Here is a 115,343-nt window from a genome sequence, read left to right as displayed (position 1 = left end):
AAAAAGTTTTGTTTATAATTATCCATTGCAACAAAAAATTCATCGGCATTCTTTATTGCAATCTCTTCATCGGACATTGGTGTCCCTTCATGAGAAACAATCGCCAGTTCCTTTGCTGAATGTTCTGATATTTCTTCTTCTGTTTCTGACATTTCTGCTATTTGTAAAGAAGATTCATCTGCCTCATGTTCAGCAATATCTTCCTCAAGATCATCGGTACCTCCACGCAATAAATGTAATATCATTGGCGTGCTTAGTTTGTTTTCGTACATTTGCTTAATTTCCAACAGTAAATCTATTTCTACTTGTGAATAGATTCTCGCCCCTTGTTTTGTTCGAGGAATTTCCAAATATTCCTCAAGGTCATCTTCCCATTTTTTGAGTGTCGCAGGTTTAACATTTATTTTTTTGGAAACTTCCTTTAATGTGAAAGTTTTCATAATAATCAAATCCCTTCTCTCTAATTAACGGTAAAACAGCTTTAGATAGTAAATTCTCTATGAAACCCCCCGTTTTCCTGCAGGGTGACAAAAGCTTTCAAAACAAGACGTATAACACGAAATACCAACAAATTTATGCAAAAAAAGCTGTGCGCAATGCACAGCTTTTACTCAATAATCCCTAGTTTTTTTAATCCATTATAAATCCCGGAATTGTTTACGGTTGTGGTTTTATGCTTAGCATATTGAAAGAGGTCAGGATGACCATTTCCCATAGCAAATCCTTCACCTACACTCATCAACATTTCTTTATCATTTAAGCCGTCTCCAAAAGCAATAGCATTTTCCTTTGAAAGCCCAAGATGCTTGAGTACATATTGGACGGCAATCCCTTTATTTACCTTATATCTAATTACATCATAACAATGACGCATTCCTTCAAGATTTACCTGCGATAAGTGAATTTGATCTTCAATTTTATATAAAGCTGTATCCTTTGATGCTAAGTTTATCAAGGTCATTCCTAGAATATCATAATCATTTGCCGGCAAATAGATTTCGTTTTTATGTAAGTGGAACTTCGCGATAAATTCTTTTACACAATCTGCTTCTAAGTCGGTGAATAAATTTTGGTCCTTCGTATACAAAACAAGTTCATGTTGATTCGTTTTCGCTATGTCTATGAATTGTATAACACTTTCCTTCTCAATCGGCTCCTGAAAAAGATCTTTACCTTGATAAATGGCAAAAGCACCATTATACCCGATAAGCGAGGTTACCTTTAATTCATCTGCAATCTCTCTGATTTCGTGTAAGGGTCTCCCGGTTGCTAAAAAAACCTCTATTCCCTTCTGTTGAACCTGCTGAATCGCTTTTACTGTAGTTTCGTCAATGGAATCATCGGGCTTGATGATGGTTCCATCAATATCTAAAAATAAAACTTTATACTCAGACATTGAACGGCTCCTTTTATGAAGTATGTTTTCTTAGTTTAACATTAATAACTTGGAGATAAAATATCGTAGTGGAATAATGTTTAGATACCAACTACAAAGACAGGTCTTATACTTGAATGTCTATTCTTTGACAAAAGTAGATAACCAACAAATACCGATGATTCATGAGCAAACAAAAGATAAATCATTATTTTTAATAAAAATTCGAGCTAAGTCGGTTAATTTAAGTGAAAATCACTCTTTACAATCAAACTGGTTGAGGATACAATAATCGTCATAATCAACTTGAATTAAATATTTCGGCTAAATCCCATTTATCATGGGTACGGAGGAACCAATTTTATTGGGGTTAATTCTACATTGTGGAAAGGATGAGAATATCTTTCGCCATCCTACCCGTCAGCTAACTTCGTCGGCTAAAGCGAAGGAGGTCAATAGACCGCCAAGTGCAGGGGCTTTTTTGTTTTATGAAAACATATTAAGCAGCTTGACTAAAATGGAGGTCTTTTATTATGCCTATTTTTAGGGAACAGGTGAAGATGAAGATGACATTAAAAGATTATTTAACAAAACTGAAAATAGGCTTGCCGAAAACAATGGTACATCTAGATAAACAGGTTTACGAAGCTGGTAGCATCATAAATGGCACGATTGAGATTACAGGCGGGCTATTGAAAAATAAAATAAAAAGATATGATATTGACCTCGTTGGGGTTGATTCAAATTCATTTGTAGAAGAAACATTAAATAGTCATTCCGTGTTCTGTTCTCTAGAGTGTAGTCCAAACCAGACTGGAAAGATTACTTTTTTTATCGATGTTCCAGACGATATTAAAAAAAATCATACCTTTCAATATTCATTAATGATAAATATTGATTTAGGAAATGCCAATAATATTACCCAAAATGTCCCGGTTATGATAGGTGCGGTTTCTTAGTATATATCTATTAATCTATGTAAATCGGAAAATCATCCTATTTATTGATATAGCATTGTAAACTGCTAGAAATTTATATGTAAACTCTCTCCAGTATAATAAAGTTATCAAGACTTTATTAGGGCGGGTGCAATAATGGAAGAAACCATGGTTAAATCTTACTTACAAAAATCACTAGAAGAGTGGAAAGATGATATTTCAGTAGTCCTTGCCGAAATTGATAAAGAATATGACGAAGTGGCACAAGAATTAAAGGTATACTCTTATAAATACGGGATCACCAAGCAAGTCATTCAATCGACAGTGAATGAAGAAATTATTGAAAGTATACGGCAAAGGTATCATAAGCCGTTTGAGGAAAGTTATAATCAATTAAAGGAATATATAAAAGACTTAGAAGAGAAGCAGCGTGTTTTTCACATGTTTGTTCAAAAAATTGATGAAGTAAATCGTAAGGAATCGTCAAAGGCGGCAAATATATAAATAGGAAAAAAGTCTGGTCCCTATGGATCAGGCTTTTTTTATCATTAATTAAGAATCGTCGGCAAGTGAAGGGATTTTGCATATAGTAATTAGCAGGATTTTATCGAGAGGTGCTGAAGTATGATTACTGCAAGGATCGGAAGCAAGTTGTATCATTTGCCGGAAAATCTTGAGGATTACTTTCATAAGTTTCGGTCTGGAATCATCGGAATTAATCAGCAATTTGATTCACCGTATGGGAAGAAACCGATTATTTATGCTGATTGGACAGCAAGTGGAAGATTATTTCGACCAATTGAACAAAAAATTTCAGAAGTATTTGGCCCGTTTATGGCAAATACGCATACGGAATCCAATATTACCAGTCTAATGATGACCGGAATTTATAGTCAATCCAGAAGAATTATTAAGGAACATGTTAATGCTGATGAGAATGACGCCCTCATTCTTGATGGTTTCGGAATGACGTCGGTCATGAATAAACTACAGCGTTTCTTGGGTATTAGAGTACCAGAGCAATGGACTGACAGAATAAAGCTTTCTAAGAGAGAAACACCTGTTGTATTTCTCACTCATATGGAACACCATTCCAACCAAACCTCATGGCTTGAGACCTTAGCAGATGTTGAGATTATTAGACCCGACTCGAAAGGGAACGTAGATATTAATCATCTTGAACAGCTTTTGTCTCAATATCGAGATCGAGCAATTAAAATTGGTTCATTTACAGCATGCTCGAACGTTACAGGAATACAAACCCCTTATCATCAGCTTGCAAAAATCATGCATAAGCACGGGGGACTTTGCTTTGTAGATTTTGCTGCCTCTGCACCATATGTGAAGATTGATATGCACCCGAAAGACCCGATGGAAAAACTCGACGCGATTCTCTTTTCGCCACATAAATTTTTAGGCGGTCCCGGTACGAGCGGTGTCTTGCTTTTTGATAAAAGCATTTATACGAATAAGGTGCCGGACCATCCCGGAGGAGGAACGGTTACTTGGACAAATCCCTGGGGTGGACATCAATACATTAAGGACATCGAACTTCGGGAGGATGGAGGGACACCTGGAATTCTTCAAGCAATTCGTACGGCTTTGTGTATCAAATTAAAGGAACAAATGGGTGTAGAACAAATTTTAGCAAGAGAAAAAGAACAGCTTGAAATGCTTCTAACCGGATTAGAGGATATACCGAAACTTCATGTATTGGAGAGGCAACAACGAAATCGAATTGGCATTGTTTCATTTACTATTACGGATATTCATTATAACCTTATTGTTCGCTTGCTAAATGATCGATATGGATTTCAGGTTCGCGGAGGGTGCTCTTGTGCAGGGACATATGGTCATTATTTATTGGAAATTGACCAGAACAAATCTAAGCAAATTTCCAATAAAATTGATTTAGGTGACTTATCTTCTAAGCCTGGCTGGGTCAGGTTTTCGTTGCACCCTATTATGACTAATGCTGAAATTCGATTATTTATTAAGGCGATGAAGGAGATTACGAGTAATATTGACGATTGGAAAAGAGATTATGTTTACGACCCGGCTACAAATGATTACTTTTATACAAAACACACTCGTCAGGATATGTCACCACTCTTTAGTCTAGGGGATTAATATAATTTTGAAAATTCGGTGAACCAACATTCCAAGTTACTGATTGAAAAAACAGATCGGGAAAATGATTAAAATTCATTAATATTCTTTGAAAAAGCTGCATGCTGACGTTAATTATCCAGACTGCAGCTTTTTTATGTGGCAACCCTTCCTATATCCCGACATATGTTAATAAGAAAAAGGTGGGATAACATGATTCATATTGTGAAGCGGGGCGAGACACTTTACCAACTCTCTTTGGATTATCGGGTAAGCCTTGCCAGTCTTTATGCAGCCAATCCCGGAGTTAATTATCAGCAATTATATGTAGGACAAAAAATACAAATTCCTGGCCTACCAGATCCAAATACAATCCCCTATACCATTCAAATATCGGTTGGGAAGAGGAGACTTTCGTTATACAGAAATGGAAGGCTTGAAAAAATCTATCCGATTGCTGTTGGAAAAATGCTAACAGGAACCCCCACTGGCGATTTTGTCATTGTTAACCGTCAAATGAACCCAGGAGGACCTTTTGGTGTATTGTGGCTGTCTTTATCTAAACAGGGCTATGGAATACACGGTACTAATGATCCGAGTTCAATAGGAAAAGCAGTTTCACACGGTTGTGTGAGAATGCATAACCGGGATGTACTTCAACTCGCCGAGAAGGTTCCAAATGGCACAAGGGTAATCATCAGACCATGATAATAATACGACTATGGCCGATTATTCATAAGAACCGGCCTCGTTTTATTTGAGAAAGTGAATCCAATACAACTAATCAATCGTATAACATGTATAATGCTAAAAATGCAAAAGGGGGTTGGTGGAATGTGGGGACTTTTAGCAGTACATCTCATTATAATCCTTCTATTCCTTATCCTTGGTTGGGCAGTTAGAAAAAAGGAAGGCTATTGGTTAATTTCAGGGTTTTCTTCCAGGACGAAGGAAGAACAAGAGGAGTTAATTCGCAGTGGTTATCCCCAGAAGGTAGGCAGTTTACTAATTATAACGGCTTTAGGCATGTTGATTCTGCTTCCGCTTATGTTTACCTCTTTTAAATTTGCGATGGAAGTTCAATTTGGATTTATGATTATATTTTTAATGGGTGGTATGATTTATCTAACAAAATATGAAGTTCCAAATAAGCGTAAGAGGAGTTATATCATTAGTATTACTCTGTTTATAACTATAATTGGAGGAATGAGCGCTCTTTCTTATTTTAGCTATCAAGGTTATGAGCTTGTAACAAAAGAAGAAAGCTTCGAGGTTACAGGGATGTATGGCGACGAGTGGAAATATGAGGATATAACTTCAATTGAATTGATGGAAAAAATGCCTGAGGTTACGGTAAGGATAAATGGCGTCGGTCTGCCTGCACTTTCGAAAGGGCATTTTAAAGTGACAGGTTATGGCAGCAGCCTGCTCTTTATTCAAAAAGGGTCATCTCCGTATATTTTTATTGAACTGAAAGATGAGAGGGTTTTTATAAATGATAAAAATCCCGAACAGACGCGGCTTTGGTTTGAGCAGGTAAGGGAACAAGCAGAATTAACTCAATAAAAAATCTCACCTCCTTAGCGGGGGAGGTGAGATTTTTGTTGATTATTTGTAGATTACAATTGAACCAACGGATTTATCTTTTGCTTGTCCGTTCACACGAACCTTAAGTCCAAAGTTTCCTATGTTACGTCCAGCATCTGGCATAAATGTGTTCAAAAATGAGTTGCTGTCGTCAAATAAAGATACCGCAGGCTGACTTGGTCCAAACAGTGTTTGAACTCCTGGATAGTTAAGATTTAATTCTGAAGTAGGATTTAAACCAAATGCCGCATCCGCAATATGGTAACGAGTAGATGCTTCAACACCTGTATTCCATTTTAGGCTTGAACCTAGATGAGCGTCAACTACGCCTAAGTAACCATCTCCAGGGTGGACACCAGTCCAGTTGTCTGTATAACTGTCATCAACATACCAAACTACTAAACCACCATCATAACTCATTAGCGATTCGCCACGTGCAATGTGGGCAAGACCTTCATCGACTCCTTTATGGTTACGCCATTCAAGTAAGTAGTAATGGTCAGTTAGTTTGTTTCCGTCCATCTTTGTAAAGCCGTTAAAAGCAAATGGTGATGTAGAACTTTCAGCTCCATCCTCTACAATTGTTGCTCCATCTGCAACTACTTTTAGATTATCTGCGAAGAACCCAATATGAGATGTACCCCAGTCTGTAGCGTAGCGAAGGCGAAGCTTAATGTTCTGACCTTTATATTCTGATAAATCAAAGGACTGTGATTGCCATTCGCCATTAGTTGTTCCAGTGAAACCAGGCATGGAGTTTAAGGTGCTTGGACCCTTCATCAACTACATCAGAACGTGTATTATTATTCCCTAAAGATTTCCATGTTGCCCCGTTATCAGTTGAAACTTGTACGAAGGCGAAATCCCATTGTGGTTCAATATCATACCAAGCGTCAAAAGTAAGTGCAGCAGTGGTTTTGCCTGTTAAATCAACATTAGTTACCATATTCGTATCCGTTTCATCTGCTTGGCCTCCCCAATATTCAAAGCTTCCTGCAGCAGGAGTGTTCACTGGTGTTTTCTTTTCAGGTAAGTTAACTCGAATTGCTTGGTTGTTTTTACCAAGTGGAGAATTCGCTTGGTCAAGTAAGAACTGTGTTCCTTTTGTTGTTACCTCATCCCATTCTAAAACAGTAGGAGCTGTCCACTCTCCCCCTAATGCTGATTGGAAGTATTGTTTTGCCCAAGGGGAGAAACCAGTTGGTTCTGCTCCTGGAACTTTCCCAGCCCATGAACCGCTTGCCATAATTGACCAGTAACCTACTGCTTCACCAGTTCCAGTGTATTGTGTGTCATACTCATCTGGTAATCCTAAGTCATGACCATACTCATGTGCGAATACACCCATAGCACCATCTTCAGGCATAACAGTATAATCATAGAATCCTGGTAGTCCAACCCCAAGTCCATCTGGATCATAGAAAACTGCTGAACGGTGAGACCAAATGGCATCATCACCTAAAGTGCCGCCACCAGCTTCTTGACCCATACCAGAGTGAATAATTTGAAGATGGTCCACTAACCCATCTTTCTCCCAAAAGTTACCGTCTCCATCTAAATCATGTGGGTCTTCTAAATCATAGTCTTGCAGTGGAACTCCAGCTTTTTTTGCAGCAATTAGTGCGTCTTTAACCAATTGTTTTGCTCCGCCAGGGGTTACATTATCATGACCAGTCCCTTTTTCACCACCGTAATAAGCTGCAGTGCCAGGTACCTTTAACCATCCGTAAGCGTTTCCTTCAATTGTATAGGTACCACCCGATTGTTCCTCATAATATTGCTTTTGAGAAACAAGAATTTCTCCGTTAGGACCTATAAATTCGCCTTTATCTCCAAAAATCATTGCTTCAAAATGTTCAGTATGATAATCAGTATAAAAGTTATCTGTTTCTTCAGGAGTAAGATTGTTGTGAGTGAAATCAGAATATTCAACCATGATGGTTAATAGTTTACCTTTTTTATTAACTCCAGGAGATGTTCCTTCTTTTACTGGTTCTGGATTACCCTTTAAGTGCCCATTTTTGTTTCCTTTTCCGTTTAATAATCCATTGTTGAAATCTTTAAATTTACTCTGCTTTTCTGCTTCTGCAGCTTTTACTTTTGCAGCTAATGGATCAGATTCTTTAACTCCTGATTGCTTCCCTTTTATCTGAAGGTAGTTTTTAAGGAATTTTTGCTTTTCTTCTGCAGAAGCATTCTTTGAAAGAAGCCCTCGTTTAATAAAAGATTCGATTAATTTTTCTTCATTCACAATCGCTAAATCAAGCGAGCTGTTTGAGGAAAAAGAAGAGGCTTCCGCTTTATGTAAGAGTCCAAAGTCTTTTGATGATGCGTCAATACTTGGGAATCCTGCAAACAAAGTACCTGCAAGCATAACAGAAGAAAGACTAGTTTTGATATACTTATTCAATATTATTCCCCATTTCAATGTATTGCGGCCGTATTAATATAATGTTTTGAAAATTAGGACAAAACAGTAGGTGAATTTACCCTAATTTAAAGCTGTAAACATCGGGAAATAGGTCTAATAGGAGGGGGGTTCGACAAAAAAACTCCGTTGTTGTGTCGAAAACTGTCAAAATATACGGGAAGATAAATGTGTTATGAAAATAATAATAAACTATTTACAGTAGTATTAGATTTGTTTTTTACCAAATACGGTTGTGAATCAAATTTGAAGTAATAACTAGGATGCAAGCTAAAGAGTGGAGGACTTTAATAATATTTAGCACCAAATAAATCGTACTTTTAAATTTTTTTCATTATATGAAAATATTAAGGTTCATATTTTGTTATTCTGACATAGTAAAAACCACCGTGGATAAATACCTATAAAGCTACAGAGAAATTATGACATCCTAAAAATTGGAGGATAAATGGGGAATATGTTGGATTGAAAAGGTGTGTTTTTCAAATACTAACAATAAACTCATTAATGAAGTGGGATATGCGAATGAGAAAACCAAAGAAACAAAACAAAATACCATTTATTATTATGTTGTTCATCCACTCAAGTTTGCTTGGCTACTCTTTTTACAAGAGCAAAAATAAAAAGCAATTATTCACACTATTAATGGCTGATATCGGATTTGCTTATTTGTTAGAGTATGTAGTTTTAAATGTTTTTCATGCCTATACCTATAAACCAAGAGTAATGAAGAAGAATTTTTTTGATAACGTTTTTGGGGCTATTTTATCACAAGGTATCTTTGTACCTTTTACCGCGGTCTTCTCCACTTTTCTAAAAATAGGTTGGGTGGGGAAATTACTTGGAGGAGTTTATTTTTCACTGGTGGAACTGTTATTTTTGGGGTTAAAAGTGTATAAACATAACTGGTGGAGAACCATTTATACTTTTATCTTGATTCCTCTGTACTTTAAAATTAGTGATTGGTGGAATATTCTTTTAGATAAAAGGAATCCCTTGGTTCGTTTTATTTCTCTTTTTAATATGATTTTGGTTACAGAAGCTAATTTATTATTTTTATTTGCTTCAACTAGAAAGGTTCGTTTCGGAGCTGGGAAATTTCATTCGTGGAAAGAACATTTTATTATTGTTCCGTTGTATGCGATTAGTGTGTCTATATTTTCAACTGTATCATTTTTAAAACAGAATAATTGGTCTGCAAAGCTAAGTGTCCTGTTAATGACAATTGGATTAGATCAAATATTTAAGAAACGGAAAGTAGTAAAGGAAAAATTCCATGCAGCAGATTATTTTACGGTCCGAATACTGGCGATATTTTTATACGGGAAGTTTAGTGATCTTGTATACGGAGTGAGAAAAACGAGTGAAATGGAAGATATTCAGGATAAAATGCTGAAAATAAATCAGAAACAGACATAAAAAAAACGCCTTTGGGCGTTGGTTACTTATTGTAATTACCATTGAACCGTGATAAAATAAATTTCGGTCTCAAATAAAAAGCATAAAGACAAATCATCTCTATAATATAATAACACATCAAGGTTGGTCTGTCAAATATTTAGGGACAAAATTTTTCTGGAGAGTGGTCAAATGAGCGATACGGTAAAGAGTGACTTGCAGATGGAGCAGGAACGTGTAAATTTCGTTAGTATGGAAATCGATAAGAAAAAAGTAAAACTCCAGAAAAATACTGGAGGTGTTAGTTCAGATGTACTTGAGCTTCGAAAGACTTTCTGGGAGGACGTAACTGTTAATATGGATGAGCCGGATGATGTGATTGAGACGGCAGCCAGCATAAAGCAGCAAGCAGAGTTATTATCAGAGCGGGAACGTACATTTAAACAAATGGATAAACAGATCCGTATCCTTGAACGCTTAAAATACTCACCCTATTTTGGACGGATTGATTTTTTAGAAGCAGATGAAAAAAATGTTGATCAAGTTTATCTCGGAATTGCTTCTTTAATGGATGAGCATGATGAGAATTTTTTAATTTATGATTGGCGTGCACCAATTTCCAGCCTTTATTATGATTTTGCTCCTGGTCCTGCTTCTTATCCCACAATGGATGGGGAAATCAAAGGAGAAATGAAGCTGAAAAGACAATTTATCATTCGTGCATCGGACATTAAAGCAATGTTTGATACAGGTGTTACCATTGGAGATGAAATGCTTCAAGAGGTTCTAGGAAATAATGCAAATGCACAGATGAAGAGCATTGTTGCTACGATTCAGCGTGAACAAAACCTGATTATCCGTAATGAGCGAAGTAAACTCCTTATTGTTCAAGGAGTAGCAGGCAGCGGTAAAACATCAGCAGCCCTTCAGCGTGTTGCTTATTTATTGTACAGATATCGTGAAACCATAAAGTCTGAGAATATCATGTTGTTTTCACCAAACCCGTTATTTAACTCCTACGTATCCACGGTACTCCCTGAACTAGGGGAAGAGAACATGGAGCAGGCTACCTTTATGGAATACTTAAATAATCGGATTGGCAGTGAATTTGATGTCGAGGATCCGTTTGATCAAATGGAATTTCTACTTAACAATGGGGAACATCCGGACTACGATACTAGGGTTAGAGGAATTCGGTATAAAGCCAGTCTACCGTTTAAAGAAATGATTGACCGGTATGTGATTCAATTATCAAGTAAGGGTCTGCTTTTTAAAGACCTAGTATTTAGAGGCGAAATTATCATATCTAATCAATTGATTTATGATTATTTTTATTCCCTAGATGCGAGTTTCACCATCCCAAACCGTATGGAAATGGTGAAGGATTGGCTTTTAAGAGAGTTGAAGAGGAAAGTCAAACAAGAACGCTCAAAAAGCTGGGTAGAGGATGAGGTACAATATCTTGAAAAAGAGGACTATTTAGAAGCATATCAGGAATTGCAAGGGAAAGACCGGTATACCGAGAAAAGTTTTGATGATTTTGAACAGGAACAAAAGATTTTGGCTGAAAAGGTAGTCAAGCAAAAATTCAGGCCATTATTTTCTCGTGTTAAAAAGTTAAATTTCCTCGATATGAAGGGATTATATAGCCAGTTATTTATAAAGGGGGCCGAAAACCTAGAAGTCCTTTTAGATGATTGGACTCAAATTTGTACGCAGACGGTTGAAACATTAGCAAACTATAAAATATCCTATGAGGATGCGACGCCGTTTGTCTACCTGCAGGACTTAATAAAGGGCAGGAAGTCTTCAACCGGTATTCGTCATATTTTTATCGACGAAGCTCAGGACTATTCTCCATTTCAGTTTGCACTGATACAAAGACTTTTTCCTTATAGTAAGATGACGCTGCTCGGGGATTTTAATCAGGCTATTTACTCAGGTGCAACCGGATCAGCAACAGTTATATCGGATTATGAAGAAAAAGGGGAAGACATTGAAAAGATTGTTTTGACAAAGACCTATCGTTCTACTAAGGAGATTGTTGATTTCACCAGCAGTTTGGTAGAGGGTGGGGAAAAAATTGAACCATTTAATCGCCATGGTAAGAAGCCATCGGTAAAACTAGCTGAGCAAAACCAATTAAATGGTTTGATCTTGGGTAAAATAAATGAATTTTTAAATGAAGGGCACCGAACCATTGCAGTTATTTGTAGAACGGCTGCAGAGAGTAAAAGGGTATATACCGCATTGAAAGATGTCATTCCTGTACACCTCATTGAGAAGGCTACAATTGCTTATGAAAAAGGGATATTGGTAATCTCGTCGTATTTGGCAAAAGGTATCGAATTTGATGGTGTTATTCTTTATGATAGTTCACAATACAAAAATGAAAGTGAAAGGAAGTTATTCTACACAGTCTGTACACGTGCAATGCATAGGCTGCACATGTATGCAACAAAGGAAATCAGTCCACTTATGAACGAAGTTCCGGGAAACTTATATGAGTTAGAATAAAACATAAAAAACAGCGGCCAAAAAGTGGTCGCTGTTTTTACGGTGTTTAGTTATTTTTCCATTGCCTTTCAACCTGTTCAAAAGCAAGTCGGTAAATTTCTTCATCGGGGGTGTTAGGATTCGCTAATACATTTGTTAAATAGTCTTTTCCTTCATACGTTACTTTTACATTTACTTGGAGCATAGTATCACCTTTCTCATTATAGTTTTTTTGAAAACTTTTATGAATTTTACGTGGAATTGATATAATGGTTTTATTCGTTTAGCTGGGAGGTCAAAGGATGTCAGTTCATTTTGAAGAGATAAAGAAACAAACGCTGTATATTGCGCTTGAAATGATAAATTCAAATCCAGATTACAATCTTGTTGAAAATGGCAGTCCCCTAAGGGAGCTTACCGATATAGAAGAAGAGTTTTTGAATCCTGATACCATTAGCTTGTTTATTAAGCTCGATGATACGTATATAGGCGTTATGGATTACTTAATGAAAAATCCAAAAGATCAGTGCCCGTGGTTGGGACTGTTAATGATTCATAGTGATTATCAAGGATTTGGTTTTGGTGCACATGCCTATGCGCTTTATGAAAGTGAAATGCGTAATCGAGGCTTGAGGTGTGTTCGACTCGGTGTAATAAAAGAAAATGTAAGGGCAAAACAGTTCTGGGAATCATTAGGGTTTCTTTATATTAAAACAGCTTTAAGTGAAAATGGCAAGGAAATTTTTGTGTATGAAAAAAACTTCCCGAAGGAAGCTTAAACCTCAAGTAATAAGAATTCCTCGGCAAACTGCTGGATCTTTAGTTTGTCGATGTTATTTTTTCTTAAAGCGGACTCGGCCAAAATTAAATGGGCTTGAATAACAGTATTTCTTTTTAAATCCCTAATAGATACATCGCCATTCAGTAATTGAATGGCTTTTTCTCGGATGTCTTGACTCTTCGAAGAATGATACAGGAGAAAAGCAATGCAAGTAACTTTGTCCACCATCAACACTCCTTATTTTTATCAAGAATCGAACAATGGATAACAATTTCGACTTCCTATCTTAAAAATCCTGCTAATATTCCGAAAATTCCTTAGAAAAGCATGATTTTTGTTGAATATTGCTTATTTGCCAGGAGTTTTATATAATATTGAAGGGATAAATGAAACTATTATATTGTGGAAATTACCTTCTAGTCCCATTGGGCGGGAGGGTTTTTATTTTTACATAAAAGTTGGAGGTAGCATTTTCATGAAACTAGCCTTAATAAAGGATTTGTACAGAAATACAGAAGATTACATAGACCAGAAGGTTCAATTATCTGGGTGGATTCGCACGATTCGTGATTCAAAAACCTTTGGATTCATTGAGTTGAATGATGGCAGCTTCTTCAAGGGTGTTCAAATTGTTTTTGATGAGCAGCTTGAAAATTTTAAGGAGATTGCAAAACTTCCTATTAGTTCATCTATTAAGGTAGAGGGAGATTTCATTCATACTCCACAAGCCAAACAGCCGTTTGAAATTAAAGCGACGAATATTTCAATCGAAGGACTGTCAAATACCGACTATCCATTGCAAAAGAAGAAGCATTCATTTGAATATTTAAGAACCATCGCCCATTTAAGACCGCGGACGAATACATTTTCTGCAGTTTTTCGTGTTAGGTCTTTAGCTTCCTATGCGATTCATAAATTCTTTCAAGATAAGGGATTTGTTTATGTCCATTCACCAATTATCACGGGAAGTGATACAGAGGGTGCGGGTGAAATGTTCCGCGTTACCACACTAGATATCGAGAACCCTCCTAAAAATGAAGAGGGGAAAACGGATTTAACGAAGGATTTCTTTAATAAAGAAACCAACCTAACAGTAAGCGGTCAGTTGTCTGCAGAAGCTTTTGCTCTTGCATTCCGCAATGTTTATACATTTGGTCCGACATTTAGAGCGGAGAATTCTAATACTGCACGACATGCAGCAGAATTTTGGATGATTGAGCCAGAATTGGCTTTTGCTGAGCTTCCAGATATTATGGACCTGGCTGAAGATATGGTTAAGTATGTTATTGGCTATGTCCTTGAACATGCTCCTGAAGAAATGAATTTCTTCAACAGCTTTATTGAAAAAGGATTATTAGATCGCTTAAACAATGCCCATACTTCAAGTTTTGGACGCGTTACGTACACGGAAGCCATCAATATTTTAATCGAATCTGGTGAAAAGTTTGCCTATCCAGTTGAATGGGGCCTCGACCTGCAAACAGAACATGAGCGTTATTTATGCGAAAAAGTATTCAAAAAACCAGTGTTTGTAACAGATTATCCGAAGGAAATTAAAGCCTTCTATATGAGGTTGAATGAAGATAATAAGACGGTTGCTGCAACTGATCTACTTGTACCAGGAATTGGGGAATTAATCGGTGGAAGTCAGCGTGAAGAGCGCGAGGATATTCTTGCTGGAAAAATTAATGAACTTGGTATGAATGAAGAAGATTATTGGTGGTACCTAGAGCTTAGAAAATACGGCGGTACAAAACACTCTGGCTATGGTCTAGGTTTCGAACGCTTAATTATGTACCTCACTGGTATGTCTAACATTAGAGATGTTATTCCATTTCCAAGAACTACTGGTAATGCAGAATTTTAATAATGAAAAGCGGAAGCGCCTGGGCGCTGAGCTAGACAAAATAAAAGAAGACCAATCCCTTGGATTTGGTCTTTTTTTATACATCTATTGAGTTTGAAATTCTTCTTCGAAAAAAAATGTTCCGGGATGTTCCTTAACAATGTAAGAATATCTTTTCATGTTTTTTACATACTGCCATTTTAAGATCGTAACTTCCTCGCCAGTGTCTTTAAGTTTCACAGTTTGCCCGCTATTGAATCTGTTATTGGAATTTCTCAAATCAACACCCCTTTTTTCATCAAACTTAATTATAGCACATTTTTTGTTCGGCCGCTTGTTTCGCATTAATGAAGCTTTTTCTGTGACGTCTATGCTGTCGGAAAAAGTGTGATTCCTTTCATTTACATTTTCATTGTGTTACACTATTTGAAAAGTGAGGTGTCATTTTGTCAAATTATAAAGCGAAAAAGAGTAACCTCGAAGCCTTATTATCTAAGAACAGTATGAATCTCGAAGGATTGGAAAAGAGTACACACATCCCTTTGGAACAACTTAATGGTTACATGTCAAAAAAAGTGATGAATCTTAGTGCTGCAATGTCGATTTCTAAAGAGTTAAATTGCCAGATCGAGGATTTATACGACTGGGAATTAGAAGAGAAAATTTAAGTTCTTCTACAAGTCACTAGGATAATCATCCTAGTGACATTTTTAATAACTTTACCAGTCTGTAAGTGGTTTATGCAGTATGAAAAAGGGAAAATAATGGACAAGACCTTGCTTATTTCTTCATTATTTGGTATAATTATCTAGAATTATTTTTGTTCGATAGTAAAGGGAAGAATAAGTTATTGCTTTTCGCCTGGATCACAAAGAGCAAGAATAGTAATACAATGTGTGGATTACACACTAGGAGGCAACAAATATGGAAAACGGTAAAGTAAAATGGTTTAATGCAGAAAAAGGTTTCGGATTCATCGAGCGCGAAGGCGGAGAAGATGTATTCGTTCACTTTTCAGCAATCCAAGGCGAAGGCTTTAAAACTCTTGAAGAAGGTCAATCAGTGACTTTCAATGTTGAGCAAGGAGCTCGTGGACCACAAGCTGCTAACGTAAACAAAGCTTAATCACATAGTGTGAAAAAAAACAGACCTTTGGGTCTGTTTTTTTATGGATACTACATTAAGAGTTACTTTAATTATTAATATATTTTTCAAATACATAGCCAAAATCTTTTACATTATATTGCTTTTTGCTTTCCTCTAACCATTGGAAGGCTGCTTGGTTTAACATTTTAAATTGAACGACCAAGTTGTTATCAGAGCTAGTAACCCTACCTAATGTGGTGGAAGCAATATCAAGGCTTTCTTTTGCGTATCGAAGAGATATCTCATTATCGTGAGTGATTTCTGCTATTTTAATGAGTGCCTTGTATAGATCTTTAACTTCTTCAATGTGTTTTTTATGGACATCAATAGAGAAAGGCTGTGCACCTATTTTAAATTTTATTTCAATATCTAGATCGACAGTGCCAGCTGTTTCTAGCTTTACATCAGATATACGATTTGTAGCATAACTATAGCGGTGAAGCATCCTTTTTTTACTTGTGGCACTTGTTCCATCAAGGTGAATAAGCGCATTATTGGTGAAACAATATTCATCCGATTTAGATTTAATTAAAAAATATATCCTTTCGTTATCTTCATGCATAACATAATCATCAGAATCTACCTTATCATAATTTTCTGGTTTAATTACAGAACCCACATCACTTAGTCCTAATATATCTGCTGCTACTTTTCCAAACATAAAATCAACCTCTCTTACCCAATATTTTTAATTGCCATTCAACTATACGAATATGTTATCGAGAAGTTTCAAGATTTTTGAACGACAAAACAATTTATGCTGTAGATTATGGACTTATGCTCTCTTCTAATAATCAATAAAGGGGGATGAACAATTATGCGTCCGATGATCCTTGGCACTTTGGCTGCCTTCTTTTTTGCGTTTACATTTATTATCAATCGCTCAATGGAACTAGAAGGGGGGAGTTGGATTTGGAGTGCTTCACTTCGTTATTTTTTTATGGTTCCTTTCCTGCTGCTGATAGTTTTCTGGAGGAAAAGTCTTAAGCCGCTATTAGTAGAGATGAAAAATAATCCACGGGCCTGGCTATTATGGAGTATTGTAGGATTTGGTCTGTTTTATGGTCCGATTTGTTTTTCAGCAGCCTATGCACCTGGATGGCTAATTGCCTCCACCTGGCAGATCACAATTATCTCTGGCTCCCTTTTAGCGCCATTTTTTTTAGAGACCGTCGTGACTCAACAGGGTCCAGTCAAGATAAAGGGAAAAGTCCCAATGAAAAGCTTGGCTCTGTCGTCGATTATTTTGCTTGGTATTATTTTAATGCAGGTAGAACGTGCTGCGGATTCTCTTTCGTTAATTGAAGTGTTATTAGGTGTGTTACCTGTCATTGTTGCCTCGTTTGCATACCCTCTAGGAAATAGAAAGATGATGGATGTGTGTGAAGGGCGACTCGATGTTTTTCAACGTGTATTAGGGATGACGTTAGCAAGCATGCCACTGTGGATTGTTCTAGCCATTTATGGCTTGTTTACGGTGGGTCCACCTAGTGTTGGACAATCGATTCAATCGGGAATCGTAGCGATTACCTCCGGTGTGATTGCGACCGTTTTATTTTTCCAAGCAACAGATTTGGTCCGTGGAAATATGCAAAAGTTAGGGAATGTAGAAGCAACTCAGTCAATTTCGGTTTTATTTGTAGTAATCGGAGAGTTAATCCTCTTGAAAGCAGCATTGCCATCCATAATATCATGGACTGGAATAATGCTGGTCATGGCAGGAATGGTACTTCACAGCTTTGTGTCGCATAAAGGCGATATACCCGATGGGAAAAAAGGAAGTGCATAAAAAGTCGAGAGCCTAATCATTTTGATTAGGCTCTAAGATTTTTAACTGGATAGGTATGGAGCTAATTTATCAATGGTCTCCTGTAAAAGTTTTGCGTTTTTCTCATACATGGCTTTTGATTTCTCGTCTTGTGTCTCTAGAGAAAATATTTCCAAATCAGCCTGAGTTTTTTTCAGTGATGCCAATAATAAAGGTCTTTGAGTGGGTGACGGGACTTGTAATTTGTCATCATAGATGTCTACAGTTAATTCTCCATAAGAATCGACTTGACCGATAAATACATTGTTGAGCGTTAGTTCAAGCTTTTCTAATTCTGTTTCTAGCCAACCTCTACTTTTCCCGGAAGACCTCAATGCTTCATCCAAAATGCTTCCGTCCATTATCACCGTTTGTGGTTCTTTTTCAGCGGGTACCTTCATTTGCAAATCTTTTGGGGTCAATGGACGATTTTCTCTTTTCAGTAAAGCACTAAGATTTCCTCTTGGTTCCAAAACGGCAAATTCAACATCAGCTACACGGTAGATGTCCTTCTGCCGAAGCAAGGCAGATAATTCATCAATGGTATATTTTTCTTTTTTTAAATTTTCCTCCAGTACTTTCCCATCCTTGATTAATATAGTACCCCTGCCTTCAATAAAGTCCCGGAAAGATTTACTCTTTAATGCTAAAATGTCAGCAAAAAGAGTTGCAAGGCTAAAGATAATAATAGCAGCCATGCCTTGGAACATATTTTTTTCAAGACCAGTAATCGCTTCACCTGCAATACTTCCGATTGTAATCCCTGAAACATACTCAAAAAAAGAAAGTTCAGAGATTTGCTTCTTCCCTAGTATTTTTGTCATGAATAATAAAAGAGCTAAGAAGACAAAGGAACGAATGATAATATCAATCCAACTAGGCATATTCATTCACCTCAGAATTTTCAACCTTTATATTGTGGTTCAAGTCGTTCAAGTTCTAAAACGCGAGACTGTAGATCTTTTTTTACGGAAGCTATCGTTATCATAGTATCATGGAAGACTTCTTGAGCACCTTTATCATTAGAATTTAGGGCAAGCGAAGATAATTGTGCTTCAATTCCCTTTATATTAGCTAGACATTGCTTTACACTTGTAGCAATTGTCATCATTATACTTCCTTTCTAAATGAATAACTAAAAGAGTTGGCAGGGATGCCAACCCTTTTACTTCTTATTGGTTATATTGTGGCTCTTCAGCTAATATTTCTTGTAGTCGGGGTTCAAGACTGTCTAGGACCGATTGAGTTTGTTGAGCTGCATCCTGATAAAGCTTTTTGGCCTTTTGATTATCAGTTGCTAAAGCAAAGGTTTCAAAGCTAGCTTGAGCACTTTTTAAACTCGCTAATGCTTGTTTGACTTGTGTACCAACTGTCATGAAATTAAATCCTTCTCTCTTTTTCGAAAATATATTACAAACAGTATTGTGCGAAATATTTAAAATTTATATGATGACAAAATATTACAGTTTTAATAAATAAGACTTTCCATTAAAATTGGATGTAATGCATGTGTTTTGTCTACAAAAATAAATCCATCGTACCGACTACTCATTACAGATGGCACATAATTTCCATATTGCTCATATTCAGGTCTGTATACCACACCTATAGCTCGATGACCGATGGTTTTTTTGAATTCTTCACGATTTTCATCATTAAACAAGAGATATTGGTTGTAAGCGCCGGCTTTATGCATTAGGTTTTCCCAACTCCCAGATTGAGCCGAAGGAACATTCGTAACACGAAAATCCACTCCCCATTCCGTTGACGCGATTACTGTACCACTGTTTGTTCCAAAGCCCACAATGTAAACATCTTCAGGATAATTCTGTTCCCTTATCAATTGACCGACATTCACCATTCCAGCTTCTTTCATATCGGTTGCGCGGGCATCTCCAACATGTGTATTGTGTTCCCAGATGATTACTTTTGCACCTTCACCATAATACTCCATTACCGCATTCAAAGCTTCAACCATATGGATGTCTCTTACGTTCCAAGACTTTGAGTCGCTTAAGACCATTGTCCGATAATACTCTTCAGCATTGACGGTAACAAGAGCATTCACCTCCATATTCAAGCTGTTTTCCTCTTCATCATCATATTTCCACTTATTCTTTTGAATAGTATTTAAAAGTGAAAGGGCTTCTTTAATACAATTTTCGGATAAATACCCAGCAGAAACCGCATAGGATTCATTATTTCGATTGTAGGGTTCAAAGCAGGAGAAGGCATTCCTTGCCTGCGCAAGCCCTGAATTGCCGGTTCTTTCTAAATATTTTATGATTTCGTCCATACTTTCCCAAAGACTATAAACATCTAAACCGTAAAAACCCACTTTATTCTTAAGTCTTGTTTGTTGATTATAATTTCTTAACCATTTTACTAAATCAATAATTTCTTCATTTGCCCACATCCATGTCGGCCAGCGATTAAAACTTTCAAGAGCTCCTCTCACATCAGTTTCTGTACCGATGTTTTTTATGTAACGGTTAATGCTTTGACAGGATGGCCAGTCTCCTTCTACTGCAATAACTGAAAAACCTTTTTCCTTAATTAATCTCTTAGTGAGTTCAGCGCGAATCGTATAGAACTCGGAAGTTCCGTGAGAGGCTTCACCCAGAAGGACATACTTGGCATCACCAATTGCTGCGAGCAGAGGATCAAGATCATCGACAGTCTCAAAGGGTTTAGCGTATTTTTTTACCGATTCGAACATATGCATACGTCCTTTCATAGCTAGTGATACTGCTAATGTTCCCTAATGGTAAATCTAATAACAAAAAACTCCTAAAATAATTTAAGGAGTTTTTGCATATTTTCATCTATACATCGTCCACTTTCCAATATCCTTAAATCCAAGTCGTTTATAAATACGTCCAGCCTCAGGATTATCATAAAATAAGCAGAGTACTTTACCTTCCTTTAATATATCTGTAAAAAGCTTTTGCATAATCGCTGTTGCCAATCCTTTACGGCGATATTCTTTCCTTGTACAAACACCAACAATCATAGCAGAAATGGAATTTTCTGCAGTCGTTGATACACATGCTGTCATCTGTCCGTTTTCTTCTGTGAAATAGCTTCTTGCAGTACTGTTTTCCATTGAAGTACGTAATATTTCAGCTGCATCATCCCTGATTTGAAATTCATCAATGGATCTGCGAATAGCTAATATTTGATCTATGTCATCAAGTGTAGCCTTTTTAATTTCCAAATTAGTTTCTCCAAGATTTTCGGTACTTTTGCACTCTGCAAAAAATGTTTCTTGCTTTTTACCGAGCTGAAGCTTCTGGAATGCCTCGAACTTTTCCACAATATCTGATTTACCGGACAGGAAGAATGGACTTGGATAGGAGGTAATAATTGATACAAACTTACCAACATTAAATTCGCCTTTTGCATAAGGAATAAAGGATTGATAGAATCTGAGAAGCACGGCCTTTATTTCTCCGTGTTTATCGAATTCTGCCCAGATTTCTTGGAAGTCAGAATCATATCCAAAAACCTCTAAATCCCCAATAATAAATAAATTAATGGAAGGCTCCTCACTCAAAAAAGAGAGGACTGTGTCATGGTCATTTTGAGTTAACTTTCTAATCACTTTATTCTCCCCCTTTGCTGTTAATAGCGTAATCAAATATTGGCTGAATTTCAATATTAATCTATTATTATTTATAATAGTCTAGTAATTTTGAAAAGTTCACCAATTCGTCACAACACTTTGTGTAAAGGGAAATTTTAGGTGCTATACTATAGATGTAAAGGATGAATAAATAAATATTAACTTCTTAGGAGACTCAACCATCCGTGTTCGTTCCGTTTGTGAACGAGTAGTAAAGGTTTTCCCTTTGCATTGTTTGGTAAGTGGAGCGATGTAACTTGAATTGGAAAGGTGTAATCCTAACGAAACTTTCTTTTTAGTGAAAGAGAAATTAACTGATTCAAAAGAAAGTACAAAAGTTATTGGATATGGGAGTAAAGTGAAATTTATCTGCCTATGTAAGAGGTACGTAGATAGATCCTCAAACCAAATGATTTTTCTTAATATTATTTTGGAAGCTTCCTTTTTGAGAAGAAACCTAAAGTAATGAAGAGAAGAAGAATCATTCCATTAGCCAAAACGAATAGATAGTCAATCTATTCGGTCCTGGATTTTGAAAAAGGAGTTCACCTAAAAAGATAGGACTAAGTTAACAGATAAAGATAATTGATAAATGAAGAACCTTTATCAGTATGTTTATCTAACCTTACAACCAAAACAAATCATACATTGCCAAGAAGCCGACCCAAATATAAGGATATGAGTCCATCAGTAATACCGATAAAAATGTTTCTTTAAAGGAATTTGAATTCCATTTAATTTCATGTGAATTAATTCCTTCAACGGAACAACACACATCGGCTGATGCGTTAAACTTCTATTTAGTTCGATAAAATGGCTAAAAAGAAGCTTAAAAAACATTTTGGCTGATGTCATGGTTGGGTCCCCTAAGAGGTTAATTTCCCAAGAAGCTGTCTCAAATAGAGGCGGCTTCTTTAATTTTTTAATAGAAATTTTGTCCTGGATCTACAGAATGTTAATGAAAAAAATGGGAAATAAAGTGCATAAAAATTCAAAAAACTATCATTTTATTGTTATAATGGAATTAGAAATATTCTGCGAAAGGGGCAAGATAATGTCGGGAATTCCAAATATAGGTCTAAACGAACAAAATAAGATAATTTTGGAAAAGGTTCAACACCGGGGGCTGCCAACTAGAAAAATTATTCAAAGAATCATGCTTATTACATTTGGCGCAGCATTAATGGCGGTAGGGTTGGAAATTTTTCTTGTACCCAATCATGTTATAGATGGAGGCATTGTAGGAATTTCGATTATGCTTTCCTATTTGACTGGTTGGAAATTAGGTCTCTTTATTTTTCTTCTTAATATCCCATTTTTCTATATTGGTTATAAACAAATTGGAAAAACCTTCGCTTTATCCACTCTTTACGGAATTATTATTCTATCTATTGGCACCACCTTACTTCATCCAGTACCTGCTTTTACTCAGGATATTTTACTTGCAACTGTTTTCGGTGGAATCGTTCTCGGAATTGGTGTAGGGATGGTCATCCGCTACGGAGGATCCCTGGATGGTACAGAAATTCTTGCTATTCTCTTTAATAAAAAGCTTCCTTTCTCTGTTGGGGAAATTATCATGTTTTTTAATTTATTCATTCTCGGAAGTGCAGGTTTTGTTTTCTCATGGGATCGGGCGATGTATTCTCTGATTGCCTATTTTGTCGCTTACAAAACCATTGATATTACAGTCACTGGTCTTGATGAATCTAAATCTGTTTGGATTATTAGCGATCATTCAAAGGAAATTGGTGAGGCGATTATGAATCGGCTTGGCCGTGGTGTTACCTATATCAACGGTGAGGGTGCCTACTCAGGTGATCACAAGAAGGTGATTTTCTGTGTAATTAATCGTCTTGAAGAAGCAAAGTTAAAAGAAATCGTTACTGAAAATGATGAAAATGCCTTTCTGGCCGTTGCCGATATCGCGGAAGTGCGTGGCGGCAGATTTAAGAAAAGAGATATCCATTAAAAACTGCTGTTTTCGGCAGTTTTTTTGTGGTCTTTTTGATATTAAAGTGATATCATTATGATATAGAATTTAAAGGAGTGAGTGGCTTGAAAGAAAAAGAAATGTTTAAGGTCAATGGGGTTATAGGTGTTTTCCTTTTTCTTTTATTCGGTGCAATAACGGCATTTAGTTTCAGGCAATTTATTTTGAGTGAAAATTTTCTAATTTTGGCTGGAGCTTTTATAGCACTGATTTTAACAGTCTTGGTCTTATCAGGTTTCACTATTATTCAACCAAATCAAGCGAAGGTGTTTACTCTTTTTGGAAGTTATCTGGGTGTCATCAAACAAGAGGGATTTTGGCTGGCAATGCCGTTAACAGTTAGGAAAAATGTCTCGCTAAGAGTTATCAATTTCAACAGCGATAAGTTAAAAGTAAACGACTTGGAAGGCAATCCAATTGAAATTGCTGCAGTAGTCGTTTACAAGGTGTTTGACTCTGCAAAAGCGGTTTTTGATGTTGAAGATTATAAAGAATTCGTTCATACTCAAAGTGAAACAGGTCTGCGACACATAGCAAGCCAGTACCCATACGATAATTTTAATAATGATTATGAAATCTCTTTGCGTCAGCATTCTGATGAAGTTGCAGAAGAATTAACGAAAGACCTGCAGCATAGACTTCAGCTGGCTGGTGTGGAGATTATCGAGGCTAGAATCATGCACTTAGCCTATTCAAGTGAGATTGCTCATGCAATGCTTCAAAGACAACAAGCCAAGGCAGTGTTAGCTGCAAGAAAGGTAATTGTTGAGGGAGCTGTATCAATGGTTAAATCGGCGATTGACCAATTGAGTACAGAAGGAATTGTTGAGCTCGATGAAGAAAAGAAAGCACAAATGGTAAACAATCTAATGGTAGCGTTAGTTTCAGAAAAGGGAAGCCAGCCGATAATCAATACAGGAAGTATCTATTAAGGTTGTGATATAGTGGCTGAGAAAAAAAGATTTCTATTGCGCATTGATCAGCAGATTTATGACGCGCTTGAAAAATGGGCGGAGGATGAGTTCCGTAGTGTAAATGCTCAAATAGAAATTATTATAAAAAAAGGGTTAAAAGACTCGGGTAGATTAAAAAACTCCCGAAGAAAAAAAGATGAATAAGTTGGCAGATTTGTCGAAGAAGGCGGGCGTTTATGAAATCGCTCGTTTTCTGTCGTTTTGTGAAGAAAACACCTGAAAAACATCAGCTTTTGTCGTTGTATGCGCTTACCTAGGAAATAAATAATAGAGAACTCGACTTATTTCCCAAAGGAGAGATGTCAGTAAAGACTAACATCTCTTTTTTTTTTCGAAGTAAGCCTAAAAAAGGAGTTCGTACACTTCATTTAATTCATATGCCCGTTTTTCATCTTGTTCTTCTTTGGCATGGTTAATTTCCCTAGGCAGCATGTCATTTAAAAAGTTAATCTCCTTTTGAGATAGATGTCTTACAAAATCACCCTCATTTGAAAAATTACCTTCAGACAATTTTCGATATAAATGTCTGCCCTCGGAATGGCCATCACTGTAATTTGATAAGATTTCGCGTAAATAGCCCAATGTTTTGTCCATTTATGTCAACCATCCTTTCATTGATATCTTTTGACGAAATGGAATTTATAATACCTATATCAATCTAGATTCACTTTTAATTATTTGGTGCAGAATATAGAAGAGCAATTAGTGAATGGAAACTTGCGCATAAAAAGGGGGATCCGCTTGATAAATCATCTGGTAAGATCAGTGCCAAATTTATTTACAATTGGAAATTTATTATCAGGGGTATTTTCCATTACTTTCAACATGAACGGATACTTACAAACGGCGGCAATGTTTATTTTTTTATCTGCTATATTTGACTTTTTTGATGGACGGTTAGCTAGAAGGTTAAAGGTTAATAGTGAATTTGGAGTAGAACTCGATTCATTAGCAGACATTGTCAGCCTTGGTGTCGCACCTGCCCTTCTTTTTTACTCTTTGGAACCACCATCGATTTTCAAAACGATTGCATTTGTTTTATTTCCCACTATGGGTGCTTTAAGGTTGGCGAGATTTAATGTAAAACCGACAAGAGGTTATTTTATGGGTCTTCCAATAACGGCAGCCGGGCTATTAATGGCAGGTATGGGGGTGTTCCTTTATAGTAATGCACTTATAACGTTTGCACTTTCAATTCTTATGGTAAGCCCTGTAAGAATAAAAAAGCTATAACTAATAATTTGTAAAGAAATTACAATTAAACAGAAGTTTCCCAAACATATTCTTGCCTTAATTACAAACATTAAGTGTTAATGGAAAGAGCTTATTACTTTCCATTTAATGTTATATGAAGGAGTGCTTTGGATGAGAAATATGGTAAAGCCGTTTTTCAATCTGTTTAGTAAAAAGCGAAAGAGTAGAGGGACCATGTGGGTATCTCTGATCGGAGTTGGAATAAGCGCCGCCGTTTTTGGTCTAACAAGAGGAAAACGAAAAAATATTATACAACCCTTTCAGGATGTAGTCCAAAGCTTTACACCGAAAGATAACATGAATTTTAATAATACTGCACTGGCTGAGTTCTCTGAAGAATTATTGGCAAGTGCGTTGAGAAATGATCATAAAGACCGTTAAAAAAGTCCGCATTTTGCGGGCTTTTTTACAGTGGTGGAAAAGGGACCTCCTTGGGCTGGTACTCAATGACTTCGGAGGAATATAACTTAATCACTAAAAGATTTCCAAACGTCCTAGCTTGGATTAATATCGGTTGATTGTAGATATTTTTAAATTCAAAGTCGGGACCGTACCAACTCACTGTTGCATCACGTCCAGGAGGAATATATGGTACATGTCGACTATGAGAAAAACGCTGGACAATTTTCAAACCTGCACTATCAACTGCATTAAATAAAGTTGAAGAAACTTGACATATTCCACCGCCAATATCTTCTGCATATTCACCTCTGACAATTACTTTAGCCTTTTCGTAGCCCTTTTGAGAGGTTCTTTTACCCACTACTTTATTAAATGAAAATGTCTCACCAGGGAAAACGACATGATTATTAATGGCGGCAACTGCTAACCTGATATTGGTGGAACGCTTTTTATTACTTGGATTAAAAGAAGTAATGTAACGACCGATGCGTATACTGCGAATATCAGATAGTAATTCACTATCTACTTTTGGATACACAGAATACATGGGAATTTCTAATGTTGAAATTCTGTGTTCGAAAAAAAAGGTATAAAATTTTTGTGTGAAAGTATGTCGATTGATACTAAGTCCCAGTTGTTCAGGAATAATATTTCCATGCTGATCCAATTTTGCATTTTTAGGTGGAACGGAAAACTGTTTCTCCAATTCTCCTACCAGTTGGTCATATTTTTCTGTATCCAAAATAAAATAACTTGGATCACCAACAGAATATTCGTCTCTATTGATAATCGAAAAAGGCTTCCCTTCTCTCGTTAGTTGAACACTAGCTTGAGGGGTCACATGTTGAATCATAAGTAATAAACTAAATAACCATTTCATACCCATATCTTACTAACCTCCTCAACATAATTTGAACAAAATTTGTATTTTTATGTAAGAATTAAACTGAATAATATCTTTATTTATTCTTTATAGAAGGGTGACTCAAAAAAAGAGTCATTCTTTTTTTTGATTTGTTGAAAAATGTGTAGAATAATAGTATATAATCAAGTAATAACACGTATTATGCATAGTGCTAGCAGAATGCTATAAGTATGATAGGAGTGTCTCCCTTGGCTGAAAATGGAAGAATACAATTAAATGTAAGAATCTCAAAAGAAACCTCTGACAAACTGGATGAAATTGTTGAATACTATCAAGAAAATCTCAGATTAGGTCGAGTATATAAAGGAGATGTTTTAACCGATATTATTGAAAAATCACATGAATTAATGAATAAGCAAAAAAAAGGAATAAAAAGGTATTAACCTAAAAAATTTTTTTGAATATTTTGAAATAAATTTGAATATTTAATGTTTGGAGGTATAATATAATTTGTAGATACCAACTGGTTAGTATGTATGAAGGGGTGATTTAATTGGATTTTGTTTATTCTGCTAAAGTAAAGGACTTACAGACACGGCTGATAAACTTTATGGAAGAACATGTGTATCCCAATGAAATAGTGTATGAGCAGCAGCTGAATGAACAAGAAAATCGGTGGAGTGCTGTTCCTCAGGTAATGGAAGACTTAAAGGAAAAGGCAAAGGCTGCTGGTCTATGGAACTTATTTCTTCCGGAAAGTGAATATGGGGCAGGTTTAACCAATCTGGAATATGCACCGCTTTGCGAAATAATGGGACGCTCTCTAATTGGCCCAGAAGTATTTAACTGTAGTGCACCCGATACTGGTAACATGGAAGTTATTGTTCGCTATGGTAAAGAGGAACATAAGGAAAAGTGGCTAAAACCATTGTTAGCAGGAGAAATTCGGTCTTGCTTTTCGATGACTGAACCGGCCGTTGCTTCTTCCGATGCGACCAATATCGAAGCAAGCATTGTTAGAGATGGTGATGAGTACATCATAAATGGACGTAAATGGTGGTCATCTGGCGCAGGAGATCCTAGGTGTAAAATTGCGATTGTCATGGGAAAAACAGACTTTAATGCCAACCGTCATGAACAGCAATCGATGATTCTCGTGCCGCTTAATGCTCCAGGTGTTATAATTGAAAGGATGCTGCCTGTTTTCGGTTATGATCATGCGCCGCATGGACATGCTGAAATTACCTATGAAAATGTTCGTGTTCCGGCAGAAAACATCCTTTGGGGTGAAGGAAAAGGATTTGCGATTGCGCAGGGGCGATTAGGACCTGGAAGAATTCATCATTGCATGAGGTTGATTGGTGCTGCAGAACGAGCTCTTGAACTTTTATGTAAGCGTGTTCAAGAACGTGAAGCCTTTGGAAAACCTCTCGCAAGCCAAGGGGTTATAAAAGAGTGGATTGCCGATTCCAGGATTGAAATTGAACAAGCAAGGCTCCTGACTTTAAAGGCAGCCTATATGATGGATACTGTTGGAAATAAACAGGCCAAAACAGAGATTGCAATGATTAAAGTAGTGGCACCTAACATGGCGTTACGTGTTATTGATAGAGCCATTCAAGCATTTGGAGGAGCCGGAGTTTCAAATGATTTTCCGCTTGCAGCGATGTGGGCAAACTCTAGAACATTGCGACTGGCGGACGGTCCAGATGAAGTTCACCGTGCTCAGATAGCTAAGCTTGAATTAAAGAAATATCAGTAGTATCTCGATTTCTTTAATAAATTAAATGATAGTTTTGTAGATAGAGATATTAGGAGAGAGGTTAGTGAATTAACATGAGATTGAAAGGAAAGACAGCCATTGTTACTGGCGGGGGCTCCGGAATTGGACGTTCGACTGCGATTCGCTTTGCATGTGAAGGGGCAAAGGTAAGTGTTGCTGACGTGGATTCTCATGGTGGTGAAGAAACCGTAAGTCTAATAAAAGAGTCTGGAGCTAATGCCATTTTTGTAAAAACCGATGTGAAGGACTCTAATCATGTAAGAAACCTCATCAACACTACAACAACTACTTTTGGCGGCCTCGATATTTTAGTCAACAATGCTGGAATTGGCCATTCAGAGGTTAGAAGTGTCGATCTTGCAGAAGAAGAATGGGATCACGTAATTGACATTAACTTAAAGGGAGTTTTTCTTGGAATAAAGTATGCTGCACCGGAATTAATAAAATCAGGCGGCGGAGCGATTATTAATACTTCTAGTTTACTAGGCTTAAAGGGTAAAAAATATCAAGCTGCTTATAATGCCTCGAAAGCAGGTGTAGTGCTGCTAACACAAAATGCTGCCCTTGAATATGGCAAGTACAATATCCGTGTTAATGCCATTGCTCCTGGGGTTATTGACACAAAGATTATCGATGGCTGGAAGCAGGATGAGAGAAGATGGCCATTTATTTCAAAGGCTAATGCACTAGGCAGAATTGGGACATCCGATGAAGTAGCAAATGCTATTTTCTTCTTAGCTTCAGATGAAGCGTCGTTTATCACAGGTACTACTCTATCCGTTGATGGCGGCGGGCTTACTTTTTAATAAACTATATATTTTTTGGAGGGAAACCAATGGCTGAAAGGAACACATGGATGGCTCAATATCCAGATTCGGTATCATCAATAATCTCAAACCCTGAAAAAAACCTAGTAGAAATACTTCAAGAGACTACAGCAAAATATCCCACTAATCATGCACTATCCTTCTATGGCAGAAAAATTACCTATCAGCAATTACTAGGACTTTCACAAGGCTTTACCTCAGCACTCCAGCAAAATCAAGTTCAAAAGGGTGACAGAGTGGCACTTATGCTTCCGAACTGCCCGCAGTATGTTATTTCTTATTATGGTGTATTAGGGGCAGGGGCAATTGTGACACAAGTAAACCCGATGAGTGTAGAACGAGAGCTTGAATATATCTTAAATGATTCAGGAGCCGAAACGATTGTTGTCATGGATGCTTTTTATCCAAGAGTAAAAAGCGTTCAACCACGAACGAACTTGAAAAATATAATAGTTGTCAGCCTGCAGCCCTCTGGAAAGGATTTCACACCAGATCGCAGTTTTGAAACCTTCCTCGCAGATGGAAATGGAAAGGTAACACCTGTTACGATTGAACTGGAGCATGACATTGCAGTTCTCCAATATACAGGCGGCACCACGGGGAGATCTAAGGGAGCGATGTTAACACATCAAAACATCGTGGCGAACGTCCTTCAATCCTATGAATTCTTCAAAAATGAATTTGAATTAGGAAAAGAACGCTGTTTAACGGTTATTCCACTTTTCCATGTATTTGGTATGACAGCCTGTATGAACTTAACAATTTTTACAGGCGGAGAATCGATCATGCTTCCACGGTTTGAATTGGAGGAAGTATTAAACACGATTAAAAATGAGCAGCCAACGACATTTCCAGGGGTTCCAACCATGTATGTGGCGATTACGAACCATCCACATGCTGAGGAGTACGGAATCAATAGTATTAAAACCTGCAATAGCGGCAGTGCACCTATGCCAGTAGAACTTTTACGTGAGTTCGAAAGAAAAACAGGGGCAAAGATTTTAGAAGGATACGGACTTTCTGAAGCATCTCCAACGACACATTGCAACCCTCCATTTGCAGACCGTAAACCTGGAAGTGTAGGTATTGGTATGCCATCAACAGAATACAAGATTGTGGATGTGGCAACAGGCTTGGAGGAAGTTCCTGTTGGAGAATTGGGTGAAGTCATTATAAAGGGTCCTCAAATTATGAAAGGCTATTGGAATATGCCAGAAGAAACAGCCAATACGTTAAGAGATGGCTGGCTATACACAGGTGATATCGGAAAAGTAGACGAGGAAGGCTATTTATATATCGTGGACCGTAAGAAGGATTTAATTATTGCGAGCGGCTTCAATATATATCCTCGTGATATTGAAGAAGTGCTTTATGAGCACCCTTCTGTACAAGAAGCCGTAGTCATCGGAGTACCTGACCCATACCGTGGGGAAGACGTAAAGGCTTTTGTCGTTTTAAAAGCAGGTCAAACAGCAACAGAGGAGGAATTGATTCAATATTGTAAACAAAATATGGCTGCTTACAAAGTTCCCCGCAGCGTTGAATTTCGTGAGCAATTACCAAAAACACAAGTAGGAAAAATCCTCCGCCGTGCCTTGAGAGAAGAAACTGTTAGTAAATAAACGTACTGCCGATTTGCTGCCGGTTTTCTGTGTTTGTTGCGAAATAGAATATGGTATAATTTCACTAGACATTTTACAGATTGCGAGGACATGAGCAGTGAAAGACAAAATAACAGAACATAGTATCAATTTATTCGAGAAAAAGGGTTTCAAGGAAACATCCATTCAGGATATCGTGGACTCAATTGGTGTGACCAAAGGGACGTTTTACTATTATTTTTCCAGTAAAGAAGAACTCCTAATGGACATCCATCTCGGATACATTAATTACTTACTAGAGAAACAAAGAAATATTTTGGATGACAATAAAAGCTGCAAAGAGAAGCTATTCGATATTGTCTACATGCTCATAAGTAACATTAAAATTCAAGGATCGGCTGCGAAGATTTTTTTTAGAGAAATGAAAAACTTGAATGAAGAAAGACTAGCTTTAATTGTGCCAAAACGGGACGAATTTCGGTTAAACGTCGAAAAGCTGCTTAAAGATGGAATCGAAAACGGAGAGTTTCGCGCTGACTTGAATGCACATATCATTACATTTGGTATTCTTGGCGCTGCCAATTGGAGCTATCAATGGTTTAATCCAGAAGGGGATTCGACCGACCGCGAAGTGGCTGAAATTTTTGTTGAAATGATATTAGAGGGAATTCAAGCGAATTAGTAATTTTTTGGGAGGGTTTCTTCATGCTTTAAACCCTCTTTTCTCTGTCGCATACTAACCAGTAAGTATAATTTAAAGATACAGAATTTTTTAAAAACCAGGGAGGGATAGGATGCCTCATCAAATGAATAAAGATACAATTCCAGTCCGTAAAGGGGAAGAATTAAATTTACCTGTTTTAGAACAATTTTTAAGAAGTCATATCGGTAATCTGCCCAATAGCCCCCTTGAACTTCTGCAGTTTTCCGCTGGTCATTCAAACTTAACCTATCAAATTAAAGTAGGTGAATGGGAAGCTGTTTTACGGCGCCCGCCGTTAGGACCAGTTGCACCTAAAGCGCATGATATGGAACGAGAGTTTAAAATTATTTCTGAGCTTCATCCAGTCTTTTCCGTTACACCGAAGCCAATTTTGTTTTCCGATCAACTGGACATTGTGGATAGCCCATTCTTTATTATGGAACGCAAAAACGGCATAGTTATTGATACATCCTTCCCTGACGAAATCACAGTGACGAAGGAATTATGCCAACAACTTTCAGAAATAATGGTCAATAAATTAGTGGAACTTCACGGAATTAATTACAAAGAGACAAGACTCGGAGCGATCAGTAAGCCAGATGGATTCATGGAAAGACAAATTCATGGATGGATTGGACGATATGAACGTGCAAAAACCGATGAAGTGGATGCTGTGGATACTCTCAAGAAATATTTGACTGATCAAATTCCAGTTGAACCAAGTGCTGCAATCATTCACTATGACTATAAGTTTAATAACGCCATGTTTAATGAGAATTTATCTGAAATGGTTGGGCTTTTTGATTGGGAAATGACAACAGTGGGGGATCCGCTTGCAGATCTTGGTGTCGTGATGGGCTATTGGCATGAAGTGAATGACCCGGAGGAGTTAAAAATGGGGCTGGGAAAAGCGCCAGTCACGGTAAACGAGGGCTTTTTTACAAGAAAGCAATTTATCGAGCTTTATGCAAAAAAAAGCGGTCGTGATGTTACCAATATGAACTACTATCTAACATTTGCCTACTTTAAGCTAGCGGTTATATGTCAACAAATATATTACCGTTATAAGAAAGGTCAAACGAATGATCTTCGATTTGCAAACTTCAACGATAAAGCAAAAATGCTAATTGAGCATGCTGTAAAAGTTGCTTCTGGAGAGTTGTAAAAGAGAATTTAATAACTAGTGAGAGGAAGATTTTATTGGAGAACAAAGATTTATTAGTGGAAAAATTGGGTCCTATTTTGTCATTAACTTTAAACCGGCCAGAGAGTCTAAATGCATTTAGTCCGGACATGATTCTTGGATTAAAAGATGCCCTTCGTGAAGCAAAAAACGACCCAGATGTACAAGTAATTGTCTTGTCAGGAGTTGGACGTGCCTTTAGCGCTGGCGGTGATGTGAAAACCATGGGACAGGGTGATGGTAATCAAGTCTATGAACATATTGGAAAATTAAATGAATTAATTTTACAAATGAAAGATTTAGAAAAACCAATAATCGCAGCCGTTCATGGCTTTGCTGCGGGAGCAGGATTTAATTTAGCTCTAGCCTGCGATATCATCATTGCTGCTGAGGATAGTAAGTTTGCGCTTAGCTTCTCAAAGGTTGGTTTGGTATCGGACGGAGGAGGTTCTTATTTCCTTCCCAAGCTGATTGGCCCGCATTTAGCTAAGCAATTTTTCTTTAGTGCTGAGCCGATTCCTGCAAAACGTCTCTACCAATTAGGCGTCATTAATTCATTGTTCTCATTAGAGAGGCTCCAAGACGAAACGACAAAACTAGCATTAAGTTTGGCTCAGGGTCCAGGGAAAGCATTTGGAAAACAAAAGAAATTAATCGACCATTCCTTCGACAGGTCACTTGAAGAAATATTGGAGGAAGAACGTCTTACCCAAGTCTTAATGGTACAAACGGAAGATCACAAAGAAGGCGTTGCCGCGTTTAAGGAAAAAAGAACGCCATTATATAAAGGCAGGTAGAAAGGAAGTCTTAATATGAAAGCTATTCAATTACAAGAATATGGCGGGCCTGAAGTATTAAAGATGGTAGAGATTGAGAGACCAGTACCTAAAGGTCGTGAAGTCCTAGTTGAAATTAAGGCTATCGGCGTCAATTATGCGGATACAGCAAGAAGAGAAGGTCAGTATGTGGTCAAAACACCGCTTCCCTTTATTCCAGGTGCTGAAATCGCAGGGGTGGTGGCAGCTGTTGGAGAAAAAGTAACAACGGTTAAGCCTGGGACGAGAGTTGTTACCCTGATTGAATCAGGAGGTTATTCAGAATTTGCTTTAGCCGATGAACGCTCATTAATTCCACTACCCGATCAATTAGATTTTCAAAATGCGGCGGCACTTCCACTACAAGGGTTAAGTGCCTATCATGTATTGAAAACGATGGGTAGGTTAGAGAAGGGGGAAACCGTTCTAGTTCATGCGGCAGCAGGTGGTGTAGGAACGCTAGCGGTACAATTGGCAAAGCTTTTTGGTGCTGGAAAAATTATTGCAACCGCAAGTTCTGCTGAAAAACTAGAACTAGCACGACAAATGGGTGCCGATATACTCGTAAATTATACGGAGTCCACCTGGGTCGAACAGGTTTTAGAAGCAACCGGTGGAAAAGGAGTAGATGTGGCACTTGAGATGGTGGGCGGCGATGTTTTTAATAAAACATTAAAATGTCTTGCCACTTTTGGCCGACTGGTTGTGTTTGGTGCTGCCAGCGGAGAACAGAGCAAAATGTATCCTTCTTCTTTGATGGCTCGGAACCAGTCCGTTATTGGTTTTTTTCTGCCACAAATTATGAGAAAGCCTGAACTGCTTCAGCCTAGTTTAGTAGAATTGCTAACCTACCTCGGTGAAGGAAAGCTTAAGTTGACAATTGGCGGTGTTTTCCCGTTGGAGGATGCAGCCGTTGTACATCAGTTATTACAATCGCGGAAAACGACTGGTAAGTTAATATTAGAGCCTTAAATAATATTCATATATGTAGTTTAGAGGCCTGGTATAGTTCAGGCCTCTTTTTCATGGGTATATTAACAAACCATGAACAAAGTATTAAATAGCCGGGAAGTTTTTGCGATATAGTTGATATGAGAGAAAAATCGTTTAAACTGAAGAAAAGAAGAGTTTTTTGCTGGGAGTGACGGATTTTGAAAATACTCGTGATTGAAGATAACACTAGTGTGTGCTCGATGATTGAAATGTTCTTTGCAAAGGAAGGGATTCAAGGAACCTTTGTTAATGACGGCCTGGAAGGGTATAACACCTTTAAAGCAGGAACTTGGGATGCATTGATTGTGGATTGGATGCTGCCAGGTATGGATGGGGTAAGTATTTGCCGAAAAATTAGAGAAGAACATTATACGGTGCCGATTATAATGCTGACTGCGAAGGATACAGAGTCAGACCAAGTACTTGGCCTTGAAATGGGTGCCGATGATTATGTCACCAAGCCGTTTAGCCCGCTTACTCTCATGGCAAGAATTAAGGCGGTAACACGCAGATATCAAACTCAAGTAACTGTCCAAATGGATGATTTTCTTCAGACAGAACATTTTAAAATTAGTAAAAATACTAGAGAAGTTCTTGTCGATGGAGTGCCCATAACAAACCTTACACCGAAAGAGTTTGATCTATTATATTATATGGTGGAACACCCGCGGCAAGTTTTTTCACGAGAACAGCTGCTTGAAAGGGTTTGGGGATATCAATTTTACGGTGATGAACGGACAGTAGATGTTCACATCAAGCGCCTGCGGAAAAAAGTAGAAACCACCACGCAGCCATTCTTCCACACTGTATGGGGAGTAGGTTATAAGTTTGATGAGTCGATTCAAACAGATAAGAATTAAATATTTTTCTCAACAATTTATCAGCCACATTAGTATCATTATTGTCGCCTTTCTTGTCTTAAGTCTTTTGTTTGCTCATTATGTAGGTAATTTGGTGTATGAGAATAAAGCAGAAGAGTTAATCTCTTACGGTGAAGACATCCTTTCCGATATTGAGCGGAATCCTATCGCTATGGATCAAATTATTAACCAATATAGTAATGTTTTACGCTCAAGAAAAATTAGTTTTAGTATGTTTGATCAAGAGGCTCATCTTTATGCTGTCGGCAGAGGCGGTCCTGCTATTGAGTTAAAACCGTCAGAGTGGGAAAAGATTACAAATGGCCAAACGATTATCGTCCAAAGTGATTATAAGCGATTCGATCAAGACGGTGTTACTTTTGTTGTATTACCCTATATAGATAGCCGCGATCGGTTTGTTGGCGGAATCTTGTTAACCTCACCTATCAGTGGTTCAAGTGCAATGATTCGTCAAGTGAATCAATTTTTAATTTATACGATCCTAATTGCACTAGGGGTATCGTTTTTACTCAGCTGGCTGCTGTCTAAAATCCATGTGAACCGGATAAAGAAACTTCGAGAAGCGACATCACTTGTTTCTGCTGGAGATTACCATGTTCATGTACCTTCCTCGAATTTTGATGAGATTGGTGAATTAGCGAATGACTTTAACCATATGGTAAAAAAATTGAACCATTCGATGGAGGAGATTTCAGCACTTGAGAATCGCAGACGTCAATTCATGGCCGATGTTTCTCATGAAATGCGGACACCGTTAACCACCATTAGCGGAGTGATTGAGGGTTTAAAAAATGACATGATTCCGGAAGAGGATAAGGAACGAGGAATCAACTTAGTCAGCCAGGAAGCAAAGCGGCTTATTCGTCTGGTTAATGAAAACCTCGATTATGAAAAAATCCGTTCAAACCAAATTCAGCTGTTTAGGGAAGATATTCAGCTATTAGAACTTTTAGAAATTATTCAAGAACAATTATCCGTGCAGGCAGACGAGAAAAACGTTGAAATCATAGTTGAAGCAGACGAAGAGATCATTGTGAATGCTGACTATGATCGACTCGTCCAAATTTTAATTAATATTACGAAGAACAGTATCCAATTTACTTCAGATGGTACGATTTGGCTGCGAGGACGAAAAGAACAGAATGCTACAATTATTGAAGTCGAGGATACTGGAATTGGCATCGACCCGAGTGAAGTCGAAAAAATTTGGCGGCGTTTTTACAAAGCTGAAATCTCGAGAACAAGTAATCCTTACGGTGCATTTGGTCTAGGACTATCAATCGTGAAACAGCTGGTTCTTCTTCATAACGGAGAAATCGAAGTAGAAAGTGAAAAAGGAAAAGGTACGAAATTTACCATTACCTTCAAACAGTAGGCAGCAGGGATATCCCTGCTGTTTTTTTAGTTCGCCTTCGGACTGGTCAAGCCCTACAGCGTTAATAAAAAAATACTACTTTTTTCTTACTAATTTCCAAATCCCGTTATAGTTTGTTAACAGTTTTTTCATATTTGTGGGCTAAAGTATAGATACAATAATAAATTACACAAATTCCAAGTGTAAAGGAGTAGAAAGACTATGAACTACAAAGATGAATTTGAAAGGGAAACCGACAAAACAATCGACCCTACACCGGACGAAACCGCAAACGTTCAGGAAAACAATTCAGAAGGTCAAACATTCGTCCAACATAATCGAGAAGGAGAAAATGAATCAGTGTTTTTTGCGAACGAGCGAGAAAATAAAGGGTTTGAGGAACCTGTAGTGGAAAAATCAGAAGAACCTATGCTAGAACAATCTCTATCAGAACAATCTACTAATCGTGTTGAATATAAAAACAGTGCAAAAAAGAAAAAAAGAAAGATTAAAGGTTTTGCCTCAATGGTGGCAGCTGGTGTCGTCGGATCTGTATTAACCTTAACCGTCCTCCCATACACCGACTATTTGGAGAACTTCTCTTCAAATGTGGAGGGTCAATCGATTGGTACAGTTCAGCAAAATACCAACACAAAGGCTAATACAGTAACAGCTCAGCCAACATCAGCAAAATCATCTTCATCGATTGCCGATACGGTTGAACAACTTTCAAAAACTATTGTTGGAATCGTTAATTACCAACAACAGCAAAGCCGAGGCCTTTATGGCAATAATTCTTCACAAACTGTTGAGAGCGGAACAGGTTCAGGGGTTATTTTTCAAAAAAATAACGACATTGCCTATATTGTCACGAACAACCACGTTGTTGAAGGGGCAACTAAGCTAGAGGTATCACTATACAACGGTGAAAAGGTTAGTGCAGAAATTGTTGGAACAGATGCTTTAACCGATTTAGCAGTTATTAAAATTGATAGTAAATACGTTGAAGCGACCGCACAGTTTGGTGATTCCTCCACACTAAGACCAGGCGATCAGGTATATGCAATTGGAAATCCACTAGGACTTGATTTTGCTAGAACTGTAACTTCAGGAATCATTAGTGCTGTCAATAGGAGTATCGCAGTAAATACCTCAGCCGGAAATTGGGAAACAAACGTCATCCAAACAGACGCAGCGATCAATCCCGGAAATAGCGGGGGTGCGTTAATTAACCCTGAGGGATTAGTAATCGGAATCAACAGTTTAAAAATTGCCGATAGCGGTGTAGAAGGGTTAGGGTTTGCGATTCCGAGTAACGACTTTATTCCAATCGTTAATCAATTAATTGAAAGTGGAAAAGTAGTGAGACCTTATCTCGGTGTTGGACTCGCTGATTTATCAGAAGTTCCACAAATGTATTGGGAGAATCTTCCTGAAAGTGTGAAGGAGGGAGTTATGATTACTGCAGTTGAACCAAACTCTGCAGCAGCTAATGGTGGTTTGGAAGCACAGGATGTCATTGTTTCAATGAATGGTACAAAAATCGCAAACTCCTCAGAGTTAAGAAAGTATTTGTATTCTGATGTGAAAAATGGCGATGATATTAAATTTGAAGTTTATCGTGACGGAAAGCTTACAACTGTAAATGTTAAGCTAACGAAATAATCTAAGGGAGATCTTAATATATAATGACTTTTATCAAGGAAAACAAAAACATCGTTTTAATCATAGCAGTACTTATTCTTGCAATCGGGGTTTTCCTAAGCTTTGCTTTACCAAAGGATAAAGCTGTTGCAAAAGTAGATGGTAAAGCCATAAATAAAGATGAGTTGTATGATGTGATGGTCGAACAATATGGAGCGGCAACAGTTGAACAATTAATCGCTGATAAAATTGTGGCCTCGGAAGCGAAAAAAGAAAAGGTTACGATTACAGATAAAGAACTGAATGAAGAAGTGGATAAATTAAAGGAATCTTATGGTGGTGAGGAAGTATTCAACCAGATGTTGGAATCGAATAATACAACTGTTGACGCGCTTAAAGATGACCTTAAAAACTATTTAACTATTCGTAAGCTTCTTGAACCGCAAATTAAGATTACGGATGAAGAGTTACAAACCTATTTTGACGAAAATAAGGATTCATTTGGAGAAGCAGAACAAGTGAAAGCGAGCCATATTTTAGTAGCAGATGAAGCGACCGCGAATGAGATTAAGCAAAAGCTAGCCGATGGAGCTGATTTTGCAGAATTAGCAAAGGAATATTCTACGGATGAAGGTACAAAGGAAAATGGCGGGGAGCTTGGCTTTTTCGCAAAAGGTACCATGGTTACGGAATTTGATGATGTAGCCTTTACATTACCAGTTAATGAAATTAGTGACCCGGTAAAGACCGATTATGGGTATCATATTATTAAGGTTGAAGAGAAAAAAGAAGCGAAGGAAGCAAATTTTGATGATAGTAAGAAGGAAATTAAAGAAACACTGATTCAACAAAAGATGGAAACAGAATATTCCACATGGCTTGAAGAAAAGAAAAAGGATTATGATATTGAAAATTCCCTTGAAAGTGTAGTTAGTTAACTGTTCATGAAGAGGTGAAGATGGTGAATCAGGTCGGAAGGTATGCAACGAGTCGAGAAGTAGATGAGCTCGAACTGATGAAAATGGTCATGGAACTTCCTGAAAAAGATAAAATGCTGATGTGGTCTCAGGGATATATCGATCTTGTAGTTGAAAAATTGCCTGAGTATGCTCGCGATATTTTAGAGAATCGAAAGAAAAAATGGGAGAATACCATGGCATTTTATCAGGATCAGATTCAAGAAATTTTGAATGATGAGGAATTTAAAAAACAGGCAATGGGCGAACGGAAGGAGTTTGCCCTTTTTGTCATCGAGCATTATCGTGAACTTCAGTCCTTATTGTTTGCAGCATATGATGGCAAAATAACAGAAGAAGATATCCGAAAATTTGTCTATCGCCGGCGGTTCGGTGGCAGAAAAAAGTATCTGCATTAGGGTGTCTCGGAGGTTAAAATTTAAAACCTTTTGATTAGTCTGAAAAGATAGGCTTGCAATGAATGATAAAAATAATTTACAATAGGATTAACTTGAATTGAAACGGAGGTGTAAAGAGATGGTTCGTTCTATTTTTGTACGTGTGCAGTGGCTAGCGGCGCTATATTTGTGCCGTGCAATTTTTCATGAAGTAGTTTTTAAAGGGGGTAGTCTGCCCTTTTTTCAAAATTACAAAATGAATATAGAACGATAACACATCTCTTTACCCATAAGTAAAATAGGTAATAAGAGGGTGCCTTTTTAGCACTCTTTTTTCATGCCGATTTTTCGAACTGCGGGTATCTATGATGCCCGCAGTTTTTGCGTGAAGAGAGTGTTCAAAAAAGGAGAATGAACATGATCGTATGTAGTGTTAATCATATAGCAAAATCATTTGGCGGAAATATTATTTTTGAAGATTTATCATTCGAGGTCCACGAAGGAAATCGTGTTGGTTTAGTTGGAAGAAACGGCTGCGGGAAAACAACGTTATTAAAGCTGCTTGCCATTCAAGAAACAGTAGACGGCGGCGTTATTCATTGGAAAAAGGGGCTGAAAATTGGCTACCTTGCCCAAATTCCTGATTATAAGGACTTGACCGTTAAGGAAGTATTAAAGACTGCATTTGACCAATTAGTCGAGACAGAAACAAAACTACAACAAATAGAAGTGGAAATGGGGCAAGAGTTGACTCCTACCCATTTACAAAGGCTCATGGATCATTATGGAAAGCTCCAAGATGATTTCATCTTAAACGGCGGCTATGAAATGGACGCACAAATGGACCGAGTTTCCCATGGTTTAAATATTATTGAGCTTTTAGATAAACCTTTTTCACTTTTAAGCGGCGGGGAAATGACAAAGGTTGGTTTGGCGTTAAGCTTACTAAAGAAGCCGGAACTTTTATTACTGGATGAACCGACAAACCATTTAGACCTAATGGCAATTGAGTGGCTCGGTACATTCCTTAAGGAGTATACAGGTACGATTATTTTGATTTCTCATGACCGTTACTTTTTAGATGAAGTGGTAACAAAAGTACTTGATATGGAAGATGGGGAAATTGAACTGTATCATACGAACTTCAGCGGCTTTGTAAAAGAAAAAGAAGAACGATTGTTACGGGAGTTTCAGGAATATCAGGAGCAGCAGCGGAAGATTAAAAAAATGAAGGAAGCGATTAAACGCCTCCGTGATTGGGCCAATCGTGCCAATCCACCTAGTGCCGCCCTTCATAAACGAGCTACCAATATGCAGAGGGCACTCGACCGCATCGAGAAACTTGATCGGCCAAAGCTTGATGTGAAAAAAATGGCGATTGATTTTGAAGCCAATGACCGCAGCGGGAAGGATGTTATTAAACTAGAGGATGTTTCAAAAAGCTTTGGCAATCGTACACTTTTTGAAAAAGTAAATATGCTTGTTCAGTACAAGGACCGGACCGCGATCGTTGGTGAAAACGGAACAGGTAAATCAACGCTGTTAAAAATGATTCTTAGTGAGTGCAAGAGTGACCAAGGATTTGTTAAGGTTGGCAGCAATGTGAAAATCGGCTATTTGTCGCAGCATGTTTTCCATACCATTGGCGATGAACGTGTCATCGATGTATTCCGTTCAGAAGTGAGTGTTAATGAAGGGGAGGCACGCCATATTTTAGCTCGGTTTTTGTTCTACGGATCAGCCGTTTTCCGAAAGGTTAATCAATTAAGCGGAGGAGAAAGAATGCGCTTGCGCCTGGCACAGCTTATGTATCAGGACATCAATCTTTTGATCCTCGATGAACCGACGAACCACCTTGATATTGATTCGTGTGAAGTTTTAGAAGAAGCCCTTGAACAATTTAATGGAACGATTTTAGCTGTGTCGCATGACCGTTATTTTCTCAATAAATTATTTAATAAAGTTTATTGGCTTCAGGATGGGACCGTTTACTTCTTTGATGGAAATTATGACTGGGCAAAGAGTAAATTGAGTGCTGTAAAAGTGGATCAACCCATAAGGGCTGAAAAAGCTTTACTAAAAAAAGTTGAAAAGCCCCAAACGGCAGCGGCTTCTGTGACTTTAGCGGATATTGAACAAGAGATTGAGGAGCTAGAAGTTCAAATTCACTTATTGAAGCAGAGGATGGAAACAGGATTAGATCTTGAAATGCTCCAGAAACAATTTACAGAATTAGAGCGGTTAGAAACAGAAAGAGAACAATTATACAAACAACTCGATGATGTAGTTTAATGGATTATCCACCCTCAAGAGAAAAGCCTCTCTTGGGGATTTTTTATTGCGACGGTAAAGTTTATAATAGTAAGTGATATAAAAAAGGAGGGGTTTAAATGGTGTATCAAGCGGTTGATTCTCGATACAGTACGATGAAATACAATAGAAGCGGGTTGTCTGGCTTACAATTGCCAGCAATATCACTAGGTTTATGGCATAATTTTGGCGGAGTGGATACATATGAGAATGGCCGTGCAATGCTAAGAAGAGCATTTGATTTAGGAATTACTCACTTTGACCTTGCAAACAATTACGGCCCGCCCCCTGGATCCGCAGAAGAGATGTTTGGCCGAATGTTAAAAACTGACTTTGCACCATACCGGGATGAAATGATTATTTCCTCTAAAGCTGGTTATACCATGTGGCCAGGACCATATGGGGATTGGGGTTCAAGAAAATATCTGATTTCAAGTTTAGATCAAAGCTTAAAACGAATGGGATTAGATTATGTTGATATATTTTATTCTCACCGTCCTGATCCCAATACACCCCTTGAAGAAACAATGGGGGCATTAGACTCTGTCGTCCGCCAAGGTAAAGCATTATACGTGGGTATTTCGAACTATAGTGCGGAGCAAACAGAGGAAGCGGTGAAAATCTTGAATCGTTTGGGAACGCCATTAGTGATTCATCAGCCAAGCTATTCTATGCTAAACCGCTGGATCGAAGACGGACTGCAGGATGTTTTACAAGAAAATGGAGTTGGCTCCATTGCATTCTGCCCATTAGCTCAAGGTTTGTTAACAAATAAATATATAAACGGCATTCCAACCGATTCTAGAGCTGCTAAACCGGTAAGTTTCCTAAGTAAAGACCAAGTAACCGAGGAAGTGGTGAATCGGGTGAAAAAGCTGAACGAGGTTGCAGTCGAACGCGGCCAAAATTTAGCACAAATGGCTCTGGCCTGGGTTCTCAGGGGAGGAAAGGTAACTTCCGCTCTAATTGGGGCAAGCCGTGTAAGTCAAATAGAAGAGAACGTTGCAGCATTAAATAATCTTACGTTCTCAGAGGAAGAACTAAATAGAATTGATGATATATTAAAAAGTTAAAACAGCTATTTTGTTAGGCCTATAGTCAACCATTACTCCCGACAGAATACCATATAGGTATACGTACATGGGAGGTGAGTTGATGGCAGTAGTCAAAGCTAGTACTTCGGATATTGATCTCTTAGCAAGACTCATAAGGGCAGAAGCCGAAGGGGAAGGCAAGCAAGGTATGCTAATGGTGGGGAATGTTGGTATTAATCGTATTCGTGCAAACTGCTCAGATTTTAAGAGGATTAGAACAGTTCCGCAAATGATATACCAGCCACATGCTTTTGAAGCTACAACTAAAGGTTATTTTTATCAACGAGCTAGGACGGCTGAAAGCGCTTAGCGCAAAGAGCCGTTAATGGTGAAAGAATTTGTCCTTCAAAATTTGCCCTTTGGTATTTTAGACCGCAGGGTGATTGTCCGCAAACATGGTATAATCAACCGTTTGTTGCGCGATCTAAGCGGCACTGTTTTTATCAGCTTCTGGGGAAGAATGCGAAAATATTTATAATACCTTTTAAAATAAATGGAGCCGGAAATTACAGGGCTCCATTTATTTTGCTTTCGGAAATATACAGCAATCATTATAATTAGATTTATTAAAGCTAAGGTTGGTTTTGTATGAATAGGTTCTCGATAAAACAATTAATTTACCTCCTAACCATTACGTTAGCGGGTGTAATCTTTTCAGTCATTTTTCATTTTCCACTCGTCATTGGGTTTCTACCCGGTTATCTCGTTATTGTTCATTTAGCAAATCGAAATAACCAATCTTTTAAACAAATTGTCCAAATTAGTATTCGAGGTGTTTACAAGACTAGGATTGTTATTCTTATACTTTTCCTAGTAAGTTTTCTGCTTCCATCTTGGTATCTTTCTGGAACCATTGACCAAATGGTTAAAATCGCACTTTATCTCATAAATCCGCACTATTTCTATGTGTTAACGTTTGTTGCAGCGATGGTTTTTTCGATGCTTCTCGGAACAACAGTGGGAACACTTAGTGCGATTGGTATTCCCATTTTGGGGACTGCAGTAGTTCTAAACCTATCCACAGCAGTTGTAGCTGGTGCATTGGTTTCTGGGGCGTTTGTCGGGGACCGAACATCTCCATTTTCAAGTGCGAATCAGCTTTTAGCACATACATTAGAACTTCCTGTTAAAAAGCAATGGAATGCAATGTTCCTCACCACAATAATTGCAGTGGTATTGTCCATGTTATTCTATGGGGTATTTGACTTTTTTTCTACTGAGAAAATGATTCATACCATTTCATTTGAGTGGGGAGAGTTAACGTTTTTGAAGTTTATTCCCCCTATTATATTGCTAGTATTAGTCCTTTTTAGGCTCAGCATTATATATGCCTTCATATCGAGTGTCTTAAGTGCTGCTATTATTTCTTTAGTAGATGGCGGTACCGTTTCTGAAGTAGGTTCAGCTTTTTGGAAAGGGATTGAAGGTCTCGGCGGTGGTTTCCTTCATATGTACGAATTACTTCTGTTTCTTGCCTTAGCCGGTGCTTATAATGGTCTATTGGAGGAATTGAATGTTATTCAGCCTTATTTGGATAAATGGCTGCAACGATCAACATCTTTAACAGGTGATACATTAAAAACCTTCTCAGCTACTCTTTTAATAAGTGTTATTGCGGCAAATCAAACACTTCCTATTATCCTAACGGGGAGGTCCTTCTTACCACATTGGAAAAATCATTATGGGGAAGAGGAATTAGCAAGGGTGATGGGGGATACGACGATGTTATTCCCAGGAATGGTACCATGGAGTGTGCTTGCGATTATGTGCAGTACCATCGTTGGCGTTCCTATCTTGGAGTATTTACCTTATGCGTTATTTTTGTGGGTCTTACCTCTTATAACGCTGATGGTTTCCCTGTTCAAACATGTCAAAAAGTCTAATAAAGCAGCAGCGGCTGAATGAAACGGAGTCTATACTCCGTTTTTTGTTGTGATGAACTTCCTTGTACAAACATATATGTGGTTATAAAGATCTTTGGACAAGGGATGGGAGCCATGCTGAAAAAATTAGCTGTGATTGGGTTTGGCAGTACGATGATTGGTATCGGGGTAAATGGATTTATTTTACCCTTCCACCTTATCAATGGCGGTATGTTTGGGATTAGTATTGTGATTAATTACTTGTGGCATTTTAGCATTGGTCTAACCTTTGTGATTTTAAATATTCCTGTTTACCTATATGCCTATAAATCTGATTTTGATTATTTTTTATACGGCCTGATTGGAGCTTTTTTTTCCGGTTTCATGATTGAATTCTTGGTTCCTTTACGGGATGTATTTCATGTACCGATTGTGAGCTCTGTCATTATCGGAGGAGTAATCCTCGGTATTGGGGTAGGAACCATGCTCAGGAATCACATTAGTCCAGGTGGAATGGATCTGCTTGCACTACTTCTCGCAAAGTGGACAAAGATTAATGTAGGTATCATTGCTTATGCTATTGATACGGTGATTATTATGACCAGCTTACTCATCTTACAGGAGCCTAGATTACTATATTCGATGTTAATCGTATCAATTGTTGGTTTATTTGCAACCGTCATTACTTCTTGGAATCATTATGAAAAATGAACAAGTTTTAGTAAAATAGGGTCATGAATGTTTTATGAATTGAGGAGCAATATGTTGAAACTAGTAAATGACCATATAAGAGAGAATTTAAAGATACTATTTGTCGGATTCAATCCGAGTATTCGTTCAAGCGAAACCGGACATCATTTTGCCAATCCGAACAACCGGTTTTGGCGAATTTTACATGATGCAGGTTTGACACCACGAAGATATAACGCCTCTGAAGATTCTAAGTTGTTGGATTTAGGGATGGGGATCACCAATATTGTCGCAAGACCCACAAAAGCAGCCGATGAGATTACGAAGGCAGAATACAAAGAAGGAAAAGATATTCTTCGGAAAAAGATAGAGACGTACAAGCCGAAGGTTGTTTGTTTCGTTGGGAAGGGAGTTTATCAAGAATATAGCGGTTTGAAGAAAGTTCCGTGGGGAAAGCAGGAGAAAGCAGTCGTTCCCGGAACGATTGACTTTGTCGCACCCTCCTCCAGCGGCCTCGTTCGAATGAAAGTGGAAGATGTTGTTGAGATTTATTTCGGACTTAAAGAAATAATCGAGTAATTTTAACCTTACTTGTAATGCGGTTCACCGTTATGCACCATAATGAGGTTCTATTAGATTTACGAGAAAAAACACACTCTCTTTTAGTTAAGATGTCTTGTCCTTGATCGAGTAACCTGCAAAAGTAAAATAAGCGGAACTTTTCCGGTTAAATGCAGAATGGAGCTCGTTTCGGGGTAAATAACCGGAGTTTTTCCGCTTATTCAAAGAAAACTCTCCCATTTTCGAATTTTTCGAGTCAATAGGCGGAATCTCTCCGTCTATTTATGCCTTTTTTAATACTAATTACTAATTAAGCGGAATTTTTCCGCCTATTTAACAGCACATGTGCTTAACCCGATCACCCAACCGATTAGAAAAAGACGTATGCCAAATCATACGTCAACTCTTGTGTCCTCTAATAAGAATGCACTCGAAAACGGTACCCTTTAATATCGTAGTCCCGTCGTGTTATTTTTCAAACTTCTCTCGATAATGTGCTAATGCTAGTAAGGGAAAGATATAGCGATAGCTATGATAGTGTATATAAAATGCACCGGCCATTCCCTGCCCTTTAGGGTAGGCTGTGGTCCAATCCTCTTTTTGCAGATTCTCCAATAAATATGAGACCCCTTTACGAATCGCAGGTGTTTGTTTATCTGAAATACTGATTAACGTATCCAAGGCCCAGGCTGTATGAGTTAGAGTGCTGACTCCTAGCGGAACGTAAGTTTGTTTATTATCACTGTAACAGGATTCGCCCCAGCCTCCATCTTTGTTTTGAATGTGCTGGAGCCACTGTATCGCTTTTTGTATCGATTCATCACTTGCAGGAATTCCGACTGCAGCTAAACCCGTTACTGCGCCCCAGGTGCCATAAATATAACAAATTCCCCATCTTCCATACCAAGAACCATCCCGTTCTTGATGATCCAACAGCCATTTTACCCCTTTTTTAATACTTAGATGGTCTTCTGATAGATTTGTATAGTTCCCGAAGAATTCAAGCGTACGCCCAGTGATATCTGCACATGATGGGTCAGTTAGGATAAACTGAGCCTTTTCAATGGGAAGAAACTCAAAAAGCTTGGTATCCGTATTTTTTTCGAAAGCTGCCCAGCCGCCGTCGTCATTCTGCATGGATAGCAGCCAGTTAATTCCCCGGCTCCAGGCGGCATGATGATTGGTGCCCATTCTCGAAATCGATCGTAAAGAGGCGGTTGTATCATCCACATCGGGGTTAATGCTATTAATATCTGAGAAACCCCAGCCTCCTGGTAAACTAGTAGGATTATGGATTACCCAATCACCAAATTTAGTATGCTGCCTTTTAAGTAAATATTGATTAGTTATCTCAACCATGGGATCTTCAGGTGAAATCCCAGCTTCTTGTAGGGTATAGCCAATTAACGAGGTATTCCACACATTTGCTGTCGTGTATTGCATGTGCAGTTGGCCTTTAATCGTACATTTCATTGATTTAATCCCATCAATCGCTTTCGTGATAGCAGGGTCGGTTTTCTTATATCCTAGTGAGATAAGGGCAAAGATCATTAAAAAAGTAGAGCTGTAGTAGCTGTAAAACGTACCATCTTCTTCTATATGGTCAAGCATATATTTCTTCGCGCGCTGTATGGCCAGTGTATGAAGCTGTTGGGGCAGCCCGATTAGATTCTTTACACCCTTTTTAATAAAAGAGAAGAGCGAACGTATTTCCTCCGAACGAATCCATGATCCAGAGTCATCTCTGCCTGCCCTTAAATCCGAGAGATCAGGACTCCTACTTGTCTTTATCGATAATTTCTTATCCGCAAGAATCATCATAGGGGTTAAATTTGCCCGGCCGTAGACGGAAAAAGAATAGAAATTGATTGGAAAAGAGAGTGGTAATAAAATAATTTCAATTGGCAGAGGGGAGAAGGAGGGCCACTTTAATTGCCCGGTTAAGGCCAACATCACTTTTGTAAACATATTAACCTCTACGATTCCGCCTTTGGACAAAATGAATTTTTTGGCCGTTTGAAGGCGTTTATCCTTTTTGTCATAGTATCCCGAGTATAAAAGGGCGTAATAGGATTCCACTGTAGCTGTAAGGTTTCCTTCCGGCTCATCGTAAAAAAGTTTCCAAGAGCCGTTTCTTTCTTGTCTGCTCAGAATCCTCTCAGTAAGACCCTTTATTAATTCTTCATCATTTATTTCTAATGTCCGTAATAAAATGATCATATAGGCATCTGTCGATAATCCAGTTTCGAATGGGTAATTCCAGGAGCCATCGGGAGACTGATCCCTTCTAAGTGTCTCAACCAGCCATTCAATGCCTTTACTTGTATCGGTCATCGTAATGTTCAGTCCTCTCCCAATTGAATATTCTCATCTATACATATTCAGGAAATAGAAAGAGAATTCTCAAGGGAGGTTATCATTATTTTTTTTATCAGAAGCAGGGAAAAAACGCCAATTGAAACCATTAAGGATGAATTAAAGGCAAAAATGAAACAACCAGCCGACATGGACAATAATAAATTAACCAGCGAGGAGAAAGGTATTTTAGAAAGGATTAGAAAGAATACAAGGGAACTGAACCTGAATAATGTTACAAGGACTATGGCCTATTTTGATTTTTACCAAAAACATCCTGAAATCCATTGGGCGTTTTTAGGACATATGGTCTCTAGAAATGGCGGATGGAACATGACGGATTTAAAAGGGGAGCTCCTTACACGTCTGCTTACAAAACAAGAAAGCAATACTTATTTCACTTTCTTGGAGCGCGGGAATTGGCTGATTTTTCAAGACGCCTATCCACAATTTTTATTATACCGTGAAAGCTTAAAAAGAAATAAACCGCTCTTTTACCTTTTACCTGCTTTGGACATATCCTCCTTCATGGAGAGTGTTTGGAATTATTTTTGGAGAAGGCGGGACTCGTACATTCTAACAATGGCTCTGGTTATTAATGAACAAAATTATTTAGAAAAAAGGGTGATTCAGAATCCTATTTATCAAAAGGATGTTTTAACCACATTAGAGTTTAAACTACAGGATTACCTTTCGTTTAATCATATTTTGTTTCCCTATCGAAAAAAGAGTTTAGCCGGGCAAACACTTCATCAGTTTCAATCATTACATGAGCGTATTTTATTAGGAAAGAGATTGTATGCTGTACTTTTTCAAAAAAAGGAATTATTAATTCAATTTGTAGAATGGGCAAAAGCACACCGCCATACTGGGTCTAGAAAAGATTATTGGCCGCATATCTTTAATAATGTTAACGAAGGAATTCCAGGAATTCCTTATCAGCTCCGATTAAATGCCTGCAAACTAAAATGGGGAGCTAAAAAAATTTATAGTCCAGATTTAATGTCTGCGTGGAAAGACGTTCAGCACCAAGAAGCGGAAAAGGGAGATTGGTTTCGTGATTGGCATGTAGCCGGCTATCTCTCGGAGCTTAACGAAACACATATAAACGGGGAGATTGAATATGAATACTGTAAAACGCTCGAAAGGCTTGAACTTGCCGCCTTGGCAAAAAAAGTCATTACCGTTTTTAATTAGAGAATATGCCCCTGTCTTAGTTTTGGCTATATTGCTTGGTACTAGCTTGGATCTCTACTTCGTCGGGAAAAATTTGTACATGTTCCCGATTAGACCGTTTCCTGAATTGTTTTCGTTTAATATTGCTTTTACCTTTGTAGGACTGCCAATTCTTGTCCTGGTATATGTGATAAAGATGAAGCAGGTAAACAAATTGGGGAAAGTGGGAATAGTTTTATTTCTCAGCTTATTAATGCCTATCTTTGAAAGGTTTTCTGAACTATTTGGGCTTTTTGGGCATTCAAGTGAATGGAAGCATATGTATAGCTTCTATGGTTACCTCGTTTTTTTCTCGTTTATATTTTTATTTTATCAATTAACAAATAAAGAACAGTAAAAAAGCCAAGACCAAAGTCTTGGCTTTTGCAATGCCGCTACCAACGACACTACGTACCCCTTCCGTCCGTACAGTGGTTAAGTGTCCCGCAACAAGCGAATGTTCGGAAGGGGTACTGTTATAATACCACAAATTTTATAAATTTAAACCATGAAACTTTCTTTTCTGTGTTGGAAAGTGTATGATGAAAATGAATTTTTTTACATAAAGGAGATGTTAATTGTGGCAAAAAAAGGACACATACAAATGCAAAACGGTGAAAAAATTGAGTTTGAATTATATCCAAACGAAGCACCTGGTACAGTTGCAAACTTTGAAAAGCTAGCAACTAGCGGCTTTTACAATGGGTTAACTTTCCACCGTGTAATTCCTGGATTCGTAAGCCAAGGAGGATGCCCTGAAGGCCGTGGAACAGGTGGTCCTGGATATACAATCAAATGTGAAACACAAGGCAATCCACACACACATGTTCCAGGTGCTCTATCAATGGCGCACGCTGGTAAAGACACAGGTGGCAGCCAATTCTTCATCGTCCATGAGTCTCAGCCTCACCTAAATGGTGTACATACTGTTTTTGGTAAAGTGACTTCTGGTCTTGAAGCTGCGAAAGCGATGAGAAATGGCGACATTATGGAAAAAGTGGAAGTATACGACGAATAGGATAATCCAAAGAGCCGAGCAATGGGGCTCTTTTTTCTTATAATCAAAACCAATAGCATGAATCAATTTTCTCAGGGCAAATTAACGTAAAACATCACACTGGGAGGTTTTTATGAAAAGATTTGCTCTATTATTAATCCCCTTTTTGCTGTTTTCCCTGCAAGAGCCAGTTTTAGCTGAGAAGACTGAAGATAAACAGCTGAAGGCTGCGATCATTATTGATGATTTCGGTGGAGGCACGGGCGGAGTTAGAGATTTTCTTGAAGGAAACATTCCAATTACGGCAGCGGTTATGCCTTTTACTGAGCACTCTAAGAAGCATGCAAAATGGGCGCACAAAAATGGATTTGAAGTAATCGTCCATTTACCGATGCAGCCGAAAAGGGGAAAGCGCTCTTGGTTGGGTCCGAAACCGATTACGGTTGATTTATCACCTAAAGAAGTGAAAAAAAGAGTAGAGGAAGCATTAAAGTCTGTACCACATGCAGTGGGGATGAATAATCATATGGGGTCTTTAGCAGTAGAAGATGAGGAAGTCGTCAGAGCGATTGTTGAAGTGGCAAAAGAGAGAAAGCTGTATATCATTGATAGCGGGACAAGCCCTAAATCGAAATTTCCAGAACTCGCAAAGGAAATGAACGTGCCGCTATTAAAAAGGGATGTTTTCCTTGATGATATCTCATCATCAAGCCACGTGAGAAAACAGATGATGAGATTGGCGAAAATAACGGAATTCACTGGCAGGGGAATTGCTATCGGGCATGTTGGAGTGACAGGAAAAGTATGTTCTGTCGGGATTTTTCAATCAATGGAAGAATACAAGCAACGTAACATCGAAATCGTACCAGCATCTAAGCTGTTTTCAACACAATTAACAGAACAATATTTGATCCCATGAAAAAAGGCAACTTTTACAGTTGTCCTTTTGTGTCTTTATCTGATTTTCTTTTTCTCAAAGATCATTTGGAAAAGATATAGCAGCATAGCCTTGAATAAAAAGATCAGTAAAAAGTTAAATTTACTTAATCTGATTAGAGAGGCATACCCAAGTTTTTTTAGGATTGGGACATGTATATAAACAAAAAATGCATCAATACAGAAATTGGTAAGAAAGTATCGTTTGAAATTCCCATAGGTAAACTTCATAATCCATAGGGTTCCAATGAAGAATGGCCCAATGATTAGTGGAAGTTCCCCAATAACCTTTGGAAAAAGTCTTTTATGAAACAACCACCATAACCTTTTGTGCGCAAACAAACTTTCAATGAAAACAAAAATGCAAATAAACACTGCACCTAGGGTAAATCGCTTAAATGTTTTCTTACCTAATAAAGGAGCAGACAGCCAAGGAATAACAATCATTATTATAAAAACAAACTTTTCGTATCTTGTTAGGAATTTAATTAAATCTTTCATGCGGACATCCTTTTTTAAAAATTATGTTTCCCGTTTTTTGGAAATTTATGCTGGGTATTCATTATAAAAAATATATCAGCAAAACGAACTGCTTTCCTTCATTATCTAAAGCTGATACAATGTCTCCTATCAATCTATGAATGATTAGTAAATGACGGGGGAAGGGATATAAACCATGAAATTAGTCTCTTGGAATGTCAACGGGCTTAGAGCCTGTGTGAATAAAGGTTTTTTAGATTATTTTAATGAAGTCAATGCTGATATCTTTTGTGTTCAGGAAACAAAATTGCAGGAAGGTCAAATTTCCCTGGAACTTGAAGGATATCACCAATACTGGAATTATGCAGTCAAAAAAGGCTACTCAGGTACAGCCGTTTTCACCAAAAAGGAGCCTATTTCTGTCACTTATGGTGTAGGAAATGAGGATACACAAGAGGAAGGAAGAATCCTGACATTGGAATTTGAAGGTTTTTACTTGGTGAATGTGTATACTCCGAACTCTCAAAGAGATCTAGCGAGACTTAGCTACCGATTAGAATGGGAGGATCAGATTATCTCCTATTTAAAAGAATTAGACCTACTTAAGCCTGTTGTATTATGTGGGGATTTAAATGTGGCTCATCAGGAAATTGACTTGAGAAATCCAAAATCCAATTTAGGTAATTCCGGCTTTACTCTGGAGGAACGAGGAAAAATGACTTCACTGCTGGAGTCAGGGTTCATTGATAGCTACCGCTACTTTTATCCGGAAAAAGAAGGAGCCTATACATGGTGGTCATACATGGCTAAGGTTCGTGAGCGGAATATTGGCTGGCGGATTGATTATTTTATTGTTTCAGAAAAACTTCGTGATAGGTTAATCAATGGAGATATTCATTGTGATGTAATGGGAAGTGATCATTGTCCCGTTGTACTCGAATTTGAAATGTAAATCACTATAAGTTTTTCTTATTGGAAATCATAAAAACCTCATAATTTTATTAATTAGCACGATAGATTAAATTAGAATTAAGAGGTGATACAGTATGGATATTAAAAAAGACGTTCAACAGCAATTTGGAAAAAATGCTGCTTCGTACGTTTCAAGTCCTATTCATAAGGATGGAAAAGACCTATTGAAGATGATAGAGATGGCAGTAATCAATGGTCAGGAAGAACTGCTCGATATAGCCACAGGCGGTGGTCATACTGCCAATGCGTTTGCACCTTTGGTTAAAAAAGTGACAGCGGTTGACCTTACCGAAGAATTGTTGGCAGCGGCTGAGAGTTTTATTACAGAAAACGGCCATCAAAATGTGGAATTTGTTCAAGGTGACGCAGAGCAGCTCCCTATTACCAATGAATCGTTTGATATTGTTACCTGCAGGATTGCGCCACATCATTTTCCTAATGTGGATTTATTCATAAAGGAAGTATATCGAGTATTGAAGCCGGGCGGGCAATTTTTATTGGATGATAATGTTGTACCTGAATGGAAAGAATATGATCAATTTTACAATACGATAGAGAAAATACGTGATTATAGTCATTTCCGTGCGTGGAAAAAATCCGAATGGATTCAAAAACTTGAGGATAGTGGTTTAGAAGTTTTTGAATGGCATCGTTTTGAGAAGACGTTTCAATTTGAATCGTGGTGTGCAAACATGAAGCTTCCGGAATTAGAAAAAATTCATTTGACTAAATTTATTCTTGAATCTTCCGATAAGATTAAAGATAAATTTAGAATACTCATACAGGATGAAAAAATTATTTCATTTAATGGGGAAGCGATTATTTTGAAGGCGTTAAAACGTATATAAAAAACCCAGTGTATTAAAGAGAACAGTCTCTTTGATACACTGGGTTTTTTAAAATTCAAAAGGACTGTGCAGGTCATTTAGAGCAGTTCCGAATACATCAAATTCAGGTGACTTCTCACTATTAGGTACGGTTTCTTCTTGATCCACCTGATTTGCGGGCATTTTTTCGACGTCTTTCTTCTGATTGTAACTCAAGATTGCATCATCTCCTTTTTTGGGGAATGAATTATATTGTATTGTTACCCATGAGAAATGTTCTAAACCATTTTTTATTATTTTATTATAACCTCAGCATACTGTAGGTATGGTGATAATATATATTGTGGAATAATATCAGTACTTTTTGCGTTTTTAAAAAAACTTTAAAATTTAGTGTTGATTTTTGTCGCAATCCGTTGTAAGATTATCAATGTCGCTGCTACGACGTAGCGAAGTTAGCAACTTAGTTTTCTAGTTCGTTTTTCTAGAAGGCGATATTACATGCGGGTGTGGCGGAATTGGCAGACGCACCAGACTTAGGATCTGGCGCCGCAAGGCGTGGGGGTTCGACTCCCTTCACCCGCACCAAAGTTTTTTGCGATAGTAAAATAACTTACCATAAATGCGGAAGTAGTTCAGTGGTAGAACACCACCTTGCCAAGGTGGGGGTCGCGGGTTCGAATCCCGTCTTCCGCTCCAAAGTTGCCGGGGTGGCGGAACTGGCAGACGCACAGGACTTAAAATCCTGCGGTAGGTGACTACCGTACCGGTTCGATTCCGGTCCTCGGCACCATTTAAAGAATACAAGTTAAAGTATAAAATGCGCCCGTAGCTCAATTGGATAGAGTGTCTGACTACGGATCAGAAGGTTATGGGTTCGACTCCTTTCGGGCGCGCCATATTTTATCGGGAAGTAGCTCAGCTTGGTAGAGCACTTGGTTTGGGACCAAGGGGTCGCAGGTTCGAATCCTGTCTTCCCGACCATCAAGCACAATTTTTGGGGCCTTAGCTCAGCTGGGAGAGCGCCTGCTTTGCACGCAGGATGTCAGCGGTTCGATCCCGCTAGGCTCCACCAAGTTAATTTCACGATAAACTTACAATTCTTTAGACATTTGGCGGTGTAGCTCAGCTGGCTAGAGCGTACGGTTCATACCCGTAAGGTCGGGGGTTCGATCCCCTCCGCCGCTACCAAAAATTTTTATTCGGAGGAATACCCAAGTCTGGCTGAAGGGATCGGTCTTGAAAACCGACAGGCGGGTCAAACCGCGCGGGGGTTCGAATCCCTCTTCCTCCTCCATAAATTTCATATTAGTGATTTCTCCAATGTGGAGGGGTAGCGAAGTGGCTAAACGCGGCGGACTGTAAATCCGCTCCCTCCGGGTTCGGCGGTTCGAATCCGTCCCCCTCCACCAAGTTATTTAATTACTTTTTATAGGGGTATAGTTTAAAGGTAGAACGAAGGTCTCCAAAACCTTTGGTGTGGGTTCAATTCCTACTACCCCTGCCAAATGCCGGTGTGGCGGAATTGGCAGACGCGCACGACTCAAAATCGTGTTCCTCTGGAGTGTCGGTTCGACCCCGACCACCGGTATCTCATAAAAAAAACACTCACAATTGTTGTTAATTCAACGTTTGTGAGTGTTTTTTTTTTTAATCTAATATAGGTTTTGAAGGATGGGCAGTTTATTTAGCTAACGTACCTAATTTTTCTTGTTTCTTTAGTATAGTCTTAAATGCCAGGTTTGCTGAGGAAAGAATCACAAGACCTAAAGTACTAACACTGAAAAAGAACCCTAGACCAGATAAATAGGTAACAGCGAAGTAAACAGCTGCAAATCCAAATATGATAAATAAACTCGGTAGAGGATTAGAGATTGTAATCAGTAGCGCATTTTTTAAATGAGTTCCTAATGGTTGTTCAACCTCCACATAGGAAGCCAATGTATAACAAATGATGATAAAATAAATACCACTCATAATAACGCTTGAATAAAAAAGAAAAGAGGACATGTTAGTAGATGTTGATTGTAAAAATGTGATGTTGAAATACAATATAAAACCAATTGCTACGATCATTAATCCTAATTTATTACTGTTGAAGAATTCCTTTTTATAATACTGCCAAAAAGTTTGGAAAACAGGTGGATGATTTTTTCGAATAAATTGTCTTAATGTAGCTAACATCGCAATCGTAGCCGGAAAAAAGCCAAAAATGACGAATCCACTTAAAGTAAATAGTATCCATAATAGATTAATATATGCTAGTCTAGCTACCCAATCACAAAAGGTATAAACCGCATTTGAAAATGAACCAAATTGCATGGTACTCCCCCCTTATCCATAAATATATCATGCAATAGACGAGTACGATTCTATTTTTTAGATGAAGTAAAAATTTTACCTAATAAGTAAAAATATATACGATAGGTAGACCAAATGTATGAGTATAGGAGTTTGGATAAAAGTAGTAAAAATTTTCTCAATTATGTAAAAATTCAACATTGTTGAAAGCGATTACACAAACTATACTAAAGCTACAATAAAGCAGAAGGGGTGAAATTATGAATAGCGAAGTAAAGGTTGAAACAAAAGTTATCCAAACTACAAAAAGTAAAGTTCGCAAAAAAATAAAAAATGGGTCTCCTTTTAGTGGCTGGAGGGAGAATTTAGCAGGGTATGCATTTATTGGACCAATGTTTATCGGAACTTCTATATTAGTATTATTTCCTATTCTCTCTTCATTTGTATTAAGTTTTACAGATTGGAATTTTGTATCTGGCTATCAAAATGCTAAATTCGTAGGTTTTGAAAATTTTTCGAAACTACTAACCAATCCATTATTCCAAAAAGGGCTGCTAAATAACGTTATTTTAATTTTAGCCGTACCCATTACTTTACTATTATCCCTTTCATTAGCTGTTATCATTAACAAATATGTTTATCTGAAAGATCTGTTCAAAGTGATTTATTTTATGCCGTTTATTTCGAGCATTGTAGCTGTTGCGGTGGTATTTCAAGTGCTTTTTCATCCAACTAAGGGACCTATAAACCAATTACTGTTGAAGCTTGGGGTTGAAAATCCACCTGGCTGGATAGCAGACGTTACCTTTGCCTTACCATCTGTTATTTTAATTATGGTCTGGACTGGCATCGGCTTTAATTTAATCATTTACTTGGCTGGCTTGCAGAACATTCCAAAGGAATTGTATGAAGCAGCACAAATCGATGGTGCTACAGCTTGGTTACAATTTACAAAGATTACGATTCCGTTAGTGTCACCTACAACTTTTTTATTGTTTGTTACTGGTGTTATTTCAAGCTTTAAAGTATTTGATTTAATCATCGTTTTAACCAATGGCGGGCCAGCAAATTCAACAATCACACCAGTTGTTTATTTGTATCAGCAAGCATTTATAGAATTAAAAACAGGCTATGCTTCTGCTATTTCACTGGTTATGTTTGTGATTATTTTGATCATCACTTATATACAATTTATCGGTCAGAAAAAATGGGTGAATTATTAATAGAGAGGAGCAGGACAGATGACAGCAAAACTAGACATAAGAAAATTGATTGTAACCTTCATTATGATTTTAATCGGAATTGCTTTTCTAATGCCATTTTTGTGGATGATATCTGCTTCTTTTAAAGTGGAAAAGGACGTTTTAACGTTTCCAATTCAATGGATTCCTCAAAACTGGAATGCAGTTGAAAATTATAAAGAGGTTTGGACAGGCTCAATGCCATTCCTGCTATTATATTGGAATTCTATCAAGGTAACCGTTCTAACAACATTGGTATCATGTACGATATCATGTTTAGCGGCGTATGGATTCGCCAAGATTAATTTTAAAGGAAGGAATTTCCTCTTTTTAATCGTATTGGCAACATTCATGATCCCGCCACAAACATTGTTAGTTACACAATTTCTATTATATAGATGGGTAGGTCTTTATGATACTCATACGGGTCTTATTCTATTAAATAGTTTCAGTGTATTTGGAACGTTTATGCTGCGCCAATTCTATCTCGGAATTAGTAATGAAATCATAGAATCTGCAAGAATGGATGGAGCTGGTCATTTTAGAATTTTTACATCGATTGCTTTACCATTAGTAAGACCAGCAATCGCCACGTATGCCATTTTACGTTTTATCTGGACCTGGAATGACTTCCAAAATCCATTAATCTTCCTTCGTTCAAAAGAGTTATATACCATCCAGTTAGGTGTACAAAGCTTTTCAGATCAACATGGGAGCGTTTACTCGTTGATGATGGCAGCATCTGTGTCAGCCATTGTACCTTTACTGATTATTTTCATTATCGGACAGAAAAATGTTATAGAGGGGATCCAGTTAGGTGGAGTTAAAGGATAAATACGGTATTTACTCTCAAAATTTTCTTTGAGAGAGTTGATATATAAACTATAAATAAGGGGGAAAGTTTATGACGAAAAAATGGGTTTCGTTGTTACTAGTTGGACTTTTAGCAATGTTCATGTTAGCTGCTTGTTCCGGGAAAGATGAGGCTTCAACAGATGAAGGTAAATCTGATTCCTCTGACGAAGAAGTTACATTAAAATTTGTGCACTGGATTAATGAGGATGTTGGAAAATGGGAAGATGTGATTGCGAAGTATGAAGCAGAGAATCCAGGAATAAAAGTGGAATCCATGCCACTCGTAGAAAACATGAACTCTCAGGATTATTTCAAACAGTTGGATTTAATGGCATCTGCTGGGGAGGAGATGGATTTAATATTGTTCTCGAATCCTAATGATTTTGCTAAACGAGTAGATGCAGGTTTGCTTGAACCCGTCACTAAATTTGTAGAAAAAGAAGGCATTGATATCAATGAAGTATACTATAATGGCTATCCGGCTATTAATGGAGACTACTATGGTTTGCCGATGAAAAATGTGACGAATCTTGTGATGCTAAATAAGTCACATCTTGATAAAGCTGGCTTAGAGATTCCGACTGATTGGACATGGGATGACTATGCGGAATATGCTAAAAAGCTAACCACAGACGGTCACTATGGTTCTTATTTACACACATGGCATAATTTATATTCCGTTTTAAAAACTATTAGTAAAGAAAAAGATAATTTGATTTTACTCGAGGATGGTACATCGAATGCAACGGATCCAATGATCCGCGCATCACTCGAATTACGAAATCAGTTAGAAAATGTAGATAAATCATCTGTTCCATTTACTGAAATTTTATCGCAAAAAATGGATTATCGTCAGCAATTCTTTAGTCAATCAGCGTCAATGGTTCCTACCGCTAGCTTTATGATTACTGAATGGGGGCAATTCACACCACAATTTGAAATTGCTTGGGCACCATGGCCAAAAAATAAAGAAGGTGATAAAGGAATTGCACCAATGGGCGGGGATTTGATTTCGATCGCAAAAAGCTCAAAACATAAGCAAGAGGCATACGATTTCATGCGGTGGTTAACAACAGAAGGTATTGTAGAACAAGGTATCTGGACGCCATCATGGAAGGACGCAGATATGGATAAAGCGTTAGAAACAGTGGTGAATGGATCTAAAAAACCTGATGCCGTTCATATGGAATCATTAAAGCATGCACTGACCTCTGTAGAAGCTTCTGAAGTCATTGCACCACCTCCATATATTACGGAAGCATATAACGAATTTGGTGCAGAGGTGGAATTATATCTACTTGGTGAGCAGGATCTCGATAAAACAATGAAAAATATTAAAGAACGAGTCCAAGCCGTAGTGGATGCCAACCAATAATTAGAATATTCATGCTATAATAGAGAGAAAACACATGTTTTCTCTCTATTATTATTTCTTTCATAATTGGAAGTGGTGATCTCAGTGAAGTTCTTATGGAAAAGGTTAAAGCAAATGTCACTTAGAGCGAGATTAATCATTTCAGTCAATCTCTGTATTTTATTTCCGTGGGTTAGTACCTATATCGTTTCAAACCATTTTACGAAAGATGTACTAGAACAGCGTGCAGCAAAGCAATCTGAAGATGATTTAAGGATGATTGAATTAGGAATAAAGAATATTTTTGATGATATTATGTATACCTCCAATTATATTCAATTTGATACCGACATGAATCAGTTACTTAAATCGCATGAGCTAATCGACCCGAATTCCTCCAATGTAAAACAAGAAATAGCCCTTAATTATTTACATATATCAAATGAATTGTCTGGAATTACTGATTTACTGATGCCTTTGTATATTACCATTTTGTATAAAAATGACTTATATTACACCAATTATTCTCAAATAGATTTTAATCCTTTACAATTCAGAGAAAAACCGTGGTTTGATAAATTGGAGCACTTAAGTTTTTACGAAACTTTTTGGCTGGGTGCACACCCAACTTATATAGAATCAGAAAAAGATACTAACCCATTCCTCATTACCATTGGCAGGAGGATTCAAAGGGCTAATTCTTTAAATTCGTATTTAATTATTAGTTTAAAAGAAAATGAGATTAAGAAGCTTTTTAGTCAGTTTCAAAGTGATAAGGGAGTAAAGTTTTATTTAACTAATAAGAGTGGAGAAATATATTCGAGTTTGAATACAAATGAGGTTGGAACGACATTACAATATGACGTAACCAACAATGATTATCAAATTGTTGACTTTGAAAAAGAGAAGCATTTATTGGTTTCCTACCCAGTGTCCTATTCGAATTGGAGATTGGTCAGCCTTGTGCCATATAAGGATACTATTGGATCGATTAATATGGTAACGAGGACGACAATATTGATTCAAGGTGGTTTTTTAGTTCTTTTTTTACTTGGTCTTATCATGCTTGTTCGTGAATTTACCAAACCAATCACAAGATTACATCATGTGACAAAAGCAATCAAACAGGGAGATTTAACTGCTAGGATACATTTATCTGGAAGCAATGACGTCGCTCAGTTAGGTCACTCTTTTAATCATATGTTGGATACCATCGAGGATATGATTGAACAAATTAAAATACAAGAGGAAGCGAAACGAAATGCAGAATTAGAAATGCTTCAAGCACAAATTAACCCGCATTTTTTATTTAACGTATTAAATGCCATTCGTCTTAAAATCAAAATGGAGGGTAATGCTGGCAGTGCGTCACTAATCTATTCTTTATCCGCACTCCTGCGAATGACCATCAATCGTAATAATGCTTTTATACCTTTAGAGGAAGAATTAACGATTGTGAAGCATTATGTGGATTTGATGAATTTTCGGCACCAACATGATGTAGAATTAGAAGTTGATGTAAGCGATGCGTCCTCTGGTTTTCAAGTACCAAGATTTTTCTTGCAGCCTATTATTGAAAACGCAATCATTCATGGGAGTAATAATCGGAAAGAAACCATTAAAATTATTGCAAGTGAACAAATAGATACGTATCTGCAGCTAGTCATTACCGACAATGGTAAAGGGATGGATAAGCTAGCGCTGGAAGGATTACGAAAGAAAATTTTCCAACACAATAGTCATGATACTGTAAAAAGTAGTAAATCGTTTAATGGAATAGGTGTACAAAATGTCTACCAAAGGATGAAGTTGATTTATGGAGATGAATTTCAATTGAGGATAGACAGTGTTTATGGTGAGGGTACAACGATAACATTTCAAATTCCAGTCAATAAGAGGTGGTTAGGATGAATGAAGTAGTTTTGGTAGACGATGATGTGATCGTTATTGAGTTCTTGAAGAAAGTGATCCCATGGCACGACTATGGCTTCCAAGTAGTTGCAAGCTTTCAAGATAGTAGTGAGGCTTTAGCGTTTATGGAAGAAAACCCTTTTGATGTATTGATCACTGATATTGGGATGCCAAAACTAAATGGAATTGAATTGATTGAACAGCTGAAAAAATTGAAAATCAACTCCTATAATGTGATCCTTTCTTGCCATGATGAGTTTACCTTTGCACAACAAGCGATAAAATTAGAAGCCTATGATTATATCTTGAAAGAATCAATGGAAGAAACCAATATCATTGCTTTGCTTGAAAGACTAAAGGAAAAGTTAGACCAGGAAGGTTATACAAGTTATCAGCACATAAAAGTCAGCAAACTTTTGGAATTGACGTCCAGAAATGAAGATGTCTTAAAAGCACAAGAATATGTAAAAACCCATCTTGGCGAAAAGATTTCTTTAACAGAAGTAGCTGCTCATTTGCATTTAAATTCTAGTTACCTCAGCAGGATGTACAAGAAAGAAACAGGAGAAGGTTTCGTTGAATATGTAACCAGAGTTAAAATGGAAAAAGCATTAGAATTACTAGACCAATCTTTTAAGTCAGTTGAACAGATTGCATATGAATTAGGTTTTGATAGTAAAAGTTATTTTCTAAAAACATTTAAAAGGTTTTATGGGGTATCCCCAAAATCCTTTAAACATAAAGATAATGTATCTGTATAAATATATTCAAAAAATTTATGCAGAGAAATTGCATTAGGTTATAGAGAAGATAAACCGCTTCGTAAACAATTGCCTTCATGGCCATTTGAACAATTTTCCGTAACTAAATAATTGTAAGAAAACCCACCTGAGCCTCAAAAAAATACTCACGAACGCTGAATAGCGTGGCATGGGTATTTTTTTCTTGAGGATAAAATATTTTAATAGGTCTTTTTGTCTATTTTTAGTTCGGAAAATATATTTTCTTTTGAATCGGGAAAGATAGGTTAGATAAAAATATCTGGAGGTTGCTATGCCGGAATATTTAGAAGTAGCAGGTCGAGCTATCTTTTCTTTTTTAGTATTATTCACTCTTGCAAGAATACTTGGCAAAAAGCAGATTTCGCATCTTACTTTTTTTGATTATGTTGTTGGGATTGTAATTGGAGACATGGCTTCACAAGTAGCCATCGACACTTCAATGAAAATTGTCAACGGCTTAATAGGATTAATTGTTTATACCCTGCTATCAATTATCCTTGCATACGGCGCTATTAAATCGTTCAAGTTTCGAGATTTAGTAGAGAGTAGTCCATCTATTTTGGTTAAAGATGGAAAAATCATGGAAAAAGGTCTATTTAAGCATAAAATGACTTATGATGATTTAATGAATGGCTTAAGGGAAAAAGGCGCCTTCATGATTGATGAGGTTGAAATGGCAATCTTAGAAACAAATGGTCAGATTAGTGTAATGATGAAACCAGAGTACCAGCCACTAACACCAAAAGACATTGGTCTAAGGGTAAAAGATGACCATGCACCTTCCTTAATTATTATAGATGGAACTCTTTTAGAAAAGCGCTTAAAGTCCTTAGGCTATACAAAAGATTGGCTCCTTAGTGAGGTAAAGAAAAAAGGGGCAGAAACATTTGAGGATATCTTTCTAGCGCAGATTAATTCTAATGGTAATGTTTATGTTGATTTATATAATGATAACGAAAATAAACAATAAGTTATTCTAAAACAAAGTCTAATAAATAAACCTTAAGTAAAACTTAGGCGATTGCTGTAAGATGGCAATCGCTCTTTGACTTTATTATCGGTGTTGATCAAAGAGAATCTGATTGCCATCCGGATCTTCAATGATAAAATGTGCCGGTCCTTCGGTTGATTCATCGGCTTCAGAAAGCATGGTTACTCCTTTTTCTTTAAGCTGCTTTTGAATTTCCCGAACGTCTGTAAATGATTCAAGATTTTCTGCGCTTTCATTCCATCCTGGATTAAAAGTCAGGATGTTCTTATCAAACACTCCTTGAAATAATCCAATGATGCAATTTTCATTTTTCAAAATCAGCCAATTTTGATTGATGTCACCACCAAAGACTTGAAATCCAAGGTTTTCGTAAAACTCTTTTGATACATGAATGTCTTTCACATTTAAACTTACAGAAAATGCCCCTAACTTCATAAAATTACCACCTTTATATTAATTTTTAAAAATTCAGATAAACTTACATAATTTAGTATAAGATAATGTTATAAAATACACAATGTTGAGGAAATGGTTGAAAAAAAGGACTCTGAATATCAAACGGCGAATAGTAATTAAAGTTTATAATCGCACGAGATAATAGTTTTTTGAGAGGATGAATGGCGTGACGTTTGAAGAAATTATGCAAAAACTTGAAGAGTTAGGTTCCGAGCAAACGAAGCAAATTTATAACCATCACGGGGTAAAAGCGCCTTATTTTGGAGTGAAAATTGGGGATTTGAAAAAACTTGTTAAATACGTGAAGAAGGATCATGAATTAGCATTAAAATTATATGATTCTGGTAATCATGATGCGATGTATTTGGCAGGTCTTTCAGTCAATCCAAAATTGATTTCAAAAGAAACCTTACGTGATTGGGCTCAAAAAGCTTACTGGTATATGACAGCCGATTATACCGTTGCGCAAGTAGCTGCGGAAAGTGATTATGCGATTGAATTGGCAAGAGAGTGGATGCAATCTGAGGAAGAAATGATTGCGGTTTGCGGCTTTAGCACCTATTCGAATTATTTATCAATAACCCCTGATGAAAAGTTGGATTTATCTGAAATCCGTGCGTTGTTGAACCAAGTGAAAAATAACATTCATGGTGAACGAAACCGTGTAAGATATGTGATGAATGGATTTGTTATTTCTGTAGGCGCCTATGTAACGGAACTAAGTGAAGAAGCGAAGGAAGTAGCAGCTTACATTGGAAAAGTACAAGTAGACGTAGGCAACACAGCATGTAAGGTTCCTCTTGCAGTAGAATACATAAAAAAAATAGAAATGAAAAATAGAGTAGGATTGAAACGGAAGACTTGTATATGTTAGATGGATACTCCTTTTGGGGTATTCTTATTTTTTTGGTTAAATTTTCCGACAATATAAAAAGTTCAAAAATTTGTAATATTTAACTTGATAATACCCTTTCTACATTATGTATAATGAAAACATAAGAAAGGTGGAGGAACATATGAGGAAACGCAACATAATAAGCTTTAAGAAATTAGTCGATGATAACAAGCAGGAATTAAAAAGTGACATGAAAGCAATGGAAAGAATTGAGGCGAAAATTGATAAAAAACATTCAAAAAGATAAAAATTCCATATATAGATAATAAAGAGCAACCCTTACTGCAATTGGTTGCTCTTTATTATGTTTAGTAGAGAACTTTTGAGCTATAATTGGTATACTTAATGTAAGATGACAGGCTGTGGAGTTGTTTAACAAATGAATTTTATTACGAAACTTTTAAAAAAAGAAAAGAAATTAACAATTGATTTTTGTGAGAAAAATCTCGACCGATTTCTAACAGAAGACTTACAAAATGAATATAATACCTTTCTGAGTAAAAAAAATATCGAATATAAAGAGTATCATTGTCAAAGTCGATGTGAAGAATGCAAAATATCTCCTTACGCGATTGTTAATGGTGAATTTATCACGGCGAAGGATTCATTGGAACTATTGATGATGCTTAAAAACCTTCAAAAAGATAAATAGTAGTTTACATCCTATCATTTGGGTGCTATAATACTACATGTACTATTGATGGTGTGCTTAAATGCGGGTGTAGTTTAGTGGTAAAACCACAGCCTTCCAAGCTGTTGTTGTGGGTTCGATTCCCATCACCCGCTCCAATTCTACTAATTGGGCCTATAGCTCAGCTGGTTAGAGCGCACGCCTGATAAGCGTGAGGTCGATGGTTCGAGTCCATTTAGGCCCACTTCATAAATAATGATACGTAAACCGAACTTTAAAAAGTTCGGTTTTTTTGCGTTTTCGGGGAAAAGATATGAAAAAGCAGCAGAGAGGAAGTGGATTCATGCCTGAACTGCCAGAGATGGAAAATTACCGAAGATTGTTAAATCAAAAAATAACGGGTCAAACCATTACTCACGTACAAATCAATCGAGAGAAATCTGTTAATGTGAACCCAAATCTCTTCATTAACACTGTCACAAATCAGAGGATCGTCTCAGTTAATCGCAGGGGAAAGCATTTACTATTTCATTTAGATAATGGACAAGTTATGTTGCTTCATTTAATGCTCGGCGGCTGGATTTATTTTGGGACGGAGGAAGACAAACCAAACCGGACGATTCAGGTCCGTTTATCATTTGGCAATCACCATCTTTATTTTATCGGGCTTCGCCTGGGGTATTTACATTTATATAATCAACAGGATGTTGACAAAGAATTATCCCCACTCGGTCCAGAGCCGTTGGATCCGCAATTCACAGCACAAGCCTTTTTAAAGCTTCTTGGTGACAGAAGGGGGAAATTCAAATCAAAACTTCTTGATCAAGAGTTTATTGCAGGGATTGGGAACTGTTATTCTGACGAGATCTGTTATCACGCAGGAATCAAAACGAAACGGAGTATAGAAGAAATTGAGGAGAATGAACGAAATCAACTTTACCAGTCGATGAAGCAAGTTCTACTCGACGCGTTGCAGCATGGAGGTTACATGGAAAATCCTCTTTTCAAAGGAGATAACCTAACAGGTGGATATAATAATCTTTGTTTGGTGTATGACCGAGAAGGAGAAAATTGCAAAAGGTGTGGAAGCACAATCATAAAAGAAATGATTTCTTCTCGTAAAACCTTTTTCTGTCCTAACTGTCAAAAATAGCAAGAATCCTATTAAGGTAGGATTCTTTTTTTGACGAGTTTTTTAATTTGGTCAAAAAATATGTTGAACAAATTGTTCCCTAAAGTGTATAAATGTAATATACTATATATTAATAAGTATAGCACATTTAAAATTTAGACATAAATTATAACATGATTATATTGAAAAGGGGGTCAATGTGATTAAACTAACAAAGCGCCAAGATGAAATTCTTAAGATTGTGAAGGAAAGCGGTCCGATTACGGGGCAGCAAATTGCAGAGAAGCTTTCCTTAACAAGAGCAGCCTTAAGACCAGATTTAGCGATCTTAACGATGGCAGGGAATTTAGACGCTAGACCACGCGTTGGTTATTTTTTCAATCATAACCATGAGGTCAAGCAGCAAGCGGAACAATTCATTCTCCGAAAAGTTGCGGATTATAAAGCTTTTCCGATTGTGGTTGAAAAATCTACCTCCGTATATGATGCCATTGTTCAACTGTTTTTAGAAGATGTGGGGACGCTTTATGCAGTTGACAGTGACGGCTATTTAGCCGGTGTTATTTCGAGAAAGGATTTACTCCGAACAGCCATCGGCAATAAAGATTTGCAAGAATTACCCTGCAGTGTCATTATGACCAGAATGCCGAACATCATAACCGTCACACCTGATGAAACCTTGTTAGAGGCGGCAAAAAAAATGATTACCAATCACATTGACTCCCTGCCTGTAGTCAAAGAAATTAATCCGGGAAACCATACATATTTATTAGTCGGTCGGATTACGAAAACAACTATAACACGAGCATATCTAGAAATAATGGGGCAAAATTCGGTATAAAGGGGAGTGGCAGTGATTTTAGGAGAGAAGGAAGTAGTCTATGTGGTTTCGGACTCGGTTGGGGAAACAGCAGAGTTTGTAGTAAAAGCGGTAGCAACACAATTTAACGGAGGAAATGTCGAGATTCGACGAAATTCCTATGTTGATGATTTTGAAGACATTGAGGATGTCCTTATTCTAGCTAGAACAAGAAAATCAATCATTGCCTATACGATTGTAGTACCAGCATTGAAGGAATACTTGGATCGCAGGGCGGCGGAAGAAAACATTATGGCAGTGGATTTGCTTAGTCCCTTGATTAATGCCTTCACCACTAGTTTTAATAAGACTCCTCATCATCAACCGGGATTAATGAGAAAACTAGATGAAGAGTATTTTAGAAAAATAGAAGCAATCGAATTTGCGGTTAAGTATGATGATGGCCGTGATCCGCGGGGAATTCTTAAGGCCGATATTGTTTTAATCGGTGTGTCAAGGACATCGAAGACACCATTATCGATGTATTTAGCTCATAAACGCTTTAAAGTTGCGAATGTTCCCTTGGTTCCAGAGGTACCAGCGCCAGAGGAATTGTTTGCGATACCGAGAAAGAATTGTATTGGATTAATTATTTCTCCCGATAAATTAAATGAAATTCGTCTCGAAAGGTTAAAAGCATTGGGGTTAGGTTCAAAAGCAAGTTACGCGAGCTTCGAAAGAATTCTTGATGAACTGGATTATGCTGAAAAAATTATGAAGCGAGTAGGCTGTCCAATAATCAATGTTTCAAATAAAGCAATTGAAGAAACAGCTGGATTAATATTAGATGTGTTGAAAAAAGAGAGGAGCTTATAATGATGGAAAAATTCGTTTACTTGTTTCATGAAGGAAATGGAAATATGAAGGAAACGCTTGGAGGAAAAGGGGCAAACTTAGCCGAAATGACACGTATCGGCTTACCAGTACCTTATGGTTTTACCATTTCGACTCAAGCATGCAATGCTTATTATGAAGCAGGAAAAACAATCCCATCGCTTGTTGAGAGTCAAGTATTAGGAGCATTAAACAGCTTAGAAGAGAAAATGGGGAAAAAGCTAGGTGATGCTGAAAATCCACTGCTTGTTTCAGTCCGCTCAGGTTCTGTATTTTCAATGCCAGGGATGATGGATACAGTTTTGAACTTAGGTATGAATGATGAAACGGTCATCGGTATGGGGAAACTAACGAATAATCCACGTTTTGCTTATGACTCTTACCGTCGGTTCATCCAAATGTTCAGTAATGTTGTCCTAGATATCAATACCTTCTATTTTGAACAATTATTAGAAGAAACACGCGAGCATAAAGGCTATAGTGCTGACCCGGAAATGACTGCTGAAGACTGGAAAGAAGTCATTGAGGGCTACAAAGGAATTGTTAAAAAGCATACTAGAAAAGAATTTCCACAGGATCCAAAGGAACAGCTATTTCTTGCCATTAATGCAGTGTTTGATTCTTGGAATAATCAGCGTGCCATTGTCTACCGCCGCTTAAATAAAATTCCTGATCACCTTGGAACTGCTGTAAATATTCAAAGTATGGTGTTCGGAAACATGGGTAATGATTCAGGTACAGGTGTAGCCTTTACTCGAAATCCTTCAACAGGAGAGCATGTCCTATACGGAGAGTACTTAATTAATGCTCAGGGTGAGGATGTGGTAGCAGGAATTCGTACACCACAGCCAATTCAAACATTAAAGGATGAGATGCCAGCCGTTTACAAACAATTTGCTGACACATGTAAACGTCTAGAAAAGCATTACAAAGAAATGCAGGACATTGAATTCACAGTAGAACGTGGTCAATTGTTTATTCTTCAAACCCGTAATGGTAAGCGGACAGCTCAAGCTGCGATTCGGATTGCGGTTGAAATGGTGGAAGAAGGAATCATTGATAAAAAAACGGCATTGCTTCGTGTTGACCCAGATCAATTAAATCAGCTTCTTCATCGTCGTATTGACGATAAATATGAACGTACGCTATTAGCAAAAGGTCTTCCGGCATCCCCTGGTGCAGCAACGGGTCAAGTCGTGTTTGATGCAGACGAAGCAGAGGAACTCGGGAATGCTGGTAAAAAGGTCATTCTAGTTCGTCCAGAAACCACTCCTGATGATATTCACGGAATAGTAGCCGCTCAGGCAATCGTGACCAGCCGAGGCGGTATGACAAGTCATGCTGCAGTGGTTGCACGCGGGATGGGTAAAGCCTGTATTTGCGGATGTGACGCACTGAAAATTGATGTTAAAGCAAAACAATTTACCGTTGACGAGAAGGTGATCCACTATGGAGATGTCATCACGATTGATGGTTCAACAGGAGAAATCATGCTTGGAGAAATTCCGATGATTGAACCACAGCTTTCTGATGAATTCCAGCTTTTACTTACATGGGCTGACCAAGAAAGGAAGATTGGAGTTCGTGCCAATGCCGATAATCCTGAGGATGCCGGGAAAGCCTTTGAATTCGGTGCAGCTGGAATTGGACTATGCCGTACGGAACATATGTTTATGGATTTAAAACGGATTCCAATCGTTCAAAAAATGATCTTAGCTGAGAGCTACAAAGAGCGAATGGAAGCCCTGGATGAACTGCTCCCAATGCAGCAGGGTGATTTTGTAGGGATATTTGAAGCCATGCAAGGATTCCCAGTAACGATCCGTTTATTAGACCCGCCATTACATGAGTTTTTACCTGATAAGGAAGAGCTGTTAGTGGAAGTTACGAAGCTGCAAATTCTTGATCCTGCTTCACCTGAACTGAAAAAGAAAGAGCTGCTATTGAAAAAGGTCCGACAATTAGACGAATTCAACCCAATGCTCGGACATCGCGGCTGCCGTCTCGGAATGGTTTATCCTGAGATTTATGAAATGCAGGCAAAGGCGATATTCTATGCCGCTGCTAAACTTGAAGATAAAGGCATGGAAGTTCAGCCAGAAATCATGATTCCACTTGTTGGTCATGTCAATGAGTTGAAAGAAATGCGCCAGCTTGTAATTGATGCGGCTGTAAAGGTGCAGGAAGAAACAGGGAAGTTATTTGAATATACGATTGGAACGATGATTGAAATTCCACGTGCAGCACTAACCGCTGATCAAATTGCTGAGGAAGCAGATTTCTTTTCATTTGGCACAAACGATTTAACACAAACGACATTTGGATACAGCCGGGACGATGCAGAAGGCAAGTTCCTTCAAAACTATATCGAAAATAAGGTACTGCCTGAAAATCCATTTGCAGTCCTTGATCAAGATGGTGTAGGCAGATTAGTAGAAATGGGCGTTAAACTTGGCCGTGGAACAAAGCCTGCATTGAAAACAGGAATATGTGGGGAGCATGGCGGCGAAAAAACATCGATTGATTTCTGCTACAAAACTGGACTAGATTATGTAAGCTGTTCACCATACCGTGTGCCACTAGCTAGATTAGCGGCAGCACAGGCAACGATTCGTCATGAATCAAATAAGAAGGAAGTTTATACGACAGCATAAATTAGAAGCGAGGGTGCCTACTAAGTTAGGTCGTTCTCTAATCATGCAAGAAAAACAATTGAGAATAACAATTCATTAGCAGACCAAATCGGATAGTCGATTTGGTCTTTTCTCTTTGGAGAGTCTTACAGCCGATCCTGCAAAAATAATACTAGTGGTATTGGCCAGTATTACGATCTATTCGCCAGTATTTAGTGTACTCCTGCTTCGGAAGCCGATTTTTGTTTAACTGGGTAGTTTCGAATATATTCAATAAATCGGAAGGGTGGGACAGAGTAGAATACATAGAAGAAAAAAGGTGAAAATATATAATAGTTACGAAAGTAGGAGATTAAATTGAGTGCGAATACTAAACAAAAAACCAATAAACTAAAAATGATTACACGTGCTTTATTGGTCATTATTGGGGCTTTTATTACTGCATATGGACTAGAAACTGTATTAATCCCTAATCATGTATCAGACGGTGGTGTGACAGGACTGAGTATTGTTGGTGCCAACTTAATTGGATTTCCTTTAGGACTCCTCATTGCAGTACTCAATATACCATTCGTATTTTTAGGATATAAACAGATTGGCACGAGTTTTGCTATTTATTCAGTTATTGGAATAGCGTCGTTAGCAATTGGTACGATCCTAATGCACCATTTAACACCGATTATTGAAGGAGATACCTTGTTAATAACGGTTGTTGGTGGAATCATTATCGGATTTGGAATGGGGGTAGCATTGCGAAATGGCGGTGCGTTAGATGGAATTGACATGTTAGCCGTTTTACTTTCTCGGAAATTACCTTTTGGAACAAGTGATCTTATTTTATTTTTAAATATGTTCGTCTTTATCGTTGTGTCTACAGTCTTCGGCTTTCAAGGAGCTATTCTATCGGCAATTGCTTATTACATTGCCTCTAAGGTCGTTCATATCGTGGAAGAAGGTTTAAGTGGTTCTAAGACCTTTAAGATTATTACCAATGAGCCTGAACTAATGGTAGAAAAAATTCGTGAGAACTTAGGGCGTGGTGCAACGTATAACGTAGTAGAAGGTGGATATTCAAACGAAAAATTCAAAGAAATCAATTGCGTGATTAACCGTTTAGAAGATAGCAAAATGAAAGAAATCATTAACGAAATTGACGAGAACGCCTTTGTTATCGTATATGATGTAGCAGAAGTTAAAGGTGGTAACTTCAAGAAGCATGATGTCCATTAAGCAAATAGAGCAAAAAGGTGACAGGCACCATTTATGCAAAAAACGCTGTTTATGCAGCGTTTTTTGTATTTTTTTCTAATCTGTTTTGAGATTTTTTCTTTATTTTTTCGAAATTTTTAAGATTTGTGTGATATGGTTCAATTAGTCTTTATGGAAATTTAGCGAAAGTGGTGGATTGGAGGTGAAGTATGTCCATTAAAATGAGGTTTCTGTTGTCGTACGTGGGGGTAATTGTGTTTTCAATCTCTTTGTTTTTAGCTGCTGGTTATTTGCTGCTTTTTACCATTACGGGCGATGTAAATTCGATCACGAACTTTTATAAGAAATCATATCTTCAAAAACCTTTGACTCCAGTTGAGGAAAGTGTGTTTCTTGATTTAAAGCTTTTGGCAAAAAATAACTCTGAGCAGCTATTAAATAAAGAATCACTGGAGAAGCTTGAACAGCAAGATATCAAAATTGTCGTTAGAAAAGATATCAACATTGTGTACGCGACTTCCACATTAGATCGTCAGGCATTGGTTATGTCACTTCCTAAGTTTGAGGAAACGAATATAAACACGCGGGATTCCATTAAACTCAATGACTTCTATTTTACGTATGTGAAGTTTGATTTTTATTTTACGGACAAAAGCAAAGGAAGTATTTTTGTATTAAGGAAGGTAAGCTCGAATACTCAATTGATTCAAGAACTGTTTCCCATTTTATTAGGTCTTTTACTACTTCTATTTATTATGATTATTGGGTTATTAAACTATTTAGTGTCAAGAAGCATCATCAAGCCAATCTCCATTCTTAAAGAGGGTGCAGAACGGATTAAATCGGGTGATTTACATTTTGAGATCAAAACAACTTCCAATGATGAAATCGGACAATTAAATAAAACTTTTGAGGAAATGAGGATAAAACTAAAGGAGTCGATCGCCCTTCAGCTTCAATATGAGGAAAATCGAAAAGAACTTCTTTCAAATATTTCACATGATTTAAAAACACCGATTACTTCAATTATCGGTTATGTGGAGGGAATAAAAGACGGTGTAGCAAATACCCAAGAGAAAATGGAGAGGTATTTAACCACCATTCATGTCAAAGCGAGGGATATGGATTCATTAATCGATGAACTATTTTTATTTTCAAAACTAGATTTAAAGAAAGAGTCCTTCACTTTTGAAACGATTGAACTTGTTGAATATATGCGAGATTTTGTAGAAAAACTTCATCTAGATTTAGTTCAAAAAGGGATACAGATTCACCATCATCCACCGAATAAACCGATCTATGTGTCCGCTGACCGAGAGAAGTTAAAACGTGTTTTAGTAAATCTCATAAACAATTGTGTTAAGTATATGAATAAAGATAATCAGTATATTGCAATTCAACTGCATGAAGGCCCTTTTGATACCGTTGTAGAAGTAACGGATAATGGCTATGGAATAGAAAATTCTGCGTTGCCATATATTTTTAATCGCTTTTACCGAGCAGAAAAGTCTAGAAATTCCCGGACTGGCGGAAGTGGATTAGGACTAGCCATTGCCAAACACATCATTGAAGAGCACGAAGGGGAGATTTGGGCAACGAGCGAGAAAGGCAAAGGTACAAGTGTTTTCTTTTCTTTGAAGAAAGGTGTGTAAAGATGAAAAAGATATTATTGGTCGAAGATGAAGTAAGTATCGCAGAATTACAAAGAGATTATCTGGAAATTAATCAGTTTCTTGTAGATGTTGAACATTCTGGTGATTTAGGACTCCAAATGGCACTAGAAAATGATTATGATTTGATTATTTTAGACATCATGCTACCTGGCGTAAATGGGTTTGATATATGCAAACAAGTACGGCAAGTTAAAAATATTCCGATTCTGTTTGTTTCCGCAAAAAAAGAGGATATCGATAAAATTCGAGGTCTCGGTTTAGGTGCAGATGATTATATTACAAAGCCATTTAGTCCAAGTGAGTTGGTAGCTAGGGTGAAAGCACATATAGATCGATATGAACGACTAGCTGGAAATCAGACAAAATCAAATATGATTAAGGTTAAAGAGATTATGATTGATAAGTCAGCGCGTAAAGTTTATCTTAACGGTGAGGAGACATCCTTCACAACAAAAGAATTTGATTTGTTAGTATTTCTTGTGAATCACCCGAATCAAGTCTTGAACAAAGAGCAGCTATATGAACATATTTGGGGCTATGAAATGGCAGCAGATGTTTCAACTGTAACCGTCCATATCAGAAAAATACGCGGTAAAATTGAAAAGGATCCTACCCAGCCGAAATATTTGGAAACGATTTGGGGAGCAGGCTATCGATTCAATGTTTAAAATAAATAAATATTATAAATACAATCCGTCACATAAAGTGGCGGATATTTTTTTATATTCATGAAAAAATTTTTTGAAAAAGTTTATCTTTTTTTAAGAAATTCTTTCGAGGGAGTTTAATATTACGGATTAACATAAATGTATGGCCAAATGAATGAGGGAGGATAGCAATAGAATATACCGATAGGTGGTGAAACTAATGTGGAGGCGACAAGCAATAGTCATTGGAACTATATTCATTCTTCATGGATGTGTCTCTGTTAATGATGGTAATTCAAATAAACAGGAGAATGAGATAAAAGTAGAGATAGATATGGAGGAACAACTTATACAAGCAGTAAAAGGCGAAGATGCGGATACCGTAAGAAGATTGATTAAGGAAGGTGTCGATATTAACACACAGGACTCAGAAGGGCGAACTTCCACAATGATTGCAACATACAACAACGATGCAGAGACTGCAAAAATACTTATTGACGCGGGGGCAGACGTCAACATCCAGGATGACATGGAAAATAACCCCTTCCTGTATGCTGGTGCTGAAGGGTATATTGAAATTCTAAAACTTACGATTAAAGCTGGTGCCGACCCAACTATAACGAACCGTTATGGAGGAACTGCTTTAATTCCTGCCTCAGAACATGGATATGTAGATGTTATGAAAGAACTTCTTACCAAAACTGATATTGATATTAATCATATAAATGATCTCGGCTGGACAGCTTTACTAGAGGCTATTATTTTGAATAATGATGATGAAAAACAGCAGCAAACAGTGCAATTGCTAATTGATCATGGGGCAGATGTCAATATTCCCGATCATGATAATGTAACCCCTTTACAGCATGCACGTAAGAAAGGTTTTAAAAAGATTGAAAATATATTGTTAAAAGCAGGGGCAAAATAACTAGGTTGTGTAAAGACTTAATCAGGAACAAAACCATGTAATTGACACCAAAATAAAGAAATGAGGAGACCACAAAATGAACAAAAAAGCAAAAATGTTACCATCTATTCTTCTTGGGTTAACTTTAGTTATTTCAGGATGCAGCACAATCACACAAGCGCAAACAAATGACCAGAAACAAGAACAAACTGAAAAAAAGGGAAGTGAACAAAATAAGGAAACCAAAGGACAGGAATTCGCTAATATTTTAAGTAGCACAAATTGGCAAGGTACAAAAGTATATGATAAGGATAAAAATGACTTAACAAAGGAGAATGCAAACTTTATTGGTCTTGCAAAATATGATGATGAAACCGCGAGATATGAATTTTTTGATAAAACTACAAAAAAGAGCCGCGGTGACAAAGGAACGTTCTTTATCACCAATGATGGAAAGCTTAGAGTATTAATATCTGAATCAATGGGTTACCAAGCTGTTGTGGAAATAACAAAACTCAATAAAGACATATTTACTTATAAGAGAATGGGAAAAGATGCAAATGGTAACGATATAGAGGTATTTGTTGATCATATTCCATATAAAGAAACAAATCTATCTTTTACGGATCCAGATAAGAACTTGGTAACAAAAACTGGAGAAATTGTTACAGATAAGGATGGAGATAAAATTCTATCTGATACCATTTGGCAAGGGACTGTGGCATTAGATGAAAACGGCAATGATGTGTCAGCCTATAACACAAATTTTCTAGGGCTTGCGAAATATGATTTTAAGACAAATAAATATGAATTTTTTGATGCGAAAACAGGTACCAGCCGTGGTGATTACGGGTATTACGATGTAGTTCACGGGAATAAAATAAGAGCACATGTTTCATTAGGAATGAAGTACGGTGCAGTTCTTGAACTAACAGAGCTGAATGAAAAGAAATTTACCTATAAAAGAGTGGGTAAAGACAAAGATGGTAAAAACATAACGATAACCGTTGAACATGTTCCATATAAAGGTGATTTCAAACTAAAATTCACTAAATTTTAATGACAAATTGGCGCGTAGCCAGGAAGGGAATGGATTTACTCCACTCCCTTTTTTATTTGGAAGAATTAAGGAACGATTTCAAAAACAGTACCATGGTTCAAATCCGTCACCCTCATAGATCCATAAACCCCTAAATATAGTCTGGTTTGATCTAGATTACTTCCCAAACTAACATAGTAAGCGGCTTGTGACCCAAAATCATAATCAGTATTAATCACACTAAAATCACTTTGTTTCCTATCCTGTCTTACTTGGGTGTAAGCTAATGCCCCTCTAGCCTGAGGTTGAGATTCTTTCCGGGAAAGGTCGATGAACACAACGCTTCCCGATAAAGCGGGAATTGCATGCCCCATATAGGCTTGCACTCCTGTTAGTGCAGTTCCACTAAACTTATCTGGTCGTGGATCTCTATGATAATAACTAGTCAAAGGATGAAGACGCCTCACTGAAGTAGTTATTGCTTCATTGTAAAAAGCAATTATTTTCTCATCTAAGGCCGGATTATTCGTGCAGCCCCTGATAAATGAAGTAGGAAAAGCACCTTCCCACCCCCGCCAGCCAAAGTTAACGAATCCTTCTGGGTCAAGGTGAACATTCATCGAAGCGGCTTGAACAAGCTGAGTAACTGGTATGGGTTTATAATGAAAGAATGAAAAAATCGCCTCTTCTAAATCCTGTCCGACATTTCCCACATATTTAATATACTGTTGATGAAACCTTTGATAGGAAATGCCTGATATATTGCGAACTCCTTTGGCCATTATACTAAGCGTTTCCTGAATAGGTATGGGAAGTTCATTGAAACGTGTGACCACGGGTGGGTTCGGGATACCTGTATTTTTTACAACGTCGATTTCAATGATCTTACCTGCAATTTCCATCGCATCCTGACTTAAATTAAATGGATCATAGCCTGATCCACCATCCCCGGTTGTTAGAACAAGTTTTCCTGTTTCAGGTGAAAAGTTCAAGCTGTTGACACCATTATGATTCATAAAAGGTCTTCTTACGTTAAGTAATGTCCGGCGTTTTTGAGGTTGACCATTCGATTGTAAAATCCATTCCTCCACTGTATCAATATGGTCATATTGAGTTTCTCTATTTATCCACCTTAGATTTAAAGTTCTCGGGTCACAAGGGTTAGGTGTAAAAGATTCAGAAAGAGCACCTGGACCTTGTGTTTCCTCAACTGAATAATGAAGATAAAACAGACCGTTATAATAAAATTGGGGATGAAACGCCAGTCCTAGCAATCCTCGTTCATCATAACCACCAGAAGAACCAAGTTTTATAACCCTACGCCGAATATCTAAAAAAGGTCTAATAACTCCATTACTTAAGTAAAAGATTTCTCCGACTTGGGTGGCAATAAATAATCTTTCCATTGAGTCACCCGGCAGCATAGCCGTTTTCATAACAGTGGGTAAATTTATCTTACTAACCATAGGCCGTAAACGAACCTTCACGTTAATCACCTGACTTCCCACTCCTTCTAATGGTTTTCTCCTATGAGAATATGATTAGACCCGTTCTCTTAGTACCCGATAGGGAACGGCGAATTTGGAGATTAATGAACGGTTATTAGTAAATACTAAAAAAAATTTTAAAAAAAGGGGATTATCATGGGAGCTATTGAACGAAACGGATTTCGCTTTGTACCTGAATACAGTGTCAGCCACCAAAATGGAGCAATTCATGTATATAACAAGAATCGATTCATTGAAGAAATCAAATTTGAATTTTCAGGTGATTTTCCAGAACTAGATCAGATAGAGGATTTAGTTGATCAATACTGCAATAAACGCGAAATTTAGGGGCTTAATATTAGTTCTGTTTCCAGTTATTTGATACACTTGAATGACCAAATTATAGAACAGGAGGGATGAAGTTGAGTAAATTAACCGCCATTTACCCTCAAGCCATTGAACATACCAAGAATAAAGTCATCGAAGATATGAATTTTTATTTAGAATCAAAAGAAAGTCTTCCGTCTTTTAATCAATATTTAAATGACCGCGGACATTATCTGGAGCAAATTTGGATTAATGTCTGGTTAAATAAGGTCACAAATGATGTTCCAAAGAACGAAAAAAAAGAGTTTTTACGGGAAAAAGGGTTTGAAGTGCAAGGAGTAGACCGCAAACTTATAAATAAGTTATTTCGGGATGAAATGAGAGAATATCAGCCTTTTCATGTGCAGGAATGGACCAAAGAAACGTTTGCCGGAAAAGAAGAGGAATGGGAACAAAGATATCACCAAGCAAAAGCAGATTTTATAAAAAGACAAGAAGTGAACCGCTTGGCCGAATTGCGCCATACCTTAGCAGAAAAGATAGAAGAAATTGCGGCTGAAATATTGGAAAAGGATTATCCAGAATTTTATCTTTATGTACGTTATTTTACTGCGAAGCAATTGGCTGCAGACATCAAGAACAATGTGAAATTTCAAAGTGTGGATACCTTTGCGCTTGAAGAAAAATTAGTGGATGAAGGCAATTTTAATCCTGATTCATACACGACAGTGGCAAAGTTTTTTGAGGAACTGACAGGAGATATTCATAAGACGGTTCACTGGGGACGAAGTTTATATGAATATCAAACCTATTTTTTTGTCTATGAAAGCTTAATTTCGGACTATCTGTCTGAGTTAATCCCGCAAAGGATTCTGGAAAAGCTTCCACAACAGATGAAGGAACAATTTCAAGAAGCCTTTGATGAAAAATTGACACCTTCCTTCATTAAGGGGAGTATGACACAGCTATTTTATGAAGTGGAAGATTATTTTATTGAAGATATTCAAGCGGAATATCTTTCGGATTTATTGAAAATTGCAGAACTTCCATTTGACCTAACAGTCCATCAGCGTATTTTTGAAAAGGACTACTCCGAAAGAGAACGAAAAAAGGCGGAGGAAGAAGCAGAATTAAAACGAAAACGAGAAGCTGAAGAGCGAATGATGGAGGATATTTTCGGTCAGGAGTACAATCCATCACTGGGACGCAGAGTTCGGTATGTTCTTCATATTGGTGAAACCAATACGGGAAAAACTCACCATGCACTTAAGCAAATGAAGCAGGCAAACAGCGGCTTATATCTAGCTCCACTCAGGCTTTTAGCGCTGGAGGTTTATGATAAGTTAAATGCAGAAGGTACACCATGTTCGCTGAAAACAGGTGAAGAAGAAAAAATCGTTCCTGGTGCTAACCATTTTTCATGCACGGTAGAAATGTTTCATGAAAAGGAAAGTTATGATATCGTCGTCAAAGACGAAGCACAAATGATTACTGATAAGGACCGTGGCTTCTCTTGGTACAAAGCAATAACAAAAGCAAACGCTCATGAAGTCCATATTATCGGGAGCAGGAACTCAAAACCGATGCTGCTGCAGCTGTTAGGAGAATCGGACATTGAGATCCATGAATACAGCAGGGATACCCCGTTAGAAGTAGAATCAAAAGAATTCCATATTAAACATGTAAAAAAAGGGGATGCGCTGATTTGTTTTTCAAGAAGACGGGTGCTTGAAACGGCGTCTCGACTTCAAAGTGATGGTCATTCTGTCAGCATGATTTACGGCAGCATGCCGCCAGAAACAAGAAAAAAGCAAATTGAGCAATTTAACAACGGTAGAACGAAGGTCATTGTAGCCACAGATGCGATTGGAATGGGCTTAAATTTGCCTATTCGCCGGATTGTGTTTTTAGAAAATGAGAAATTTGATGGAACCAGAAGGCGGTTGTTAACCTCGCAAGAAGTGAAACAAATTGCCGGACGAGCCGGACGTAAAGGGATCTATGATGTCGGGAAGGTCGCATTTACGAAAGACATTAGGCTAATGAGGAGATTATTGAATCAAGAGGATGAACCCGTTCATACGTTTGCTATCGCACCAACCAACTCGGTGTTCGAACGGTTCCAACGGTATTATCGTGATTTAGGAACATTCTTTGAGCTTTGGGGGAAATTTAAAAGCCCTCCAGGAACGAAAAAAGCATCATTAGCGGAAGAACGCTCACTTTACAATCTGATAGCTGGGACTGAAATTGAAGCGCGATTACCTTTAATGGACCTATATGGGTTTTTACACCTTCCTTTTTCAAAAAATGAACCGACGTTAACCAGACAATGGGAAGATACGATGTATGCGATCATCCAGGGTACGCCTTTACCAGAACCACCCTATAAGGAGCGGAGTTTAGAGGATCTTGAATTAGCATATAAAGCCCTTGGTTTGCATTTGCTCTTTTTATATCGATTAGGCGAGCGCACCGAGGCCATTTATTGGGAACGGCTGCGTGAAGAAATGAGTGACAAGGTCCAAGATAAATTAAAAACGGATATTCGAAAATTCGTAAAAAAATGTAGAAATTGTGGAAAGAACCTCCCTTGGGATCACTCGTTTCCAACCTGTGACGCCTGTCATAGTGCTAAATATAGAAGACGCTTTGCAGAAGATTTCTAAAAGTACCATTTGAGGTTCAAATCGCAATTGATTTGAACCTTTTTATTGTGTTCTCGGAAAATGTTGTAATTTTCTTACAGGTTATTCTCATTAAATGAAATCATTTTTCTTAGTAATAAATCATTTTAGTGAAAGCGATTTAACAGATTGTTTAATAAATGGGAAAATTCGCATAATATCTTAAAATTTTAACCAAACATATTAAAATCTTTAATATATCCAAGAAACCGTTTTCATTAGAATTAATCAAGAAAGGAGGAAATCAGATTGATATTTCAAGGGGAGTTACTGAAACTTCGACCGGAAGCAAAAGGGTCAAAAAAAGAAGATACCAGGGGGTTATTTCCTTGGTGTGAACGGAGTAAGGGGAGGAGTATCAAAATGTTTTATTCAAGAGTAAAAAAAGGAATCGGTATCGTATTAGTGACGATGTTGGCGTTTTCATCATTCGAGTACGTGCCGATTTTCTCAAATGATTCGCCGGTGTCGGCAGCTTCTAATGAAATAGTTACCACAGAAGCCGGGACCTGGTTTGAGACCGCTTTTGCGACTTGGACAGGAAGCACTGATGCAGACTATGAAGTTTATATCAAAGGAGAAAACATCGTCGATTGGCGCGATGGCAGCCTGATCGAAGACTTCTTAACAGACTGGACGTTAGTTAATGACGAAGAAAACAAACTGCTGGTTCGTGTAGTAGACAAAGCCCGCGGCACCTGGCGCGTGGATATTCCCGGCCTACCTAAAGGCGAATATGAAATTCAGATTCGGGACAGAGAAGGAAAAGTCCTTGAAACGTTTTCCAATTTGGAAACGCGCTCGTTCCCACGTAATGGAGCTGCGTTTGTTCCGTCTAATGAAAATGAATTTGTAGGAAATCATGAGTTTGCTTTAGATGGAGCCGTAGGTGGTTATCTGCCTGATGGACGCGTAAATCCTGAAGCAAAAATCATCTATGTCACCGAAAAAAATAAAGAAACAACTTTCTGGGGAAATGCAGTATTGCAAACAGACAGAGGAGATATTCCAAATAAACGTACGCCGTTAATCGTTCGTTTCGTAGGGACTGTTACCGGTGATGACCGCTTAGTCGGTGCAGGTAACGGAAATATCACCTTTGAAGGTATCGGTCCGGATGCATTACTTTATGGGTGGGGTATTCGTACCGGGGGCGCCCACAATATTGTCATCCGCAACCTGAACTTCGATTATTGGCCAAATGACGCCATTGAACTTAATGGTCAAAACACAACCACAAGAGCTTCAAATTATTGGGTGCACAACAACAACTTTGGTTATGGCCAAAATCTGTACCTTGCTAATGCGGCCGATCCGGACCAAGCGAAAGGCGACGGCGCAGTTGATGTCACCAACCACGCAAGAAACTACACCATTGCCTACAACCACTTCAACGGCAGCAGTAAAGTAATGCTGATTGGTGGCGGTACCAGCTCAATCAGCGCGCACTATGGAACCATCGATCATAACTGGTTCGAAGGCTCTGAAGAAAGAACACCACGGGTGCGCAATGGTCGCGTTCACGTCTTCAACAACCTATTCGAAGACGTTCAAGGACATCCATATCATAATACTCTCTTTGAACGTAACACTGGTTATGGAATCGGTGCTGCCCATAATGCCAACGTTTGGGCAGAAGGGAATATTTTCGACCATGTCAACTTCCCATTCCTGAGAAGCCGTCAAGGACACGCAAGAGGCTTCCAATCCAACGATTTCGGATCTGACTTGCCATCAGGAACTCCAAATGCCGGATATAATCACTTCTTCGGTGATGCCCCAGGATTTATCGTTTCTTATGAAGCTGTGACGGAAGGGGATTTCCCTGAAACCTTAGAAGGCTTTAGAACCCTTAACGATGTCATGCCTGGCATTACCCAAGAAGACCTTGATGCCCTCAGAGAAGCTGCTCTGAACCTTCAACCGAATGTTTTTGACGAAAGCTCTGCAAAAAACTTTAATGTAAAAGAAGATGTGGGAATCGTCGTTGCCCATGATTCGACCACTACTAATCCAAATATGTCAACAAGTCCGGCTGCGCAATTGGATTGGAAGTTCAGACCTAGTGAAGAAGGTGTTTGGCCAACAGGTACAGCGGAACAATCCCAGGCTTTAAGAACTGAAATTGAATCTTATTCCGGTGCCCAACATGCTGCGAAAGTACAAGAGGCGCCAACAACTCCTGTAATTTCAAGTGTTGTCATTAATGATGAAGTACGTTCTGCGGTGGGACAATTTATTGAAGCGCCAGGTAAAATAGTTGTCCATGAAAATACCTTCACCGTCAACTGGGTGAATAAAGATGTATTGACAGAAAAATATGAAATTCAATGGGATCAAGGCTCTAATGAGTGGACAACCCTTAAGACAGTTAAAGCCAATGGCCGTCCAACAAGCTTCATTACCCAGGATATCGACCAGTTTGCCAATCTAAGATCCATTCTTGCCGAGGCTGAAGAAGGAGGCGCATATTCATTTAGAGTCCGCGCCCTCAACTCTGCCGGTGCGAGTGAATGGTCGGATGTTTATCTGGTAGGCGAGTTGAGAGTAGTGGATGCTGCGACTTCAGCAGTGGTCAATAAACTAAACTCTAATCAAAATGAGCTGACTGTGACAGTAACAGAAACCTATCAAAATCGCACAACTCATGAAATTACTGATATATTCACCATCAAAAACAATGCGGAAGGCACTTATACTGTCGGCGACTACAAAGTCTTCGTCAACACAAAAGGAAACACACAAGTCCGCGCGTGCTATATCGTAGAGTAAGTCCAATTGGAAACCGCTAAGACGAAGGTGCAAAACCAACTTTAACCCAACCGGCGCCGCCAATCTACCCGAAGCAGCGGTGCCATAAGGGAGGAGAGCATTAGAGGGTGTGAAGGGCAGCTTTCAAATATAAAGGTTCTATTGTAACTGAAAGTGTTTGAAAAATAAACGGAGAAATTCCGCTTAAATTGGGAAATACCCATATTTCATTAAAAATAAAGGGAGTTTTTCCGCCTATAGGGTCCAAATCTTTGATTATTGTCCTTTATAGTGAAGTTAAGCGGAGAAGCTCCTCTTATTTCTGCTTTTTAAGCCTCTAAATATCCATTAGGAGGAATTTCTCCGCTTATGTTCTATACCTACGAAAATCAACAATGAAAGATAACAGAGCTAATATAAAAAAGAGAAGGAGTGTATGCCTGATGGCAGTAAAAAGAGCAGTCAGTATTCTGACCAGCGTTCTGCTTGTGCTCAACATGTTCATGACAATCGCGTTTGCCGCGGAAGGCAATGACGTAGCTACCCCGGCAGGCACTGGGTTTGATCAAGAAGAAATCAACCAATTGGAAATCGCTAAGATGGAACTCCAGAACAAGGTAACCACATTGAAGGAGGCCAAGCCGGACAACACTACCACGGTTGCCCAGCTGCAATCGCAGATGGCCGCAGTAAAAGCACTGGCGAACGGTTTGGAAACTGCCAAAGAAGATTCGTCTGAGGAAAAGGCTGCGGCACAAGAAGCGCGTACTGCCTTAGAAGCGGCGAACGACCTCATCAACAACTTAACCGGCGAGGTAAGCGGCGAATCCCTGTTGGTAACGTTTGACACCGACGGCGGCAGCGCAGTCGATCCTCAGCACGTGTACGCCGGCGACACGCTCGAGGTTCCGGAGCGTCCTAAAAAAGACGGTTTGGTATTTGTGGGCTGGTACACGGATAAAACCACCAGCGTCCATATGTGGGACTTTTTGAACAACAAGGTCGTCGGATTGATGACGCTGTACGCAAAGTGGGTCCAGGTGGACGAGAAGCATCGTCTGCTGAATGCCTACGCCTCGGCTGAAGAGCTTGAAAACCCTTACGTCGCAAAGACGCTGCAGACCTTGGGAACGCTGTCCGAAAATCAACGTGAGCTGGCACTGCCCGAGGGCACGACTGTGTACGTAGTCCCCGGCGTGTACTGGACGGATTTGACGTATAAGGAAGGCGGCGTGATTGCAGGTCCGAATATCGGCCTTAGCATTTTGGGCGAAAACATCTCTTTCCTCGGCCTTACTGAGGATGCTACAGACGCGATCATCAGTGGCAACCGAGGCGAGGGGGGCGAGACCGGCTTAGGCGCAAACGGCAGCTGGTATTCACTTGGCATATCCTCGGGCTTCCACAGCGAGAACATCACCATTGCAAATTACGCGCAGGAGGATTTGGTTTATCCGCGAGATCCGTCGCAAAATATGAAAAAGCGTTTAGACTCCAAAAATCATGCCGAGGTTTTAACAAGGGCTAACGGCACGGGTGCGCCAGATAAGCTGTACTTTAAAAACACGCGGTTCGTCGGCTATTTGAACATGATGCTTGGACTTGCGCCCACACGTGCGTATTTCAAAGACAGCTTTTTCCAATTAACCGACGACTCTATTTTCGCCGGCGGTGTCAATGTGTACGAGAACTGTACCTTCCACTTCTTCGGCAACCATCCGTCCGTCAACGGTGCCGGTAATGGGGGCGTCAGCGTCCTTTTGGGCAGCAAAGTCATCGGCATGCCGCAAATGACCAGTACAGATGTTTATCTTGCCAAGCAGTCGAGCGCAATCGGCCCTAACGCGAACGGGATCTTCGCCATCATCGATACCCAGTTCACTGGCCGGATCGAATCTGTCGAGTGGGAAAACGTGGTGCGCGAGGACTCCCGCCACTTTGTGTCGAACAACACAATCGGTGAGGAAAAAAAGCCGCTCGTAATCAGCCCATCACAGCCGCAAACCTCTGTCACGCTTACTGGAAACGCCCTCAATGCTTTTAAAGTTGGCGAGGAATACAACGTGTATAACCTCTTAAAGGGGAATGACGGTTGGGACCCTAAAGGCCAGTACAACGCTGAGTGGGAACCTTACGCCCACCTTCCGTATCGATTCTTAATCGAAGCAAAGGGCAAAACCATGTATTCCGACAAAACGGACAATACCAACAGGGCCGTTTTGACACCCGCCCCGGCTCCAGCGGATTCTGTTGACGTGAAAAATACCGTTTGGTCGTACGATACGAATCTGTTGAACGGCACCGTTGACGCAGCGACTGGAGTCATTACGCTGACTGCCAAGCCCAACAATACCGGCGCGATCGTTAAGACGATTGTGACGGGCACGCTTCCGAGCGGTATCTCAGCCGGCGCGACGCTGTATATCCGCCCGACGGCTGTCCCCGCACCTGTAGTTACGACACCCGCAATTGATATCAGCGAGAACCTTGCGACGCTTAGCTATACGCTGGACCAGCTCGGATACAAGGATACCTCCGTGATCGAATGGTACCACGAGACAGGTCCCGATACTACAAACGGCATTCATATCGGGACGATGCGCAACGACACTAACGAATTCTTTGTAGACGAACCATATAAAAAATACGCTCTTAATAAGTACGATGTAGGTTACTACCTGCGCGCCGTTATCACACCGAAGTATGAGTTCAGCTCCACCGGCGCACCCATCACGGTATACACCAAGCGTGCGGTCACGGCGGCCGATGTAACGGAAAAGTCGTTGTATACCGACTTTAAGAATTTGTATTTTATCAATGAAGACCATACCACCACGAAGAACAGATGGTTTTTTGACCGTGTGAGCGGTACAGCAGTCCCGTGGGGATGGGGGATTGGAACCAACGGCACGGATAAGATTTGGGGACTTCAGAACAATTCCGGCGGTACGAACACCAGATTCGTGTTCGGTCAAACCGGCAACTACAGCGACATGTCGATGGTCCTGAACTACTCCTCCAGTAAGGTAGAGGGTCAGGGCTTCGGCGGGAACGGCAACTTCATGGATATCTATGTAAAATACGATCCAGCGACCCGCGTGGGGTATGGCCTGCGCGTAGAACGTACCGCTGCGGGCGGCTCTAACGCAACGATCTGGACGCTGTATAAATATGATGGCACCAATCAGACTCCGTTGAGCCAGCCACTTAGGACAGCTGCGTTTATGCCGAAGAGCACCATGACCGTTTCTGTAACGGGCAGAACCCTTCGCGTACAGGCCTCGACGCTGTCCAAGAAGACGCCGTTGCAAATCCAACAAAATCTTCCCAATTCGGTCGACCTCTCGTGGACGGATGAAACCGGCGATTTGGGTAACAACAATTTTGGTGGCTTCGGCATTCGCATTAACAACTCTGGCAACTCCTCTTACGACTACGCCGGCAGCGGTATGACAACCAATAACACCGTCATGCTACACAACGTGAGAGTAGACGCCACCGATAGAGATCACGTTGTGACGTTCAATACAAACGGTGGTTCTGAGATTGCTTCTCTGGTTGTGGGTGAGGGCGGCAAAATTGAAAAGCCCGAAGACCCGACCAAGGCCGGCTTCCTGTTTGACGGCTGGTTCAGCGACTCCAAGCTTGAAACACCATGGAACTTCGACATGCCTGTCACCAACGACATGACGTTGTACGCCGGTTGGAAAGAGATTGTTGTGCTTTCGGCAACTCCGTCGGCCTCGGTCGAGCAGCTGTCCGGCAACAAGAACAACCTAACTATCAAAATCTCCGAGGAGCTGTCCGACGGCAACACGAACGTCATCAGCGAGACTTTCAGCATCAGCAATAACGCGGCCGACACCTATGAGGTTGGAGCCTACAAGGTCTACGTCGACACCAAGGGCAACACGCAAATCCGTGAGTGCTACATCATGGAGTAACAACAATCCGTTCCACAATAGCAAAAGCGTAGGCAACTTGCAGTAAGCACCCAAACACTATACGAGAGGACGGCTGTAAGGCCGTCCTCGTCACTTGTCAGGACGGAGCGTGTTCAAAATACATGCCCTGTTCTTTTTTTATATCAACGTTTTGCATTAACATAACCTCATGATACGTAAGAATTTCAAGATATAAAAACGGAACTTTACCTCAACTTACGGAATCTTTTCGGTACCAAACAAAGACCCCCAAACTAATTAGCAAAACCCTTATCCTGTTGTGATTCAAAACTGTAATTCTTTCTTTTTCTTTTTATTACGTTTAAAGTTAAAAAAATTACTCTTAAGCGTAACTTATTGTTGCGTCTTAGAGTAACATAATTTACTATATAAAGTAAGGAGGTGAAAATAATGGAAAATATAAGATTGAATGTTCCATTGTTGCGAAGAAGGGTGCCCAATCTTACCAGTGCTGCAAAGGAAGTGGGTTTACGGCCTGCAACCGTTTCAAACCTATGCACTGGGAAAATTCCTGTAGGACGCTCTGAAGTACGTACGATCGTAGCTTTAGCAGAATTAGCACAATGTAGTCTAGATGAATTGATTTTAAGAGGGGAGAATGTAGAGATGATTGAAACGAAAATTAAAACTTTAGATTTGTTTGCGCCAATTGTAAAGGGAGGCACCATTGGGCTTGTTGCTCGACCAGGTATGGGTCAGTTGGTTGTGTTAGCAGAATTATTTTACCGTTTTAAGAGAGAGGGTTTTGCAACCGTATTATTAAAACCAGAAAACGATCACCCAGAGTTAGCGGAAATTCTAGAAGATACAGAGATTGTTGCTGAGTCAATTGAAAAGGCTTTCGAAGAGATGTCAGTGGTAGGTAAAACTAAAGAGATTATTTTTGTTGCTGACCGTTCACATGTTTTAACAGGGGAAATCTACGAGCTTCAAGAAAAATTACAAGATGTCGATATCAAGTCCGTTACAACCTTTTTACTAGATTTAAAAGGGGCCTCAGTGGATGAAGACCTGCCATATGGACCGCTTGAAACATTATGGCAGTTTGATATGGACTTAGCAGCAAGACATCGATTCCCAGCGGTAAACCCAATCTACTCTACATCTTCCGTATTGGAAGGCGCTCACCTAGATCAAAACCACCATACCATCCAACAAAAAGCGCAAAAACTATTACGCCGCTACCGTGAACTACGTTCCCTCGTAAATGTAAAGGGGATTAACGGTATCCCTGCTTCAGAAATTGAGACGTATCATCGAGGCGAACGTTTAGAGGCATATTTGACACAGCCATTCTATGTTGCTGAAGACTTTACGGGTATTAAAGGAGCGGAAGTTAGTCTCAAGGATACATTAAATGACGTTAAGAAAATTTTGGATGGTGCCGTAGATTCCAAGGATATCTCCTCATTGAATTTCATCGGTACGATATAAATCAGTGGGTTTGGAGTGACCGAGATTTGAAATATAATGGGGTTTCGGTCATTGCAGGAGATCTGGAGTGACCGAAACGCAAATTGAAAAGGGGTTTCGGTCGTTGCAGGAGGTCTGGAGTGACCGAAATGGAATATGAAAAGTGGTTTCGGTCAATGCAGGTAGTCTGGAGTGACCGAAATGCAAATTGAAAAGGGGTTTCGGTCGTTGCAGGAGGTCTGGAGTGACCGAAATGCAAATTGAAAAGGGGTTTGGGGTAATGCAGGTAGTCTGGAGTGACCCGAACGTAAATTGAAAAGGGGTTTCGGTCGTTGCAGGAGGTCTGGAGTGACCGAAATGGAATATGAAAAGTGGTTTCGGTCAATGCAGGTAGTCTGGAGTGACCGAAATGCAAATTGAAAAGGGGTTTCGGTCGTTGCAGGAGGTCTGGAGTGACCGAAATGCAAATTGAAAAGGGGTTTGGGTTAATGCAGGTAGTCTGGAGTGACCCGAACGTAAATTGAAAAGGGGTTTCGGTCGTTGCAGGAGGTCTGGAGTGACCGAAACGTAAATTGAAAAGGGGTTTGGGTCAATGCAGGTAATCAATCTGGAGTGACCCGGACGTAAATTGAAAAGGGTTTCGGTCAATGCAGGAGGTCTGGAATGACCGAAATGTAAATTGAAAAGTGGTTTCGGTCAATGCAGGTGGTCTGGAATGACCGAAATGTAAAATAAAGACCTTGCACGGTCATTGCACATAATATAAAGCTCATCAAAATTTCTTTTTTACAAGAGAGGGACGTAACCTAATACAGGTACGTCTCTTAAACTTTTATCTACAATCATTTCTAAAATATCCATTACAATGAAATGATAATAGAGAGTAAAAAGTAAAGAAGAAAGTGAAGTGTAATGTATGCAGCTATCATTAACGGTAAGGGGATCGGGGGCAGATGTAGTCTCTTATCTTATCGCAAAGAACCCGAATAACCCGTATGAGCGTGATGAGAAAGGCTTCAAGGTTCGGCTCGTCTATCCTATTTTTACAAAAGATGAAGTTCAGTTTTTGATTTATGTAAAGCCCGACCCGATTGATTTAGTGCGAAACTCCTCAGACTTATTTGATATCACTCATTACATAAATGACCGCGAGTTCGCCGTCAGCAGCCTTTTTATCACCACCATCCGCAAGGCTCTAGGTACTGCTTTAAATGGAAAGCCAGATGAAGAATACCTGAAATGGGTAGGACACGAATTCGATATGGAGTTGGCATTTGGTCCAGTGGCAACGGATTTACAGGATGAAGAGATTGCTGATTTGTTTGAACCTATTGGGTACAAGGTGGAAATTGAGCGTGGAGTCAGCACGATTCAGGAAAAGAGCTCAGCTCGATTTGTCACACTATCTGGCAGCCAGAGCATTCAGAATGCATTAAAGCATGTATCCATACTGATACCTGTGATTGATAACTATAAGCATTATTTTTTAGATGAAAGAGAAATTGAGAAACTCGATCGATACGGTGAAGGGTGGCTGGAAAACCATCCCCTAAAACAGCTGATTGTAAAACGGGCACTTCGTTTTAACGCGCTTATATCTCAATCAAAATATTACGAAAAGAAGCCGCACATCCGTAATCAGGATGAGAGCCAAAAAGTAAGGTTAAATGATCTTCGTTATGAACACATAGTAAACTATATAACAACGCTGCCCCACAAACAAACAATTGTGGACCTAGGTGCTGGGGAAGGCCGTCTCTCAGTCCAGCTTGGTTTTATAGAAGGCGTTCACGAAATTCTATCAATAGAGCCTTCGAATAAAGCACGAATTAAGGCGATGGAACGATTTGAGCAAGTAATGAAGACAATAGGATATGTGAAGCCACAATCCATGCCAGGTTCATTGTTTTATTATGATAGCCGTTTACAAAACATAGATATCATCATTTTATGTGAAGTGATTGAACATATTGAGGAAGACAGGCTGTCAAAAATTTTTGATATTATCTTAAATGATTATCGTCCCAAGACGCTGATTGTGACAACGCCAAATCAGGAATACAATGTGCTCTATGAGATGGAAGAGGAATTGCGTCATGATGACCATCGTTTTGAATGGACGAGAGAACAATTTGCAGAGAATGTGAAAGAATGGTCTCAAAACTGTCCTTATCAAGTCAATATACAAGGGATTGGTGAAGACCATCCAACATTTGGTCAGCCCACGCAAATGGCTATTTTTCGAAGGGAGGAGGAATAATGACAACTATTCATTTACCACCTGCAGGAATTGTCCTGTTAGTCGGACCCTCTAATACCGGGAAAACAACATTATTAAATCAATTCATACAAGAAGAGCAGATTCAACCATCTGAAGTAGTCAGCTCTGATCAATTTCGCGTTCTAGTCAGCGATATTGAATTTATCAGCTGGAACGGGCGTCCCAAAGACGAAAGCGACGCATTATTTTATGAATACCAGCAAATATCTGGTGCCGCATTCGAGGCCATGGATTACGTTATTTCAAAACGATGCAAACTCAATAAGTTAACGTTTATCGACGCAACCCATTTACGAGAGGAAGAACATGAAAAATATCTGCAGATGGGGAAGGAATATCATGTGCCTGTGATTGCGTTGGTCTTGAATATTTCAGAAACGGAATTGATGAGACGGGATATGGAGCGAGCTTTACCTCGGGGAAGAAATCGCATCAAGCAGCAGTATCAACATTTTAAAAATACACTTCGGTTCATAAAAAAGAAGCCATATCGCCGTGTTTATATGCTTGGAGAAGAGGAAATTCAAGTAGTAAATGTAAGTAGACTAGAAAATCCATTATATATTGATGTTGGAACTGGAATCGATTTCATCGGGGATATTCACGGCTGTTTGGATGAATTCCTTGAAATGCTTAACAAACTTGGATACAAGGAAAACGATGAAGGGTATTTCATCCACCCAGAAGGAAGGAAAATTCTTTCATTAGGTGATGTATTGAGCCGGGGACCAAGGTCCATCGAAACACTTCAATTCTTCCAAAAGCATGTTCCAGCAGGACTTGCCTATATGATTGACAGTAATCACGGCTGGAAAATAGCCCGCTGGCTCGATGGGAAAAATGTAAAAATGGCACATGGTGATGAAAATGTTGCTGCTGAATTTGAAGAATATGAGCGTAATTTCGGTAGTGAGACTGCCGAGAAGTTAAAGGAACAAATAAAAGAGTTACTCTTACAAGCGAAATCTCACTATATTATTCGAAAAAATGGGGTTAATGCTGTTGTAGCTGTTCATGCTGGAATCAAGGACTATTATATCGGAAAGCAGTCGCCCCGTATTTCTGATTTTTGCCGCTATGGTGATAGTGAGGGGCTTGATGAGAGTGGTAAGCCGATCCGAAAAGACTGGACCGTTTCCCATAAATCAAGTGAACTCATACTTTGGGGACATGATCCAAAGCCACAACCTTTGTTGGTTAATAACACTTTAAATATTGATCAAGGAGTGGTTTTCGGCGGCAGTTTAACGGCATACCGTTATCCTGAAAAACAATTTGTTTCGGTCAAGGCGAAACAGGATTATGCGAATGTACCTGACAATCCATTGAAGGAATGGGAACGGAAGAGACTGGCAGCACCGAATATCATGAAATTCTTAGAAGGGTATTCGGTATTAACGGAACAGTACGGCGAGATTAGGATTTATGATGATGGTGTGAAACCGGCTTTAGATGACTTATCTCATTTCACCTTGCCGCTTGAAGACATCGTGTACCTCCCTCCTACGATGAGTCCGACTCCAAAACCGTCTGGTCTGGAAGAATACCTTGAGCACCCACAAGAGGCGTTCGAATACTATCAAGCAAATGGTGTCGATAAGATGGTTGTCGAAAAGAAACATATGGGCAGCAGGGGAATTTTGTTTTTATTTAAAAATCAAGAAATTGCCAAGGAGTATGTTGGCAGAGAAATGTTAGGAACCATTTATACCCGGACAGGGAGGGCATTTTTTCAAAAAGAGCTGCAAGAAAAAGTTGTCAGTGCCCTGAATCAGGATTTAGTGAAGAGTGGTTATTTCGAGAAATACAATACGGACTTCGTATTACTTGACGCAGAAATTCTTCCTTGGAATTTGAAGGCGAAAGACCTGATTTTAAACCAATATGCACATGTAGGGGAAATGGCTCTGCTTGACCGTTATAAATTAAAGAATTCACTGCAGCAGGCTCTGGATAGTGGGAAGGATGTTTTAAGTTGGGTTCAAGAAAATGATGCAGGAATCGATAATGCCAAAGTGTTTAATGACGTGTATCAGAAATACTGTTGGGAAACAGAAGGAATGGAAGGAATTCAAATCGCACCATTCCATACATTGGCACACAGCTCAGAAACATTTTTTGATAAGCCGCATACATGGCATATGGAGAAAAATAAAGAATTCAGCGGGATTTCGCGTTTGTTTTTAGAAACAGAATACCGAATTGTTAGTGATGAACCGTCGATGAAAGCGGCGATTAAATGGTGGGAAGAAATGACGGAGGATGGTCATGAAGGATTTGTGGTGAAACCAGAATCTTATATTACACGCCACAAAGGCAAACTTCTGCAGCCTGCGATAAAAGTCAGAGGCCGCAAGTATTTGCATATCATCTATGGGATTGATTATCTGCTTCCTGAAAATTTAACTCGATTAAAAAAACGGAATGCAGGCAAGAAGCAGCGCAATGCTTTAAAGGAATTCTCTCTTGGTGTCGAAGCTGTGAATCGATTCGTCAAGAGAGAGTCATTGGAACGTGTTCATGAATGCGTGTTAGGAATACTGGCATTAGAAGCGGAACCAATTGATCCAAGATTATAGGTTATGGAAGAACGAACTGGCTGGTCCCAGTTCGTTTTTTTGATATAAAGAGCCATATTCTAAGCGGTTTTCCCATATGATGTAGGTAAAAAGGAGTGTGAGTGGTATGAGTGTACATGTGGTGGGAGTGGGAGAGAGTCTGTGGCAAATTTCAAATAGATATAGCGTTCCTATCCAAACGATTGTCGAGCTAAATGGACTCCCGTCTGCCAGCGGGCTTGTACCAGGTCTTGCCTTGTACATTCCGGACAGCCAACTGCCAATCCGCTCCTATCAAATAAAATCGGGTGATCAAATTCGGGAACTAGCCCAGAGGTATAGAACGGACATTTCGTCGATTTTAGATGCCAATCCCGGCATAAATCCGAATGAACTTTCCGTTGGTCAAATGATTCATATTCCTTCACCGATAAAATTAAGAATAGCCACATTAGGGTTTATAGTGCCATACGGCGGGAGTGCCGTTCTTTCTTTACTAGATTCACATGCTGGACAATTAACGTATTTGGCGGTGGTAGCGTATTCGTTTACATCCGAGGGGTATGCCTACAACCTGATTGAGGATTCAGCCATAGTGACGCGGAGTAAGCAATTGAACATTACACCGCTATTGATGATTCGTAATTTTACAGGAGTTGATTTTAGCCCTGAGCTTGTAGGTAATGTCCTAGCCAATCTGGTTTACCGCAGGAATTTGGTACACAGCATTGTGAATTTGACCAGGCAGAGAGGGTTTGGCGGGGTTAGTATCGACTTTGAATTTATTCCGCCGCCCCAACGAAATGACTTTAATGAATTTTTAAGAGAATTAAAGAATGCTTTGGGGGAGTTGATACTTCATGTTAATGTCCATGCGAAAACAGAAGATATTCCAACGAACCGCATTATTGGAGCATACGATTATGCTGCCATCGGGAGCATTGCCGATATTGTTGCGGTGATGACCATTGATTATGGATATCCAGGCGGGCCACCGGATCCAATTGCTCCTATTTGGTGGATCGAGCAGGTCGTTCAATATTCCCTCACTCAAATGAATCCTCGGAAACTACAAATTGCGATAGCCCTTTATGGCTATGACAAGGTGGTGGGGACAAACGCTACCAGAGCGATGTCAGTTGTTTCAGCCCAAAACCAAGCGATTTCAACTGGATCGCCGATTCAATTCGACGAGCGCTCCATGTCCCCCTGGTATCGGCATTGGAGTACAGGGGTGGAACATGTTGTTTGGTTTGAAGATAGTAGAAGTTTTATAGCAAAATACCGGTTAATTGATGTTTACCAGTTGTCAGGGACCACTTTTTGGCAGATAAGCTTGCCAGCGCCGCAGAATTGGGCTTATTTGAGCAGGAATATTGTAGTGTTGAAATAAGGTGAATTATCTTTTGGTGCCATCGTCGTATATTTTGATTAACGCTGATATAGGGTACAGAAACGCCGTTATCGAAAAATATTACTAAATTTTCTCTGAGAAGAGGAGAAATTTAGTTTTTTGGGAAGACTTTATGAAAAAAGAGAAAGTTGGAAAAGAATTTTGCTGAAACGATTGAATTTGATCATTTTACTATGTTTCTTAGCTACAATACTGCCACAAACACAACCAGTCTTTGCAGTGGACAATTTGGGACAGCAATTAAATCAACTTTTAAATGAGGACCCCGATTTACAGGGGGCAATTGCGGGTGTAAGTATACGGAATGCCACAAACGGTGAAGTGATTTTTGACCACTTTGGAGATGTCCGTCTGCGCCCTGCTTCAAATATGAAGCTTTTCACAGCGGCAGCTGCATTATCGGTGCTAGGGGAAAACTATACCTTCAAAACAGAAGTACTCACGGACGGGATCATAAAAAACAAAACCCTGCAAGGGAATCTGTATTTAAAAGGAAAGGGCGACCCTACTCTTCTAAAGGAAGACTTTGATAAGATGGCAGGCGAACTTAAAACAATGGGGATCCAAAAAATAACCGGTCATTTAATTGGTGATGATACCTGGTATGATGATGTCCGCTATTCGGTCGATCTGCCATGGAGTGATGAGCAAACCTACTATGGTGCACAGATTTCCGCCTTAACGGCTTCACCGACCCATGACTATGATTCGGGTTCGGTAATGATTGAAGTCAAACCGGGCAATCATGAAGGTGATAAGGCCGGTATAACAGTACTGCCAAAAACAGACTTTGTAAAAATCATCAATCAAACGGAAACGGTTGCTAAGGATAGAAAAAAGAAATTAACCTATGAAAGAGCGCACGCCAAAAACACGATTACGATAACGGGAACTTTGCCTGTTACTTCAAAAGGTGAAAAGGAATGGATGGGTGTTTGGGAACCGACCCGGTATGCGTTAGCACTTTTTAAACAATCACTAATAGAACAAGGCATTCAACTTTCAGGAAAAGTAAAAACTGGAACCGCTCCAACACAAGCCAAAACTGTACATACTCATAATTCGATAAAACTTGCTGATTTACTTGTTCCGTTTATGAAACTGAGTAACAACGGGCATGCTGAAACCTTAGTAAAAGAAATGGGAAGAGTGGTAAAAGGGGAAGGAAGTTGGGAAAAGGGTATTGAGGTCATGGAAGCAGAGTTAGCTAAATTTGGAATTAACACGGAAACATTGGTACTACGGGATGGTTCCGGAATTTCACATGTCAATTTAGTCCCGGCAGCGCAGCTATCTCACTTATTAGTTGCCGTCCAGCAGCAATCGTGGTTTCCTGCTTTTCTTCATTCCCTGCCGGTTGCAGGAGTAAGTGGAAAAATGGAAGGCGGCAGCTTACGAAGTCGGATGAAAGGTCCGGATGTTAAAGGAAAGGTATTCGCAAAAACCGGCACTATTTCTACGGTAAGTACTTTATCAGGGTATATTACTACGAAAAGCGGGCAAACCATGATATTTTCTATTATGTTAAATAATCTAGTGGATGAAGCAAAAGGGAAGAAAATTGAGGATAAACTGATTTCAATTATAGCGAGTCATTGATGGGTTGTTTCTATCGATTCAACCTCTATTTGGATAGAGGTCCCATAAAAACCACTTGATTGAAAGTGGTTTTTTTTATTCATGTAACAAAGGTGATTTTTATACAAAAAAATGTATAAAGATATTTAGTTAATCGAAATAAGTTGTGGTTTTTAAAGGATTTTTTATACCTATTTTCGATAATAATTTGATTATGTCAACTAACTGTGTATATAATAGAATATATGAAATGGAAATTTGCTGAAGAAACAGTAGCTAATTTCCAAAAAAAAAACACATTCTGTTGCCCTCTAAACTAGCATTCAGTCGTGATAGAGGATAGATGAATGTGAAAATTACTTTTGGGAAAAGGGGACAGAAATGAAAGGATGATTGCATGAGTTTAGACCAAACAACAGGTATCCAAGAAGAAGCGAAAGATGATTATTCATTTGAACAGGTTCCAGAAGAAAAACGGAATATGGGATGGTTTAGTGTCACCAATATTACTTTTGGGATTGCGACAGCCATTTTTTATTTTCAAACGGGTAGTGTAATGGCCCTTCAGTTTGGTGCGACAAACGCTATCATTTCAGCGATTTATGCTATTATTATTGCCGGTGTATTAGGTACTGTCATTGCTTATTTATCGGCAAAGTCAGGAATGAATGTCAATCTCATGTCTAGGCAAGGGTTTGGTTATATAGGCGCCTCTTTAACTTCCTTAATTTACGCATCGAACTTTATCATGTATTGTGCATTTGAAGGGATGATTCTCGTAGCGGCAATACATGCATATTTCCCCGCAATTCCATTATGGCTGCTAATTGTTGTATTCGGTTCAATTGTTATTCCATTGAATTGGTTTGGTATTAAACAATTGGATAAGCTGCAGAAATGGTCGTTGCCGATTTTTGGCATTTTTTTAATTCTCACGATTATCGTTGCTTACAAAACACCATCAAATTTTGCCGGTAGTTTTTGGACATACTTACCAGAGGGTGTACAAACAGGTGGAACCGCCTTACTGTTGTGTATTGGTATGCAGCACGGGATTATGGGCTTAACCGCTCTTATCGCGTCAGACTATGCGCGCTTCCTAAAGCCAAAGGATATTAAAATTGGCTCTATTATGATTGGGTTTATTCCCCAAATTTTCTGCTTTGGTGTAATGGGGTTACTAGGAATATGGTTTGGTGTCCGTTTAGCTGAATCTAATCCTGGGGTATACATTGTCACACTTATTGGTCTAGGCGGAGTAGTATTTACGATGTTGACACAAATAAGAATCAATGTCACAAATATTTACAGTGCATCCCTTTCATTATCCAATTTCTTTGAGAATGTATTTCATTTCAAACCAAGTCGACGTTTTTGGGTTGTTGTCTCAGGTGTACTATCGATTGCGTTAATGTTAGGTGGGATTCTTGATTATTTAGGCAGTGCGATGACATTCCAAGGAGTCCTATTGATGGCATGGGCAGCTATTTTAGTTACAGATGCCTTAGTCGTAAAAAAATTATTGAAAATTGTACCGGTAGAATATGAAGCAAGACAAGAAAAATTATACAAATGGAATCCAGTTGGCGTTATCCCGTTAATTGTGTCAAGTGTTCTTGGAACCATTGCAGCTTTAGGGTATATGGGAACGTTCTTACAAAATACAGCCACTTTCTTTGCGGCCATTTTAGCTTCCCTTCTTACGGTACTCATTGCCGTTTATACAAAAGGTAAATATTACAGCAAAAGTGAATCTAAAATCATCATGAATAGGAAAACAAAGCATAAAAGTATTTCAGTAAAAGAATCAACGGTGGAGCAGGTTTAATAGAAATGTTTAGCGTATTGCCCAAGAATCTATCATTGAGTAGGTGAGAGATTCTTGGTTTTTTTTATATTCATAACTTTCGGGTGCCTAATCGGGCTCTTTTAGATTAATCCGTTTTTTAAGGCTTCAATGGCACTCATAACCTTCTGATGATTTTCATTCGTATTCCGCTGATTTCTCGCATTTAGCAGGACAGGTCTAACGGATTCAACAGATTTGCCAAATTCATTCATCCACTTATAACGCGGTACTAACCAGGTATGGAAATGATGCGTGGTATCTTCATTGTAGAAATAATAAACATAGTCAATACCTAGAATCTCCCGCTGAGCTTTCCTAATTTTTGTTAAGGTATTTATGTAATCCAGTCTTTCCTCATCCGTCAGTTCATCCAAGCATTTTATATGTCTTTTCGAGGCCAAGATGACTAGCCCTTCAATTGGATAAGCAACATCTTGATGCGCATGGAAGTGTTCTGTCTCGAAAATAACGCCGCCATCTGGCTCAAGCAGTCCACTAGTTAACGCGCAGCTTAAACATTCGACTTCTACGGTTTTGCCATTTGATAATGTTATTTTTCTCATCTATTTCCCCTCCCAAAAGTATCCTGAATTATCTTACAACACCCGCAGTAAAAAGAATAGTTTAAACTCATTATGCAAAATCTAACACTAAAAAACGGTGGGATACGATGATTTTTGGCTGTCATGTAAGTATTAGGAACGGATATTCTGGAGCGGCAAAACGAGCTGCAGCTTTCGGTGCGGCGGCATTTCAATATTTTCCGAAAAACCCGCGAAGTCTTTCTGTCAAGGACTTTGACCGTGGGGATGCTGCTAGCTGTAAAGAGTTTTGTCAGGAGAAAAAGATCGTTTCAGTTGCACATACCCCATACTCTACAAGTTTAACCCCTTCGGAGGAAAAAAAGGAATTAACGATTCGCTCGCTGTTAAATGACCTAGAAATAGCGGACGCATGCGGTTCTGTTGGTGTAGTTGTCCATTTTGGCAGTCAAATCAGTAAAACCGACCCCCTTGCCAGTTATCATTTAATGCTTGAAATGCTCAATTCTGTCCTCAGTCAATGGAATGGTGATTGTTTACTATTAATTGAGAATAACGCTGGAACGAAAGGGGCGCTTGGTACAACCTTTGAAGAATTAGTTCAGATCCGAAATCTTGCTGAGTATCCAGAGAAAATCGGTTTTTGCCTAGATACCTGTCATATGTTTGCAAGTGGACTTTGGGATGGGGAAAACACCGAGGATTTTTTCGCCAAAGGCCAAGAATTAGCTTATTTTGAACACCTGAAAATCATCCATTTAAACAATTCTAAGTATCCAACTGGATCCAAAAAGGATCGTCACGCGAATATTTTTCAAAATGGTTTAATTAAAGAGGACTCTCTTCGGGGTATTGTAACCTCCCCGATTATTAAGCAAATTCCATTTGTATTAGAAACACCTGATGATGAAGGGATTTCTCATAAGGAAGAAATAAGCCAGCTGTATCGAAATTGGGGATAGTTAAATATTCTCAATAAATATATAATTAAAGAAATAAGTAAACATATTGGCAGGGATAGAGATGAAACAAATGAAAAAAGGACAAGTACTATCCGAACGTTTTGAGGTGGCCTTCAATCAAGTGCATGACGCGATGAAGGACATTGTCAAAATTAATGATGATAGATTTGTAGTATTGGTAAAGGTTGGAGCGAAGAAATATCAAATCATTGAAACATTTAAAAAGGATTTGGAGCAATATGCAAAGTTGCGTAATGCTATTGTCCATGAAAAAATGCAAGTCGGCTATTATATCGCCGAACCGAATGCAAAAGTGGTCGAGCACATCGAGAAAATCGCCAATGTCTTTAACCGTCCGAATTATGCTTTGTCAATTGCTACAAAGAATGTACTGTACTTTGACTATAACGATAGTATCCTAAAAGTGACGGAAGCGATTCGTCAGTATAATTATTCCAAATTTCCGGTTTATAAAAATAAAGAATTTGCCGGCCTTTTGACAGCAAGCTCGATTGTTAAATGGTTGGCACAGAACATGGTGAGTACTTCTGTCAATTTAGACGATACACATATATACGATATTATGAAATACGAAAAAGACCATCCAGTTGACTTTGTCGCGAAAAGCACGAATATCTTCGATGTGGAAACGATTTTTGAAAAATCTCATAAGGTGAAAAAGAAATTAGAAGCGGTCATTATTACTGAAAACGGTAAAAAAGATGAGGCGCCTCTCGGAATTATCACACCATGGGACTTGATTGAGATTGATTATACCATTGATTAAAATGAAAGGAGCATACCAAAACGGGTATGCTCCTTTACTATTATTGTCCAGCATCAAAGTCTGAACAAGGCGCTTACGCTTTTGTTATTGCATATCATCAAAATTAAACTCACTTAATTGATCCATATGGCTGGCGATCATTGCGATAATGGTGCTTGCCTCTTCTTTACTGAAGATAAAATGAGATTCGTCTTTGATTAATTCATCATCGGTAGTCCAAATCCTGTTTACTCTTTTCAACACACCGTCACCGGTTTCTGGAACAACGCCAAATTGATACGTCACTTCGACCTCATCCTCATGTTTGAAGGCCGTTACCTCTGGGGTGTTCCATTCCACATCAATTTCTTCAAAAATATCATCTTCATTTACCTGTGCTTCATAATACTCTTCATCATCATCAATTTCGTCAACAACCTCGACCATTTCATAATAGTCGTCACTGTCTTCGCACTCTTCATCCGAAGTAAGATAGACACCGTCATCGGTGTAATGATCATCATCGTTCATATAATCATGAAGACTAGCGTGAACTTCATCGATGATTTCTTCTATGTCCGAAAGGATGATTTTAGCAGTATGCCCACTGTCAACATCAAAGGTATCGATGTAAAATTCTTCGTTTTGAGGATCGAAGAACAATGTGCAAAAATAGTCTCTATCGACATCTTCTGTATGAATATCTTCCGTTTCTACAAAAAATTCGATCCTCGGGTGTTTGGCAGCTCTCTCTATTGACATTTGACCAACCTGATCATACTCTTCACAAATAGATTCCAGGTGATCCTGAAGCTCGCCACAAACTCTGTCAAACCATTCTAACGACATTAACATCCCATCCTTTCAAGGTAATCGTGGTTATTATCTCCAACAAGTTCTGTTTAATCCATGCATTTTTGTATATTCATGGATATTTTGTCTTCATTTACTCAATAAATGATAAAGGTTTTGACGGAAAAAGGTGAACGGGGGAAAGTTTTTATTTCCTTGAACAAATATGTTGGTCCACTATAAAAAAAATTCCTCATTAAAAAAATGGGGAATCTGTTCGTTACTTATATTCAAGTTCAAATTGTTCAATTCGTTCTCTGATAAAGTCAGGAGCTGGGCAAGGTTTCATGGATACGTGGTCAATGGTAACATAAATAATTTCAGCCAAGAGAACCGGCTCCTCCTCATCTTCTCTCGTAATCATAAAATTCATTGTCATGCTTTTGTGGCCAACTCTATCCATCCTGCACCAAACTGTGAGCCAGTCATTTAAGAAGGCTGATCGTTTATACTCGAGTGTCGATTTTGCTAGCACAAAATCAAACTGTTCATCGTGTTGAAGAAGCTGCTGGAAATATTCTGTGACGGCTACATCAATATAAGTTAAGTAATGTGAATTAAAAACAATCTTTTGCCCATCAATTTCAGAATAACGCACCTTTAATCGATGTGAGAAACGATATTCCACCATTCTAGGCTCCTTTCTTTATTTCACTAAAGCACTTTCCTCTTCGGCTAATTCTTTAACACGTTCTACAAATTTAACTACTGTCTTATCACCGGCAAGCCATAAGAATAATTTAAAGATCGCTTTTAGTGGTTTATTAGTGGTTGTGTATTTAAAACGTGTTTTATGTTCATTTATTTTTGATACTTCATAGGCAGCGGTAATTTCAAAAATGTTGGCTAAGGTGAATCCGACTTTCATTTTCTTATGTTCAGGTGTATTCAAGTAGTCTAATGTTTCAACATCATATTCTTCAATCCGTTTACCTTCTTTATACTGCTGACGATAGATTGTTCCAACGCGTTCTTCTGTCACTTTCACGGGTGTATTCCCAACGACCTGCGGCATGATTTTTTGCATTTTTTCTAACGAACCATCAAACAAATCCCAAATCTTTTCGATAGGAGCATTAATTTCAATTTCTTTCGTCCATTCTTTCATCATTGAACACCTCTTCTATATAATTATTTTTAAATTTTCGAAAAAATAACATGTTGAATTAATATTCTATTTTTTCGTCAGAAATCCTTTCTAATGTCTCGTGCTTACCTTTTGGGGTGAAGAAAATTTTGGTTTCTAAGTTTAATCATTTGATTTATTCTATCAATAATTAGAAAATTAAAAACAAATGATGCAAAGAAGGGAATGAAACACAACTTTGCGTTCTTCTTTAGATAATTCCATCACTAATGCTGGTGCAATAACTCGTTCCAAACGAATCTGGATAGCGATGGTGCTTGGTTCTTTAGCGGCATTCGGTCCATTATCGATTGACATGTATTTACCGGCTTTACCCATATTGGCAGATTACTTTCATACTAGCCCGTCTTTTATTCAACTAAGTCTAACATTTTTTCTGCTCGGATTATCGGTAGGACAGTTGTTTGCGGGACCACTAAGTGATATTCACGGAAGAAGGAAACCGCTCCTAATTGGTTTGGTCATCTATTTAGTTGTATCTTTTCTATGTGTATTTAGTCCTTCGATTTGGTCATTTATTCTGCTGCGTTTTATTCAAGGGCTGGCGGGTGCTGTGGGGATGGTAGTATCAAGGGCGGTTGTGCGAGATTTATATTCTGGGAGTGAATTAACCAAATTCTTTGCACTTCTATCGTTAGTAAACGGGGCTGCGCCGATTCTAGCTCCTGTTGCTGGTGCTCAACTCCTCAGGTTCGTCCCGTGGCAAGGTGTATTTATTGTCTTAGGATTCATCGGATTTGTAATGTTTATCGTTGTCCTTTTCGGATTGCCGGAAACACTACCCAATGAGAGAAGATTACGAGGTGGAATCAAAAATACCCTTCTAACCTTTAGAAACCTAATAGTTGATCCTAGTTTTATTGGGTATGCTTTTTCACAAGGGCTTGTTACTTCTTCAATGTTTGCTTACATATCCGGTTCCCCCTTTGTGGTACAGGACATATACGGAGCTTCGCCGCAAGTTTTTAGCCTTATTTTTGCGATGAATGGGCTGGGCATCATGATTGCCAGCCAAACGACTGGTAGATTAGCGGGAAGGATCCCAGAAACAAAGTTATTAAACTTTGGATTAGGAATGTCCTTTTTTGGAAGTGTGACATTGCTCATTCTTCTTTTGGTACAGGCTAATTTATGGATGATATTAATTCCATTATTTCTGGTGGTATCGAGTGTTGGTATTGTCAATACAGCCGGATTTTCTCTCGCCATGCAAAAGCAAGGTAAAAATGCAGGCAGTGCCTCGGCACTACTTGGTGTACTTTCCTTTGCATTTGGTGGTATTACTTCTCCTTTAGTTGGCATAGGAGGAGAAGAATCTGCGCTCCCAATGGGGTTGGTCATCGTTATCTCCTCAATGGGTGCAGTAATTTCTTATATTTTCCTTGTACTTAGAAAAACTAGACAAAGAGGCGCTTAATCGTAGGGTCCCCTGGCAATGCCGTCAGGGGATTTTTTTATAATTATAATTTGAAACTCTTTCTGAAAAACGACGTCTAAGATTTGAATGAATAATAGATGATAGGAGGCCGTTATGAACAAAGGGGAAATTAAAAAGGGGAGAGTCTATTGGTTGGCTGCCATTTTGATAGCGCTCGCGGTATTGCTGTCTGGGTGTAAAGAAAACAACTCAAAGGAGACTACGGGAACAAATAAGAATCAACCTTCAGTGGCCAAGGAATTTATTCCGACAGAATACGATTCCACCGTAACCGTTAATGTAGAGGAGAAAACGATAGCAGGTACACTTAAGGTGAAGTCGACAAACAATACAGGGAAAGATCAGGACAAAATTTACTTTCACGTATATCCTAATCAATTCCGTGAGGATGTCGATTTGCTAGGTGGATTCTGGCGTCAAATTATTGATGAGAATTCTGAACCTGGATCGATGGAGGTTACAGAAGTTCAGGCTGATGGAACGAAAGGAAATTTTGAAATCAAAGATACCGTCCTCGAAATACCTTTAGACAAATGGAAAATGGGTCAAACAATCGATCTGGAATTGAAATTCAGCATGAAGGTTCCCAAAAATAATGGCCGATTCACCTATGATGAGAATGCGATTTGGCTGGGAAATTGGATTCCTATTCAAGCCGTATATGATGAGCGAGGCTGGGTAACAGACCCGTACCATTCAATAGGAGATCCCTTTTACAGCCAGGTGGGGAAGTATCGTGTAAATGTCACCGTACCAAGCAATTATCAAGTCGCCAGTACGGGTAAGGAAGAAGATGGTGTAAAAGAACAGGATGGGTCCATGATGTACACAACCACAATTGATAATGTACGGGACTTTGCCATGGTGATTATGGATGAAAACTACCAAAAGTTATCAGAACAAGTAGGAGAAACAACTGTGAATACATGGTACCTAGCGAGTGACAGCCAAGAGGCGGCGAAGAAGAATCATGAAGCAGGAATTAAAGCATTATCGTATTTTAGTAAAGTCTATGGACCATATCCATATCCTGAATATGATATCGTTCGAACTGGAATGTTTACAGCAATGGAATTTCCAGGATTAATATACCTACCGAAAAATATTCTTGAAAGCAATGAAACGGAGATTGGCTCAGTTGTTCATGAAACCGCGCACCAATGGTGGTATGGAATGGTTGGGAATGATGAGGTAAAGGAGCCGTGGTTGGATGAGGCGATGGCAACCTATTCCTCTACGAGATTTATGTTAGAGGAATTTCCTGAGCATGGTGCTGGACAGTTAGAGATGAGAAAAGTCATGACACAAGGAACGGAAGTCCATGAAAGAGGTGGCTTATTTATTGGGAGCTCTGTTGATAAATTTAAAAATATTGGAACCTACTCTCAGCTTGTCTACCAAAAGGGTGCATTGATGCTGGAGGATCTTGAAAAAGTAATAGGGAAAGAGAAAATGGATCAATTGCTTCAAAATTATTTTAAAGAATATCAATATAAGATCGCAACAGGAAGTGACTTCATCTCCGTGTTCTCAGAAGACCTTGGGCCAGAAGCAAAGGAGTACTTTGAGAATTGGTTAAGTGGTAAAGAAACTGAATTTAAGCAGTGAAAATAGTGGAAAACGCCTCCGATTGCTGGAGGCGTTTTTAAGATTTCGATCCAGTTATTCGGGAACCTTCATGAATGTCGTTGTCTCAATCGGTGCGCCTTTCTATGTATTTAAACTAAACGGAAAATCTTTGTGATCATTTTTATGATGGTAATAGAACTTGTTCACTGATAGTACAGCAAAAAACATTAAAGTAGGTATGAAGAAATAGAGTACCTCTGAGAGTAAGGATTGATTCACGGCTTCTTTGATGATAAAAATGGAAGTGCCAGGACTGCCCACCATTCCAAAGAAAAGACCATAGGCAACATTTAAACCGTAATGAATTCCCGTATCTGCCCAAATAGATCCTGATCTATAAAAGGCATAAGTCAGAGAAAGTCCTAAGATCACTGAAAATATAACATTACTTACACTAAAACCAGCATACCAATAATCATCAAGCGCATAAATCAAAATACTAATTGTATAAACCCATCCAACATGCAGCTTATCCTTTAGCAGATTAATGACAAAACCTCGAACAATCATATCATTAATAAATGAACCTATGAAAAAACCTACTATTATCATTAATAAAGGCATTAGTAATTCCGATGACTTTAGGACCCCATTCCATAAGAGATCACCACTTAATAATTGAATTACAAACATCAGTATCCAAAAACTAAAGCCAATCCAAAAACTAAAAATGAAATTTTTTAACCATCCTCTATGGAATACTAAACCCATTCCTTTTAAACCATTCAATCCAACCCATTTTGCAATGAAATAGGCAAGTGGGAAGAAGATGAGATAAGCCCCAAATTGTAAGAAGGGATTACCCAGGATTGAAGGGATAAAGACAAAGTATAAATCAAGCGCAAGGAAACCAGCCACAGCTTTTATAAGTGTAATAATGATAACACCCCCTTACAGGAATAATATGTTAATTCTATCATCTATAGGTAATTTTAACCACTTGTATGTAAGCAGGATGGGAGAGTTTTTTTTAGGCTGAGATGGTATCTGAGATTCGAAGAAAAAAGATTGCAATTTCATAATTGAATTAATAAGGATGCTTGAATAAGTTGTTCTCACAAAGAAATAATAGTCGTAAACAAAGTAAGGAGCTAACATCGATGAATGTATTAGTCGTTGGAGCTAATGGGCAGGTAGGTAAGCTTCTAGTAAATATGCTCAGAGATAGTCAAGAACATACAGTGAAAGCGATGGTTAGAAAGGAAGAACAAGCTGAGGCTTTTAGGAAAATGGAAGTCGAAGTAGCTGTGCCTGTTTAGAACAAAGTGTCGAGGATATTGCTCAGGCTGCAAGAGGATGTAACGCTATCGTGTTCACTGCGGGCTCTGGCAGGAATACAGGATATGATAAAATACTGCTAATTGATCTTGATGGTGCAGTGAAAACAATTGAAGCTGCTGAAAAAGTCGGAATAAAACGCTTCATAATGGTCAGTGCGATTCAGGCACATAGATGAGAAAACTGGCATGAGAAAATGCTTCCTTATTATGCAGCTAAATACTACGCAGACAAAATGCTTGAACAAACCGAACTAACCTATACAATTATTCGACCGGGCGGGCTGTTGAGTGAACCAGGAACGGGGATGATAACTGCTGCCAGTGATATTAGGAGCGGAAAGATACCCCGTGAAGATGTCGCAAGAACCATTATTCAGTGCTTAACAGAAGAAAATACATATTATCAGTCATTTGACCTCGTTTCTGGTGATGTTCCTATCGAAAAAGCATTAAAGATCCTATAGGAAAGCCGCCTCATTACGTGTTCATCGATTATGAAACAAATATATCAACGATAAACCATAAATATCTAGGGTAAATAATTATCCCACAAACTAAAGCATTTGAACGCTCAAATGCTTTTTTTCGTTGGAAAATGGTTTTAATTTGAACGGCAAAAAATATAGTAATTAGAAGAAGACGACCTAATTTGAAACTTTTCGGCCCTCTATCCGTAAAACAATAAACGTTATTTTTCAATCAATGGAGGGTATTATGGAGTTATGGATTAAAGAGTTTATTGAACAATATGGGTACTGGGGAGTGTTTCTCCTTATTGCACTTGAAAATATATTCCCTCCTATCCCGTCAGAAGTGATTCTTACATTCGGAGGTTATATGACAGCTCAAACCAATCTGACGATTCAAGGGGTTATTGCCACTTCAACATTAGGTTCAGTTTTTGGTGCTATTATTCTTTATCAAATCGGAGCCGTTTTAAATGTAAACAAATTGGAAAAAGTTGTGGAACGCTATGGGCGATTTCTTCGTTTAACCAAACAGGACCTCTATCGTGCTGATGCCTGGTTTGACAAATACGGAATTTGGACGGTCTTTTTCTGCCGGTTCATACCCCTGATTCGCAGTCTCATTTCAATCCCTGCAGGTATGGCTAAAATGAACTTCTGGCTGTTCATTGGTTTTACAACATTAGGTACAATAATTTGGAATACTTTGTTGATAAATCTTGGGGCACGAGTAGGAGAAAATTGGGAAGTCATTGGAGAGAGAATGGACCAATATTCCAATTATGTATATCTCATTTTTGCGATCTTCCTAATTGTCTTTATCGGATGGAAGAGAAAAAGAAGAAGATACTAGTAAAACTGCTAAAGTAATTTATGTCGGTTGAGAGGGTTTTTGCCATGAATATTACGTCTATATTATTAGGCTTACTGCTGGTATTGAATATCATGTTGGCCCTCATTGTCATTTTTCAAGAAAGAAGGGACGTTGGTTCTACGTGGGCTTGGTTATTAGTGCTATTTTTCATTCCAATCTTGGGATTTGTGATGTATCTATTATTAGGACAAAATTTAAGTCGAAAGCGGCTATTCCAATGGGATGATCTCAAAAAGACAGGTTTTGAAAAAGCATTAGATACGCAATTGACCAAACTTCGTCTGAATCAATTCTATTATCGCAATGATGTCACAAGGGATAACCATGATTTGATTTACATGCATATGATTAACAACCAAGCTATCTTAACAGAGGACAATGCTGTTGAGATTTTTACAGACGGTAAAGAAAAATTTGATCAGTTATTTAAAGATATAAAAGCTGCTAGGAATTATATTCATATTCAATATTACATTATTAAAAATGATAATCTCGGCAAAAAATTAATTGATGCATTGACTATAAAAGCAAGGCAAGGGGTAAAAGTTCGAATCCTTTATGATGAATTAGGTTCACGAAGTTTGCCGAAAAGATTATTTAAGGAATTTCGTAAAGCTGGAGGTCAAGTTGAGGTCTTTTTCCCATCTAAATTTCGGTTTATTAATCTGAGAATGAATTACAGGAACCATCGAAAGTTAGTAATCATAGATGGGAAAATTGGCTATGTCGGCGGTTTCAATGTGGGCGATGAATATTTAGGGCTTAATAAGAAATTTGGCTATTGGCGGGATACACATTTACGTATTCAAGGGACAGCTGTTTATGCACTTCAGACACGTTTTATCCTGGACTGGAATCAAGCCTCAGATGACCATGATGTTGACTATGTTCCAAATTTATATCCTGAAGATGTTTCTCATGGAAGTATCGGGATTCAAATTGTAACCAGCGGGCCAGATTCTGAGTTTCAACAAGTTAAGAATGGTTATATAAAAATGATTATGTCCGCAAAGAAATCCATTTATATACAAACGCCTTACTTTATCCCTGATACAAGTTTATTGGATGTCCTTCGAATTGCCTGCTTGTCTGGTGTAGAAGTCAATATTATGATTCCTGATAAACCTGATCACCTATTTGTCTACTGGGCAACACTATCACATGTTAGTGAATTATTAAAAGTTGGTGCTAAGGTCTATATTTATAGAAATGGATTTATCCACGCAAAAATGATTGTTGTGGATGAAGAAATTGCGTCAGTTGGAACCGCAAATATTGACTATCGTAGCTTTAGACTCAATTTTGAAGTCAATGCCTTTTTATATGATGAAGGAGTTTCTAAAAAACTAACGGAAACGTTTAAAGAGGATATTAAGGTATCGATGTTACTGACATTTGAAAGTTACCAAAAACGTTCTTTGGAGGTTCGTCTTAAGGAATCCGTCTCTAGATTACTTTCACCTATCTTATAAAACATGTACATTGAAAAAGATTGCCTATCCTTTTAAGGGGTAGGCTTTTTTGATTCTTCGATTATTATTGTTTTTTATAATTTCATTATCAGATAGGTTTTTGGAAATAGTAATAGTAAATGTATTTTGGAGGATTATCAATCGATGGAGGAAATAACCTTAGGAGTGGGTCTTGTAATTGAAATAGGGTTGATCATCGCTACTATTGTGATTATTTCTTCCCATCTTCGAAAAAATTCTAGAAACAATACTAACACGAAACTAAATGAACAATATTATAAATCTCTATTTGAAGAAAATCCTGATGCCATTTTCATATTCGATTTAGATGGAAAATTTCTTGTCGCAAACAACGCAGTTTCACTTTATGGATATAGTGTTGAAGATTTACTTGATAAACCATTTGCAGGATTCATTCTTCCGAAAGATCTAGAAAAAGTGACGGCACATTTTTGCCAAGCGGTGGAAGGAATGGCAACAAATTATGAATGTTCTATATTGGATAAAGAAGGCCAGCAAAGGGAGATTAATGTAACCAATATACCTATTTTTGTTAATGAGGAGATTGATGGTGTATACACCATCATAAAAGATATAACTCAGCATAAAAAAGCACAAAACGACTTAGTAGAGGCTGAAGCTAAATATCGAAGCCTAATAGAAAACTCTTTAGTAGGGGTTTACATCATGCAAGATGGAAAATTAGTATATGTGAATCCAAGACTTTGTGAAATGTCCGGTTATAAATGTGAAGATTTAATAGGGTTACATGTTGCCGACTTTATTTATCCAGAGGATTTGCCGCTAGTAACTGAAAATATTGGTAAACGGTTTAATAATGAAACTGGTACGATTAAGTATGAATATCGAGCAATACGAAAGGATAAGAGTATCATTACCTTTGAATTATATGGGTCAAAGATAATCTATAATGGCAGGGACGCTATCATTGGAACAGTTATTGATATCACAGAGCGAAAAAACACTGAAAAGATGATTAAGCACATGGCTTATCATGATCAGTTAACAGATTTGCCTAATAGGTATTTACTACGGGAAAAACTAAATGAATCAATAAAAGCTTCAAGAATGAATAACTGTCATTTCACGCTGCTTTTTTTAGATTTGGATCGATTCAAGGCTATAAATGATACGATGGGACATGAAGTCGGTGATAAAGTATTAATTGAAATTGCGGAACGACTGAAAACCTGTGTCCATGAAAAAGATATCATTTCAAGGTATGGAGGGGACGAATTTTCCATTCTGTTGCCTGATTCTGGAGACCAAAGAGCGAGTGAAGTCGCAGGTCAAATCATAACCAAATTATCTCTTCCATTAACCTTTCATCATCATGAATTATTGGTTACCCCTAGTATAGGAGTTGCCGTTTTTCCTGCTCACGGTGAAAGCTTTGATATGTTAATAAAAAATGCCGATTTAGCCATGTATCATGCAAAAAGTTTAGGAAGAAATAATTTTCAATTCTTTAATGAGGAGTTAAATAAAAATGCTCAGCATGAATTAGATATGGAGGTAAAATTACGTAAAGCCCTTGAGCAAAATCAATTCGTGTTATTCTATCAGCCGCAGGTTAATCTAGAAAACAATGAGATATATGGTGCGGAATCATTAATACGGTGGATACATCCTGAAAAAGGGATTATTCCACCTGCAGCCTTTATTCCTATAGCGGAAGAGACTGGCTTGATTATTCCAATGGGTGAGTGGGCAATCCGAACGGCGTGCAAAGAAAATAAAAAGTGGCAGGATGCAGGTTATTCACCTGTCATGGTTTCTGTAAATATATCAGCTAAACAGTTCTTCCAATCTAATTTGGTTGAAATTGTAGAAACTGCCTTAAGCGAGACCGGGCTCCATCCAAATTATTTAGAACTCGAGATTACGGAAAGTATTACGATGGATGTTGAACGTTCAATAAAAACACTTTTGGAACTACAGAGAATTGGGGTCAAGGTCAGTATAGATGATTTTGGTACGGGATATAGCTCTCTAAATTATCTTAAGAGGCTTCCTATTGATAAGCTAAAAATCGACCAATCCTTTATTCGGGAATGCCCCAATGATATAAACAGCAATACCCTTGTAAGGACGATTATTATCATGGCTCATCTTCTAAAAATGAAGGTCATCGCAGAGGGAGTCGAAACAGAGGAACAAGTATCCTTTCTTCTTGAGCAGGGTTGCAAGGAGGCACAGGGGTATTTTTTCAGTAAACCCCTTCCAGTATCAGAATTTGAAACGAACTATTTACAAAAACGCTTGGAAAAATAACTCCAAGCGTTTTTTTGTGACTCATTTGATTTATCGTTTTAAACGGCTTAGCACCCGTTCTTCAAATTCTGCTTGATCTATATCTAATCCAATCACTTCATTTCGAAAGGACTTAAAACGTCCATTCTCCACCTCAAGTGTGAAATATCCTCTAGAACTTGAAAGGTTAATATCGCCAATAATATTTTTCCTTTTGGCAGGGTCAAACAAATTCACTAAATTAGGATTGCTTGGATGCGGCTTGAATCGACAGCCCTGTTCCACACAAACTCTTACAATATTCCGTACCTTTGGATTAGTAATGCTTTCAACCTTTTTTATTACTTCCTCGTTAGCCATCGGTGTGATTCTCCTTTCCATTCTTCAAACAGTATGCTGCTGCTTAAAGAATTATGCATCGAGATTAAAGCATCTGCGATTTGGTGTGAATTCCTACTAAAGTCCCAACATAGTGCACTAAGACAACTAGTAATATAGAGTGATAAATAAAAATTGGAGGATCTTAATGAATACTATTTTGATTACTGGCGCTTCATCCGGTATTGGACGAGCAACTGCATTATGTTTTGCAAAGAAAGGTTGGAATGTAATTGCAGGAATGCGTTCCCCTGAGAATGACACAGAGTTAAAGGTCATTCAAAATATAATGGTGACTAGACTTGATGTAGAAGATAAAGAGTCTATTCAGGAATCGATAAAATTAGGGATAGAATCTTTCGAGGAAATTAATGTTCTCTTCAATAATGCAGGTCATGGTTCAATGGGTATCTTTGAAGCAGCAACAGAGGAAAGAATTCGAAAACAATTTAATGTTAATGTTTTCGGATTAATGAATATGACTCAGGCTGTGTTATCTCACTTCCGCGCTAGAAAAAAAGGCATGGTCATCAATATGTCTTCTATGGGTGGAAAAATTACATTGCCTCTCATGTCTGTTTATCACGCATCTAAATTTGCTGTTGAGGGATTTTCCGAGGCAATATCTTATGAATTAGCACCTCATAACATAACAGTTAAATTAATTGAACCTGGTGCAGTAAACACTGCTTTTGGGAGAAGGCCCTCAGACTTCTACTTTGATGATAAATTAGAAGATTATAATCAATATCGTGGTCAGGTAATGCAGGCGCTTGGTAAATTTAAAGCGGAAATGCTGTCACCAGAGAAAGTAGCGGAAGTGGTTTATCTAGCAGCTACAGATGGTTCCAGCCAACTCCGTTACGTGGTGGGAGAAGATGCAAAATCATTAATAAATCTCCGTGAGAAACAGGTGATGAAGAGTTTATTAAGCAGATCTCCCAAATGTTTTAGATATGTTTTTTAACCTTACAAATGTGTAAGGCAAATGTAAGGAAAGGAAATTTTTATTTAAAGGTAATTGCCTTATACTCCTCTTATAGAAAAAATGAGGTGGAGGTTTTTGTTATGAATGAGAATTTATTTAGATTGATTAATGATTTAGGTAAACAATATACAATTGTTAATCCTGCTGTTGTATTTATTGCGGAATATACCGTTATTTTCTTAGCAGTAGTGGTTCTTATTTTCTGGTTTACTCGGGTTAACCAGAATAGAATCATGGTGATTTGTGGCTCATTTACATTTGTTATTGCAGAGATTTTTGGAAAAATAGCTGGGAAACTTCATTCGAATCATCAGCCGTTTGCCGAACTATCTAACGTAAATCAACTAGTAGAAAAAGCAGTTGATAATTCATTTCCCAGCGACCACACGATATTGTTTTTTTCATTTTGTATGACATTTTGGTTATTTAGAGGCGGTAAAGGAGCTATCTGGATAGTGCTTGCCTTACTAGTTGGCATTTCACGTATTTGGGTCGGGGTTCATTATCCAGCAGATATCTTAGTTGGGGCAATTATTAGTATCGTGACAGCTTTTATGGTCTTTCGTGTTGTTCCTAAATTAAGTATCGTTCAAAAATCACTCGGGATTTATGAAAAAGGGGAATCCTATATCCTGCCGTTAAAGAAGGACAATTATCATGGGTGAATATTATTATAGAAGAAACCTGCTTAATCAACCATTTAAGCAGGATTTTCTTTATGAATGAGAATAACTCCAATCCCATCCACAATAGAAATACATTGTGGAAAGATAGTAGACGAATAAGGATAAGAAACTGGGATAGTTCTTTGGAATTGGAAGAAATTTCACATTGAACAGTTCTTGTTACGATGTTATTATAAGAAAGTTCCTTCGCGAGGTGATTAACAACATGATGAATTTTAAAAAATGTGTTGACTCATGTGGAGTAAATATGATAAGATATTTTTTGTCGCTAAAAACAAGTGACACATTGTTCTTTGAAAACTAAACAAACAAGAACGTCAACAAAAAATATTAGTTTCTTCTATAGAAACTAGCCAACGTAACAAATGAGCTAATCAACTTTCTTGGAGAGTTTGATCCTGGCTCAGGACGAACGCTGGCGGCGTGCCTAATACATGCAAGTCGAGCGAATCAAAAGGTGCTTGCAC

Annotated in this window: 104 protein-coding genes, 13 tRNA genes, 1 rRNA gene, 3 pseudogenes and 1 riboswitch (1 of these 122 running past the window's edge); of the genes and pseudogenes, 95 read left to right on the top strand and 26 right to left on the bottom strand. The window is 38.4% G+C overall.

Going from position 1 to position 115,343, the window contains the following annotated elements:
- Both F4694_RS29310 and F4694_RS29305 read right to left on the bottom strand, forming a co-directional pair.
- On the bottom strand, positions 1-440 hold the 5' end (the start) of the coding sequence (locus F4694_RS29310) for a MerR family transcriptional regulator (protein ID WP_179603440.1). It extends 499 nt beyond the left edge of the window; the window shows 440 of its 939 coding nt (coding positions 1-440); the start codon lies at positions 438-440; its stop codon lies off the left edge, out of view.
- Positions 441-607: 167 nt separating this feature from the next.
- Positions 608-1,396, bottom strand: a complete 789-nt coding sequence (locus F4694_RS29305; RefSeq protein WP_179603439.1) for an HAD family hydrolase — start codon at positions 1,394-1,396, stop codon at positions 608-610.
- Between the two features lie 291 nt (positions 1,397-1,687).
- A riboswitch (cyclic di-AMP (ydaO/yuaA leader) is annotated at positions 1,688-1,829 on the top strand.
- Positions 1,830-1,908: 79 nt separating this feature from the next.
- Between F4694_RS29305 and F4694_RS29300 the strand changes: the two genes are divergently transcribed.
- From F4694_RS29300 to F4694_RS29280, 5 genes are all read left to right on the top strand, one after another.
- Positions 1,909-2,334 carry a sporulation protein gene (locus F4694_RS29300; RefSeq protein ID WP_179603438.1) on the top strand — a complete coding sequence of 142 codons (426 nt, stop codon included), beginning with the start codon at positions 1,909-1,911 and terminating at the stop codon, positions 2,332-2,334.
- Positions 2,335-2,469: 135 nt separating this feature from the next.
- Complete coding sequence (locus F4694_RS29295; RefSeq protein ID WP_179603437.1) at positions 2,470-2,817, top strand: hypothetical protein; 348 nt, start codon at positions 2,470-2,472, stop codon at positions 2,815-2,817.
- 120 nt (positions 2,818-2,937) lie between these two features.
- A complete protein-coding gene (locus F4694_RS29290) occupies positions 2,938-4,443 on the top strand; it encodes an aminotransferase class V-fold PLP-dependent enzyme (protein WP_179603436.1) in 1,506 nt (501 codons plus the stop codon).
- Between the two features lie 192 nt (positions 4,444-4,635).
- Complete coding sequence (locus tag F4694_RS29285) at positions 4,636-5,130, top strand: L,D-transpeptidase family protein (protein WP_179603435.1); 495 nt, start codon at positions 4,636-4,638, stop codon at positions 5,128-5,130.
- Between the two features lie 126 nt (positions 5,131-5,256).
- On the top strand, positions 5,257-5,988 hold the full coding sequence (locus tag F4694_RS29280) for a DUF3784 domain-containing protein (RefSeq protein ID WP_179603434.1): 732 nt from the start codon (positions 5,257-5,259) through the stop codon (positions 5,986-5,988).
- A gap of 42 nt (positions 5,989-6,030) precedes the next feature.
- Here the strand turns inward: F4694_RS29280 and F4694_RS29275 are convergent.
- Positions 6,031-8,383, bottom strand: a pseudogene (locus F4694_RS29275) (immune inhibitor A domain-containing protein).
- Positions 8,384-8,962: 579 nt separating this feature from the next.
- Between F4694_RS29275 and F4694_RS29270 the strand changes: the two are divergent.
- Complete coding sequence (locus F4694_RS29270) at positions 8,963-9,856, top strand: hypothetical protein (protein ID WP_179603433.1); 894 nt, start codon at positions 8,963-8,965, stop codon at positions 9,854-9,856.
- A gap of 171 nt (positions 9,857-10,027) precedes the next feature.
- On the top strand, positions 10,028-12,352 hold the full coding sequence (gene helD / locus F4694_RS29265) for an RNA polymerase recycling motor HelD (RefSeq protein WP_179603432.1): 2,325 nt from the start codon (positions 10,028-10,030) through the stop codon (positions 12,350-12,352).
- A 46-nt stretch (positions 12,353-12,398) separates the two neighbouring features.
- Here helD and F4694_RS29260 read toward each other — a convergent pair whose 3' ends face one another.
- Positions 12,399-12,536 (bottom strand): BA3454 family stress response protein, encoded by a 138-nt coding sequence (locus F4694_RS29260; RefSeq protein ID WP_179603431.1) that lies wholly within the window; start codon positions 12,534-12,536, stop codon positions 12,399-12,401.
- A gap of 97 nt (positions 12,537-12,633) precedes the next feature.
- On the opposite strand from F4694_RS29260, the gene F4694_RS29255 reads away from it, so the two are divergent.
- The gene (locus F4694_RS29255; RefSeq protein WP_179603430.1) at positions 12,634-13,110 is read left to right on the top strand and encodes a GNAT family N-acetyltransferase; all 477 of its coding nucleotides are present in this window, start codon (positions 12,634-12,636) and stop codon (positions 13,108-13,110) included.
- On the opposite strand, the gene F4694_RS29250 is transcribed toward F4694_RS29255, so the two are convergent.
- Positions 13,107-13,337, bottom strand: a complete 231-nt coding sequence (locus tag F4694_RS29250; RefSeq protein WP_179603429.1) for a hypothetical protein — start codon at positions 13,335-13,337, stop codon at positions 13,107-13,109. The two genes, F4694_RS29255 and F4694_RS29250, sit on opposite strands and share 4 nt — an antisense overlap.
- A 250-nt stretch (positions 13,338-13,587) precedes the next feature.
- Between F4694_RS29250 and asnS the strand changes: the two genes are divergently transcribed.
- The 3 genes from asnS to F4694_RS29235 all read left to right on the top strand — a co-directional run bounded on the left by asnS (position 13,588) and on the right by F4694_RS29235 (position 16,083).
- Complete coding sequence (gene asnS / locus F4694_RS29245; protein WP_179603428.1) at positions 13,588-14,979, top strand: asparagine--tRNA ligase; 1,392 nt, start codon at positions 13,588-13,590, stop codon at positions 14,977-14,979.
- Between the two features lie 425 nt (positions 14,980-15,404).
- Positions 15,405-15,626, top strand: a complete 222-nt coding sequence (locus F4694_RS29240) for a helix-turn-helix domain-containing protein (RefSeq protein WP_179603427.1) — start codon at positions 15,405-15,407, stop codon at positions 15,624-15,626.
- 256 nt (positions 15,627-15,882) lie between these two features.
- The gene (locus F4694_RS29235) at positions 15,883-16,083 is read left to right on the top strand and encodes a cold-shock protein (RefSeq protein ID WP_063254447.1); all 201 of its coding nucleotides are present in this window, start codon (positions 15,883-15,885) and stop codon (positions 16,081-16,083) included.
- A 67-nt stretch (positions 16,084-16,150) separates the two neighbouring features.
- On the opposite strand, the gene F4694_RS29230 is transcribed toward F4694_RS29235, so the two are convergent.
- Complete coding sequence (locus tag F4694_RS29230; protein WP_179603426.1) at positions 16,151-16,765, bottom strand: PH domain-containing protein; 615 nt, start codon at positions 16,763-16,765, stop codon at positions 16,151-16,153.
- 156 nt (positions 16,766-16,921) lie between these two features.
- Between F4694_RS29230 and F4694_RS29225 the strand changes: the two genes are divergently transcribed.
- Positions 16,922-17,893, top strand: a complete 972-nt coding sequence (locus F4694_RS29225; RefSeq protein WP_179603425.1) for a DMT family transporter — start codon at positions 16,922-16,924, stop codon at positions 17,891-17,893.
- A gap of 41 nt (positions 17,894-17,934) precedes the next feature.
- Here F4694_RS29225 and F4694_RS29220 read toward each other — a convergent pair whose 3' ends face one another.
- The 6 genes from F4694_RS29220 to F4694_RS29195 all read right to left on the bottom strand — a co-directional run bounded on the left by F4694_RS29220 (position 17,935) and on the right by F4694_RS29195 (position 22,391).
- Positions 17,935-18,795 (bottom strand): DUF421 domain-containing protein, encoded by an 861-nt coding sequence (locus F4694_RS29220; protein WP_179603424.1) that lies wholly within the window; start codon positions 18,793-18,795, stop codon positions 17,935-17,937.
- 20 nt (positions 18,796-18,815) lie between these two features.
- A complete protein-coding gene (locus F4694_RS29215) occupies positions 18,816-19,019 on the bottom strand; it encodes a DUF1657 domain-containing protein (RefSeq protein WP_179603423.1) in 204 nt (67 codons plus the stop codon).
- A gap of 64 nt (positions 19,020-19,083) precedes the next feature.
- The gene (locus F4694_RS29210) at positions 19,084-19,287 is read right to left on the bottom strand and encodes a DUF1657 domain-containing protein (RefSeq protein WP_179603422.1); all 204 of its coding nucleotides are present in this window, start codon (positions 19,285-19,287) and stop codon (positions 19,084-19,086) included.
- A gap of 92 nt (positions 19,288-19,379) precedes the next feature.
- Entirely contained in the window at positions 19,380-20,648 is a 1,269-nt protein-coding gene (locus F4694_RS29205; protein ID WP_179603421.1) for an erythromycin esterase family protein, read from the bottom strand.
- 84 nt (positions 20,649-20,732) lie between these two features.
- Entirely contained in the window at positions 20,733-21,515 is a 783-nt protein-coding gene (locus F4694_RS29200; RefSeq protein WP_179603420.1) for a GNAT family N-acetyltransferase, read from the bottom strand.
- 708 nt (positions 21,516-22,223) lie between these two features.
- A complete protein-coding gene (locus tag F4694_RS29195) occupies positions 22,224-22,391 on the bottom strand; it encodes a hypothetical protein (RefSeq protein ID WP_179603419.1) in 168 nt (55 codons plus the stop codon).
- A 301-nt stretch (positions 22,392-22,692) separates the two neighbouring features.
- Between F4694_RS29195 and F4694_RS29190 the strand changes: the two genes are divergently transcribed.
- The 3 genes from F4694_RS29190 (at position 22,693) to F4694_RS29180 (ending at position 24,647) form a co-directional block, all read left to right on the top strand.
- Complete coding sequence (locus F4694_RS29190; RefSeq protein WP_374757454.1) at positions 22,693-23,508, top strand: YitT family protein; 816 nt, start codon at positions 22,693-22,695, stop codon at positions 23,506-23,508.
- Positions 23,509-23,594: 86 nt separating this feature from the next.
- The gene (locus tag F4694_RS29185; protein WP_179603417.1) at positions 23,595-24,461 is read left to right on the top strand and encodes an SPFH domain-containing protein; all 867 of its coding nucleotides are present in this window, start codon (positions 23,595-23,597) and stop codon (positions 24,459-24,461) included.
- 12 nt (positions 24,462-24,473) lie between these two features.
- Positions 24,474-24,647 (top strand): type II toxin-antitoxin system antitoxin, encoded by a 174-nt coding sequence (locus tag F4694_RS29180; RefSeq protein ID WP_179603416.1) that lies wholly within the window; start codon positions 24,474-24,476, stop codon positions 24,645-24,647.
- A gap of 198 nt (positions 24,648-24,845) precedes the next feature.
- Here the strand turns inward: F4694_RS29180 and F4694_RS29175 are convergent, their stop codons facing one another.
- Positions 24,846-25,097, bottom strand: a complete 252-nt coding sequence (locus F4694_RS29175) for a sigma-G-dependent sporulation-specific acid-soluble spore protein CsgA (protein ID WP_179603415.1) — start codon at positions 25,095-25,097, stop codon at positions 24,846-24,848.
- A gap of 147 nt (positions 25,098-25,244) precedes the next feature.
- Between F4694_RS29175 and pssA the strand changes: the two genes are divergently transcribed.
- On the top strand, positions 25,245-25,736 hold the full coding sequence (pssA, locus tag F4694_RS29170; RefSeq protein ID WP_179603414.1) for a CDP-diacylglycerol--serine O-phosphatidyltransferase: 492 nt from the start codon (positions 25,245-25,247) through the stop codon (positions 25,734-25,736).
- Positions 25,737-25,868: 132 nt separating this feature from the next.
- The gene (locus tag F4694_RS29165; RefSeq protein ID WP_257029472.1) at positions 25,869-26,138 is read left to right on the top strand and encodes a hypothetical protein; all 270 of its coding nucleotides are present in this window, start codon (positions 25,869-25,871) and stop codon (positions 26,136-26,138) included.
- A gap of 25 nt (positions 26,139-26,163) precedes the next feature.
- On the opposite strand, the gene F4694_RS29160 is transcribed toward F4694_RS29165, so the two are convergent.
- Positions 26,164-27,045 carry a VanW family protein gene (locus F4694_RS29160; RefSeq protein ID WP_179603412.1) on the bottom strand — a complete coding sequence of 294 codons (882 nt, stop codon included), beginning with the start codon at positions 27,043-27,045 and terminating at the stop codon, positions 26,164-26,166.
- A gap of 227 nt (positions 27,046-27,272) precedes the next feature.
- Between F4694_RS29160 and F4694_RS29155 the strand changes: the two genes are divergently transcribed.
- From F4694_RS29155 to mug, 20 genes and pseudogenes are all read left to right on the top strand, one after another.
- The gene (locus F4694_RS29155) at positions 27,273-27,467 is read left to right on the top strand and encodes a hypothetical protein (RefSeq protein WP_179603411.1); all 195 of its coding nucleotides are present in this window, start codon (positions 27,273-27,275) and stop codon (positions 27,465-27,467) included.
- 110 nt (positions 27,468-27,577) lie between these two features.
- Positions 27,578-28,786 (top strand): acyl-CoA dehydrogenase, encoded by a 1,209-nt coding sequence (locus F4694_RS29150; protein ID WP_179603410.1) that lies wholly within the window; start codon positions 27,578-27,580, stop codon positions 28,784-28,786.
- 74 nt (positions 28,787-28,860) lie between these two features.
- Positions 28,861-29,613: an SDR family NAD(P)-dependent oxidoreductase gene (locus F4694_RS29145; protein WP_179603409.1), complete on the top strand. Its 753-nt coding sequence runs from the start codon at positions 28,861-28,863 to the stop codon at positions 29,611-29,613.
- Between the two features lie 29 nt (positions 29,614-29,642).
- Positions 29,643-31,256 (top strand): long-chain-fatty-acid--CoA ligase, encoded by a 1,614-nt coding sequence (locus F4694_RS29140; RefSeq protein WP_179603408.1) that lies wholly within the window; start codon positions 29,643-29,645, stop codon positions 31,254-31,256.
- Positions 31,257-31,353: 97 nt separating this feature from the next.
- Positions 31,354-31,917, top strand: a complete 564-nt coding sequence (locus tag F4694_RS29135) for a TetR/AcrR family transcriptional regulator (RefSeq protein ID WP_179603407.1) — start codon at positions 31,354-31,356, stop codon at positions 31,915-31,917.
- A gap of 124 nt (positions 31,918-32,041) precedes the next feature.
- Entirely contained in the window at positions 32,042-33,103 is a 1,062-nt protein-coding gene (locus F4694_RS29130; protein WP_257029471.1) for a phosphotransferase family protein, read from the top strand.
- Positions 33,104-33,138: 35 nt separating this feature from the next.
- The gene (locus F4694_RS29125; RefSeq protein WP_179603405.1) at positions 33,139-33,918 is read left to right on the top strand and encodes an enoyl-CoA hydratase/isomerase family protein; all 780 of its coding nucleotides are present in this window, start codon (positions 33,139-33,141) and stop codon (positions 33,916-33,918) included.
- 15 nt (positions 33,919-33,933) lie between these two features.
- The gene (locus tag F4694_RS29120; protein WP_179603404.1) at positions 33,934-34,908 is read left to right on the top strand and encodes a quinone oxidoreductase family protein; all 975 of its coding nucleotides are present in this window, start codon (positions 33,934-33,936) and stop codon (positions 34,906-34,908) included.
- A 179-nt stretch (positions 34,909-35,087) separates the two neighbouring features.
- Entirely contained in the window at positions 35,088-35,789 is a 702-nt protein-coding gene (locus F4694_RS29115; RefSeq protein ID WP_179603403.1) for a response regulator transcription factor, read from the top strand.
- On the top strand, positions 35,761-37,185 hold the full coding sequence (locus F4694_RS29110; RefSeq protein ID WP_179603402.1) for a sensor histidine kinase: 1,425 nt from the start codon (positions 35,761-35,763) through the stop codon (positions 37,183-37,185). Before F4694_RS29115 ends, F4694_RS29110 begins: the two co-directional genes overlap by 29 nt.
- A 201-nt stretch (positions 37,186-37,386) precedes the next feature.
- Complete coding sequence (locus tag F4694_RS29105) at positions 37,387-38,829, top strand: S1C family serine protease (RefSeq protein ID WP_257029470.1); 1,443 nt, start codon at positions 37,387-37,389, stop codon at positions 38,827-38,829.
- 23 nt (positions 38,830-38,852) lie between these two features.
- Positions 38,853-39,746 carry a peptidylprolyl isomerase gene (locus F4694_RS29100; RefSeq protein WP_218895884.1) on the top strand — a complete coding sequence of 298 codons (894 nt, stop codon included), beginning with the start codon at positions 38,853-38,855 and terminating at the stop codon, positions 39,744-39,746.
- A 20-nt stretch (positions 39,747-39,766) separates the two neighbouring features.
- Positions 39,767-40,183 carry a hypothetical protein gene (locus F4694_RS29095; RefSeq protein WP_218895883.1) on the top strand — a complete coding sequence of 139 codons (417 nt, stop codon included), beginning with the start codon at positions 39,767-39,769 and terminating at the stop codon, positions 40,181-40,183.
- A 118-nt stretch (positions 40,184-40,301) separates the two neighbouring features.
- Positions 40,302-40,436, top strand: a complete 135-nt coding sequence (locus tag F4694_RS32810) for an RAxF-45 family protein (protein WP_306458552.1) — start codon at positions 40,302-40,304, stop codon at positions 40,434-40,436.
- A 143-nt stretch (positions 40,437-40,579) separates the two neighbouring features.
- Positions 40,580-42,454, top strand: a complete 1,875-nt coding sequence (gene abc-f / locus F4694_RS29090) for a ribosomal protection-like ABC-F family protein (protein ID WP_179603401.1) — start codon at positions 40,580-40,582, stop codon at positions 42,452-42,454.
- 98 nt (positions 42,455-42,552) lie between these two features.
- Complete coding sequence (gene mgrA, locus F4694_RS29085; protein WP_179603400.1) at positions 42,553-43,545, top strand: L-glyceraldehyde 3-phosphate reductase; 993 nt, start codon at positions 42,553-42,555, stop codon at positions 43,543-43,545.
- An 82-nt stretch (positions 43,546-43,627) separates the two neighbouring features.
- Positions 43,628-44,054, top strand: a pseudogene (locus F4694_RS29080) (cell wall hydrolase).
- Between the two features lie 100 nt (positions 44,055-44,154).
- Positions 44,155-45,471, top strand: a complete 1,317-nt coding sequence (locus tag F4694_RS29075; protein WP_179603399.1) for a Na+/H+ antiporter NhaC family protein — start codon at positions 44,155-44,157, stop codon at positions 45,469-45,471.
- Positions 45,472-45,563: 92 nt separating this feature from the next.
- Positions 45,564-46,139, top strand: coding sequence for a YitT family protein (locus F4694_RS29070; RefSeq protein WP_179603398.1), 576 nt, complete (start codon positions 45,564-45,566; stop codon positions 46,137-46,139).
- A 54-nt stretch (positions 46,140-46,193) separates the two neighbouring features.
- Positions 46,194-46,697 (top strand): G/U mismatch-specific DNA glycosylase, encoded by a 504-nt coding sequence (mug, locus tag F4694_RS29065; protein ID WP_179603397.1) that lies wholly within the window; start codon positions 46,194-46,196, stop codon positions 46,695-46,697.
- Between the two features lie 450 nt (positions 46,698-47,147).
- On the opposite strand, the gene shc is transcribed toward mug, so the two are convergent.
- Positions 47,148-49,013 carry a squalene--hopene cyclase gene (gene shc / locus F4694_RS29060; RefSeq protein WP_179603396.1) on the bottom strand — a complete coding sequence of 622 codons (1,866 nt, stop codon included), beginning with the start codon at positions 49,011-49,013 and terminating at the stop codon, positions 47,148-47,150.
- A gap of 153 nt (positions 49,014-49,166) precedes the next feature.
- On the opposite strand from shc, the gene F4694_RS29055 reads away from it, so the two are divergent.
- The 4 genes from F4694_RS29055 (at position 49,167) to F4694_RS29040 (ending at position 52,165) form a co-directional block, all read left to right on the top strand.
- Entirely contained in the window at positions 49,167-50,231 is a 1,065-nt protein-coding gene (locus F4694_RS29055; protein WP_179603395.1) for a DUF2515 domain-containing protein, read from the top strand.
- On the top strand, positions 50,158-50,607 hold the full coding sequence (locus tag F4694_RS29050; protein ID WP_257029469.1) for a CBO0543 family protein: 450 nt from the start codon (positions 50,158-50,160) through the stop codon (positions 50,605-50,607). Before F4694_RS29055 ends, F4694_RS29050 begins: the two co-directional genes overlap by 74 nt.
- Before the next feature lie 222 nt (positions 50,608-50,829).
- Entirely contained in the window at positions 50,830-51,267 is a 438-nt protein-coding gene (locus tag F4694_RS29045; protein ID WP_034673452.1) for a peptidylprolyl isomerase, read from the top strand.
- A 112-nt stretch (positions 51,268-51,379) separates the two neighbouring features.
- The gene (locus tag F4694_RS29040; RefSeq protein WP_179603394.1) at positions 51,380-52,165 is read left to right on the top strand and encodes a divergent polysaccharide deacetylase family protein; all 786 of its coding nucleotides are present in this window, start codon (positions 51,380-51,382) and stop codon (positions 52,163-52,165) included.
- 35 nt (positions 52,166-52,200) lie between these two features.
- On the opposite strand, the gene F4694_RS29035 is transcribed toward F4694_RS29040, so the two are convergent.
- Positions 52,201-52,683: a hypothetical protein gene (locus tag F4694_RS29035; protein WP_179603393.1), complete on the bottom strand. Its 483-nt coding sequence runs from the start codon at positions 52,681-52,683 to the stop codon at positions 52,201-52,203.
- Positions 52,684-52,858: 175 nt separating this feature from the next.
- Between F4694_RS29035 and F4694_RS29030 the strand changes: the two genes are divergently transcribed.
- Both F4694_RS29030 and F4694_RS29025 read left to right on the top strand, forming a co-directional pair.
- On the top strand, positions 52,859-53,614 hold the full coding sequence (locus tag F4694_RS29030) for an exodeoxyribonuclease III (RefSeq protein ID WP_179603392.1): 756 nt from the start codon (positions 52,859-52,861) through the stop codon (positions 53,612-53,614).
- A gap of 94 nt (positions 53,615-53,708) precedes the next feature.
- Positions 53,709-54,482: a class I SAM-dependent methyltransferase gene (locus tag F4694_RS29025; protein WP_179603391.1), complete on the top strand. Its 774-nt coding sequence runs from the start codon at positions 53,709-53,711 to the stop codon at positions 54,480-54,482.
- 48 nt (positions 54,483-54,530) lie between these two features.
- Here the strand turns inward: F4694_RS29025 and F4694_RS29020 are convergent, their stop codons facing one another.
- Positions 54,531-54,677 carry a hypothetical protein gene (locus tag F4694_RS29020; RefSeq protein WP_179603390.1) on the bottom strand — a complete coding sequence of 49 codons (147 nt, stop codon included), beginning with the start codon at positions 54,675-54,677 and terminating at the stop codon, positions 54,531-54,533.
- A 287-nt stretch (positions 54,678-54,964) separates the two neighbouring features.
- Here F4694_RS29020 and F4694_RS29015 point away from each other — a divergent pair.
- From F4694_RS29015 to F4694_RS28965, 11 genes are all read left to right on the top strand, one after another.
- Positions 54,965-55,049, top strand: a tRNA-Leu gene (locus tag F4694_RS29015).
- A 36-nt stretch (positions 55,050-55,085) separates the two neighbouring features.
- Positions 55,086-55,160: transfer RNA gene (locus F4694_RS29010), tRNA-Gly, on the top strand.
- Positions 55,161-55,165: 5 nt separating this feature from the next.
- Positions 55,166-55,254, top strand: a tRNA-Leu gene (locus F4694_RS29005).
- A gap of 29 nt (positions 55,255-55,283) precedes the next feature.
- Positions 55,284-55,360: transfer RNA gene (locus tag F4694_RS29000), tRNA-Arg, on the top strand.
- 8 nt (positions 55,361-55,368) lie between these two features.
- A tRNA-Pro gene (locus F4694_RS28995) sits at positions 55,369-55,445 on the top strand.
- A 15-nt stretch (positions 55,446-55,460) separates the two neighbouring features.
- A tRNA-Ala gene (locus tag F4694_RS28990) sits at positions 55,461-55,536 on the top strand.
- Between the two features lie 39 nt (positions 55,537-55,575).
- Positions 55,576-55,652: transfer RNA gene (locus F4694_RS28985), tRNA-Met, on the top strand.
- 13 nt (positions 55,653-55,665) lie between these two features.
- Positions 55,666-55,758: transfer RNA gene (locus F4694_RS28980), tRNA-Ser, on the top strand.
- Positions 55,759-55,788: 30 nt separating this feature from the next.
- A tRNA-Tyr gene (locus F4694_RS28975) sits at positions 55,789-55,873 on the top strand.
- Between the two features lie 21 nt (positions 55,874-55,894).
- A tRNA-Trp gene (locus F4694_RS28970) sits at positions 55,895-55,968 on the top strand.
- Between the two features lie 3 nt (positions 55,969-55,971).
- A tRNA-Leu gene (locus F4694_RS28965) sits at positions 55,972-56,052 on the top strand.
- A gap of 92 nt (positions 56,053-56,144) precedes the next feature.
- Here F4694_RS28965 and F4694_RS28960 read toward each other — a convergent pair.
- Positions 56,145-56,783, bottom strand: coding sequence for a YesL family protein (locus F4694_RS28960; protein ID WP_179603389.1), 639 nt, complete (start codon positions 56,781-56,783; stop codon positions 56,145-56,147).
- Positions 56,784-57,022: 239 nt separating this feature from the next.
- Here F4694_RS28960 and F4694_RS28955 point away from each other — a divergent pair, with 239 nt between their 5' ends.
- The 6 genes from F4694_RS28955 to F4694_RS28930 all read left to right on the top strand — a co-directional run bounded on the left by F4694_RS28955 (position 57,023) and on the right by F4694_RS28930 (position 63,875).
- Entirely contained in the window at positions 57,023-57,985 is a 963-nt protein-coding gene (locus F4694_RS28955) for a carbohydrate ABC transporter permease (RefSeq protein WP_179603388.1), read from the top strand.
- Between the two features lie 18 nt (positions 57,986-58,003).
- Positions 58,004-58,837 carry a carbohydrate ABC transporter permease gene (locus F4694_RS28950; RefSeq protein ID WP_179603387.1) on the top strand — a complete coding sequence of 278 codons (834 nt, stop codon included), beginning with the start codon at positions 58,004-58,006 and terminating at the stop codon, positions 58,835-58,837.
- A gap of 70 nt (positions 58,838-58,907) precedes the next feature.
- A complete protein-coding gene (locus F4694_RS28945) occupies positions 58,908-60,233 on the top strand; it encodes an ABC transporter substrate-binding protein (RefSeq protein ID WP_179603386.1) in 1,326 nt (441 codons plus the stop codon).
- Between the two features lie 84 nt (positions 60,234-60,317).
- Positions 60,318-62,123: a sensor histidine kinase gene (locus tag F4694_RS32805; RefSeq protein ID WP_179603385.1), complete on the top strand. Its 1,806-nt coding sequence runs from the start codon at positions 60,318-60,320 to the stop codon at positions 62,121-62,123.
- Positions 62,120-62,884, top strand: coding sequence for a response regulator transcription factor (locus tag F4694_RS28935; RefSeq protein WP_179603384.1), 765 nt, complete (start codon positions 62,120-62,122; stop codon positions 62,882-62,884). Before F4694_RS32805 ends, F4694_RS28935 begins: the two co-directional genes overlap by 4 nt.
- 292 nt (positions 62,885-63,176) lie before the next feature.
- Positions 63,177-63,875 carry a DUF421 domain-containing protein gene (locus F4694_RS28930; RefSeq protein WP_179603383.1) on the top strand — a complete coding sequence of 233 codons (699 nt, stop codon included), beginning with the start codon at positions 63,177-63,179 and terminating at the stop codon, positions 63,873-63,875.
- Between the two features lie 84 nt (positions 63,876-63,959).
- Here the strand turns inward: F4694_RS28930 and F4694_RS28925 are convergent, their stop codons facing one another.
- Positions 63,960-64,331 (bottom strand): VOC family protein, encoded by a 372-nt coding sequence (locus F4694_RS28925; RefSeq protein WP_179603382.1) that lies wholly within the window; start codon positions 64,329-64,331, stop codon positions 63,960-63,962.
- Positions 64,332-64,518: 187 nt separating this feature from the next.
- Here F4694_RS28925 and F4694_RS28920 point away from each other — a divergent pair, with 187 nt between their 5' ends.
- The 14 genes from F4694_RS28920 to F4694_RS28855 all read left to right on the top strand — a co-directional run bounded on the left by F4694_RS28920 (position 64,519) and on the right by F4694_RS28855 (position 76,832).
- Complete coding sequence (locus tag F4694_RS28920; RefSeq protein ID WP_179603381.1) at positions 64,519-65,226, top strand: DNA alkylation repair protein; 708 nt, start codon at positions 64,519-64,521, stop codon at positions 65,224-65,226.
- A gap of 142 nt (positions 65,227-65,368) precedes the next feature.
- Positions 65,369-65,494, top strand: a complete 126-nt coding sequence (locus tag F4694_RS28915; protein WP_179603380.1) for an FbpB family small basic protein — start codon at positions 65,369-65,371, stop codon at positions 65,492-65,494.
- 132 nt (positions 65,495-65,626) lie between these two features.
- Positions 65,627-65,899 carry a DUF1450 domain-containing protein gene (locus tag F4694_RS28910; RefSeq protein ID WP_179603379.1) on the top strand — a complete coding sequence of 91 codons (273 nt, stop codon included), beginning with the start codon at positions 65,627-65,629 and terminating at the stop codon, positions 65,897-65,899.
- A 63-nt stretch (positions 65,900-65,962) separates the two neighbouring features.
- Positions 65,963-66,036 (top strand) — tRNA-Gly (locus F4694_RS28905).
- Positions 66,037-66,048: 12 nt separating this feature from the next.
- Positions 66,049-66,122, top strand: a tRNA-Ile gene (locus F4694_RS28900).
- A gap of 99 nt (positions 66,123-66,221) precedes the next feature.
- Entirely contained in the window at positions 66,222-67,031 is an 810-nt protein-coding gene (gene mutM / locus F4694_RS28895; RefSeq protein ID WP_179603449.1) for a bifunctional DNA-formamidopyrimidine glycosylase/DNA-(apurinic or apyrimidinic site) lyase, read from the top strand.
- 178 nt (positions 67,032-67,209) lie between these two features.
- A complete protein-coding gene (locus F4694_RS28890) occupies positions 67,210-67,851 on the top strand; it encodes a helix-turn-helix transcriptional regulator (protein WP_179603378.1) in 642 nt (213 codons plus the stop codon).
- Positions 67,852-67,857: 6 nt separating this feature from the next.
- Positions 67,858-68,685, top strand: coding sequence for a pyruvate, water dikinase regulatory protein (locus F4694_RS28885; protein ID WP_308806859.1), 828 nt, complete (start codon positions 67,858-67,860; stop codon positions 68,683-68,685).
- Between the two features lie 2 nt (positions 68,686-68,687).
- Positions 68,688-71,357, top strand: coding sequence for a pyruvate, phosphate dikinase (gene ppdK / locus F4694_RS28880; protein WP_179603377.1), 2,670 nt, complete (start codon positions 68,688-68,690; stop codon positions 71,355-71,357).
- A 375-nt stretch (positions 71,358-71,732) separates the two neighbouring features.
- A complete protein-coding gene (locus F4694_RS28875; RefSeq protein ID WP_179603447.1) occupies positions 71,733-72,566 on the top strand; it encodes a YitT family protein in 834 nt (277 codons plus the stop codon).
- Positions 72,567-72,754: 188 nt separating this feature from the next.
- Positions 72,755-74,197, top strand: a complete 1,443-nt coding sequence (locus F4694_RS28870; RefSeq protein ID WP_179603376.1) for a sensor histidine kinase — start codon at positions 72,755-72,757, stop codon at positions 74,195-74,197.
- 2 nt (positions 74,198-74,199) lie between these two features.
- On the top strand, positions 74,200-74,886 hold the full coding sequence (locus F4694_RS28865) for a response regulator transcription factor (RefSeq protein ID WP_179603375.1): 687 nt from the start codon (positions 74,200-74,202) through the stop codon (positions 74,884-74,886).
- A gap of 199 nt (positions 74,887-75,085) precedes the next feature.
- On the top strand, positions 75,086-75,793 hold the full coding sequence (locus F4694_RS28860; RefSeq protein WP_179603374.1) for an ankyrin repeat domain-containing protein: 708 nt from the start codon (positions 75,086-75,088) through the stop codon (positions 75,791-75,793).
- Between the two features lie 76 nt (positions 75,794-75,869).
- Positions 75,870-76,832 carry a DUF4822 domain-containing protein gene (locus F4694_RS28855; protein ID WP_179603373.1) on the top strand — a complete coding sequence of 321 codons (963 nt, stop codon included), beginning with the start codon at positions 75,870-75,872 and terminating at the stop codon, positions 76,830-76,832.
- Positions 76,833-76,897: 65 nt separating this feature from the next.
- Here the strand turns inward: F4694_RS28855 and F4694_RS28850 are convergent, their stop codons facing one another.
- A complete protein-coding gene (locus F4694_RS28850; RefSeq protein WP_179603372.1) occupies positions 76,898-78,307 on the bottom strand; it encodes a PQQ-dependent sugar dehydrogenase in 1,410 nt (469 codons plus the stop codon).
- A 147-nt stretch (positions 78,308-78,454) separates the two neighbouring features.
- On the opposite strand from F4694_RS28850, the gene F4694_RS28845 reads away from it, so the two are divergent.
- The 10 genes from F4694_RS28845 (at position 78,455) to F4694_RS28800 (ending at position 99,100) form a co-directional block, all read left to right on the top strand.
- A complete protein-coding gene (locus F4694_RS28845) occupies positions 78,455-78,646 on the top strand; it encodes a YbxH family protein (RefSeq protein WP_179603371.1) in 192 nt (63 codons plus the stop codon).
- 74 nt (positions 78,647-78,720) lie between these two features.
- Positions 78,721-81,294 (top strand): helicase-related protein, encoded by a 2,574-nt coding sequence (locus tag F4694_RS28840; RefSeq protein WP_179603370.1) that lies wholly within the window; start codon positions 78,721-78,723, stop codon positions 81,292-81,294.
- Positions 81,295-81,675: 381 nt separating this feature from the next.
- Positions 81,676-84,084 (top strand): pectate lyase family protein, encoded by a 2,409-nt coding sequence (locus F4694_RS28835; protein WP_179603369.1) that lies wholly within the window; start codon positions 81,676-81,678, stop codon positions 84,082-84,084.
- A 422-nt stretch (positions 84,085-84,506) separates the two neighbouring features.
- Positions 84,507-88,007, top strand: coding sequence for an InlB B-repeat-containing protein (locus F4694_RS28830; protein ID WP_179603368.1), 3,501 nt, complete (start codon positions 84,507-84,509; stop codon positions 88,005-88,007).
- A 411-nt stretch (positions 88,008-88,418) separates the two neighbouring features.
- Positions 88,419-89,462 carry a P-loop NTPase family protein gene (locus F4694_RS28825; RefSeq protein WP_179603367.1) on the top strand — a complete coding sequence of 348 codons (1,044 nt, stop codon included), beginning with the start codon at positions 88,419-88,421 and terminating at the stop codon, positions 89,460-89,462.
- A gap of 895 nt (positions 89,463-90,357) precedes the next feature.
- The gene (locus tag F4694_RS28820) at positions 90,358-91,701 is read left to right on the top strand and encodes a 3' terminal RNA ribose 2'-O-methyltransferase Hen1 (RefSeq protein ID WP_179603366.1); all 1,344 of its coding nucleotides are present in this window, start codon (positions 90,358-90,360) and stop codon (positions 91,699-91,701) included.
- Positions 91,701-94,301 (top strand): polynucleotide kinase-phosphatase, encoded by a 2,601-nt coding sequence (locus F4694_RS28815; protein WP_179603365.1) that lies wholly within the window; start codon positions 91,701-91,703, stop codon positions 94,299-94,301. The genes F4694_RS28820 and F4694_RS28815 overlap by 1 nt, the downstream gene beginning before the upstream one ends.
- Positions 94,302-94,407: 106 nt before the next feature.
- Complete coding sequence (locus tag F4694_RS28810) at positions 94,408-95,673, top strand: glycosyl hydrolase family 18 protein (protein ID WP_179603364.1); 1,266 nt, start codon at positions 94,408-94,410, stop codon at positions 95,671-95,673.
- A 162-nt stretch (positions 95,674-95,835) separates the two neighbouring features.
- Positions 95,836-97,293 (top strand): D-alanyl-D-alanine carboxypeptidase/D-alanyl-D-alanine endopeptidase, encoded by a 1,458-nt coding sequence (gene dacB, locus F4694_RS28805; protein WP_218895881.1) that lies wholly within the window; start codon positions 95,836-95,838, stop codon positions 97,291-97,293.
- Positions 97,294-97,669: 376 nt separating this feature from the next.
- Entirely contained in the window at positions 97,670-99,100 is a 1,431-nt protein-coding gene (locus tag F4694_RS28800; protein WP_179603363.1) for a purine-cytosine permease family protein, read from the top strand.
- 101 nt (positions 99,101-99,201) lie between these two features.
- Here F4694_RS28800 and F4694_RS28795 read toward each other — a convergent pair whose 3' ends face one another.
- Positions 99,202-99,684 (bottom strand): HIT family protein, encoded by a 483-nt coding sequence (locus tag F4694_RS28795; protein ID WP_179603362.1) that lies wholly within the window; start codon positions 99,682-99,684, stop codon positions 99,202-99,204.
- 107 nt (positions 99,685-99,791) lie between these two features.
- On the opposite strand from F4694_RS28795, the gene F4694_RS28790 reads away from it, so the two are divergent.
- Both F4694_RS28790 and F4694_RS28785 read left to right on the top strand, forming a co-directional pair.
- The gene (locus F4694_RS28790; RefSeq protein ID WP_179603361.1) at positions 99,792-100,625 is read left to right on the top strand and encodes a deoxyribonuclease IV; all 834 of its coding nucleotides are present in this window, start codon (positions 99,792-99,794) and stop codon (positions 100,623-100,625) included.
- A gap of 61 nt (positions 100,626-100,686) precedes the next feature.
- Entirely contained in the window at positions 100,687-101,412 is a 726-nt protein-coding gene (locus tag F4694_RS28785; RefSeq protein WP_257029465.1) for a CBS domain-containing protein, read from the top strand.
- 84 nt (positions 101,413-101,496) lie between these two features.
- On the opposite strand, the gene F4694_RS28780 is transcribed toward F4694_RS28785, so the two are convergent.
- The 3 genes from F4694_RS28780 to F4694_RS28770 all read right to left on the bottom strand — a co-directional run bounded on the left by F4694_RS28780 (position 101,497) and on the right by F4694_RS28770 (position 103,354).
- A complete protein-coding gene (locus tag F4694_RS28780; protein WP_179603360.1) occupies positions 101,497-102,240 on the bottom strand; it encodes a hypothetical protein in 744 nt (247 codons plus the stop codon).
- A gap of 223 nt (positions 102,241-102,463) precedes the next feature.
- On the bottom strand, positions 102,464-102,874 hold the full coding sequence (locus tag F4694_RS28775; protein WP_179603359.1) for an acyl-CoA thioesterase: 411 nt from the start codon (positions 102,872-102,874) through the stop codon (positions 102,464-102,466).
- A 15-nt stretch (positions 102,875-102,889) separates the two neighbouring features.
- The gene (locus F4694_RS28770) at positions 102,890-103,354 is read right to left on the bottom strand and encodes an SRPBCC family protein (RefSeq protein WP_306458551.1); all 465 of its coding nucleotides are present in this window, start codon (positions 103,352-103,354) and stop codon (positions 102,890-102,892) included.
- Positions 103,355-103,568: 214 nt separating this feature from the next.
- On the opposite strand from F4694_RS28770, the gene F4694_RS28765 reads away from it, so the two are divergent.
- Positions 103,569-104,807 carry a multidrug effflux MFS transporter gene (locus F4694_RS28765; protein WP_257029464.1) on the top strand — a complete coding sequence of 413 codons (1,239 nt, stop codon included), beginning with the start codon at positions 103,569-103,571 and terminating at the stop codon, positions 104,805-104,807.
- 114 nt (positions 104,808-104,921) lie between these two features.
- Positions 104,922-106,436, top strand: coding sequence for a M1 family metallopeptidase (locus F4694_RS28760; RefSeq protein WP_179603358.1), 1,515 nt, complete (start codon positions 104,922-104,924; stop codon positions 106,434-106,436).
- Between the two features lie 102 nt (positions 106,437-106,538).
- Here the strand turns inward: F4694_RS28760 and F4694_RS32870 are convergent, their stop codons facing one another.
- A complete protein-coding gene (locus tag F4694_RS32870; RefSeq protein ID WP_218895880.1) occupies positions 106,539-107,315 on the bottom strand; it encodes a type II CAAX endopeptidase family protein in 777 nt (258 codons plus the stop codon).
- Between the two features lie 242 nt (positions 107,316-107,557).
- Here F4694_RS32870 and F4694_RS28750 point away from each other — a divergent pair.
- The 4 genes and pseudogenes from F4694_RS28750 to F4694_RS28735 all read left to right on the top strand — a co-directional run bounded on the left by F4694_RS28750 (position 107,558) and on the right by F4694_RS28735 (position 112,845).
- Positions 107,558-108,201 (top strand): annotated as a pseudogene (locus F4694_RS28750) (SDR family oxidoreductase).
- Between the two features lie 250 nt (positions 108,202-108,451).
- A complete protein-coding gene (locus tag F4694_RS28745) occupies positions 108,452-109,057 on the top strand; it encodes a DedA family protein (protein ID WP_179603356.1) in 606 nt (201 codons plus the stop codon).
- Between the two features lie 44 nt (positions 109,058-109,101).
- On the top strand, positions 109,102-110,550 hold the full coding sequence (gene cls / locus F4694_RS28740) for a cardiolipin synthase (protein WP_179603355.1): 1,449 nt from the start codon (positions 109,102-109,104) through the stop codon (positions 110,548-110,550).
- A gap of 144 nt (positions 110,551-110,694) precedes the next feature.
- A complete protein-coding gene (locus F4694_RS28735; protein WP_179603354.1) occupies positions 110,695-112,845 on the top strand; it encodes a sensor domain-containing protein in 2,151 nt (716 codons plus the stop codon).
- A 30-nt stretch (positions 112,846-112,875) separates the two neighbouring features.
- Here the strand turns inward: F4694_RS28735 and F4694_RS28730 are convergent, their stop codons facing one another.
- Positions 112,876-113,184: a hypothetical protein gene (locus tag F4694_RS28730; RefSeq protein ID WP_179603353.1), complete on the bottom strand. Its 309-nt coding sequence runs from the start codon at positions 113,182-113,184 to the stop codon at positions 112,876-112,878.
- 166 nt (positions 113,185-113,350) lie between these two features.
- On the opposite strand from F4694_RS28730, the gene F4694_RS28725 reads away from it, so the two are divergent.
- From F4694_RS28725 to F4694_RS28715, 3 genes are all read left to right on the top strand, one after another.
- Positions 113,351-114,169, top strand: a complete 819-nt coding sequence (locus F4694_RS28725; protein WP_179603352.1) for an SDR family oxidoreductase — start codon at positions 113,351-113,353, stop codon at positions 114,167-114,169.
- Positions 114,170-114,270: 101 nt separating this feature from the next.
- Positions 114,271-114,855, top strand: a complete 585-nt coding sequence (locus F4694_RS28720; protein ID WP_179603351.1) for an undecaprenyl-diphosphatase — start codon at positions 114,271-114,273, stop codon at positions 114,853-114,855.
- A gap of 401 nt (positions 114,856-115,256) precedes the next feature.
- Positions 115,257-115,343: ribosomal RNA gene (locus F4694_RS28715) — 16S ribosomal RNA — on the top strand; the annotation flags it as partial.

This window comes from Neobacillus driksii, from assembly GCF_013409995.1.
Taxonomy (GTDB): domain Bacteria; phylum Bacillota; class Bacilli; order Bacillales; family Cytobacillaceae; genus Neobacillus; species Neobacillus driksii.
Note: the sequence above shows the minus strand (reverse complement) of the source record. Positions and strands in the feature narration are given on the sequence as shown.

Coding starts and splice junctions, on each gene's coding strand:
- F4694_RS28865 (WP_179603375.1), top strand. CDS start 74,200: ATGAAAAAGATATTATTGGTCGAAGATGAAGTAAGTATCGCAGAATTA.
- F4694_RS28770 (WP_306458551.1), bottom strand. CDS start 103,354: ATGATGAAAGAATGGACGAAAGAAATTGAAATTAATGCTCCTATCGAA.
- F4694_RS28955 (WP_179603388.1), top strand. CDS start 57,023: ATGAATAGCGAAGTAAAGGTTGAAACAAAAGTTATCCAAACTACAAAA.
- F4694_RS29160 (WP_179603412.1), bottom strand. CDS start 27,045: ATGGGTATGAAATGGTTATTTAGTTTATTACTTATGATTCAACATGTG.
- F4694_RS29035 (WP_179603393.1), bottom strand. CDS start 52,683: ATGAAAGATTTAATTAAATTCCTAACAAGATACGAAAAGTTTGTTTTT.
- F4694_RS29300 (WP_179603438.1), top strand. CDS start 1,909: ATGCCTATTTTTAGGGAACAGGTGAAGATGAAGATGACATTAAAAGAT.
- F4694_RS28820 (WP_179603366.1), top strand. CDS start 90,358: ATGCAGCTATCATTAACGGTAAGGGGATCGGGGGCAGATGTAGTCTCT.
- F4694_RS29140 (WP_179603408.1), top strand. CDS start 29,643: ATGGCTGAAAGGAACACATGGATGGCTCAATATCCAGATTCGGTATCA.
- F4694_RS28925 (WP_179603382.1), bottom strand. CDS start 64,331: ATGAAGTTAGGGGCATTTTCTGTAAGTTTAAATGTGAAAGACATTCAT.
- F4694_RS28785 (WP_257029465.1), top strand. CDS start 100,687: ATGAAACAAATGAAAAAAGGACAAGTACTATCCGAACGTTTTGAGGTG.
- abc-f (WP_179603401.1), top strand. CDS start 40,580: ATGATCGTATGTAGTGTTAATCATATAGCAAAATCATTTGGCGGAAAT.
- F4694_RS29305 (WP_179603439.1), bottom strand. CDS start 1,396: ATGTCTGAGTATAAAGTTTTATTTTTAGATATTGATGGAACCATCATC.
- F4694_RS28775 (WP_179603359.1), bottom strand. CDS start 102,874: ATGGTGGAATATCGTTTCTCACATCGATTAAAGGTGCGTTATTCTGAA.
- F4694_RS28725 (WP_179603352.1), top strand. CDS start 113,351: ATGAATACTATTTTGATTACTGGCGCTTCATCCGGTATTGGACGAGCA.
- F4694_RS29285 (WP_179603435.1), top strand. CDS start 4,636: ATGATTCATATTGTGAAGCGGGGCGAGACACTTTACCAACTCTCTTTG.
- F4694_RS29280 (WP_179603434.1), top strand. CDS start 5,257: ATGTGGGGACTTTTAGCAGTACATCTCATTATAATCCTTCTATTCCTT.
- F4694_RS29110 (WP_179603402.1), top strand. CDS start 35,761: ATGAGTCGATTCAAACAGATAAGAATTAAATATTTTTCTCAACAATTT.
- F4694_RS29105 (WP_257029470.1), top strand. CDS start 37,387: ATGAACTACAAAGATGAATTTGAAAGGGAAACCGACAAAACAATCGAC.
- F4694_RS29055 (WP_179603395.1), top strand. CDS start 49,167: ATGAAACAACCAGCCGACATGGACAATAATAAATTAACCAGCGAGGAG.
- F4694_RS29230 (WP_179603426.1), bottom strand. CDS start 16,765: ATGTTTGGAAAAGTAGCAGCAGATATATTAGGACTAAGTGATGTGGGT.
- F4694_RS29260 (WP_179603431.1), bottom strand. CDS start 12,536: ATGCTCCAAGTAAATGTAAAAGTAACGTATGAAGGAAAAGACTATTTA.
- F4694_RS29040 (WP_179603394.1), top strand. CDS start 51,380: ATGAAAAGATTTGCTCTATTATTAATCCCCTTTTTGCTGTTTTCCCTG.
- F4694_RS29220 (WP_179603424.1), bottom strand. CDS start 18,795: ATGCCTAGTTGGATTGATATTATCATTCGTTCCTTTGTCTTCTTAGCT.
- F4694_RS28795 (WP_179603362.1), bottom strand. CDS start 99,684: ATGAGAAAAATAACATTATCAAATGGCAAAACCGTAGAAGTCGAATGT.
- F4694_RS28950 (WP_179603387.1), top strand. CDS start 58,004: ATGACAGCAAAACTAGACATAAGAAAATTGATTGTAACCTTCATTATG.
- F4694_RS29145 (WP_179603409.1), top strand. CDS start 28,861: ATGAGATTGAAAGGAAAGACAGCCATTGTTACTGGCGGGGGCTCCGGA.
- F4694_RS28860 (WP_179603374.1), top strand. CDS start 75,086: ATGTGGAGGCGACAAGCAATAGTCATTGGAACTATATTCATTCTTCAT.
- F4694_RS29100 (WP_218895884.1), top strand. CDS start 38,853: ATGACTTTTATCAAGGAAAACAAAAACATCGTTTTAATCATAGCAGTA.
- F4694_RS28745 (WP_179603356.1), top strand. CDS start 108,452: ATGGAGTTATGGATTAAAGAGTTTATTGAACAATATGGGTACTGGGGA.
- F4694_RS28915 (WP_179603380.1), top strand. CDS start 65,369: ATGAGGAAACGCAACATAATAAGCTTTAAGAAATTAGTCGATGATAAC.
- F4694_RS28845 (WP_179603371.1), top strand. CDS start 78,455: ATGGGAGCTATTGAACGAAACGGATTTCGCTTTGTACCTGAATACAGT.
- F4694_RS29205 (WP_179603421.1), bottom strand. CDS start 20,648: ATGAAAGGACGTATGCATATGTTCGAATCGGTAAAAAAATACGCTAAA.
- F4694_RS29255 (WP_179603430.1), top strand. CDS start 12,634: ATGTCAGTTCATTTTGAAGAGATAAAGAAACAAACGCTGTATATTGCG.
- F4694_RS29235 (WP_063254447.1), top strand. CDS start 15,883: ATGGAAAACGGTAAAGTAAAATGGTTTAATGCAGAAAAAGGTTTCGGA.
- F4694_RS29195 (WP_179603419.1), bottom strand. CDS start 22,391: ATGACATCAGCCAAAATGTTTTTTAAGCTTCTTTTTAGCCATTTTATC.
- F4694_RS28835 (WP_179603369.1), top strand. CDS start 81,676: ATGTTTTATTCAAGAGTAAAAAAAGGAATCGGTATCGTATTAGTGACG.
- F4694_RS28935 (WP_179603384.1), top strand. CDS start 62,120: ATGAATGAAGTAGTTTTGGTAGACGATGATGTGATCGTTATTGAGTTC.
- helD (WP_179603432.1), top strand. CDS start 10,028: ATGAGCGATACGGTAAAGAGTGACTTGCAGATGGAGCAGGAACGTGTA.
- F4694_RS29290 (WP_179603436.1), top strand. CDS start 2,938: ATGATTACTGCAAGGATCGGAAGCAAGTTGTATCATTTGCCGGAAAAT.
- F4694_RS29175 (WP_179603415.1), bottom strand. CDS start 25,097: ATGGACAAAACATTGGGCTATTTACGCGAAATCTTATCAAATTACAGT.
- F4694_RS28720 (WP_179603351.1), top strand. CDS start 114,271: ATGAATGAGAATTTATTTAGATTGATTAATGATTTAGGTAAACAATAT.
- F4694_RS28855 (WP_179603373.1), top strand. CDS start 75,870: ATGAACAAAAAAGCAAAAATGTTACCATCTATTCTTCTTGGGTTAACT.
- F4694_RS28730 (WP_179603353.1), bottom strand. CDS start 113,184: ATGGCTAACGAGGAAGTAATAAAAAAGGTTGAAAGCATTACTAATCCA.
- F4694_RS28825 (WP_179603367.1), top strand. CDS start 88,419: ATGGAAAATATAAGATTGAATGTTCCATTGTTGCGAAGAAGGGTGCCC.
- F4694_RS29130 (WP_257029471.1), top strand. CDS start 32,042: ATGAATAAAGATACAATTCCAGTCCGTAAAGGGGAAGAATTAAATTTA.
- F4694_RS28735 (WP_179603354.1), top strand. CDS start 110,695: ATGGAGGAAATAACCTTAGGAGTGGGTCTTGTAATTGAAATAGGGTTG.
- F4694_RS29095 (WP_218895883.1), top strand. CDS start 39,767: ATGGTGAATCAGGTCGGAAGGTATGCAACGAGTCGAGAAGTAGATGAG.
- mgrA (WP_179603400.1), top strand. CDS start 42,553: ATGGTGTATCAAGCGGTTGATTCTCGATACAGTACGATGAAATACAAT.
- F4694_RS28830 (WP_179603368.1), top strand. CDS start 84,507: ATGGCAGTAAAAAGAGCAGTCAGTATTCTGACCAGCGTTCTGCTTGTG.
- shc (WP_179603396.1), bottom strand. CDS start 49,013: ATGACCGATACAAGTAAAGGCATTGAATGGCTGGTTGAGACACTTAGA.
- ppdK (WP_179603377.1), top strand. CDS start 68,688: ATGGAAAAATTCGTTTACTTGTTTCATGAAGGAAATGGAAATATGAAG.
- F4694_RS29215 (WP_179603423.1), bottom strand. CDS start 19,019: ATGACAATTGCTACAAGTGTAAAGCAATGTCTAGCTAATATAAAGGGA.
- F4694_RS29190 (WP_374757454.1), top strand. CDS start 22,693: ATGCTTATTACATTTGGCGCAGCATTAATGGCGGTAGGGTTGGAAATT.
- F4694_RS29120 (WP_179603404.1), top strand. CDS start 33,934: ATGAAAGCTATTCAATTACAAGAATATGGCGGGCCTGAAGTATTAAAG.
- cls (WP_179603355.1), top strand. CDS start 109,102: ATGAATATTACGTCTATATTATTAGGCTTACTGCTGGTATTGAATATC.
- F4694_RS28960 (WP_179603389.1), bottom strand. CDS start 56,783: ATGCAATTTGGTTCATTTTCAAATGCGGTTTATACCTTTTGTGATTGG.
- mutM (WP_179603449.1), top strand. CDS start 66,222: ATGCCTGAACTGCCAGAGATGGAAAATTACCGAAGATTGTTAAATCAA.
- F4694_RS28815 (WP_179603365.1), top strand. CDS start 91,701: ATGACAACTATTCATTTACCACCTGCAGGAATTGTCCTGTTAGTCGGA.
- F4694_RS28810 (WP_179603364.1), top strand. CDS start 94,408: ATGAGTGTACATGTGGTGGGAGTGGGAGAGAGTCTGTGGCAAATTTCA.
- F4694_RS29210 (WP_179603422.1), bottom strand. CDS start 19,287: ATGACAGTTGGTACACAAGTCAAACAAGCATTAGCGAGTTTAAAAAGT.
- F4694_RS28780 (WP_179603360.1), bottom strand. CDS start 102,240: ATGTCGTTAGAATGGTTTGACAGAGTTTGTGGCGAGCTTCAGGATCAC.
- F4694_RS29295 (WP_179603437.1), top strand. CDS start 2,470: ATGGAAGAAACCATGGTTAAATCTTACTTACAAAAATCACTAGAAGAG.
- F4694_RS28800 (WP_179603363.1), top strand. CDS start 97,670: ATGAGTTTAGACCAAACAACAGGTATCCAAGAAGAAGCGAAAGATGAT.
- F4694_RS28870 (WP_179603376.1), top strand. CDS start 72,755: ATGTCCATTAAAATGAGGTTTCTGTTGTCGTACGTGGGGGTAATTGTG.
- F4694_RS28930 (WP_179603383.1), top strand. CDS start 63,177: ATGCCGGAATATTTAGAAGTAGCAGGTCGAGCTATCTTTTCTTTTTTA.
- F4694_RS28790 (WP_179603361.1), top strand. CDS start 99,792: ATGATTTTTGGCTGTCATGTAAGTATTAGGAACGGATATTCTGGAGCG.
- asnS (WP_179603428.1), top strand. CDS start 13,588: ATGAAACTAGCCTTAATAAAGGATTTGTACAGAAATACAGAAGATTAC.
- F4694_RS28910 (WP_179603379.1), top strand. CDS start 65,627: ATGAATTTTATTACGAAACTTTTAAAAAAAGAAAAGAAATTAACAATT.
- F4694_RS28875 (WP_179603447.1), top strand. CDS start 71,733: ATGATTACACGTGCTTTATTGGTCATTATTGGGGCTTTTATTACTGCA.
- F4694_RS29270 (WP_179603433.1), top strand. CDS start 8,963: ATGAGAAAACCAAAGAAACAAAACAAAATACCATTTATTATTATGTTG.
- F4694_RS29050 (WP_257029469.1), top strand. CDS start 50,158: ATGAATACTGTAAAACGCTCGAAAGGCTTGAACTTGCCGCCTTGGCAA.
- F4694_RS29030 (WP_179603392.1), top strand. CDS start 52,859: ATGAAATTAGTCTCTTGGAATGTCAACGGGCTTAGAGCCTGTGTGAAT.
- F4694_RS29075 (WP_179603399.1), top strand. CDS start 44,155: ATGAATAGGTTCTCGATAAAACAATTAATTTACCTCCTAACCATTACG.
- F4694_RS29025 (WP_179603391.1), top strand. CDS start 53,709: ATGGATATTAAAAAAGACGTTCAACAGCAATTTGGAAAAAATGCTGCT.
- F4694_RS29225 (WP_179603425.1), top strand. CDS start 16,922: ATGCGTCCGATGATCCTTGGCACTTTGGCTGCCTTCTTTTTTGCGTTT.
- F4694_RS28760 (WP_179603358.1), top strand. CDS start 104,922: ATGAACAAAGGGGAAATTAAAAAGGGGAGAGTCTATTGGTTGGCTGCC.
- F4694_RS29165 (WP_257029472.1), top strand. CDS start 25,869: ATGAGAAATATGGTAAAGCCGTTTTTCAATCTGTTTAGTAAAAAGCGA.
- F4694_RS29070 (WP_179603398.1), top strand. CDS start 45,564: ATGCTGAAAAAATTAGCTGTGATTGGGTTTGGCAGTACGATGATTGGT.
- F4694_RS28945 (WP_179603386.1), top strand. CDS start 58,908: ATGACGAAAAAATGGGTTTCGTTGTTACTAGTTGGACTTTTAGCAATG.
- F4694_RS32810 (WP_306458552.1), top strand. CDS start 40,302: ATGGTTCGTTCTATTTTTGTACGTGTGCAGTGGCTAGCGGCGCTATAT.